The sequence below is a fragment of the Paenibacillus sp. V4I3 genome (genome assembly GCF_030817215.1).
Lineage (GTDB): Bacteria > Bacillota > Bacilli > Paenibacillales > NBRC-103111 > Paenibacillus_E.
Genome location: NZ_JAUSZA010000001.1, coordinates 1,750,856 through 1,866,198 on the forward strand (window position 1 = coordinate 1,750,856; position 115,343 = coordinate 1,866,198).

General features: G+C 46.1%; 92 protein-coding genes, 2 pseudogenes and 1 riboswitch (2 of these 95 running past the window's edge). Of the genes and pseudogenes, 76 read left to right on the top strand and 18 right to left on the bottom strand.

The features are described 5' to 3' along the window. Nucleotides 1-1,053, top strand: the 3' portion of a protein-coding gene (locus QFZ77_RS08250; RefSeq protein ID WP_307438380.1) for a DNA-binding transcriptional regulator. The gene continues 162 nt to the left of window position 1, outside the view; 1,053 of the gene's 1,215 nt are visible here — the last part of the coding sequence; its start codon lies off the left edge, out of view; the stop codon is at nt 1,051-1,053. Between the two features lie 61 nt (nt 1,054-1,114). Here QFZ77_RS08250 and QFZ77_RS08255 read toward each other — a convergent pair whose 3' ends face one another. The 3 genes from QFZ77_RS08255 to QFZ77_RS08265 all read right to left on the bottom strand — a co-directional run bounded on the left by QFZ77_RS08255 (nt 1,115) and on the right by QFZ77_RS08265 (nt 4,149). After that, on the bottom strand, nt 1,115-2,215 hold the full coding sequence (locus tag QFZ77_RS08255) for a Gfo/Idh/MocA family protein (protein WP_307438382.1): 1,101 nt from the start codon (nt 2,213-2,215) through the stop codon (nt 1,115-1,117). Further along, nucleotides 2,193-3,191 carry a zinc-binding dehydrogenase gene (locus QFZ77_RS08260; RefSeq protein ID WP_307438384.1) on the bottom strand — a complete coding sequence of 333 codons (999 nt, stop codon included), beginning with the start codon at nt 3,189-3,191 and terminating at the stop codon, nt 2,193-2,195. The genes QFZ77_RS08255 and QFZ77_RS08260 overlap by 23 nt, the downstream gene beginning before the upstream one ends. Before the next feature lie 124 nt (nt 3,192-3,315). Further along, nucleotides 3,316-4,149, bottom strand: coding sequence for a helix-turn-helix domain-containing protein (locus QFZ77_RS08265; RefSeq protein ID WP_307438386.1), 834 nt, complete (start codon nt 4,147-4,149; stop codon nt 3,316-3,318). Between the two features lie 185 nt (nt 4,150-4,334). On the opposite strand from QFZ77_RS08265, the gene QFZ77_RS08270 reads away from it, so the two are divergent. Beyond that, nucleotides 4,335-5,399, top strand: coding sequence for a zinc-dependent alcohol dehydrogenase (locus QFZ77_RS08270; protein ID WP_307438388.1), 1,065 nt, complete (start codon nt 4,335-4,337; stop codon nt 5,397-5,399). 315 nt (nt 5,400-5,714) lie between these two features. Next, the gene (locus QFZ77_RS08275) at nt 5,715-10,028 is read left to right on the top strand and encodes a hypothetical protein (RefSeq protein ID WP_307438389.1); all 4,314 of its coding nucleotides are present in this window, start codon (nt 5,715-5,717) and stop codon (nt 10,026-10,028) included. Between the two features lie 196 nt (nt 10,029-10,224). Here the strand turns inward: QFZ77_RS08275 and QFZ77_RS08280 are convergent, their stop codons facing one another. Beyond that, nucleotides 10,225-11,601, bottom strand: a complete 1,377-nt coding sequence (locus QFZ77_RS08280; RefSeq protein WP_307438391.1) for an extracellular solute-binding protein — start codon at nt 11,599-11,601, stop codon at nt 10,225-10,227. 229 nt (nt 11,602-11,830) lie between these two features. Between QFZ77_RS08280 and QFZ77_RS08285 the strand changes: the two genes are divergently transcribed. The 9 genes from QFZ77_RS08285 (at nt 11,831) to abc-f (ending at nt 20,105) form a co-directional block, all read left to right on the top strand. Beyond that, the gene (locus QFZ77_RS08285; RefSeq protein WP_307438392.1) at nt 11,831-12,559 is read left to right on the top strand and encodes an amino acid ABC transporter ATP-binding protein; all 729 of its coding nucleotides are present in this window, start codon (nt 11,831-11,833) and stop codon (nt 12,557-12,559) included. Nucleotides 12,560-12,578: 19 nt separating this feature from the next. After that, entirely contained in the window at nt 12,579-13,451 is an 873-nt protein-coding gene (locus QFZ77_RS08290; protein WP_373462575.1) for a glutamate ABC transporter substrate-binding protein, read from the top strand. 69 nt (nt 13,452-13,520) lie between these two features. Beyond that, nucleotides 13,521-14,174: an amino acid ABC transporter permease gene (locus QFZ77_RS08295; protein ID WP_171640431.1), complete on the top strand. Its 654-nt coding sequence runs from the start codon at nt 13,521-13,523 to the stop codon at nt 14,172-14,174. A 20-nt stretch (nt 14,175-14,194) separates the two neighbouring features. Then, on the top strand, nt 14,195-14,845 hold the full coding sequence (locus tag QFZ77_RS08300; RefSeq protein ID WP_307438394.1) for an amino acid ABC transporter permease: 651 nt from the start codon (nt 14,195-14,197) through the stop codon (nt 14,843-14,845). Nucleotides 14,846-14,877: 32 nt separating this feature from the next. Next, nucleotides 14,878-15,639, top strand: coding sequence for a TSUP family transporter (locus tag QFZ77_RS08305; RefSeq protein ID WP_307438396.1), 762 nt, complete (start codon nt 14,878-14,880; stop codon nt 15,637-15,639). Next, nucleotides 15,624-16,934 carry a sensor histidine kinase gene (locus tag QFZ77_RS08310; protein WP_307438398.1) on the top strand — a complete coding sequence of 437 codons (1,311 nt, stop codon included), beginning with the start codon at nt 15,624-15,626 and terminating at the stop codon, nt 16,932-16,934. The genes QFZ77_RS08305 and QFZ77_RS08310 overlap by 16 nt, the downstream gene beginning before the upstream one ends. Before the next feature lie 5 nt (nt 16,935-16,939). Then, the gene (locus QFZ77_RS08315) at nt 16,940-17,842 is read left to right on the top strand and encodes a response regulator (protein ID WP_307438400.1); all 903 of its coding nucleotides are present in this window, start codon (nt 16,940-16,942) and stop codon (nt 17,840-17,842) included. A 99-nt stretch (nt 17,843-17,941) separates the two neighbouring features. Then, nucleotides 17,942-18,085 (top strand): hypothetical protein, encoded by a 144-nt coding sequence (locus tag QFZ77_RS08320; RefSeq protein ID WP_307438402.1) that lies wholly within the window; start codon nt 17,942-17,944, stop codon nt 18,083-18,085. Between the two features lie 106 nt (nt 18,086-18,191). After that, nucleotides 18,192-20,105: a ribosomal protection-like ABC-F family protein gene (gene abc-f / locus QFZ77_RS08325; protein WP_307438403.1), complete on the top strand. Its 1,914-nt coding sequence runs from the start codon at nt 18,192-18,194 to the stop codon at nt 20,103-20,105. 30 nt (nt 20,106-20,135) lie between these two features. Here the strand turns inward: abc-f and QFZ77_RS08330 are convergent, their stop codons facing one another. Continuing rightward, nucleotides 20,136-21,074, bottom strand: coding sequence for an ArsR/SmtB family transcription factor (locus tag QFZ77_RS08330; RefSeq protein ID WP_307438405.1), 939 nt, complete (start codon nt 21,072-21,074; stop codon nt 20,136-20,138). A gap of 248 nt (nt 21,075-21,322) precedes the next feature. On the opposite strand from QFZ77_RS08330, the gene QFZ77_RS08335 reads away from it, so the two are divergent. The 9 genes from QFZ77_RS08335 (at nt 21,323) to rarD (ending at nt 30,717) form a co-directional block, all read left to right on the top strand. Next, nucleotides 21,323-22,312, top strand: coding sequence for a glycoside hydrolase family 43 protein (locus QFZ77_RS08335; protein ID WP_307438407.1), 990 nt, complete (start codon nt 21,323-21,325; stop codon nt 22,310-22,312). A 208-nt stretch (nt 22,313-22,520) separates the two neighbouring features. Continuing rightward, nucleotides 22,521-23,912 carry an ABC transporter substrate-binding protein gene (locus QFZ77_RS08340; protein WP_307438409.1) on the top strand — a complete coding sequence of 464 codons (1,392 nt, stop codon included), beginning with the start codon at nt 22,521-22,523 and terminating at the stop codon, nt 23,910-23,912. A 107-nt stretch (nt 23,913-24,019) separates the two neighbouring features. Continuing rightward, on the top strand, nt 24,020-24,910 hold the full coding sequence (locus QFZ77_RS08345; RefSeq protein ID WP_307438411.1) for a carbohydrate ABC transporter permease: 891 nt from the start codon (nt 24,020-24,022) through the stop codon (nt 24,908-24,910). Between the two features lie 30 nt (nt 24,911-24,940). After that, nucleotides 24,941-25,783, top strand: a complete 843-nt coding sequence (locus tag QFZ77_RS08350) for a carbohydrate ABC transporter permease (protein ID WP_307438413.1) — start codon at nt 24,941-24,943, stop codon at nt 25,781-25,783. 47 nt (nt 25,784-25,830) lie between these two features. Continuing rightward, nucleotides 25,831-27,243, top strand: coding sequence for an arabinan endo-1,5-alpha-L-arabinosidase (locus QFZ77_RS08355; protein ID WP_373462729.1), 1,413 nt, complete (start codon nt 25,831-25,833; stop codon nt 27,241-27,243). Nucleotides 27,244-27,459: 216 nt separating this feature from the next. Further along, nucleotides 27,460-28,158, top strand: coding sequence for a pirin family protein (locus QFZ77_RS08360; protein ID WP_307438415.1), 699 nt, complete (start codon nt 27,460-27,462; stop codon nt 28,156-28,158). Nucleotides 28,159-28,183: 25 nt separating this feature from the next. After that, nucleotides 28,184-28,516 carry a hypothetical protein gene (locus QFZ77_RS08365; protein ID WP_307438416.1) on the top strand — a complete coding sequence of 111 codons (333 nt, stop codon included), beginning with the start codon at nt 28,184-28,186 and terminating at the stop codon, nt 28,514-28,516. Nucleotides 28,517-28,587: 71 nt separating this feature from the next. After that, nucleotides 28,588-29,673 (top strand): nitric oxide synthase oxygenase, encoded by a 1,086-nt coding sequence (locus tag QFZ77_RS08370; protein WP_307449338.1) that lies wholly within the window; start codon nt 28,588-28,590, stop codon nt 29,671-29,673. Between the two features lie 162 nt (nt 29,674-29,835). After that, nucleotides 29,836-30,717: an EamA family transporter RarD gene (rarD, locus tag QFZ77_RS08375; protein ID WP_307438418.1), complete on the top strand. Its 882-nt coding sequence runs from the start codon at nt 29,836-29,838 to the stop codon at nt 30,715-30,717. Nucleotides 30,718-31,016: 299 nt separating this feature from the next. Here rarD and QFZ77_RS08380 read toward each other — a convergent pair whose 3' ends face one another. Together QFZ77_RS08380 and QFZ77_RS08385 are read right to left on the bottom strand one after the other, a co-directional pair. Then, nucleotides 31,017-32,681, bottom strand: coding sequence for an MORN repeat-containing protein (locus QFZ77_RS08380; protein ID WP_307438420.1), 1,665 nt, complete (start codon nt 32,679-32,681; stop codon nt 31,017-31,019). A gap of 55 nt (nt 32,682-32,736) precedes the next feature. Beyond that, entirely contained in the window at nt 32,737-33,123 is a 387-nt protein-coding gene (locus QFZ77_RS08385; RefSeq protein WP_060645930.1) for a DUF4280 domain-containing protein, read from the bottom strand. Nucleotides 33,124-33,316: 193 nt separating this feature from the next. Here QFZ77_RS08385 and QFZ77_RS08390 point away from each other — a divergent pair, with 193 nt between their 5' ends. The 10 genes from QFZ77_RS08390 to QFZ77_RS08435 all read left to right on the top strand — a co-directional run bounded on the left by QFZ77_RS08390 (nt 33,317) and on the right by QFZ77_RS08435 (nt 48,914). Continuing rightward, nucleotides 33,317-36,619 (top strand): stalk domain-containing protein, encoded by a 3,303-nt coding sequence (locus tag QFZ77_RS08390; protein WP_307438423.1) that lies wholly within the window; start codon nt 33,317-33,319, stop codon nt 36,617-36,619. Nucleotides 36,620-36,636: 17 nt separating this feature from the next. Then, a complete protein-coding gene (locus QFZ77_RS08395; protein ID WP_307438425.1) occupies nt 36,637-39,402 on the top strand; it encodes an adenylate/guanylate cyclase domain-containing protein in 2,766 nt (921 codons plus the stop codon). Between the two features lie 21 nt (nt 39,403-39,423). Continuing rightward, nucleotides 39,424-39,906 carry a GNAT family N-acetyltransferase gene (locus QFZ77_RS08400; protein ID WP_307438427.1) on the top strand — a complete coding sequence of 161 codons (483 nt, stop codon included), beginning with the start codon at nt 39,424-39,426 and terminating at the stop codon, nt 39,904-39,906. 59 nt (nt 39,907-39,965) lie between these two features. Continuing rightward, the gene (locus QFZ77_RS08405) at nt 39,966-42,998 is read left to right on the top strand and encodes an MFS transporter (RefSeq protein ID WP_307438429.1); all 3,033 of its coding nucleotides are present in this window, start codon (nt 39,966-39,968) and stop codon (nt 42,996-42,998) included. Between the two features lie 53 nt (nt 42,999-43,051). Then, nucleotides 43,052-43,489: an ATP-binding protein gene (locus QFZ77_RS08410; RefSeq protein WP_307438431.1), complete on the top strand. Its 438-nt coding sequence runs from the start codon at nt 43,052-43,054 to the stop codon at nt 43,487-43,489. Then, nucleotides 43,486-43,821, top strand: coding sequence for an STAS domain-containing protein (locus QFZ77_RS08415; RefSeq protein WP_307438433.1), 336 nt, complete (start codon nt 43,486-43,488; stop codon nt 43,819-43,821). Before QFZ77_RS08410 ends, QFZ77_RS08415 begins: the two co-directional genes overlap by 4 nt. A 21-nt stretch (nt 43,822-43,842) precedes the next feature. Continuing rightward, entirely contained in the window at nt 43,843-45,288 is a 1,446-nt protein-coding gene (locus QFZ77_RS08420) for a PP2C family protein-serine/threonine phosphatase (RefSeq protein ID WP_307438434.1), read from the top strand. A 133-nt stretch (nt 45,289-45,421) separates the two neighbouring features. After that, nucleotides 45,422-46,345, top strand: a complete 924-nt coding sequence (locus tag QFZ77_RS08425; RefSeq protein WP_307438436.1) for an eCIS core domain-containing protein — start codon at nt 45,422-45,424, stop codon at nt 46,343-46,345. An 86-nt stretch (nt 46,346-46,431) separates the two neighbouring features. Beyond that, nucleotides 46,432-48,381, top strand: a complete 1,950-nt coding sequence (locus QFZ77_RS08430; RefSeq protein WP_307438438.1) for a hypothetical protein — start codon at nt 46,432-46,434, stop codon at nt 48,379-48,381. 14 nt (nt 48,382-48,395) lie between these two features. After that, nucleotides 48,396-48,914, top strand: coding sequence for a YbjN domain-containing protein (locus QFZ77_RS08435; RefSeq protein WP_307438440.1), 519 nt, complete (start codon nt 48,396-48,398; stop codon nt 48,912-48,914). A gap of 58 nt (nt 48,915-48,972) precedes the next feature. Here QFZ77_RS08435 and QFZ77_RS08440 read toward each other — a convergent pair whose 3' ends face one another. Both QFZ77_RS08440 and QFZ77_RS08445 read right to left on the bottom strand, forming a co-directional pair. After that, nucleotides 48,973-49,614 (bottom strand): hypothetical protein, encoded by a 642-nt coding sequence (locus QFZ77_RS08440; protein WP_307438442.1) that lies wholly within the window; start codon nt 49,612-49,614, stop codon nt 48,973-48,975. 389 nt (nt 49,615-50,003) lie between these two features. After that, nucleotides 50,004-50,987, bottom strand: coding sequence for a bile acid:sodium symporter family protein (locus QFZ77_RS08445; RefSeq protein WP_307438444.1), 984 nt, complete (start codon nt 50,985-50,987; stop codon nt 50,004-50,006). Between the two features lie 216 nt (nt 50,988-51,203). On the opposite strand from QFZ77_RS08445, the gene QFZ77_RS08450 reads away from it, so the two are divergent. The 18 genes and pseudogenes from QFZ77_RS08450 to QFZ77_RS08535 all read left to right on the top strand — a co-directional run bounded on the left by QFZ77_RS08450 (nt 51,204) and on the right by QFZ77_RS08535 (nt 71,850). Beyond that, nucleotides 51,204-51,857: a TetR/AcrR family transcriptional regulator gene (locus tag QFZ77_RS08450; protein ID WP_307438446.1), complete on the top strand. Its 654-nt coding sequence runs from the start codon at nt 51,204-51,206 to the stop codon at nt 51,855-51,857. 38 nt (nt 51,858-51,895) lie between these two features. Continuing rightward, nucleotides 51,896-53,671 carry a sensor histidine kinase gene (locus tag QFZ77_RS08455; RefSeq protein ID WP_307438448.1) on the top strand — a complete coding sequence of 592 codons (1,776 nt, stop codon included), beginning with the start codon at nt 51,896-51,898 and terminating at the stop codon, nt 53,669-53,671. After that, nucleotides 53,643-55,259, top strand: a complete 1,617-nt coding sequence (locus QFZ77_RS08460; protein WP_307438449.1) for a response regulator transcription factor — start codon at nt 53,643-53,645, stop codon at nt 55,257-55,259. The genes QFZ77_RS08455 and QFZ77_RS08460 overlap by 29 nt, the downstream gene beginning before the upstream one ends. A gap of 275 nt (nt 55,260-55,534) precedes the next feature. Beyond that, complete coding sequence (locus QFZ77_RS08465) at nt 55,535-56,404, top strand: ABC transporter permease (protein WP_174806686.1); 870 nt, start codon at nt 55,535-55,537, stop codon at nt 56,402-56,404. A gap of 16 nt (nt 56,405-56,420) precedes the next feature. Then, nucleotides 56,421-57,311 carry a carbohydrate ABC transporter permease gene (locus tag QFZ77_RS08470; RefSeq protein WP_307438450.1) on the top strand — a complete coding sequence of 297 codons (891 nt, stop codon included), beginning with the start codon at nt 56,421-56,423 and terminating at the stop codon, nt 57,309-57,311. A gap of 58 nt (nt 57,312-57,369) precedes the next feature. Next, the gene (locus QFZ77_RS08475) at nt 57,370-58,911 is read left to right on the top strand and encodes an ABC transporter substrate-binding protein (protein WP_307438451.1); all 1,542 of its coding nucleotides are present in this window, start codon (nt 57,370-57,372) and stop codon (nt 58,909-58,911) included. Nucleotides 58,912-58,931: 20 nt separating this feature from the next. Continuing rightward, a complete protein-coding gene (locus QFZ77_RS08480) occupies nt 58,932-60,437 on the top strand; it encodes a DHA2 family efflux MFS transporter permease subunit (protein WP_307438454.1) in 1,506 nt (501 codons plus the stop codon). Next, nucleotides 60,434-61,291 carry a sugar phosphate isomerase/epimerase family protein gene (locus QFZ77_RS08485; RefSeq protein WP_307438456.1) on the top strand — a complete coding sequence of 286 codons (858 nt, stop codon included), beginning with the start codon at nt 60,434-60,436 and terminating at the stop codon, nt 61,289-61,291. The genes QFZ77_RS08480 and QFZ77_RS08485 overlap by 4 nt, the downstream gene beginning before the upstream one ends. 43 nt (nt 61,292-61,334) lie before the next feature. Beyond that, nucleotides 61,335-62,435 (top strand): Gfo/Idh/MocA family protein, encoded by a 1,101-nt coding sequence (locus tag QFZ77_RS08490; RefSeq protein WP_307438458.1) that lies wholly within the window; start codon nt 61,335-61,337, stop codon nt 62,433-62,435. 64 nt (nt 62,436-62,499) lie between these two features. Continuing rightward, nucleotides 62,500-62,598: riboswitch (TPP riboswitch) on the top strand. Nucleotides 62,599-63,023: 425 nt separating this feature from the next. Then, entirely contained in the window at nt 63,024-63,644 is a 621-nt protein-coding gene (locus tag QFZ77_RS08495) for a thiamine phosphate synthase (protein WP_307438460.1), read from the top strand. Between the two features lie 9 nt (nt 63,645-63,653). Continuing rightward, a complete protein-coding gene (thiO, locus tag QFZ77_RS08500; RefSeq protein WP_307449342.1) occupies nt 63,654-64,973 on the top strand; it encodes a glycine oxidase ThiO in 1,320 nt (439 codons plus the stop codon). Continuing rightward, nucleotides 64,957-65,160 (top strand): sulfur carrier protein ThiS, encoded by a 204-nt coding sequence (gene thiS, locus QFZ77_RS08505; RefSeq protein WP_307438462.1) that lies wholly within the window; start codon nt 64,957-64,959, stop codon nt 65,158-65,160. Before thiO ends, thiS begins: the two co-directional genes overlap by 17 nt. A 4-nt stretch (nt 65,161-65,164) precedes the next feature. Beyond that, a complete protein-coding gene (locus tag QFZ77_RS08510) occupies nt 65,165-65,932 on the top strand; it encodes a thiazole synthase (protein WP_057304179.1) in 768 nt (255 codons plus the stop codon). A gap of 520 nt (nt 65,933-66,452) precedes the next feature. Then, nucleotides 66,453-67,244 (top strand): annotated as a pseudogene (thiD, locus tag QFZ77_RS08515) (bifunctional hydroxymethylpyrimidine kinase/phosphomethylpyrimidine kinase); the annotation flags it as partial. Between the two features lie 158 nt (nt 67,245-67,402). After that, nucleotides 67,403-68,047 (top strand): thiamine phosphate synthase, encoded by a 645-nt coding sequence (thiE, locus tag QFZ77_RS08520; RefSeq protein WP_307438464.1) that lies wholly within the window; start codon nt 67,403-67,405, stop codon nt 68,045-68,047. A gap of 13 nt (nt 68,048-68,060) precedes the next feature. Continuing rightward, nucleotides 68,061-69,845 carry a phosphomethylpyrimidine synthase ThiC gene (gene thiC, locus QFZ77_RS08525; RefSeq protein WP_307438466.1) on the top strand — a complete coding sequence of 595 codons (1,785 nt, stop codon included), beginning with the start codon at nt 68,061-68,063 and terminating at the stop codon, nt 69,843-69,845. A 280-nt stretch (nt 69,846-70,125) separates the two neighbouring features. Next, nucleotides 70,126-70,731: an ArsR/SmtB family transcription factor gene (locus QFZ77_RS08530; RefSeq protein WP_307438467.1), complete on the top strand. Its 606-nt coding sequence runs from the start codon at nt 70,126-70,128 to the stop codon at nt 70,729-70,731. Nucleotides 70,732-70,734: 3 nt separating this feature from the next. Continuing rightward, nucleotides 70,735-71,850, top strand: coding sequence for an aminopeptidase (locus QFZ77_RS08535; RefSeq protein WP_307438469.1), 1,116 nt, complete (start codon nt 70,735-70,737; stop codon nt 71,848-71,850). A 212-nt stretch (nt 71,851-72,062) separates the two neighbouring features. Here the strand turns inward: QFZ77_RS08535 and QFZ77_RS08540 are convergent, their stop codons facing one another. Further along, nucleotides 72,063-72,914 carry an AraC family transcriptional regulator gene (locus tag QFZ77_RS08540; protein ID WP_307438471.1) on the bottom strand — a complete coding sequence of 284 codons (852 nt, stop codon included), beginning with the start codon at nt 72,912-72,914 and terminating at the stop codon, nt 72,063-72,065. Between the two features lie 204 nt (nt 72,915-73,118). Between QFZ77_RS08540 and QFZ77_RS08545 the strand changes: the two genes are divergently transcribed. The 3 genes from QFZ77_RS08545 (at nt 73,119) to QFZ77_RS08555 (ending at nt 75,500) form a co-directional block, all read left to right on the top strand. After that, nucleotides 73,119-73,970 (top strand): sugar phosphate isomerase/epimerase family protein, encoded by an 852-nt coding sequence (locus QFZ77_RS08545; protein ID WP_307438473.1) that lies wholly within the window; start codon nt 73,119-73,121, stop codon nt 73,968-73,970. Nucleotides 73,971-74,105: 135 nt separating this feature from the next. Then, on the top strand, nt 74,106-74,771 hold the full coding sequence (locus tag QFZ77_RS08550; RefSeq protein WP_307438475.1) for a TVP38/TMEM64 family protein: 666 nt from the start codon (nt 74,106-74,108) through the stop codon (nt 74,769-74,771). A 45-nt stretch (nt 74,772-74,816) separates the two neighbouring features. Further along, on the top strand, nt 74,817-75,500 hold the full coding sequence (locus QFZ77_RS08555) for a phosphatase PAP2 family protein (protein WP_307438477.1): 684 nt from the start codon (nt 74,817-74,819) through the stop codon (nt 75,498-75,500). Nucleotides 75,501-75,688: 188 nt separating this feature from the next. Here QFZ77_RS08555 and QFZ77_RS08560 read toward each other — a convergent pair whose 3' ends face one another. Continuing rightward, the gene (locus QFZ77_RS08560) at nt 75,689-77,689 is read right to left on the bottom strand and encodes an alpha-amylase family protein (protein WP_307438479.1); all 2,001 of its coding nucleotides are present in this window, start codon (nt 77,687-77,689) and stop codon (nt 75,689-75,691) included. Between the two features lie 139 nt (nt 77,690-77,828). Next, the gene (locus QFZ77_RS08565; RefSeq protein WP_307438481.1) at nt 77,829-78,713 is read right to left on the bottom strand and encodes an AraC family transcriptional regulator; all 885 of its coding nucleotides are present in this window, start codon (nt 78,711-78,713) and stop codon (nt 77,829-77,831) included. 461 nt (nt 78,714-79,174) lie between these two features. Between QFZ77_RS08565 and QFZ77_RS08570 the strand changes: the two genes are divergently transcribed. From QFZ77_RS08570 to QFZ77_RS08625, 12 genes and pseudogenes are all read left to right on the top strand, one after another. Then, nucleotides 79,175-80,482 (top strand): ABC transporter substrate-binding protein, encoded by a 1,308-nt coding sequence (locus QFZ77_RS08570; protein WP_307438483.1) that lies wholly within the window; start codon nt 79,175-79,177, stop codon nt 80,480-80,482. Between the two features lie 87 nt (nt 80,483-80,569). Then, nucleotides 80,570-81,454, top strand: a complete 885-nt coding sequence (locus QFZ77_RS08575; protein WP_307438484.1) for a carbohydrate ABC transporter permease — start codon at nt 80,570-80,572, stop codon at nt 81,452-81,454. 18 nt (nt 81,455-81,472) lie between these two features. Then, entirely contained in the window at nt 81,473-82,300 is an 828-nt protein-coding gene (locus QFZ77_RS08580; protein ID WP_307438486.1) for a carbohydrate ABC transporter permease, read from the top strand. 48 nt (nt 82,301-82,348) lie between these two features. Beyond that, nucleotides 82,349-83,368 carry a LacI family DNA-binding transcriptional regulator gene (locus QFZ77_RS08585; protein WP_307438487.1) on the top strand — a complete coding sequence of 340 codons (1,020 nt, stop codon included), beginning with the start codon at nt 82,349-82,351 and terminating at the stop codon, nt 83,366-83,368. Between the two features lie 72 nt (nt 83,369-83,440). Beyond that, nucleotides 83,441-84,394 (top strand): carbohydrate kinase family protein, encoded by a 954-nt coding sequence (locus QFZ77_RS08590; RefSeq protein WP_307438488.1) that lies wholly within the window; start codon nt 83,441-83,443, stop codon nt 84,392-84,394. Nucleotides 84,395-84,396: 2 nt separating this feature from the next. After that, complete coding sequence (locus QFZ77_RS08595) at nt 84,397-85,764, top strand: family 4 glycosyl hydrolase (protein ID WP_307438489.1); 1,368 nt, start codon at nt 84,397-84,399, stop codon at nt 85,762-85,764. After that, nucleotides 85,764-87,047: a glycoside hydrolase family 125 protein gene (locus QFZ77_RS08600; protein ID WP_307438491.1), complete on the top strand. Its 1,284-nt coding sequence runs from the start codon at nt 85,764-85,766 to the stop codon at nt 87,045-87,047. The genes QFZ77_RS08595 and QFZ77_RS08600 overlap by 1 nt, the downstream gene beginning before the upstream one ends. A 20-nt stretch (nt 87,048-87,067) precedes the next feature. Further along, nucleotides 87,068-90,106: a glycoside hydrolase family 2 TIM barrel-domain containing protein gene (locus tag QFZ77_RS08605; RefSeq protein WP_307438492.1), complete on the top strand. Its 3,039-nt coding sequence runs from the start codon at nt 87,068-87,070 to the stop codon at nt 90,104-90,106. 53 nt (nt 90,107-90,159) lie between these two features. Beyond that, nucleotides 90,160-91,104: an aldo/keto reductase gene (locus QFZ77_RS08610; protein ID WP_307438494.1), complete on the top strand. Its 945-nt coding sequence runs from the start codon at nt 90,160-90,162 to the stop codon at nt 91,102-91,104. Continuing rightward, nucleotides 91,097-91,852 carry a sugar phosphate isomerase/epimerase family protein gene (locus tag QFZ77_RS08615; RefSeq protein WP_307438496.1) on the top strand — a complete coding sequence of 252 codons (756 nt, stop codon included), beginning with the start codon at nt 91,097-91,099 and terminating at the stop codon, nt 91,850-91,852. Before QFZ77_RS08610 ends, QFZ77_RS08615 begins: the two co-directional genes overlap by 8 nt. A gap of 24 nt (nt 91,853-91,876) precedes the next feature. Then, a pseudogene (locus QFZ77_RS08620) lies at nt 91,877-95,009 on the top strand (alpha-mannosidase). Nucleotides 95,010-95,616: 607 nt separating this feature from the next. Continuing rightward, nucleotides 95,617-96,645, top strand: coding sequence for an LLM class flavin-dependent oxidoreductase (locus QFZ77_RS08625; protein WP_307438497.1), 1,029 nt, complete (start codon nt 95,617-95,619; stop codon nt 96,643-96,645). An 8-nt stretch (nt 96,646-96,653) separates the two neighbouring features. Here QFZ77_RS08625 and QFZ77_RS08630 read toward each other — a convergent pair whose 3' ends face one another. Then, nucleotides 96,654-96,962, bottom strand: coding sequence for a hypothetical protein (locus QFZ77_RS08630; RefSeq protein ID WP_307438499.1), 309 nt, complete (start codon nt 96,960-96,962; stop codon nt 96,654-96,656). A gap of 76 nt (nt 96,963-97,038) precedes the next feature. Here QFZ77_RS08630 and infC point away from each other — a divergent pair, with 76 nt between their 5' ends. After that, nucleotides 97,039-97,524 (top strand): translation initiation factor IF-3, encoded by a 486-nt coding sequence (gene infC, locus QFZ77_RS08635; protein WP_307438501.1) that lies wholly within the window; start codon nt 97,039-97,041, stop codon nt 97,522-97,524. A gap of 47 nt (nt 97,525-97,571) precedes the next feature. Here the strand turns inward: infC and QFZ77_RS08640 are convergent, their stop codons facing one another. Then, complete coding sequence (locus QFZ77_RS08640; protein ID WP_307449345.1) at nt 97,572-98,165, bottom strand: C39 family peptidase; 594 nt, start codon at nt 98,163-98,165, stop codon at nt 97,572-97,574. Nucleotides 98,166-98,175: 10 nt separating this feature from the next. Between QFZ77_RS08640 and QFZ77_RS08645 the strand changes: the two genes are divergently transcribed. From QFZ77_RS08645 to QFZ77_RS08660, 4 genes are all read left to right on the top strand, one after another. Next, complete coding sequence (locus QFZ77_RS08645) at nt 98,176-98,415, top strand: hypothetical protein (protein WP_307450106.1); 240 nt, start codon at nt 98,176-98,178, stop codon at nt 98,413-98,415. Next, nucleotides 98,399-98,551: a hypothetical protein gene (locus tag QFZ77_RS08650; protein WP_307438502.1), complete on the top strand. Its 153-nt coding sequence runs from the start codon at nt 98,399-98,401 to the stop codon at nt 98,549-98,551. The genes QFZ77_RS08645 and QFZ77_RS08650 overlap by 17 nt, the downstream gene beginning before the upstream one ends. Before the next feature lie 97 nt (nt 98,552-98,648). Continuing rightward, the gene (locus QFZ77_RS08655) at nt 98,649-99,155 is read left to right on the top strand and encodes a hypothetical protein (RefSeq protein ID WP_307438504.1); all 507 of its coding nucleotides are present in this window, start codon (nt 98,649-98,651) and stop codon (nt 99,153-99,155) included. Then, nucleotides 99,152-100,405: a M48 family metallopeptidase gene (locus tag QFZ77_RS08660; RefSeq protein WP_307438506.1), complete on the top strand. Its 1,254-nt coding sequence runs from the start codon at nt 99,152-99,154 to the stop codon at nt 100,403-100,405. The genes QFZ77_RS08655 and QFZ77_RS08660 overlap by 4 nt, the downstream gene beginning before the upstream one ends. Before the next feature lie 454 nt (nt 100,406-100,859). Here QFZ77_RS08660 and QFZ77_RS08665 read toward each other — a convergent pair whose 3' ends face one another. From QFZ77_RS08665 to QFZ77_RS08680, 4 genes are all read right to left on the bottom strand, one after another. Beyond that, complete coding sequence (locus QFZ77_RS08665) at nt 100,860-102,008, bottom strand: conserved virulence factor C family protein (RefSeq protein WP_307438508.1); 1,149 nt, start codon at nt 102,006-102,008, stop codon at nt 100,860-100,862. Between the two features lie 99 nt (nt 102,009-102,107). Then, the gene (locus QFZ77_RS08670; RefSeq protein ID WP_307438510.1) at nt 102,108-102,695 is read right to left on the bottom strand and encodes a guanylate kinase; all 588 of its coding nucleotides are present in this window, start codon (nt 102,693-102,695) and stop codon (nt 102,108-102,110) included. Nucleotides 102,696-102,852: 157 nt separating this feature from the next. Next, nucleotides 102,853-104,934 carry a DEAD/DEAH box helicase gene (locus QFZ77_RS08675; protein ID WP_307438512.1) on the bottom strand — a complete coding sequence of 694 codons (2,082 nt, stop codon included), beginning with the start codon at nt 104,932-104,934 and terminating at the stop codon, nt 102,853-102,855. A 161-nt stretch (nt 104,935-105,095) separates the two neighbouring features. After that, nucleotides 105,096-105,782 carry a hypothetical protein gene (locus QFZ77_RS08680; RefSeq protein WP_307438515.1) on the bottom strand — a complete coding sequence of 229 codons (687 nt, stop codon included), beginning with the start codon at nt 105,780-105,782 and terminating at the stop codon, nt 105,096-105,098. Nucleotides 105,783-106,060: 278 nt separating this feature from the next. On the opposite strand from QFZ77_RS08680, the gene coxB reads away from it, so the two are divergent. The 7 genes from coxB to QFZ77_RS08715 form a co-directional block, all read left to right on the top strand. After that, the gene (coxB, locus tag QFZ77_RS08685; RefSeq protein WP_307438517.1) at nt 106,061-107,077 is read left to right on the top strand and encodes a cytochrome c oxidase subunit II; all 1,017 of its coding nucleotides are present in this window, start codon (nt 106,061-106,063) and stop codon (nt 107,075-107,077) included. Between the two features lie 27 nt (nt 107,078-107,104). Beyond that, on the top strand, nt 107,105-108,976 hold the full coding sequence (gene ctaD, locus QFZ77_RS08690; RefSeq protein WP_307438519.1) for a cytochrome c oxidase subunit I: 1,872 nt from the start codon (nt 107,105-107,107) through the stop codon (nt 108,974-108,976). Further along, nucleotides 108,973-109,587, top strand: a complete 615-nt coding sequence (locus tag QFZ77_RS08695; protein WP_057304211.1) for a cytochrome (ubi)quinol oxidase subunit III — start codon at nt 108,973-108,975, stop codon at nt 109,585-109,587. The genes ctaD and QFZ77_RS08695 overlap by 4 nt, the downstream gene beginning before the upstream one ends. Nucleotide 109,588: 1 nt before the next feature. Continuing rightward, the gene (locus tag QFZ77_RS08700) at nt 109,589-109,906 is read left to right on the top strand and encodes a cytochrome C oxidase subunit IV family protein (protein ID WP_307438521.1); all 318 of its coding nucleotides are present in this window, start codon (nt 109,589-109,591) and stop codon (nt 109,904-109,906) included. Between the two features lie 75 nt (nt 109,907-109,981). Further along, a complete protein-coding gene (locus tag QFZ77_RS08705; protein WP_307438523.1) occupies nt 109,982-110,839 on the top strand; it encodes a cytochrome c oxidase assembly protein in 858 nt (285 codons plus the stop codon). Between the two features lie 9 nt (nt 110,840-110,848). Then, nucleotides 110,849-111,310 (top strand): DUF420 domain-containing protein, encoded by a 462-nt coding sequence (locus tag QFZ77_RS08710; protein WP_307438525.1) that lies wholly within the window; start codon nt 110,849-110,851, stop codon nt 111,308-111,310. A 461-nt stretch (nt 111,311-111,771) separates the two neighbouring features. After that, nucleotides 111,772-115,343, top strand: partial view of a glycoside hydrolase gene (locus QFZ77_RS08715; RefSeq protein ID WP_307438528.1) — the 5' end (the start) only. Its footprint extends 6,106 nt past the window's final position; the window shows 3,572 of its 9,678 coding nt (coding positions 1-3,572); the start codon lies at nt 111,772-111,774; the stop codon falls past the right edge of the window.

The window sequence follows — 115,343 nt, forward strand, 5'->3', positions numbered from 1 at the left end:
AGTGAATATAGCCGAAATAACACCGATTTGACTTGGCTGCGTGAGTGGCAGGGAGATGGCATTATCGCCCGTATAGAAAACGAGCAAACTGCTCGGTTTATTAAGGACACGGGTCTTCCAACAGTAGACCTCAGTGCCTCAAGAATGATTCCGAGCCTTCCTTATGTAGAGACCAATGATCAATCCATTTCCCAATTGGCTGCGGAGCATTTTCTCGAACGTGGCTTTAAACATATAGGATTTTACGGTGACTCTCGTTTTCGATGGTCTAACTTACGATGCACTTATTTAGCGGCATATCTGGTGGAGAGAGGCTATTATTGCCATATTTATGAAGCCTCTGAAGATCTATTAGGTGAAAAATCAGGGAAGACAGAAAGAGACAAGCTGGTCCAATGGTTGTATGACCTACCCAAGCCGATAGGGATAATGGCGTGCTATGACATTTGCGGTCAACAGCTTCTCGAGGCTTGTCGGATTGCTCAGATTGCCGTTCCTGATGAAGTGGCTGTTCTAGGTGTGGATGACGATGAGCTCTTGTGCGAATTATCCAATCCTCCCTTATCCAGCATCAAAACGAATGCCGTCAAAACAGGCTATCAAGCAGCGGAGTTACTCGAGCGTATGATGTCAGGCGAAGTAATAGGGGGGCAAATGTACCTGATTGAACCCTTAAGTATTCAAGTACGATTGTCAACAGATGTTCTTGCCGTAGAGGATAAAATGGTATCTGATGCCGTACGATTTATTCGCAATCATGCTTATGATGACATTCAAGTTCAAGATATTCTTGAACAACTTAAGGTATCGCGCCGTATATTGGAAAGCCGATTTCAGAAAGCATTGGGTCGCACACCACATGATGAAATCATAAATGTAAAACTAAAACTTGTAAAAAAACTACTCCTAGAAACTAAACTTTCCTTAGCAGTCATCGCTGAACGCATCGGATTTAAACATACAGAATATATGAGTGTAGTCTTCAAGAGAGCGACTGGGATCAGGCCAGGGGAGTTTCGGCAGCAGAATAAACATCGAATTCAAGATTTGTAGACAAAAGTGCCACTCTCATTGCAATCGCGTGGGAGGGGCACTTTTTACATTTAGCAAAGAATCAGTAACTTACCACCAGGTCCGGAATGGCGATGACTTTCTTCAAATGCTGGGATTCCATACCCGCAAGTATGGTCTGAAGCGCTCTGTACCCATCCACTCCGGTAATTTCATGACCGTTTCCAGACAGAATACCATCGACAAAATGATGAATAACGCCCGAATTATGCTGTTCCCTAGTCTTATTGGTTTGCAATGCCCCCACTTCATGGTAATCCCTCATACCGTCTGAGTATTCAACGATCACTCCGAAACGGTCATCGGTTCCGATTTTCAGCGTACCTTTTTCGCAATATAAAGTAGTAGCGTTAACTTCATTCGCATAGTTAGTCCAACTGGCTGTTAACGAGCCTACGATTCCGCTTGCTGTTTTCAATAATATCATCGAGTGATCGTCCACGTTCGTGGGCTTATGCAGCGTTGAGCAAAATGCCGTGACTTCCATGAAACTGTCTTCCAACAGCCAGTGGATCAAATCCGCTTTATGGATGCCTAGATCACCTAATGCCCCGGAAAAGGCATGCTCCTGGTTGAAAAACCAGCTGTTTTTGCCATCTATACTCCAATGTTCAGGCCCCGAGTGAGCAAATATCGTACTAAAGCTTAACACTTTGCCTAATTTTCCGGATTGTAAAATGTCTTTTGCTTTGCGATGTGCTGGCATAAACCTTTGATTGTGGCCGACCATTAAAAATACATTCTGTTCTTTGGCCGTGCGAATCATAGCTTCCGCTTCTTTCAGAGAGGTGGCCATCGGCTTTTCAACCAGTACGTGCAGGCCGAATTCCATAGCTTCAATGGACACGAAGCTGTGAAGATGATTCGGTGTACAGACGGAAACGGCGTCAATCCCGCCACTCTGCAGCAGTTGTTGATGTGTTTCGTAGGCATTCGGTATACCAAACTGCCTAGCAACTTCTTGTGCGCGTTCCAAATTAGGATCACATACAGATACAATGACGACATCCTTATGTGCAAGGTACTCAGGCAAATGACACGGCGCTGTAAAATGGCCCCGCATCCAATCAGTCCTACCCTCAATTGTGATTTCACAATGCGATTCCTCTCTTCCGATTTCATCATTGTAGTTTCGTCCAATCAAACAGAACACCCATGGCAGAACTGCGGTTTTGCACTAATGAATCGTACACTTGCGGGGCCTCAGATGGAGAATAATAATGGGTAATCAAAGGTAATACGTCCATTCGTCCCTGCTCGATATAACTTAAAAATAAGGCGGCCATTTCGGGATGATTCCAACTGTTGTAATTCATTTGGGCGTGGATGCCCAGAATGGAAACAGAATTGGACACTACATTGCGGCCCATCCCCTGCTCAGAAGGTGTGGCTGTATCTCCCAGCAAAATAACACGTCCCAAAGGCTTGACGAGCCGAGTGGCTTGGGCTAAAACAGCCGGATGTCCAGTAATATCGAAGATAACATCCAGCATCCGACCATCTGTTTTATGCTTGATTTCCTCATGTGCTTTTCCCGCATCCATGGGAAGCAGATGAATGCCCGGTCGTTCTTGAACCAGCTGTAAACGGCTCTCAGCAGGATCGATGGCGAAAATCTCTTTGACCCCAGACAGATATAAATATTGAGTAACCAGCTGTCCGAGAAGTCCGAGACCGATGACGCCTACCGTTTCTCCTAACTGCAGCTCTGCTCTTCTTACACCAAGCTGTGTTGTTTTGGAAAGATTGATCCATACGCCTTGCCCGGCGCTGATATTCTGCGGAAGAAGATAGGCATGCCTGGCATCTGTTTTAAAATATTGCGTATGCGAATTCTCGACAAACACGCGATCCCCTTTTTGTATCCCCTTAACTTCAGGGCCAACTTCAAGCACTTCAGCCACCATGCAATAACCGGGATAGAAAGGATACTTCACCCAGTCCGACCAGTTGGTATCGGGGTCAAATACACCTCGAAGGCATTGAAGCTCTGTCCCTGTACTAATCAGGGAGCATAGAGCGGCACATAAAATTTCGGTCTGGCCGATTGTAGGATCGAATGTTTCCTTTCGGACCTCAACCTTTTGCTTTTCTGTGAAAACGATACGCAGTGTTTCCATTTCCCTACCTCCTCGAACGGGTTCATTGACCCTCGAGATTAGTGTATAGGTATTGGATTTACATAAATAGAGCACAACTTTGCTGAAGTTTAACACTTATACAGGTCGTGCAGCTGGAAGATTTTTAAATATTTTTATCAAACAAACGCTTGTATTGAGCAGGGGAAATACCCGTGTATTTCTTGAAAAGGCGGGTAAAGGTTTGGAGGTCGTTAAATCCGAGGGAGCTGCTGATTTCGGTAATGTTCATTTCCTGCATTTCCAAAAGCGATTTCGCTTTTGCGATTTTCATTTCCCGATGCAGCAGGATCGGCGATTTGCCGAACATCTCTTTGAAGTGGTTGCTTACATAGGTTGGATTCATATGTAAATCCTTAGCTAAATCGGATAATGAAAGCGAAGCCTCGGGCTGGGTTACAATCTTCAATAAGATGGACAAAAAGCTATGAGACTGCTGTCTCAAATCCAAGGTATTCATACTTCCCAAAGCATTGTCCAATAACAAATAAAGCAACTCAAGAGATTTAGCTTTTTGCAAAATGATGGTAGGAATATGGCCTTCCCTTGTGGTGGAGAGTATGAATTCGTCGAATACGGCCTCGAATTTTTTGTGATTTTTCAGCGGATAGATATAAGGGATCTGTAAAAACGGCAGCACATCGATCACATTCTGAATCTTGTAAGTGAAATGCCACCAGAGAAACTCGGTTTCGTCATCGCTATCTTTATATTGGTCGTGTTCCAGAAAAGTAGGGATAAAAATGACGGAGCCCGGTTCAATCGCATAGATTTTGTCCTGAACCCTGAGTTTGGCCGAGCCTTTTCTCACATAGGTCATCATGTAATACTCTTGAAATACACGGTTCCGGTAGCTCATCTCGCGACGGCGATGGATATCAAACTTTAACACTTTTAGCTCGGCTGTTTCCAGCAGAGAAGAGAGCATATCATTCTTCATGCTAGTTACCCCCCATCTTAAAGTTATTATATCATAATCACTGGTTCTTATTTGATTCTTATCTAAATCTATTTGCAGAAGAAAAGGACGAAATACCTATGAAAAAAGGTTTGACAGTCCTTTTACTATCGCTTAACATGAATTATATGATCCAGATAAGTACCAATGACGAAAGGAGGGAAGAGATGAAAGCCGTTATTTCCTTGAAAGGCAAGGTTGAAGTCTTAGACATTGAAGAACCTTCCATTGAAACGAACCATCTACGTGTTGAAACCTGCTACTCTGCAATTAGTTCAGGCACAGAGCTTCTGCTGAAAAACCTGATGACCGATACTCCCATTCAACTTGGTTACAGTGCGATGGGAATCGTACGGGAAATCGGCGAAGGCGTCTCCCATGTGAAGGTAGGGCAGAGAGTCGCTTGTTACGGTTCTCCTTATGTTAAGCATGCGGAATTCTTAGTGGTGCCTAAGCATTTGGTTGTTCCGCTTTCGGAGGAATGCAGTTCGAAAGAAGCGTCCTTCGTCGGACTCGGTGCGATCGCTATTCATGCGCTGCGTCAAGCGGATTTGCGTTTTGGAGAATCGGTTGTCGTGGTTGGACTAGGTATTCTGGGACAAATCGTATGTCGGATTGCAGACGCTTCCGGCAGTAGGGTAATCGGGCTTGATTTGTTGGCAGAACGCTGCGCCAAGCTTTCGAAAGCCGGTGCCGTACAAGTGTGTGACAATGTACAGGATGTCAACCGTACCGTCGATTCACTACATCAGCATGAAGGTGTTGATGCGGTTATCATCTGCGCCAATGGTGCCAATTCCGGCATTATTGATCAGGCTCTACGCTGGATTCGCGACAGGGGGAAAATCGTCATCGTCGGCGATGTGAAGATGGACTTCGATCGGGAGTTGATGTTTGCCAAAGAGGCGCAGGTGCTTATCTCGCGCGCTGGTGGTCCTGGGCGGTATCATGACAGCTACGAAAGCAAGGGCGTTGACTATCCGATCGGTTACGTACGTTGGACAGAAGGTCGCAACATGGCGGAATTTATCCGTTTACTTTCTGAACGACGGATTTCCATCCAAGCACTTATCACGCATGAGATGGCTTTACCCTCTATGACAGTGGCTTACGAATTGCTTCGTGAATCTCCACGAGACGTATTAGGCGTTCTCATTGATTATGGGAAGGAGCAAGAAGTAGAAACTGAAAAACAAGTAAGTGCTGTACCTGTATCTTTTGAAATGTTGTAGTTACTGCTATTTGTATACGATCCCCAAAGAAACGCTCATAGCCAATATTGTGCAAGTTGTTCAATGCCATTCATTGATGCGTACCTCGTTTTCCTTCATCAAATCCTACCAGTCCATGAGAGTATTATAGATATTTCTAGCCATTTTTCATTTAAAAATAGCATTGTCATGCTCCATGACTGGTCAGGTTACGACTTTTTCTCATTAGTTCGTTTATACACGATATGTAAGCGATTTCACAAAAGCATTACATCAATCTCGCCTATCACCACACACACTGCCGATCGGGTAGAATTTTGAAAAAGGATGATGAGAATGGCTATATCAATGGTTGGAAGAAGCACGTTATCCAAATGGTTGTTGGGATTGTTGGCTTTACTATGCTTAGCTTTTTATTTGCCCTCCAACGTACGAGCCGCTGAAGCGGCAGAAATCCTTCCGGTACCGAACTCCGGTTTCGAACAAGATTTAGTATCAGGCAAAATTCCGGGATGGGGTTATTTTTCTGCCGGTATACCTTCAGGGCTCTCTTTGTCAGAAACGATCAAATTCGCAGGCAATAGAAGCTTGAAGATGGAGAGAACTGGGGCAGTGGCAGGGGCGCTTGGAGCGGAAAGCGTAAAGCTGGCTGTAACGTCCGGGAAATCTTATGAGGCTGCAGTTAAGTTGTATATCGAAAACTTTACAGGAACCCCTGCTCTTTGGATTCGTTGGCATGACGCAGCGGGGAAACCTTTGAACAAACAGGCGACTTATAACATCTCCGCGCCTCCGTTAAACAAATGGCTGGACATTCGAGCCCAAGGTATTGCTCCGGCGGATGCTGCCTTTGCGACGGTCTTTGTGTATGCTTCATCGGGTACTACCATGAAGGCATATGTAGACGAGGCCCAGTTTTACCGCGTGGCCGATACGATTGCCGTGATCAATCCCGGATTTGAAGATCCTACTTCCGGAGCAACCATTCCTGGTTGGGGATTGTTCTCAGGTACGCCTGCAGGTTCTGTGTCGATAAGTAAGACGGAACAGAACAGCGGGATGTCCAGTCTGTTGCTTGAGGACACCTATACGGATAAATCCGTTGGGCTGAGCACTCAAGCGATAAGTGTGAAAGAGGACGGCATATATGAAGCGAAAGCCAGCGTTTACTTAGTATCCGGAGGAGGCGTAAGCATTTATATCAAATTTTATAATGAATCAGGCAAAGAAATTGGAACATCCTCCGTTTCACATGGCACACCGCTGAATACATGGAAGCAAATCAAAATGGAGGGGATAGCTCCGGATAAAGCAGAAACAGCGAAGGTTTTATTGTATTCCGGGGGAGGGACTCTTAGCAAAGCCTATTTTGATGATGTTTCATTTACTTATAAGGGTGACGCGCTTAAATTACCGTTTAAGTATGGCGATCCCGTCAACTTGGGCAAAGCAACGCTCACGGCGACAACCATGGGGGGAGCGATAGGGAATGGCGAACTCTATTTCGTAGCCAACGGCAATCCAGGGACGTTCTATGCCGTTGATGCTGCTTCAGGAAGTATTAACTTCTCGGAGGCAGTCCCTGGTACGACAGAAACTTGGGCGGTGACGGTGGGGGCGGATAAGAACGTCTATTTTGCCGCTACAGCCAATCGTAAGTTCTGGAAATACGATCCGTTACTCCGAAAGATCACAGAAGTAGGGAATAATCCTTCCAATAATTTCGTATGGGATTTGGATGCAAGTTCTAATGGCCTCATATACGGCTCTTCTTATCCGAATGCCAAGGTCTTTAGTTACGATACCAACACAGGCTTGTTTGCCGATCTAGGCAGCATGCATTCAGTTGAACAATATGCCAGGGGAGCCGGGGTTACCGATCAGTACTTGTATGTCGGGATCGGCTCCAAAGAGCATTTGATGCGAATCGACCGGGTAAGTGGAGAAAAGATTGAGATTCAAATGCCGTTCACGGGTGTGGATGGTTTCATTCACAATATTTCTCCTTACAACGGACTTCTTTACCTTGCACGTGGTACATCGCTTGCCATCTTGGATGAACAGACGTTTGAAGTTAAGAAACGATTTGCCTATACAGATCCGGAGGCATTTGATGGCAAAATCTCACCTCCGTCTCCTTATGACGCCAATCTGCTTTATTACCGGAATAAATTATCGAGCAATCTGTGGACATATAATGTCTCAACCAATACGGTGCAGGCCGTAATGCCGGAGGTTGGACTCCCTGAGACTGGGAGTAGAGCGTTTGATTGGATCACTTTGCCTAATGGCGTTCAAGTGTTGGCTACCTTGTACGAGAACGGCAAGTACACGCTGTATAACCCGTTGGATCATTCGATACAGACTATCCAGGTGCCTATGGCAAGGGATGGTGTCAATATACAAAGCCTCGCAGCAGGGCCGGACGGCAAGCTATATCTCGGTGGTTTCCTGGATGGATTGAGTGTATTTGATCAGTCAACGCAAAAATATGAAGCTCAAATTTCTTCTCCGTTCTCTCCCCATCAAGTTGAGGAGATCGGCTTTTTGAATGGCAAGACCTATTTCGGGGCTTATAGCGGAGCACGCGTTTACCGTTATGATGCAAGCCTGCCCTACAATTACGGATCAACGCCATCGCATAATCCAGGGCTTGTTTACACGGTTCCCGATAGTCAAGATCGGCCTTATGCGTTTGCTTCCGGCGATAACAAGCTGTTTATCGGAACGATTCCTTTCTACGGCAAAATGGGCGGCAGTTTAACCATTTATAATGAAACAACGAATAAGTGGACGTCAACTCGCAACGTTGTAGAAGATCAAAGTATCATTGCGCTTGCCTATAAAGACGGCGTTGTCTACGGCGGCACCTCCATTGATGGAGGTCTCGGCACAACGACGCCACCCACAGCGGTGGCCAAACTGTTCAAATGGGATGTAGCGACAAGTACCAAGCTTGATGAGTTTGTACCTGTCATTCCTGGCTTGACGTCCCCTAAATTACTCGGCGGTTTGTCTTTCGGTCCTGACGGACTGTTATGGGGTGGCGCATGGGGGAAGGACGATCAAGGGGGACAGATTTTTGCCATCTATGCGATGAATCCCAGCACCAATGCGGTTGTGAAAAGTAAGTTGATTTACCCGAATGCAAGTGGTGGCAGCCCATGGCGTTCCTTTTATTTACGCTGGGGGCAAGATGGCTTGCTGTATACGACTATTGCTCGCAACGTAACCGTATTCGATCCTGTGACTCTGAAATACCGTAAACTTACGGAAACGCAATCGAATCTGTTGGACTTGGGTGTAGACGGAAGCATTTACTATACTTCGGGACCGACGCTGTTTAAACTACAAGCTCCTTTGGCTCAAGCTTCAATATCAATGGCCAAGGTTACGCTGGATCAGGGGCAAAGTGAGCCGATTATCAGTTCCGGCGTTCTGGAGAACGGACTGCCGGCCATCTTAGCAGGGGGTACCACTTCCTTCACAAGCAGCGACCCGACTGTTCTGTCCGTTGTGTATGGAGAGGTTAAAGCGCTCAAAGCGGGAACGGCGAACGTTTATGCCGATATCACTTTAGGTGGAACGACGATCAGAACGAACACGATCGGAGTTACGGTTTATCAAGGAACTTCGCTAACTGTGAATACAGTAACGGAAGCCACTTACAGCGATACGGCGACTTTAAGTGCGACGTTGACAGATCTTCAAGGGCAGCCGCTTGCTAACCGTTCCGTACAATTCTCGGTGGACGGGGTAACGATAGGCAGTGCCTCGACGAATGCGCAAGGCGTTGCGGCGTTGTCATATGTAGTAACACAAGGCGTGACGACAAATATGGAAGAGGCTGTTTTTGAAGTGCGGGCAGTCTTCGAGCGGGATGACATCACGCATACTGGAGCGAGCGAAGGAAAAGGCAGCATAACTGTAAAGCGTGAAACGGCGTCTGTCGCTTATACAGGCACTACAGCTGCTTCGGTTGGGACGGTGAAACTAGCAGCTCATGTATCTCAGCAGGAAGATGGAGAATTGGGTTCTATAGCTGGGCTGCCAATCCAATTTACGATTTCACTGATGAATCCGGATGGAACACTCACGCCATATTCCGCTCCGGCACTAGAGATTGTATACCAGACAGATGTCACAGGGAATGTTTATTTGAATCAGCAGCTCCCAGCAGGATTATATCAGGTGAAGACGGAGTTGTTGATGAATAGCGGGTATGTAAAAGCGGAGTCGAACGTGACTCTTGCTGTATACGGCTTAAGCGAAGAAGAGGTGGAAGCAGAGGGATGGTTTGCCATTACCGAGGGTAACACGGCGATTGGCAGCAAAGCTAAGAAAGTACACATCGAAGCCGAATGGGAAATGGATGAAAAAGCAAATCTTCCAAAAGGGAAATTGAAGATTCATGCAGAGCCGAATGGATTAAAACTGGAATTGAAAACGGCTCAATGGTTGGTTGTAACATCGAGTAGTGCCTATATACAGGGTCAGGCAACGGACGATGATGGAGTATCCTACATGGTAAGGCTTATGTTAGGAAAACAACAGGAAGTCGTTTCACTGCAAATTTGGCAGGGTCTTAATACTCAAGGTGCTCCGTTCTATCAGGCACTGGGGCAAAAATGGTCTGGCAATATCAACTAAGAATGGAGAGCTTTATTATAACCAAACGAGGCTGTCCCAAACGTAAAGATATTCACTTAGTGGCATAGAAAACATTAAAATGAGGTGGCAAGGTTATTCTTGCCATCTCATTTTTTTGTGTTTTGTCGAATGCAAAGCAAAAGTCACCCGACCTCTAGTTAGCTGAACGTAGATTCGTTATTTTGGGGAATTTATCTTAAAGGCTATTATCCAACTGTCGGCAAACCGTCTCGAAGTCGTCGAGCCGTGCCCAGTAAAGCTTGAGAATGTGGCGCATGGTTTCCAGTTCGTGGAAAGTTACATTCATGTCTTTATAGAAACTAAATGTCGGGATGATGTCCCGGTACATGAAGAACCGGGAAGGACGCGCCAACGTCTCTTCCCCGATCCACTCAGCCGCCGTTTTAACACTAGGAATGGTAAGGGTGGTTTTGCGAATATGCAGCTGCGCTTCGTTCGAAACGAGAAAATCGAGCATGGTTTGGGCTGCTTCCTTATGCTTACTCGATTTAATAATCGCAAGACCAATGATTAAGAGCTGAGTCTTCGCTTCCAGTGAATAAGGAAGCGGTGCGATGTCATACGCGAATTCAGCGTTACGTAAATGGTTTAAGCTGTAATAGCTGGTGACAATCATGGAAGCTTTTTGTTGCAAGAAAAACCGTTCGGCATCAGAGTCATTCTCCGACATATAGACGGTGTCGGGGTTCATTCCTTCAAACAGCCCAAGGCTTGTTTGCATGGCTTTCCGAAAATTATCGTTGTTGAAAATCAGCTTACCATGCTGATCTCGTTCAAAAACGACCTTGTTTTGCAGTAAAAAGAGCGGCCATCGATTGATGGATTGCAGGTGAAACAAGATGCCGATTCGGTCCTGCTTTTGCGTTAAGGCTAGCGCTGATTTCTGGACATCGTTCCAACTCCAACTGCTATCCGGCTCTGGCAATGCTGCTTCCTTGAAATGATCGCGATTGTAACACAAGACGATCGGTGAAAAAATAAACGGCTGCACATACAAATGACAGTCTTTGGTGAAAGGTCCTGACAGAAAGGTATACGTGCCATTCTTTCGTTCAAGCGGCTCTAGGATATCCGAGACGGCTCCAGTTTCAGTAACCGTTTCGTAGTTTTGGGTATTTAAAGTGATAAGGTCGAGCGCGTCTCTCTCCATGGCTTCCTTCGTGTTCTGAGAAAAGTACGAATGCGAAAGAGGAATCATCTGGACGACAATATGCGGATGCTGCTGTTGAAACTTTTCGACCAGCTCCAATACATTAGCTTCAAGGGAAAGAGTGGGGTAATAACCGAATTTCAATGTAAGCTTTTCGTTCCGACCTGTCCCAACAACGCGCGTCCCGATTCGCGGCGCTTTTTCAATCATTTCCTGATCGAGTAGTGCCTCCAGTCCTTTGCGAACCGAATTTTTACTAAGCTGAAACTGTTCAGCAAGTGTTAATTCGGAAGGTAAAAAGTCACCGGGCTGAAGTTTTCCGGTTACGATGTCGCTGCGTAATGTCGTGACCATATCTTCCAGTCGGGTTCGGAAGGTTGATCTTTTGGGTTTACCCGCCATTTATTTTAGAACCTCCGGGTCATTCAATGTTGGTATCTATCTGGGTTATATTATAGTATGCCAAGCTGATTGGATACAAGGTTCGTATCTTGCTGTCATCATTTTTTTATAATTAAATGTCGGATCGCATAAGTTTTCATAGTTTTTCCTTATCATTTAAATACATCAAGTGTTAATTTACATAACAAACAGTTTACATCAATGATGATTCATCGAAGGGGGGGTTCCATTGATCTCATTTCGTCAAGTAGAGAAGCATTACGGCGATTTCCATGTGCTCAAAGGAATTGATCTTCAGATCAAGCAGGGAGAAGTCGTTGTCGTTGTAGGTCCGTCAGGTTCAGGCAAGAGTACGCTGCTAAGGTGTATCAACCGACTGGAAACCATCACAAGCGGTGAGCTTATCGTGAATGAGTTCAAGGTCAGCAATAAGAAGATGGATATGAACAAGCTGCGTCGAGATATCGGCATGGTATTCCAGCATTTCAATCTATATCCGCATAAGAAAGTGATCGATAACATTACGCTTGCTCCGATGAAGGTGCATGGTATGGCTAAGAAAGAAGCCGACGAGATCGCGATGTATTTTCTGGATAAGGTTGGTATTCAGGATAAGGCGTACAGTTTTCCTTCACAGTTATCAGGTGGACAGCAGCAGCGTGTGGCCATTGCGAGGGGACTGGCGATGAAGCCGAAAATTATGTTGTTTGATGAGCCCACATCAGCCTTGGATCCGGAGATGGTCGGAGAGGTTCTTGATGTCATGAAGGCGCTTGCAAATGAAGGAATGACGATGGTTGTGGTTACGCACGAGATGGGCTTTGCCCGTGAAGTGGCCGATCGTGTTGTTTTTATGGACAAAGGTCAGATTGTAGAAGAGTCACCTCCCGAGGAATTCTTCGTCAACCCTCGTGAAGAAAGAGCCAAATTATTTCTGAATCGTGTACTTAACCATTAATAAGGAGATGAACAAAACCATGATGTCAAAAAAGTGGAATTTCATGTTTATGTTAATTGCGATATTCGCATTGGCGGGGTGTGCCTCTAACGGCACAAAAGGAGGCGCATCAAGCGCTCCGGCTAACTCTCCGGCAGCAAGCAGCGCTCCAAGTACTGCGAAGCCGGCAGGTGGAGCGACCGTTCTGGATGAGATCAAAAGCAGAGGCAAAGTTGTCGTTGGTGTGAAGTTTGATACCAAGCTATTCGGTTTGAAAAACCCGACTGGCGGCGAAGTTGAAGGCTTCGACATCGACATTGCGAAAGCATTAGCGAAAGAAATTCTCGGCGATGAGAAGAAAATTGAGTTAAAAGAAGTAACGTCCAAGACACGCATTCCGATGCTCGATAACAAAGAGATTGACATGATTGTTGCGACGATGACGATTACCGAAGAGCGGAAGAAACAAGTTGAGTTTTCTGATGTTTATTTCAAAGCAGGACAGTCTTTGCTCGTCAAGAAAGGCAGCCCTATTAAGAGTGTAGCGGATGTTAAAAAAGGAACGAAAGTGTTGGCTGTGAAAGGTGCTACCTCCGTTGCGAATATTAAAGCGAAATCCCCAGATGCCACCATACTTGAATTTGATAATTACCAAGATGCTTTCAGCGCCCTGAAAGCGGGTCAAGGGGACACGTTGACTACAGATAATGCCATCCTCTATGGCATGATGGAGCAAGATAAGAACTTCGAAGTGGTTGGCGAACCGTTCACGGATGAGCCTTATGGTATCGCGATTAAAAAAGGTGAAACAACGCTTCAAGCCGCGGTGAATGATGCATTGAAGAAGCTGGAGTCAAGCGGTCAATACACGAAAATTTATGAGAAATGGATTGGCAAAGCGCCAACCAAATAAGAGTAACAAGAATAAAAGAAGAGATGGGTGGCAGCTGCTGCCCATCTTCTGTCTATGAGGGGGGAGCGCATGCCGGATTTCTCGATTTTTACCGATTATTTTGATATCTACATGAAGGGCTTCTTCAACACGATCATTGCCAGCGTTATTGCGTTAATTGGCAGCTTTGTGCTGGGTACGATTATTGCCATTTTTCGTATTGGATCGGTGAAACCGCTGCAATGGATTGGGACTGCCTATGTAGAGTTCATTCGAAACATACCGCTCTTGCTTGTTGTATTCGTGTTTTTCTATGGCCTACCGTCCATGGGCATTACCCTTAGCGGATTTGTATGCGGGACCTTAGGCCTTACGGTGTACACGGCATCTTTTATTGCAGAAGCGATCCGAGCCGGTATTATGTCGGTGCCCAAAGGCCAATCTGAGGCAGCACAATCCTCGGGACTGACCTATTTCCAAACCATGTGGCATATCGTCCTTCCGCAAGCAATCAAAATTGTCATACCACCGCTTAGCAATCAATTTATTAACCTCGTTAAGAACTCTTCCGTACTTGGCGTATTCGCAGGCTTTGATCTCATGTATTTCGGTGATCAGGTCGCAAGTGAGACTTATGCTACGTTCGATACCTATATCTTCGTTGCTGTGCTTTATTTGATACTCACGCTGCCGCTAAGTTACGTGGCCTTGCGCCTAGAACGTAAATTAGCTCGTACGGACTGACTTTAGGGGGAGGTGAACGAATGGATATCATGCATGCTTTCTCGGCTGATAATGTAAGGTTTGTATTTGAAGGTTTCTATGTGACGCTTAAAGTCGCTGCGATCTCTATTGTATTGAGCTTTATCGTGGGGTGTATAGTCGGTACGATCCGGTATACGAAGCTTCCGGTTATTTCACCAATTCTGGCTATAGCAGTTGAGCTTCTTCGCAATTTACCATTGCTCTTAATCATATTTTTCGCAAGATTCGCCCTACCAGATATCGGGATTAAACTCGGACCTATGAATGCAACGATTGTGGCATTAACGTTATTTGAAGGCGCGATGATTGCAGAGATTGTGCGAAGCGGCCTGAATTCCATCGATAAAGGGCAGATTGAAGCCGCTCGATCTTCAGGACTAGGCTATGTGCAAACCCTTTGGCATATTATTCTACCTCAGGGGCTGCGCCGAATGATGCCGCCACTAGTGAGTCAATTTATTTCCTTGTTAAAAGATACTTCTCTTGCGATTGTTATTTCCTTGCCTGAACTGATGCACCATGCGAAAATAGTAATTGGACAAAACTACAGTTATACCATGCCCATTCTATTTTTAGTGGCTATTCTGTATTTCGCTGTGAATTATGCCTTATCATTAGCAGCCCGCAGAATGGAATCAAGATTGGTATAGAGGAATTTAACACACAGAAGGAGTCTTGCATCATGTTACAAATAAGTTGGGAAATGATGATATTCATCATCATCGGTGGTTTTCTAGCGGCTTATGTAGATTCTGTCGTTGGTGGAGGGGGACTAATCGCTCTTCCGGTTCTGCTGGCAACGGGATTACCTCCGGCTGTCGCGTTAGGAACGAACAAATTGGCGGGCACCATGTCATCACTGACAAGTACGATTTCTTTCATGCGGTCTGGGAATGTTGATCTGAAAGCAGTACGAGGTTTGTTCATATTGTCTCTCTTAGGAGCTGTGTGCGGAACGATGGTGCTGCGGCAAATTCCATCTGATTTCTTAAAGCCGTTGGTTGTCGTTATGCTTATACTGATCACCATCTACACGATTTTTCGTAAAAATTGGGGGGATATTTCTACCTTCAGTCAATTCTCAACGAAAACAGCGATGTTAATGGGCTGCGCTGCATTCGGTTTGGGCTTTTATGATGGTTTCTTCGGACCGGGCACCGGTTCCTTTCTTATTTTCGTGTTTCTGATGTTAGGATTCGATTTCGTCAAAGCGGCCGGCAATGCGAAAGTGCTAAATTTCGGGAGCAACGTGGCTAGCTTGGCTACTTTCATGGTTATGGGGTCCATTAATTATGGGATAGGCATTCCGATGGGAATAGCCATGGTTTGTGGATCTTTGCTGGGCTCACGCATGGCGATCCGCAAAGGATCAGCGTATGTTCGACCGCTATTTCTTACCGTTTGTATAATCCTCATTGGTAAACAGATATGGGATATCTTGTAGGGGGTGAAAGGCTGGGACGCTTAAAGAACGAAGGGCTGCAAATGATTCTCGTCGCTATTGTGACGGCAATTGCCGGAGAGTTTAAGATCACACCTTTCATTGGGGAAATGTTTCGGATTGGTCTTGGCAGCAGCGCCTTTCTACTCTGTTTGCTTTTGATGAAGCATCTGCCTTATATCTATACAGGTATCGTTACCGGAATCACTGTTCTGCTATTTCGGACGTTGGAAGATGGTATCCTATTACATGGGGCCATGTCTTTCAGCGCGAGCGCGCAAACGCATTTATCAGCCGCATTTTATTATATGGCCTTTGCGATTGCCATGAGCTTCATTAAACGGAATTGGGACCAATTCCACCCTTTTGTTCTTGGGTTGTTCTTATCGGTTATTGATCTTATGTCCAATGAGATTGAATTGTTGGCGCGCAGCTTGATTTTCCATTCACCGCATATGTTTTCAGAGCAGTTAGTGTATATCACAGTTACCGCTGTCGTACGGAGCTACTTCGTGGTCGGTATCTACAACAGTGTGACCATTAATCAGATGCGAGTCCTGCATAATGAGCAGCAGAAGCGTATGGAACAAATGTTAAATACGAATAGCGGTTTATATGGCGAAGTATTTTACTTACGGAAGTCGATGGATACGATTGAGCAAATAACAGCCAAGAGCCACAATTTATATGAAAAAATTAATGGCGCGGGGTTAAAAAGCTACTCTCGCACCATTTTGGAAATTACCCAGCAAATTCATGAAGTCAAAAAAGATTCGCAACGCATCCTAGCCGGGTTGTTGAAGCTGTTCGATCGCGATTTCGCTTCCGAAATGAGGCTGGCCGAAGTCGTGGAGTTCGCCATCAAGTCCAACCTGGGTTATAGTTCGATGATTGGAAAAAAGATTCAATTCAAAAGCGACATTCAAACGGACTATTGTTCGAATCAATACCTACCCCTTTTAACCGTAATCAATAATCTCGTTTCTAATGCTGTGGAAGCAATTGAAGATCAAGGATCGATTCTCGTAAGTGCTTATGAGCAAGGTGCTGAGACCATCATCATCGTTGCCGACACTGGTGTTGGCATTTCAGAGCAGGATAGAGATATGATTTTTGCACCCGGATTTACGACCAAATTCAATCAAGAGGGCTTTGCCGCGACAGGGATTGGACTCTCTCATGTTCGAGATATTGTTCATTCATTAGGTGGAGACATTCATTTACGCTCTGACGAGCCGGGTTTTCAGACCACTTTTGTGATTACTATATTGACCGATACGTTGAAAAAAGGAGCGTAGAGATCATGCTGTCATTCGGAATTGTTGACGATGATGCGGTAAGTAGACGGATGCTGCAAAAGATCATTGAAAAAGGCGGATTAGGCGAAGTCGTAGGTACGGCTGGCAGCGGGAGCGAAGGAGAAAAAGTTCTTCTGGAAACCACACCGGATGTCGTGGTCATTGATTTATTGATGCCGGATCAAGATGGAATTGAGACCATCATTCGATTGAAGGAGCAAGGTTATCAAGGGAAATACGTGATGATTTCGCAAATTGAAAATAAAGAAATGATTGGCAAAGCCTATCAAGCCGGTGTCGAATTCTATATTCAAAAGCCAATTAATAAAATTGAAGTGGAAGCGGTGCTGTCCAAAGTTAACGAGCAGTGGAACATTAGCCGCTCCTTGCAGGAGATTAAAGAATCTTTAACCAAGCTGAGTTTACTGCACACAGGTCCTGAGAGTGTTCGTAAAAAACGCGGTGTCCGCGAAATTATGCAGCCCATTCTCATGGATATGGGGATCGTGGGGGACACCGGCAGTCGCGACCTGATGGACATTATGGAACATCTCACTCGTCATCATAAAGCGGAAGGAATTCCGCCGCTCAAGGAGCTTTATGAAACGGTGTCCAGATGTCACAAGGTAAAGGAAGCGGATGTTGAAAAAGAAGGTAAAGCTGTCGAACAGCGGATTCGCCGCACGATAATGACCGCGTTGACCCATATCGCCAGTATTGGCTTGACGGATTACAGCAATCCCAAATTTGAGCATTATGCGCCTCTGTATTTTGAATTCCAGGATGTGCGTATGAAGATGAAAGAAATCGATGAGAACTGTAAGCCGGAGAAGGGCAAGGTCAATATTAAGAAATTTCTCCAAGTTCTCTATCTTGAAGTTACGGATAAGATGCGCAGTGAATATTAAAAATAGCGAAGAACAAAATTAGGCAGTTTCTGGTTGCGAATTGACCAATGGTTATGGTATTATTTTGAATTAGTGATAGAAGAAGGAGGTGAAGGTAGGATGAATCGAGAGTTCGTGAACAACCGTGTGAGCCAGTTACCCATCGCGATGGCTGGCATCGTTCATGCAGCAGGCAAAGACGCGAGAAGTCTGTCCATTTATGCTCATACGGAATTACAACTCACGAAAAGACACCTACCTTAACCCTCGACGGATTAATCCGAAAGGTCGTAGGAATTTTCCTGCGGCCTTTTTTTGTACGTTGGTTGCGATGGATAGGGTCTTTCATAAACTAGGAGGATCCTTCATTATGTTAATAGTTAATGGTCAAAATATAAAAAAATACCATGGTGCGCAGCTGGTGCTCGAGGATGTTGCTTTTGAAATTCATCAGGGAGAAAGAATAGGACTTGTGGGACGCAATGGCAGCGGTAAATCGACATTGTTGCGCCTTATATCCAAGATAGAGAAGCCTGACGAAGGACAATTAACGGTACGAAAAGATACGCGGATCGGCTATTTAGCACAAATCCCAACGGAGTGGGAGAGCGGTACGGTATATGATGTGCTAGCCGCGAGCTTTCAAGAGATACTTGAATGCCGCGCCAACATGACGGATCTGGAGCAGCGAATGTCGAGCCCGGACGTCATGAGCGATGAGAAGCAGCTAGATCAGCTGCTTAAGCGATACGCACAGCTGCAAGAACGTTTTGAACGGGAAGGCGGCTACGAGCTGGATGCAAGAATCGACCAAGTAGCGAACGGCCTTCGTATTGCACGGGAGTTTTACGAGCGGAGCTTTACCTCGTTGTCTGGAGGGGAAAAGACGAAGATTGCTCTCGCTTCCCAGCTGATCGGCAAACCTGACTTGCTGCTGCTGGATGAGCCGACGAATCATCTGGATTTGTTTGGCGTGGAGTGGTTGGAGGAATATCTCACCCATTATGATGGTGCGTGTTTCATTGTTTCTCATGATCGTTACTTTTTGGATCGGGTGGTCACGAAGATCGTCGAACTGGAAGATGGTGAATCAACGACCTATCTGACTTCATATTCAGGTTATGTGAAGGAGAAGGAGGTCAGATTACTTCAGCAGTTTGCTGATTATCAGGAGCAGCAGAAGGTCATCAAAAAGATGAAAGAGACGATTAAGCAGCTGACGGAGTGGGGCCGAGTAGGAGGAAACGAGAAATTTTTCCGTCGGGCAGCTTCTATGCAGAAAGCGCTGGATCGGATGGAAAAGCTCAAACGGCCTGTTCTCGATCCGAAGGCAGCGGAGTTCGATCTGAAGCTGGACGACCGCTCAGGTCGGAGAGTGATTCGCTTCGATGATGTGAATAAACAATACGGAGATAAAGTGCTGCTGAAGCGGGCAAGCGGATTGCTGGAATATGGCGAGAAAGTAATGCTCGTCGGGCATAATGGTTCGGGTAAAACAACCCTATTGAAGATGATTCTTGGTGAAGAGCAGCCTGACCAAGGGGAGCTCGAGCTTGGAGCGCGGGTCGATATTGGTTATCTGGCTCAACAAGAGTATCCAGAGGACCATAAGAAATCGGTGCTGACTTACTTCTGTGAGGAAGCGAAGCTGGAAGAAGGAGAGGCTAGGGGCCGGCTTGCTGCTTATTTATTTTATGGAGCAGATGTATTCAAGTCGGTTTGTTCTCTCTCAGGAGGTGAGTGGACTAGATTGCGACTAGCACTGCTTGTGCTGCGTAAGCCTAATTTACTCATTCTAGATGAGCCCACGAATCATATGGATATTGCTTCAAGGGAAGCGTTGGAAGAAGCGCTGGAAGAGTTTCCTGGTACCGTGCTGGCTGTGACGCATGATCGTTATTTTATGAATCGGCTGTCCCGGAAAATATGGGAGCTGGATCAAGGGCGAATTACTGTTTACTTGGGCAACTTTGATGATTATAAAGAGAAGAGCGGGCAGCTGCGCGAAGATCAAATACGTGAAACCACTATCGTTGGGGTGCCAAAGTCGGTTGTTGCACATGCGGCGTCACGGGAAAAGTCTAAATGCTCGTCCGTGTTCACAAGGGGAAATCTGGAAAATCAGATTGCTAATGAAGAAGCGCGTCTGAAGAATTTGGACCAACGAATAGAGAAGAACCTGACGGCAGATGAACTCAGCAAGTTATGGATAGAGAGAGAAGCGGTACAGGACCTGTTGGATGGGCTCTATGAGCACTGGATGCAGATGGAGGAGCAAGAATAGAAAGAGGGGGTGCGAAAGCACTCCCTCTTTTCAATTCCTTTTTGTTCCATTTGTATCCTGTGCAGATTTAGAAAAATAGAGCTTGAAGCTTAAATCTTGATTGTAGTTGCCAAAGCCGGACCCGAATAAGGTGACGCCTCCAATATGCTCGGCATCCTCTAAAATGGCAACTCGGAAGGACCAGTGAGGATTACGAATGTCGATTTGGTCAATCGTGACGTCGGATAGCTTCAGGCCGTCCATGAACGTTCCTTCTTTTTTGATAAAGATCCGCTTTAGTAGACCAAATTGATTCACGTCTTCAAACCACCATGCAGGATTAAGTCTACCCTTGCCGCCAAAGTCACCTGGGCTAGTCCACATTCCTAGCTTAAGTCCATTGAAGAAGAACGTAATATCAGAAGGCCAGTCGCTGTTTGTTAAAGGGGCTTCAGAAGATATCTCCATCGATATTTCCAATTCCTCTGGTTCCTCGCTGTTCATTAAGAAATTTGGAATCTTATACTCGATATATCCCTGTGCGAACCAAAGAATCTTAGCGTTCAATCGTTCCGGATCAAGGAAATAACGGGGATCATCGAAAATACCGATGACTTTAGATACCGTACAAATACCGCAAGTTGGAATGATGTTTAAATCCGTATAGTGGCCGACAGATACATCGGTTCTTCTTGAATAACGAGGGGTGACATTGCGCTGCGGAAAAGCAATCTCAAGATGATCCATGTGAAGTGAGCACATCTTCTGGGCTGCGCCGCCTTTGCCGGGCATCATTTCGGAGCGGATCACATCGGCTTTCTCTAACTTTTTGACATGCATCGTCATAATTGCGCTGCTAAGACCAAGGGCCTCCGCCAATTCACGGATATTCATGGGCTTTTGGGAGAGCAAGTGGACGATTTGAATGCGAACGTTACTTGAAAGTGCTTCAAATAGAGGTAAATTATCTTCCGATAAATCAATTCTCAAACAAATTCCCCCGTATAATAAAAGATTAATATTTATGTGAATGACATCCTTATATAGTAATATACATTTTTCTTAAATCTTTAACAACTTCGAAAAGTTTAACAAGATGAATCATGAAAACTAAATATTAATATAAATGTGTATTATTAATAAATATATTGACAACTCGAGGGGATAGGCATTACTATTTACTCAAATATGGAGTTGTTCATATTTGTGAAATCATTAAAATGATAGGGGTTTTGAACATGTTGAGTAACGAGAAGGCAATAGAACAGGAATATTCGAATCCCATTATCCCACAGCGCGCAGATCCTTGGGTGTATAAGCATACCGATGGATATTATTACTTTACCGCTTCTGTACCGGAATATGATCGAATCGAAGTAAGAAGAGCAGTTACGATTCAGGGGCTCGGTTCCGCTGAACCGGTGGTCGTATGGAACAAATATGCGGAAGGCCCGATGAGCGCTAATATTTGGGCACCGGAAATCCATTATTTGAATAACAAATGGTACATCTATTTCGCGGCTGCTCGCACTACCGATACGGTGGAGGGATTGTTTGATCACCGAATGTTTGTTCTGGAGAATGAATCACCGAATCCATTGGAAGGACAATGGGTTGAGAAAGGTCAGATCAAACCGAATTGGGAGTCATTCTCGCTCGATGCAACTACCTTTCAACATGAAGGTAATCTCTATTTAGTATGGGCGCAGAAGGATTTGAACATAATAGGAAACTCCAATCTGTATATTGCGCTGATGAGCGATCCATGGACAATTAGCGGTCAACAGGTCATGATTGCACAGCCGGACTATGAGTGGGAAAAAATTGGTTATTTGGTCAATGAAGGTCCAGCCGTATTGAAACGCAATGGGAAAATTTACATTACCTACTCTGCTAGTGCTACAGACTATAATTACTGTATGGGATTATTGACGGCAGATGAGTCGAGTGATCTGTTGAACCCGGATTCATGGAATAAGACACCTTACCCCGTATTTCAAACTAATGAGACTACTGGTCAATATGGACCTGGTCACAATAGCTTTACGGTTTGTCCAGAAGGTAAGGATGTGATCGTGTACCATTCCCGCAATTACAAATTTATTGAGGGTGACCCTCTATATGATCCAAATCGCCATACAAGAGCACAAATATTTGGTTGGCACGGTGACGGGACACCTGATTTTGGCATTCCGGTTGCAGATGCTCTAACTCAGAAATATAAATGAACTCGAAAAATTGCAAAATAACATAGTGTTGACAGTGAAAGCGCTTTGATTTATTATAAATTTAACATATATATTAATAATTAATATAAACGCTTACGTTTGTAAGGCAATCGCTTTAAAGGTTTAACTTACATTATTAATTGAATATATGTATGCGGTTCCATTTCATCGGATTTTTTATTATTTACTACAATTAGGAGGGGTTTAAATGAAAAAGAGTCTAGTATCAGTAGCAGCGCTTTCCATGTCGTTAGTAATTGTACTTGCAGGTTGTGGTGGGAACAACGCGGGAAGCGGTAGTGGGGATACGGCGAAAAAAGAAGAAAGCAAAAGCACAGAGGCAGCAAAAACAGAAACAAAAGAACTAACATTTATGTTCCGCGGCGGCCCCGACGAGCAAAAGGCATACGAAAATACGATTAAGAAGTTCGAAACGGAGCACCCGGGTGTTAAAGTTAAAATCATCACAACAACAGCTGACCAATATGCAACAAAAATTAAGGCAGCTATTACAGGTAAAAGCTTACCCGATGTATTCTACTTTGAACCAGGTGATTTGAGAGCTTATGTAAATGGCGGCGTTCTCCTGGATCTGACAGCTAACATTAAAGGTGATAAAAATGTTGATCTGAACAACATCTGGAAATACGGCGTTGACTTTTATCGCTATGACGGTTCCACTGTTGGGAAAGGCAATATTTACGGTCTGCCAAAGGATGTTGGCCCATTTGCACTCGGCTATAACAAAACAATGTTTGAAAAAGCTGGAGTACCACTTCCTGACAAAGATAAGCCTTATACGTGGGATGAATTTATTAAAGTCAACAAACAACTGACCAAAGATAACAACGGTGACGGCAAGTTGGATCAGTTCGGTACTGGTTTCAATGTTAACTGGTCCTTGCAATCATTTGTATGGAGCAATGGTGCAGATTGGCTAGATGCAACAAAAACAAAAGTTACGATTGATGAACCTAAATTTGCTGAAGCTTTGCAATATTTTGCTGATATGCAAAATAAGCATAAGATCACTCCATCGATTGAAGATGCGCAAACGTTAGATACTTACCAGCGTTGGATGAAGGGCGAAATGGGCTTCTTCCCGGTAGGACCTTGGGATCTAAGTACCTATGAAAAATTGCCGTTTGAATATGATCTGATTCCTTACCCAGCTGGATCTACAGGTAAATCTGCAACATGGTTAGGTTCCTTGGGAATTGGTGTTTCCAGCAAAACGAAACACCCTCAGGAGGCTACTGCTTTGGTAACTTACTTAACAGCTTCGCGTGAAGGACAGCAAGCCCTGGTAGATGCTAAAGTACAAATCCCGAACTTGATCGATATGGCTGACAAGTGGGCTGCAGACACATCCATTAAACCGGCAAACAAGAAAGAATTTTTGGAAATAGTTAAAGATTACGGCAGAGCTATTCCCAATACGTTGACTTACAATGCAGAATGGCACCAGCTCTTCTTCACGGATATTCAGCCAGTCATTGATGGTAAAGTAACTGCAGCTGATTATGTGAAGGGTCAACAGCCGAAAATGCAAAAGCTTCTTGATAAGGCAATTGAACAAGAACAAAAATCTAAAAAATAACAAGTTAATGAAAGACTATTTTTAGTACAGTTGAAAATGATGTTAGTTGCTGAAGTGTAATAACAAGGAACTAACATCATTTTCTTCTAACTAATCAGGGGTGAACTATGAAATCCAAATCTAATCTCTATCGGAAAGAGAAATATTACGGGTTTTTATTTATACTTGCACCCGTTCTTGGTCTAATTCTATTTACATTGTACCCAGTTTTATATTCTTTCTACGGTTCCTTCACAGATTGGGATGGGTTGGGCCAGATGAACTTTATCGGGCTGGATAATTATATAGACATATTCCAAGATGAGCAATTTTACAAAGCTATGTATAACACTCTATTTCTAATGATTGGCATTCCAATTGGTTTGATATTGGCTTTACTGTTGGCGCTTGGTCTCAATAGAGGAATTTTTGGAACTACTACTTTCCGAGTCATATACTACATTCCGGTCATTTCTTCGTTGGCAGCGATCTCCATTTTGTGGCAATGGGCTTATAACGGTGATTATGGTTTAGTTAACCAGTTTTTGGATCTATTCGGAATTGAAGGACCTAACTGGTTAGCTAATAAAAATACGGTTAAACCTGCAATTATGATTATGGCAATCTGGAAAGGCTTAGGATACTCGATGCTCTTGTATTTGGCGGCGCTGCAAAGCGTATCCAGATCTTATTATGAAGCGGCAGAGATCGATGGGGCAAATGCTTTACAGTCTTTTTGGAATATTACATGGCCAATGGTGAAGCCGGTTACATTCTTTATCGTTGTGACAAGCATCATCGGTGGTTCGCAAATTTTTACCGAGATTAACATTATGACTTCAACAGGTGGTCCTGAGTATAGTTCTGCTTCAGTCGTCTTTTATGTGTGGCAGAAAGCATTTGGAAACCTCCAAATGGGATATGCATCAGCAATGGCTGTTGTGCTGGGTCTGTTTATATTTATCGTTACGCTTATCCAATTTAAAATGAATGAAAAATCATCCTATGATGTGGATTAGTCCATCAATCGGGAAGGAGCGGGTAATCCTATGATAATTACCAAACAACAAAAAATAATTAGCATCGTTATTTTTCTCATATTAGCAATCGGCGCTATTGTCATGGTAGCTCCCTTATTGTGGATGGTATCGACTTCCTTCAAAGAAAAGAAGGATGTGTTCGCACTGCCTCCCCAGTGGATACCCGAGACGTTTTTATTTATTAAATACAGTGAAATTTGGGAAAAGGGACCTTTGCTTTCGGGTATTAAAAACAGTGTCTTCATTGCTGTTTCTGTAACAATTATCGGAACCTTTACTTCCAGCTTAGCTGCTTTTTCATTTGCAAAGCTCAGGTTCCCAGGTAAGGACAAGATTTTTTTACTGCTGCTTTCAGCCTTAATGATTCCTTATCCAGTTGTTATGATACCGCAGTTCATTTTATTCTCAGAGTTGGGCTGGGTAGATACATTGCTGCCGTTAATTGTCCCAGGCTTTTTCGGAAATATTGTGATGATCTTTTTCCTTCGCCAGTATTTAACAAGCGTGCCGAATGCAATACTTGAAGCGGCGAAGATTGATGGAACCTCCTACTTTGGAATTTTCTACAGGATCATATTTCCTCTTATTAAACCTGCAGTAGCTGCACAGCTTATTTTATGGTTTATGGCCATTTGGAACGATTATTTAGCACCAATCATTTACTTGAATTCACCTGAGAAACAAACGCTGCAGCTAGTAATTGCTAACTTCAATGCAACTTATGCCATTCAAACGGACTACCCGTTAATTATGGCAGCATCTGTGATCGCATTATTGCCGATGTTAATCGTTTTTCTCATATTTCAGAAGCAAATCATTGAATCAGTTGCAATTTCAGGTGTTAAAGGATGATCAAATCAACTGGAAACCAAAGGAGACGGAACGCCTTTGTAAGCATCATGACAGTTGCTGTTCTCCTTCTAGCAGGTTGTTCCATCGGAGGAGGAGGAGGAAGTTTGCAGTCGAAGTTAAAGTATCCAGATGCGCCTCCAATCTATCCAATGTTTGATGTGGATAACCTTCATAACGAATTGGCGTGGAATACGAACAATACACATGATCCCGCAATTATAAAAGAAGACGATACCTATTATGTTTTTTCAACGGATGCTAAAGTCGGCGGTAAGGCTAAGCCTGGTATTATGGTTAGGAAATCAAAGGATCTCATTCAATGGGACTGGGTCGGATACGCTTTTGATGGAGTACCCAAGCAAGCGGCGGAATGGACAGGGGCTCAAGGTTTATGGGCACCTGATGTTAAGAAATTCGGCGATACGTTCTATTTGTATTATTCGGCATCGACCTTTGGTTCGAACCAATCATTTATTGGCGTAGCAACAAGTTCTTCCTTAGAGGGGCCTTGGACTGACCAAGGAGAAGTAATAAAGACGGGTGTCGGCGATAAGCCGAATGCGATTGATGCGAACATTGTATTGGATGCGTCGGGAGATCCATGGTTTGTATTCGGTTCTTTCTTCGGGGGGATTTATACCTCTCCGCTAGATCCGAAAACAGGCAAGTTGAAAGAGCCTGGTTTTGGTACAAAGATTGCGACCAGGGATCATAAAACAGAATCCGGTGCGGTAGAAGGCCCTTATATTGTTTATCATTCGGAGCTGAAGAAATATTACCTGTTTGTTTCCTTTGATTCGTTGTCACAGGATTACAATGTGCGGGTAGGTAGATCGGACTCCATAACAGGTCCATATTTGGATGCGAATGGAAGAGATCTTATGGACGATAAGTATGAAGCCCAGTTTGAGATCGGCAACAAAATATTGGGTGGCTATAAGTTCCAAGAAGGCGATGGATGGATTGCGCCTGGACATAATTCCGTGCTGCAGGATGGGGATCATACTTATATCGTCCATCATGCTCGTCCGCAGCAGGACATGAACTGGATGTATCTCCACATTAGAAAAATATTATGGACCCAAGACGGCTGGCCGGTCGTATCACCGGAAAGATATACTGGAGAGACCGTTCAAGATATCCCTAAGGCGAGCATAGTAGGCAATTGGGAACGAATCGTGATGGATAAAATGATCGACGGCCAAGTTGAATCGGACGAGTTAAAGCTTTTAAAAGGCGGGAAAATCAACAATTCTGATTCCAAGGACTACTGGGAATTCGATGGGAAGCATACCCTTACGCTTTATTGGTACGATGGTGAGGAGCTGGCATCTCAGGAAATAGTTATGATGCTGCCGTCATGGGATTGGGAGCTTAATCGTTCAACGCTTGTCTTTACAGGCATGAATAATCGAGGTACGGCTATATGGGGGAAACAGCTTCCACAAGCAGCTAAGTAAGATACATGATAGTATCCTATCGGCAATTGAATTACTATTCTGGCCAATGTCCGTTCTGTTCTTGAATGATGGTGAATGAATACATAACCTCTACCTCACTATAAAAGTCGAGATGAGGTTTTTTGTCTTGCTTGCGTATTTCCGCCACCGTTCCGACATGGAAGTCGGTGGTCTATCTATGATAAGCTATACGTAATAAAAAAGGAGGCGATTGCTGTGATTCAAGTTTTCCCTGCGCATACGCGTAATACAACCGATCTGGGCTGGCTTAAGAGCCATAAGAATTTCTCGTTCGGCGATTATTTTGATGAGGATAATGTAGGTTTCGGGGTTATGCGTGTTTGTAATGACGATGATATTGCTGCCGGCCGAGGCTTCGGTCCACACCCCCATAGCGATATGGAGATTGTCAGCATCGTTCTTAGCGGAGCCATTAAACACGAAGATAGCTTGGGGCATGTTGCGGTAACGGGTGTGAATGGCGTGCAGCGAATGTCAGCTGGAAGCGGCGTTATACATGCCGAGTATAATGCGTCGGATACAGAACCGATGAGTCTATTTCAACTTTGGTTCATGCCTTCTAAGCGGGGCTTGGAGCCGTCCTTTGAGAATGTCACTTATGAACCTGAAGCAATGATAAACACGCTGCTGCCGGTAGTTACACCCGAGGGAGGCGAGCATGCAGCCAAGATACACCAAGATATGAGTATTTACCTCAGCAAGCTGGAAGCGGGCAAAGGGCTTGTGTTTAAACAAGGAGAGAATCGCCGTATTTTTCTTATGCTTATAAGCGGGAAGTTATCTGCTAATGATACTGTATTGGAAACTAAGGATAGCGCTCGTATGGAAGCTGAACAAACGGTTGAGATTCGTGCGATAGAAGATACACATTTCATGCTAATTGATCTGCCATAATGGATGATGAAGGAGGGCTATGCGGATGAAGGAAGTCTTTTTAATTAAACATGCAGTGGGCGGTCGAGCGTTCGTAGATACGGGTAAACATCCGATCCCCTACACATGGGAGCAGGTTGGTGACCAATGGATTTTTACCGTGCAGATAGAGAAGAAGGAAGATATTGCTGAGCTTTTGAAATGGAAAGAGGAACTCAACGTATTCTTATTTCAGGAATATGAAAATGAGCCAACAAAGAAATTATGGTTTTATGTAGGCGATGATTCCGTTCACTATTCCGAGGAAAAAGGCGAGTTAACCATCGTAGCAAAGTCTCAAATCGTATACATTCCTGATCAGTTTAGTGCACAATTGTAATCAACATAGGGAGAGCTTTGCAGGTGTCAAATGCTTGTGGGGCTCCCCTTTATCGGATTGGAGCAGCACCAATGAAAGTGCAGGATCAATTGCTAGAGAAAGCAATACCTTTTATCAAGGAATGTTATAGTGAACTAGGCCAAAGCTCGGGCGAAATCGATGCTCGTCTTACTGAAATTACCGAAGCCATTAGGTATAAAGGTTACTACGAACATACCCTACAAGAGCTTGAGCATGGGGCCAAAATGGCATGGCGCAACAGCAACCGTTGTATCGGGCGATTGTTCTGGGAAACACTGACGGTACGCGATGCTCGTTATATAGAAACCGAAGAACAGATGGCTGAGGCGCTTTTTCGTCATATAGAAACGGCGACCAATGGCGGCAAAATCCGTCCAATGATTACGATTTTCCCACCTACGCATGATTCGGCTCAGGGAGCCTTTATTCATAATGACCAACTTGTCCGTTACGCGGGTTATGAAACTGACAATGGGATTCTCGGTGACCCAGCTTCTATTCAAATAACTGCGTTATGCCAATCGCTTGGATGGCAGGGGGCTGGGACGCCTTACGACGTGCTGCCGCTTGTTGTTCAAATGGGAGATCGGAAACCGAAGCTGTTCGATATTCCTACCGAGCTCGTCCTGGAAGTGGATATTACACATCCGGACATAGCAGCGTTCGATGATTTGCATCTCAAATGGTATGCCGTACCGATTGTCTCGAATATGTACCTTGAAATCGGAGGGATTCATTTCCCCGCTGCGCCATTCAACGGTTGGTACATGGGCACCGAGATCGGGGCGCGAAACTTTGCAGACCAAGCGAGATATGACATGCTGCCGCGTGTAGCGTCTATCATGGGTCTGGATACTCGGCGCGATGCCTCTCTTTGGAAAGATAGGGCGCTTGTTGAGTTAAATGTGGCTGTGCTGCATTCGTTTCAACAGCAGGGAGTAGCTATTGTAGATCATCATATGGCGGCAAGGCAATTTAAGAGTTTTGAAGAGAAAGAGCAGAAGGTCGGTCGTGATGTCACGGGTGATTGGTCGTGGTTGATCCCGCCGCTATCTCCGGCGACAACGCATATTTTCCATCAGCATTATTCAAATGAAGTGAAGCTGCCTAACTTTTTTTATCGGCATGAGGGCTGAGCAATCACATGGTAGAAGGGATTGCGTCTTCGTTAAAGGATAGCACAAACAATCGTGTAGTTGATCCCCGTATATCGGGGATTTATTAATTGAAAATTGACCTAGGGACAAATTACGAGATTCATAGAATTGTGTTACTAGAATTGAAAAGAGGATTTTACTATGAAAAAAGGGCTTTGGTACGCCATTCTTGCCTATACCGCATGGGGCTTGCTGCCTATTTATTGGAGATCTTTTGACTCTTTGCTTGCTGGTGAAATATTGTCTCACCGTGTCATCTGGTCATTTGTTTTTATGGCCATTCTCTTACTGATAGGGAAAAGTGGATGGACTGAATTTCGTAAGATGGTTACGAACGGAAAAATGCTGCTCCAGATCGGAGTCAGCAGCATTTTAATCAGCTCCAATTGGCTGATATTCATTTGGGCCGTCAATAACGGCCATGTCATCGAGACGAGTCTGGGGTATTATATTACGCCATTAATTAATATCATGCTGGCGGTCCTGTTTTTGCGTGAAAAACCAAGCCGCAGTCAGTGGGTGGCCGTTGCTTTGGCAGGTGCCGGCGTTTTGTTGGCAACCATCGATTATGGCAGATTTCCATGGGTTTCTCTCTCACTAGCGTTTTCCTTCGGTCTGTACAGTCTTGTGAAAAAGAGAGTTTCCTATGATGCCTCTATCGGGTTAGCAGGTGAAACTGTCATTGTCTTCCCCATAGCAGTCGCGTACATTGCCTACTTACACTTCGCGCATCATGATTCCGCATGGACGTTACCGCCTATCTCTTTAGCTTTACTATTATTGTCAGGTGTTGCAACCGCTTTGCCTCTATTATGGTTTGCTAAAGCGGCTGCTCGGCTGCCTCTTTCCATGCTGGGATTCATTCAGTACATTGGTCCTTCCATTACGCTGCTTTTAAGTGTGTTCGTATTTAAAGAGAAATTCTCTCCCGTGCTTCTCATCAGTTTCTCCTTGATCTGGACGGCACTGATCGTTTACGCATTTGCGTCGATGCGGGTGGCGAGAACTTCTATGGCGAAGTAGATATACACAGAAAAAAACCGTTCGAGCAAATAGCTTCGAACGGTTTTTTAGCATGCTCGTTCCATTAGCGAATAGCGTGCTGCCAATACCACCTATTAGAGGTTTGCCCCGGAAATCGAGCTTTTTCACCCAAATAGCGGAACGACGTTCCGTCAAGGGCGGAGCGCTATTGTCAGGTCTGAGCTTTACGCCTAACTACTCTTTCCGTGTGCAAAAGGAACTCGATTAGCATACGAAGGACATGAGGCAGCTTCATCTGCAAAAGGAACCCGTAAACACACAAGGGGCAACAGCCCCTCTTATTTGGTAGAGCTGACCTGAAGCAGGTGAGCTCCTTTGGTTTTGTTGAAATGTGTGAAGGTGAAGATGAAATCACCTTTGTAATAGCTGTTCGTGTAAGTGCCAGCCCCGGCACCCACCCCGAGTTCCATGACGATGTAGCCGGCATCATTGGGTTCGCCGCGCTTTTTGATAGTCTCGATGGCTGGTTGCAGCAGCGCCAAAGGCTTCGAGCCCCAAATGCTGAGGGAGGTGACGACGGCCTCCTTGGGGTTGCCCTTGGACGGCTCTACCAGCAGCGACAGCTGGTAGGCCGGATAGTTCAGCAGGAGCTTAACGCCTCCTGCTGAAGCCGGATCGGCCGCGCCAGCGCCAGCGGCCGGAGGTTCCACGGCGGCGTCGCCTGCAGCTGCCGTCTCTACGGAGGCAACCTGCGGCGCCTCCTGGCCTGCGAGCATGACGCTGTCATCCTGCAGCGTCACCTCGTCCGGTTTGCCCAGCAAGTCTTCGACTTTCTTGCTGGACAAACCGATGAAACTCTGCAGGCTGGCCTGGCCGCCTGCAAAAAAGCTCCGCAGCAGCGGCGCGCCGTCTGCGTCAAACAACGTGCCAAGGCCGTCATAGACGCCGGCCTTGAAATCGCCCTTGTAGACGAGTTTACCTAACTCGTCATATGCTTCCCCGGCGCCGCTAAGGACGCCGCTCTGGAACGTGCCTTTGAAGCGCGGCACGCCCTTCTCATCGAAGGCGGTGCCTTCACCGCCATACGCGCCAGCGAGGAATTGGCCTTTATATTTAATCAGGCCATTCGTATAAAACTCGGTGCCATCTCCGGAATAGCTGCCGTTTTTAAAGCCGCCTTCATAGATAAGCAGTCCCTTCGCATCAAAAAACTTACCAGCCCCGTTATATTGACCGGCTGCAAATTCACCCTCATATTGGGCGATACCGCCCGATGAGAACAGCTTTCCAGTCCCATTGTATAGGCCGCCGTTAAACAAGCCTTCATACAAAAGATCTCCGCTTGGCGCGAATAATTTCCCAGCTCCGCCGTATTTTCCATTTTGAAATTCGCCGATATACTGCACGTTCTGCTGGGGATCGTATTGGGTTCCAGCTCCGTTAAAGACATCTCCGGCAAATGCTCCTTTATATTGCAGGGTGCCATTTTCGTCGTACAAGGAGCCGTTGCCTGATTTTTGCCCCTTTTCAAAATCACCTTCATAAGCGGGCTTGCCGTTGCTGTGGAAAAGTTTACCTTTTCCGGCATATTTGCCGTCAACCAGTTCCCCCACATAGAGAGAATCCTTCTGGGTACCCACGACTTTGCCATTGCCTGAAAAGCTCGTAAGTTTAGGGGTATCTTTCTGAAGAACAGGAACGCGATTCAACCACTTATTCACGATTGCAGGAGGGCGGATGAAAATAAAAAAGACCAAAACGAGTAGGAACAAAGTGAGGAAAAGAAGCAATCTTTTGGAGACATAATAGGAGCCGATCAAAACGTAGTTTTTCAGCGACGTTTCGCGCGTCTGCAGCATGACCCTAAGGAGCTGTTGAATCTTAATGATCGCTAGTTTGGGCAGCCTTCCGACTGTTAAGATGGCTTTCATGATATGCCCAATGAATGGTGCAACGACAGGCCTTAGCACTTTTTCAAGGGTTTTGACCGGCTGGATCTCCAAATCTTCTCACTCCTAGATGGAATTATTAAATGGTTTTTTTTAAAATGAGTTAAGGTTAAGGCACCTGAATGGTCATTTGTCCCGGTTGTTGTATTTGAATGACACCGCCCCAGTTGCACATGCATTTGGACGTATTGTTCAGAGCGGGCATGTTCGCGACAAGCACGGTCGGTGACCCAGGAGCCCAGGGCGCAGCTGTTACAGGTACACAGGGCATGGGAGTCAGAACTCCAAGTGCAGCCGCCGTTGCCGCAGCAACCATCGGATTCGCCATAGAATTACACATCCCAAACGGCATTATGTTCACCATCGGCTTATTATCCATAATGTTGGCAATGGGCATAGCGGTCATCACCATGTTCGCCGGAAGCACCATTAACGTACCAGGCGCTGCGCCGAACGAGCATTGCAGCATCGCTCCACCGCAAACGAGGTTTCCCATGTGAATCTCTCCCGTCAAAAATTCGCTGTTTCCATTACTTTTATACTACTAGATAAGTATATGAGCAGTCTATTACTATATTCGATAGTTTTCACTATTTTTCTCCAAAAGATGGGTGCGGGAGTGGGGTAGATATTGTACTATAAGAGGAGATGGTTGAGCGGAGGGATTCATAGTGATAGGGGTAAAATTTGTGAAGTTGGGACTTGTGCTGCTGCTAGGAGCATCGTCGATTGTGGCAGCGGGCTCGGGAGTTGAAGCTGCGACGGTGAAGTCTTTAACCATGCGGGAAGCTATCGATCAGGGTTTGAAAATAAGTTCGCAATTGCGGGATGCCAAGACCGATATTTTAAAGAAAAAGATAGAGCTGGAGCAAGCGCAGCATGCGGTTAAAAATGAGGAAGCTAAGACTTCCGGACTATTTGCCAAACCTCGCAATTTAGGTCAGGAATTATCGACTCGTTTGAAGGTGCCTGAAGCACGCAAGCAGCTTTATATCGCGCAGGAAACACTGCGGCAGTCGACGAATACTGCCCGATTTGATGTGCAAAAAGCTTATTTAGCAGCTTATCAAGATGCAGTGGCAGAAGAAAATGCACGGAAGAAATCGGAAGAAGCTAAGACAGCGGTGGAAACGGTGAAAAAGAAGCGGAAATTCGGTCTTGCAGATAGTACTGAACAGGAGAAGGCAGATAAGGCGCTGGAGAAGTCGCTATCAGAATATAAACAAGCGCAGCTAACGGCCAAATCTAGTCGTCTAGCACTGGGCAAGCTGCTGAATTTGGAAATGGAAAATAAAGTTCAGCTTTCGTTTGAGCCGGATTACGCGGATTTGAATCAGAAGCAGCTGCCTGCCTATATCGCAAGGGCTCAAAAGTCGACGCTTAGTTTGCTTAAGGACACGGAGGATCGGCGGTTAGCAGATGAGAAGCTGAATACGACGCGTGATTTGTACAGCTCTAAGTTTGGTTCAGCGCGAATGAAGGTCATGGACGGTATGTATAAAGCCAAAGATGTGGATATGGAGCTGTTCCTAGCTAGTTATGAAACGACACTTTCACAAGTGAAGAAGGATTGGGAAGGCTTTTTCATGCTGCTTGGATTCATTCCTATTCCCAAATCGCTGCTTCAAGGGGAGTTTGACGGGCTGCGCTATTTGGATGATCTCAGGGATGCGCTTCCGATCGCGACTATGGAGCAAAATAAAGCGCTGCTTCAGGAGAAGGAAAGCCGGAATGCCGTCATTGCTGCGGTGCGGCAGTCATTTTTGGAAGCAAAAGGGGCCGAAGAAGGCTATGCGCAGGCTTTGCGTGATAAAGACAATGCGGTAGCCAATCTGGATAAAGCGAACCAGAAACTGAAATTAAGTCTGATGAAAACGGATGAGCTGCAGGCTTATAAGGACGCTGTCGTTCAAGCTGATCAACAAATTTTATCTGCACAAATGGGTTATAAAATGGCGCTCGGTAAGCTGGATATAGATACCGGAGGAGCGGTCGAAAGAACGTTAAAGAAAGGTATCCTGCCTTATCGTGACCTTGATGATGGACTTGCTGCGGTTAAGCCCCAAAAGCCAAAGGCGCCCTTAGGAACCTGGAAGCTGAAGCCTGCTGTAGGTCCTCTGCTTAGCGACTTCAGCATCACCGTAAATAAAAAGCTGGGCGCTACGGAGTACGCGGTGTTTACGAAAGAAGGCCGTGCTATTGGGAAGCGGACGAAAATAAATAAGCCTGTACGTAATTTATCGCTGAAGTTTAGTTCAATCGATCAGCTGAAGGTTGTGCTATATCAAAAAGGGAAAAAGATCGATGAACTACCTCTGGAAGGAAAAGGGAATTCAGGGCAATTAGTAGCTGCAACTGCCGAGGATGGAACGGCTGGTGACTCAGGCAGCCAATCTGGTGGCGGCACAGGCGAAAATGCCTTAGGTTCAGCTGAAGAAGAAAAAGGGCTGGGAACCGTCATCATCGGTTCCTACAAAGTACAGCTGGACGCGCTAACCCCAGCGGCCTATAACGCAGCAGCAGCCACGATAACGAAGTCGGGGCAAGGGATTTTTTATAAATCGGAAGAGCCTGGGGCGGTTTGGGTCGGCATGGATAATGCCCTAGACCCTAACGCGCTAACCGATCCAAGCAGTTCTGCTGTGCTGACGAAGGAAGCAGAGGCTGCTTTGAAGGTTACCGTCGAGATCACGAAGCCGGGAGTTATTGCATCCTTGGAAACACCCGCACAGCTGCAGCAGCAGATCGATACGCTGAAGAAAGATATCGTGAAGCTGGAAGCGGCCAAAGAAGCGGCCGTAACGGACTTGAAGCCGAGCGAGATCGCTGATCTAGCCGTTCAGCTGAAGGATGCACAGGCCCAGCTCGGGATGCTGGAAGCGCTGCTGAAAGGCGACAGCCAATCAGCTCTCAAGCAGATGGAGCTGGTGAACAACCCGGACGCGCTGATCGCAGCGCTGTCCGAAGAAGCCGCACCGCCGGTCGAACCGGGCGGTGAAGGCACTCCCGGCGGCGCAGGGCCGGCCGCCGGGAACGAGGCCAGCGAGGATCAGCTGGCCGAACAAGCCGAGCTCCAGCAGCAGAAGCTGGAGCAAGCCCTCGCCGCCGGCGAGCCGAAAGCGGCAGCAGCTCAGCTGCAGCCGCTTCTGGCGACGCAGGCGCAGCTCGCGGATGCGCAAACTGGCGCATCCGAAGGCTTAGCTTCGCTCAAAGAGGCGAAGCAGAAGCTCCAAGCTGCGCTTAGCGCAGCGCAGCAGGATCCTGAGCGGGTCGCGACGCTGACCCACTCGCTGCAAGCCGTCGACGAAGCGATGCAGTCGCTGCAGAAGGACGCGCTGTTCGCGCAGCTTGACGCTGTGCAGGAGCTGGCGGCTACGCTACCGCCAGCTTCAGCCGTGCAGCAGCAGCTGGAACAGCAAATAACGAAGCTGCTGGAGCAGCTCCAGCAGCAAGAGAAAGCCAAATACACGCCAGAGGAGCTGCAAGCTCTGGCCGAGATCTCAACCACCCTAACTAACATCACAACGGTAGACACAAGCTCTGCGTCTGCTTCTGACGGTTCTGTTGGTTCTGCGCTTGATTCTGCGTCTGAATCCGACTCTAACCCAGATTCCAGCCTAGTTCCTGTCACGATTCAACCCATTTCGGCAGAAAACGTACTTTCTCCCAATATTTTCATCAAATTCGACGTTCCGCCTGTTATAATAAACGGGCAGGCCTATTTACCTATAAGGTCCGTCTCCGAATCGTTCGGTGCGGCCGTTGATTGGGAGCAAGAAAGCCTTACCGTTACGGTAAGCACGGAATATGCGACCATCACTAGCCGTATTAATAATACTACGGCATATATAGATGGCGAGCCGACCCAGATCGATGGACCCTCTTTGCTGCTCGCAGGAAAGACCTATGTGCCACTAAGGTTCATAACCGAATCATTAGGACTTCAGGTCGACTGGCATGCACCTACTCAAATTATTCAGATTTCTAATTAAGAGGAGATTAAAGTGCGATGAAGAAATCGATTGCGGCATTGCTGCTTGTACTGCTGCTTCTAGGTGCTGCCGGTACTTATCTTAGTCTACACCGGGATAGCTTTACGCTATGGCCCTTTAACAAAAGCATGCCCTTCGATGGTTTATCGAAGGCTGTCTCTGATTATCAAAACAATTTGTTCGTGATCGATAATGCCAAAAAAACCATTCACAAGCTGAACAGCCAGGGTGTTCTAGAATTCTCCATCACAAGTGAGACGGGGAAGAACGGGGAAGTGTATCGCTTTAATGATATGGCCGTTGATGACCAAGGCTACCTCTATACCATCCGTACACTGCTGGATCCGTACGGCATTGCAGTCAAATCCGAGCAGATTGTTCGTTATAAGCCTGACGGACAGTTTGATCGCAGCTTGTTTACAGAAGAATATGATTCACAAACGAAACGATACAGACTGGGGTCCTTACGAAATGTTCAGGTTCGTGAAGGTATGGTGTACTTTTTCAACGACGAAGTACATCAATTAACCTTATATCAGGCGCCAGTTGGAGAAGCTTCTTCCTCCGAGCCGAAGTCCGTTTACACGATTAAGCTTCCGGAGAATAAATATGTGTCCGAGGCAGACGGTTACAAGCCAGGGGAGATTTATTATTCAACGCGCAGCGGAGAAATTTATCGGGCTTTTAGCGATGGACGCTCCGAGTTGGTTTATCCGCTTCCCGGTCTTGACCGTACAAGGCGTAATTTTCCGGAGAGCTTGCATCTGGATATTCAGGGACGGCTTATTTTCATCGATTTCAACAGCAAATCCATCTCCAGACTCGATCCCAAACAGCCCTACATTATCGAAGGCCTTGTGAATGAGGATAAAGCCAAAGCTAGCGGCGTGGAGCTTGCCTTCGATGCAACGAATAGCAGTATCGCTCAAGATGGCAGCCTCATTATAGTAGAATCAGCTCAAATTAATCGCCGTCTTTCGGATGGAACCATTACCCCCTCCCTAGTAGAGGCGTTGTATAGCGAAGCCACGAGAACAAAGGCCATTATTCTTTGGTCTATCGCTATAGCAGGAATTCTACTTCTGCTGTATGTAATCAAAATCGTTTTCTTTAACTTGCTGCAGCGTCGTCTCCCTCTCATGATGAAACAAATTATTATTTTAGTGCCGGTCATCGCGGTTTCGATGATTCTTCTATCTACCGTCATTTACACTAGCTTCTCGAAGAAAATGGAAGAAGAAACCTTCAGCGAGCTTCTTTTATTGGCCAAAAACGGTCAAAACCTGATTGATGGCGATAAGCTGGAGAGTCTTAGTTCACCTCTGGATTACAATGGAATTGTTTATCAATCGTTCCGTAAAAAGATTCAAGCTGTCTTTGACAATAATGAACAAGATGATAATCAAGGCTTTTACAAAGCGGTTTATAAATATGAGAACGGCGTCATTTATCGTATTTTGGAAGACGATGACGGGATGCATATGTTCAATCCATTTCTTCAAACACCTGAGAATCAGCAGGTCGTGCTGCAAGGCAAGCCGTCCAAAGGCCAATGGCAGGATTTCTCCGGAGAGTGGAGATATGCGATTGCTCCTATTTTTAATTCAGCGGGTAAAATTGTAGGTGTTTTCGAAACAAGTAAAAATTTGGACGGCATCCTCAAGCATCGCCAAACGGTACTTCAATCGATCATTCGCAACATTGCTTTTATTTCGATAGGCTTACTGCTCGTTCTCTTTCTAATGACCTATGTGCTGCTCTCTTCGATTCGTAAGCTTCGCAATAGCGTTGGGGAGATTGCCAAGGGTAACTGGGATACGATAGTTACGATCAACACAAGGGATGAAGTGTCAGACCTAGGCGACAGTGTCAACACGATGGCTGCTCGCATTCGAGACTACATCACCAAGGTAGAAAATTTCAGCCAATCCTACTATCGCTTCGTGCCGCAGCAATTTCTGCGTTTTCTGAACAAAGAAAGCATCCTAGATGTCGAGCTCGGTGATCAGGTGGAGCAAAATATGTCCATCTTAATTTTCAATATCCGAGGCTTTTATCAACTGTCCAAAAGGCTCTCGCCGGAAGAGAACTTCAATTTCGTCAATTCATTTCTGAAAAGATTCGGACCTTATGTGCGCAATCATCAAGGTCTCATGAATAAGTACCTGGGCGCGGGCTTCATGGCATTATTCCCGAATCAAGCAGATGAAGCACTGCGAGCCTGTATTGAAATGCGTAAAGAATTGGACATTTATAATTCTCATCGAGCCAAAGTTGGCTATATGCCAGTTGATTTCGGCATTGGTTTGCATAAAGGACCGCTCCGACTAGGGATCATTGGTGAGGAGCAGCGTTTGGAAGGCAATGTGATTTCCGACGGTGTTAATTTGGCAACCATGCTGGAGAAAATGACGGAACCGCTAGGGGCATCGATTCTCATTACCGATTATGTGGTTCAATCGTTGGAGCAGGCAGACGGCTTCCACTATCGCAATTTGGGATTGATTCAGGTAGAAGGGGTCAAAGAGCCGCTTCATCTGTTCGATGTGTATCAGGGGGATCCGGATACGATCCGAACTCTGAAGGATAAAACCAAAGCTTTGTTCGAGCAAGCTGTAACGTACTACCAAGTAGGGCGATTCTATGATGCTCGTGAAGCGTTCTTAATGGTCATTAAGCAAAACCGTCAAGATAAAGCAGCACAGCTGTATTTCTATATTTGTGATGAATACTTCCAAAACGGTACAACAGCAGAGTGGAATGGTACATTATCTGTTTCTTAATTTGAAAGAGGCGATGTTGGCATGCATGTACACGAATTAGCAACGGAAAAGGACGCAATGCGTATTACGGATTTCTATTTGTCTTCGGAATCTTTTGATGACCAGCGGCATACACCGGGAGAACTAGAACATTTCCGTCATGCACCCCTGCTTAGTTTAACGCAGCGCAATCATCGTCATTGGTTTATTGAGAACGAATCAGGAGACATTATTGCGGTTACCAGCTGCAAGGAAAATGAGCATCAATCCGGAGGATTTCTGTGGGATTACTTAGCTGTACACCGCGAGTACCGCAGACATGGCTTTGCCAAGATTTTGTTCCAAGCGTTGGAGACGTTCGCCAGGTTAGCGGAGGGAAGATATATACTTACATATACCTGTGATTTACCAGAGTACCAGCCCATCCAAAAAATGTTTAGAGCGAATGGTTTTGAATTAATCGGCACTTATCCGAATTACTATTATGAAGGTGAAGCCAGGCTGGCTTTTTACAAACCACTGTGAATCAACTAATGAAATAATAGATTGGACCTGATGATATGCAAGGAAGCTTAACCAGATGGATGGGACTGCGCACTGAAGATATTCGGAAGCTATGGATGATGCTGCCGATCTTTTATTTTAGCGGGATTGCTGAATCCTTGAACTATACCGCGTTCATGGCGCTTTTTAACCAAAGATTCGGTGTGCAGTATTTACCTTATATCTATATCGTAGAAGCGGCAATTATGCCTCTAGAGGGCTGGCTCTTAGCGAAGCTGGCGAATCGGCTGCCCAAGGCCAAAATGATGACAACGCTCTACCTAATTATGATAGGATTGCTGCTCCTCAATGGTGCCGTGCTGCTTGGATTTAAGCTTGGCGGTATTGATTTCCGGTATTACTACCCGATTCTGTTCTTGTCTTCCAACTTTGTCGTGAGACAGCTCACGCTACTGCTTTGGAGTACGGCCTTCGATCTGTGTCCGACACAGCAGGCCAAAAGGTTAATGCCGGTGTTCATCGCTTCAACGACGACCGGCGGAATTACGGCAGGCTTGATCGCCCACCAAATTGGTAAACTGCTTGGTACCGAAGCGGTGTATGCGCTCGCTCCAGTGTTGATGGTGTTCGGCTTCATCTTTTTCCGCAAAGCGCTGGCACGGTATTTGGTGCCTTTGACTTTGAAAGAAGATAAACGATTGAAGGCACAGGGGGATTTAAGCCCAAGCGAAGAGAAACAGCAGCCTGCTGGCTACTATGTGAAACATATACTGCGCAGCCCGTTCTTGCTTTGTGCCATAGCTTTAATGACACTTATGCCTGCGATTTATTTTATGATCGAGTATCAGTACTTCACGGTTGCTGAGAGCAAGTTCCCCCAGGAAGGCGATTTAACCTCATTTTATGGATTAATTACCGCTATTCAATTCACGATCTGCTTGCTTCTGCAAACGGTATCTACCCGCTTAATGAACTGGCTGGGCGCGAGTAATATGCTGCTGGCGATTACGGTCATCTTCCTTGGCGGCTTTGGACTTACTGCTTTGTTTTTAAATCAATCGCTGGGGCTCGTGATGGTGTCCGGCTCTTATGCCATTTTTTATATTCTGCTGTATTACATTGCGGAGCCGTGCTATCAGCTTTTTTTCAAAATGATGCCTATCGGAAGGCGCGATGGCTATCGTTATTTTGCTCAGGGTGTGGCTGCTTCGGGCGGGATCTTAATCGGTTCACTGTTATCTTTGCTGCATTCGTTTGGCCTAATTCAGCTGTCACCTCTTGCTTGGGTAGGTGTAGTTGTAGCGGCTATTCTCGTCGTGGTAGCTTGGTTCGGAAGGAATCTATACATACGTGAATTGGTCAAAAGTGTGCAATCCTTGCATGCGGATCTATCGGATATTGCGGGCTCCTTTATCGGGGGCATTCGCAGCTCCAAAGCTTTATCCTCCATGCTCGGCTATCTGAAGCATCCGAATGATTATGTGCGAGAGCTGGCGCTCGAAGTGATTGGTAAAGCGAAAGATTCCGCTTTCCTGCCGCAGTTGATCGGAATGATTGGTGAGGAAAGCTCAAGAATCCGCATTGCTGTGCTGCGGGCGATGAATTTGCAAGGGGCAACGATTCAGGATCTCGTGCAGGTGGCTTCATTCTTGGAGGATGAGGACCCTGAGGTACGTGCGGAGAGTGTGAAGTTGATTTCAAAGGCAACACATCTCAAAAGCCAATCGCATTTCTTCATTCGTGTTAAGCTGCTAGATAACCATCCGAAGGTTGTGCACGAAGGCGTTAAGGCGCTTTATGCGCTGGAAAGTGAAGAAAGCTATCAAGCCTGTGACGAGGCAATTATTAAAATGCTCGATAACGGTGGTGAATGGGCGGTTTATGGCTGTCACACTGTCGCTGATCTTAAGCTGGATTCCTATTCAGCATGGGTGTTATCGCTGCTCGATGATCATCGTCCTGCTGTCAAAGTTGCGGCTGCGCACTGTATTGGTAAGCTTCAGCAGGTGGATGCAATTCCCCACCTCTTGTCGATGGTGCCACTCGCAGATCAAGAGCTGCGCAAGGCCATTCTCGAGGCTTTCATAGATATGGGGGCTAAGGCTCTGCCAGCCTTGTTGAACGGCGTGAATCATGTGAATCCGTTTATATGGAATTCGGCGGTTACAGCGCTCGCTGAGTTGCTGGATGAAAGTAAATTACGATCAGAGTTAGTTGATCGCTGCGTAAGTCGAATGCTTGCTTCCACGCAGGAACGCGCATTGCCGGCTGCTCTTCAAGAGCTGGGGATGCAGGGGCTTGCCGAGCTTGCCAACCAACGCTGCGGGGAGCTGCATAATGCGTTGGTTGGTGGCGCGTGGGCGGTAATGACCAAGTTCGTAGATGAGCGTGTGGTTACGACACTCCGCGAAGCGACTCAGGACGAGAGTGACGAAGTTCGCGATAATGCTTTGGAAGTTCTTGCTGAGGGGCTCGGCGATCGCAGATTGGCCTTGGCTCTGTTGGAATTATTAAAGAAAGAGACTGTGAGAAGCAGTGTAGCAATGACGGAGCCGCTTCTTATTTTGCAAGAAGCTAAGATTTGGTCGGATGATTGGCTTCGAGATATTGCTGTTTATGCACTAAGTTCACTGGAGCGTGCCGTTATGAAGGAAGATCGCAAGTTTTTAACGATGCTGGATAAAGTTATTTTCTTGAAGCAGGTCTCCCTATTCGCGGACCTGTCCGTGGATGAACTAGGTTTAATTGCAGGGATTGCAACGGAGGAAGTACATGAGGATCTTACTTATTTATTGCGCCGTGGTGAGAGGAATGCGGCCATGTATCTCATCATTGAAGGCAATGTAGAGCTGAGCAATGAGACAGGTATTGGGGAGACTGTTACGATTGGTGTACTAGGACCGAAGCAAGCACTCGGCGAAACGACGGCATTAGACGGATCTCCTTCCTCGATTACAGCTCAAGCGATTTTCGATGAGGTGCGTGTGCTCACTTTGCAAGGGGAAAGCTTGTCTCGGCTAGTGAGATTGTATCCAGAGATCGGGATTGGGCTGCTTCATGCTTCTAGTGCCAGAGTGCGGCTGCTCGAAAATATGCTTTTGAAAATGGCTTAAATCGGTTATTCGGCTAGTGGCTTCAGTAATCAGCGTCTGGGAGGGTGAATGTCGTGTCAGCAGAGTCCATCGTTTTGAGCAATGATCTGAAGGAACTCGAACGGCTAGGTGTATTCTTACGAGGCTTGTCGGGGACTATGGGCATGGATGACCATACGTTGTACCAAGTGAATTTAGTCTGCGACGAGCTTGTGACGAACATCATTCTCTATGGCTATCCGCCTGGTGAAACCCGTATGCATACGATCCGCATTGATTTGGGGCTTGTCCCCGATGGTTGGGAGCTTCGAATGACAGATCGCGGAGTGCCTTTTAATCTTCTGTTGAAGTCTAGTCCGACTGTGGATCAGAGCTTGGAAGATCGAGGGATTGGCGGTCTCGGCATCTACTTTGTGAAGCAGGTAATGGATGACATTGTATATGAACGCTTGAACGAGGAAAATGTTCTAATGATGAAAAAATGGCGAATCAAGGAGGAGGGAATATCATGATGATAACCGAGCAAATGCAAGGCGATATCGTGCTGCTAAGCTTAAACGGCCGACTGGATGCGAATACATCCGCGAGCTTGGAATCGGCTTTTGCAAAACTAGTAGAGCAGGGGAATGGCAAGTTCGTGTTTGATCTTCAAGGACTTGACTATGTCAGCAGTGCAGGGCTCAGAAGCTTACTTGCAGCAGCCAAAATGATTAAGGTGATTCAAGGCAAGCTGGCGCTGGCACGAATGAATGAGCATGTGAAAGATGTTTTCGACATGTCGGGATTTAGCCGGATTTTCTCAATTTATGAGACGGAAGCGGATGCTGTCCATGCTATTTCATAGTTGGAAAGGGAGGCGCGCTAGATGAATATCGTTGTTGGTGTGCTTCTCATTGTTTGTCTAGTGGTTGTCGTTTTTTGGCAGCTGAGCGAGCGAAAGCGTAGATCCGCAGAGTTGGAGCTTCAGAGAACTATGCAGCTATTCGATGTAAGTTTGGAAGTAAATTCGACGATCCGCAAGCAGGACTTGCTTGTGAAAATCATGGAAACCTCTTCCCGCATTATGAATGCGGAAGCTTCGTCGGTCATTTTGGTCGATGAGGAAAAAGGGGAGTTGTTCTTTGACCTTGCGCTAGGTGAAAAAGGCGATGAAGTTCGTGAAATTCGCCTCAAAATAGGTGAAGGTATCGCAGGCTGGGTGGCTCAGACCGGCGAATCGGTCAAGGTTGATGATGCTGGGCAGGATGAGCGGTGGTCGTCGAAGGTAGCGAAACGAGTCGATTATCCGACGCGCAGCCTTCTCTGCGTACCACTGGTAAGCAAGGGTAAAATTATCGGTGTGCTGCAGGTGTTGAACAAGCGGGATGGCGCCCATTTCTCTGACCGCGATTTACAGCTGCTTGAGTCCATTGCATCGCCAACGGCGGTCTCCTTGGAGAATGCCATGCTGTATGAAGCGCTTGAGAAGTCAATCCATGCGTTGAAAACGACGACGGCTGCTAAAGAACGGATGGAAAGTGAGTTGCGCATTGCCACCGATATCCAAATGGGATTCCTGCCTCGCGGGAGTTTGTGTTTAAGCAGCGGCGGCATTGAAGGTGATCTGAGCAGCTCAACTGAAGCGGAAGGTCTTGAAAGTGCTGACGTAGCCGTCGTGGAGACACAGGCCATTATTCGTCCTGCTCGTGAAGTGGGTGGGGACTTCTACGACTACTTCTGTATCGGAGCGGATCGCTTGTTCTTCGTGCTTGGCGATGTATCTGACAAAGGAATCCCTGCGGCATTATTCATGGCTGTAACCATGACATTGTTGAAAGGGAAGATGACTTCAGAGATGACTCCTGGAGAGCTGTTGACGTCAGTCAATCAGGAGCTTTATAAGGATGACTCAACGATGTTTGCGACGATCTTCTGCGGTTTACTGGATGTACGAACGGGACAGTTAATTTATAGCGATGGTGGTCATTGTCCCCCTTATATCATAAGGGAAAGCGGAGACGTGGAGCAGCTGAGAGGGAAGAAGGGTCTCCCGCTTGGCGTTATGGATGATATGCTTTATATGGATAATGAAATAACATTAGGTATTGGCGATCGAATTATACTATATACCGATGGGATTACAGAGGCTGAGGATCGGCTGCAGGAACAATATGGCTTCTCCCGACTCTATGATCTATTGTCGAAGGAGCAAGCAAGTAATCAAACGCGCATGCTTGAGCGGATGGTTGAGGGCGTAGATGACTTCACGAATGGCGCTGTCCAGTCTGATGATATTGCTGTGCTTGTTATAGACAGAACAACCAAAATGTAACCTCAAAGCCATATAGTTGTGATATAGTGAATTTATATGACTTCATGCGTTCAGACACGGATAATTAGGGGACGCAAGCCATCCGCGGATGGGAAATAAGGCTGGGAAATACCACTATAGGGGGTTCATGCCAATGCAAAAGTCACGTATTAACAGGCAACCAGATACTTCTTTGCAAACGAATCATCGTACCAAAAGCAGTACGCAAGGACAGTCTGCAGGAGCAGATCTGATGAATATTCAGCGCACGATTGGCAACAAAGCTGTTGGCAGTATGCTGACTGTTCAGACGAAGCTTACTGTTGGACCCGTGGGTGATTCTTATGAACAAGAGGCCGATCAAGTCGGTAAAGAAGTAGCTGATCATATCGCAGCATCAGAAAGTAGCGGGGCATCTAAGACAGACGTTCAGCGTACGGAGAGTGAAGGTGCAGGTTCGGAGGCTGAAGAACTTCAGATGAAACCAGCAGCGGACACGATCCAACGTATGGAGGAAGAAGATGAGCTTCAGATGAAGCCAGCAGACACGATCCAGCGTATGGAGGAAGAGGAAGAACTTCAGATGAAGCCATCGGCGGAAACGATCCAACGTATGGAGGAAGAAGATGAGCTTCAGATGAAGCCATCGGCGGAAACGATCCAGCGTATGGAGGAAGAAGATGAGCTTCAGATGAAGCCGTCGGGCGAAGCAATCCAGCGCTCGGAGAGCGGAGAATCAGAAGAGGAAGAGCTGCAAATGAAGCCGTCAGGTGGCGGAAGCTTCGATGCAGGGGCTTCTATCGAATCACAAATTAAGTCCAAACAAGGCAGCGGCAGCAAGATGGATAATCAGATTCAAGCCAAGATGGAATCCGCCTTTCAAGCTGATTTTAGCAATGTTAACATACACAATGACGCGGAGTCGACTAAGCTCAGCGCTTCCTTAGGTGCAGAAGCATTTGCAACTGGCAATGATGTCTTTTTCCGCGAAGGTCGCTATAACCCTGATAGCCGTGAAGGGCAGGAGCTGCTCGGTCACGAATTAACGCATGTTATCCAGCAGCGAGGCGGCAAATAAGGTTGATTCATCGGCAACAGGGACTTCCTATCATCCTGTTGCTTTTTCGCATGCACGATCACATTGTATAAAGGAGTCAGGCCTGAATGGCACAAGGAAACCAGTTCCAATCCAAACGAACCAGCACATCTAACCAAAGGGCTCAACTATCGCAAGCCCCTCAGACAAGCAGTACTTCACCTCAAGTGTCTCCTCTGGGAAGAGACTTCTTTATGCAAATGCAGCGAACAGCAGGCAATCGTGCGACGCAAGCCTATGCTAATCAACTCATTCAGAGAAATCCTGCGGCTACCCAGCCGCAAGTGGTTCCTTTGCCAACGGCAACAACAGCGCCACCCGTTGCAGCAACGCCGGCACCACTTCCCACTGTAGCAACACCGACGCCTGTAGCAACCCAGGCACCAGGAACAGCGCAACCTGCTCCCGGAATAGCACCCCCTACAACGGTAGCAAATCCGGCACCAGCACCAGCAATAGCAACAGCAGTAGCTGCCCCGCAGAGTGACGGGACTAAAGAAAGTGCGGACATGGGATCTGGCGTTGTTTCAACATTCAGTGACAGTTTCGGGATGAGATCAGAGGACATGGATGAGTCCTTCAAAAAATCGAATAATACAGGTGAAGAACAACTATCGAATAGCACGGGAGCTGTAGCTTCGACAGCGGATCTCATTGGCGGACCGTTCCAAATTTTGAGTACGATGAGAGAAATGCTAGCTATTTCTGAAGATGATCGAACAAAATTAGACTACGCGTCAGCAGGCTTATCCATAACCGAAGCTGGAGGTAAAATGGTCAGCGGATCGGCAGGTTTGATAGATAAATCAGCTAAATCCACAGGCCATGAAAATGGCGTGGGTGCTTCTTCCTCCGTCAGTGACTATTCCGGAACGGTTGCTGAAGCGATAACTTCTGTTAAGAGCGCCATTTTGACGGTTAAGGCGATTTATGATTTGTACAGTAAGCATGCTGAAAATGGCGGTCTGGACAAGGGAGAAAAGTCAAAAGGCGCTATTGAAATTATTAGCAATGCCATCCAGACTGCGCAATCCGGTCTCAAAGTAGCCAAAGGCATCATGAAGCTTATGGAAACAAGCACAGCCAGCTTAACATCCGTAATACCAGGTGTCAGCATTGCTGTAAGTGGTGTGAAAATTGCGATTAAAACCGTTGATGTCATTAAAGCCGGCTTAAATCGCTCGGCCATGACAACGTTGAAACGTGACTTTAAAGGGAAGCATACTGGTGCAGACTTCATTATTGCTAAGCGTTGGTTCCGTAACACTGGTGTTGATAAAGCGAAGCTTGCGACGCATAAAGCGGAACTTGAACGGAAGAAGGCGCTAGGAGTTGCAGGTGCCGCAGAGCAGCTTGAAGAAATCGCTGAGTATGAATTAGCGAAAGAAATGAAAAATATTAACGTGAAGCGTACAACACGCGGCGGCTTGCAAATCGGTTTAGAGTTAACTAAAATAGCTGCAGACATTGCAACATTGACTGGGGTCGGAGCGCAAGTCGGAACGCCGCTCAAAATTGTGGCTTCGGGCGTAAGCGCCGCGATGCCGATTGCGAGGAATTTGAAACAAGCGGGCCGCGATCGGGCCTCCAAAGCCGGCGCATGGGGAATTACCAAAGCCGTTTTTGATGCTAATAAGTCGACCGATAAGAAACGGGAACAACGCGGGCGGGATGCGGATTTAATTCTGAATTTGATCAGGAATCTTCCTAAGCTATACGAGCCAGCGCCAGCTCCGGCGACTGCTGCGCCAACACCAACATCGGCACCAGCACCTGCAACATCAGGACAGGCCCCCGCAGCAACGACACAGCCACCAGCATCTGCGGCAACTGTGCCTGCACCGATAGCTATACCTGTAGCAGTAGCTATGCCTACAGATCCAGTTGTTCTTGCTCGATACGAGCATGTACGCAGTTATGTAGAAGCGGCTGGAGTAAGTTTACCGGCTCTTAAGAATTTTGAGAACAAAGATGAATTGAGAGGCATGTTGACTAAAGCCATGGCCCAAAGAGAGTAGGAGAGTGTACATACATGTTGCCAGATAAAATACATGCGCGTCATTTGGCGCAACTAGGGTTTCTGAAGGAAATTTTAGATGAGACAGGCCTAGCGACTAATTTATTGGAAAAATCCGAAGCGATTCCGCTTCACGTCCTCATGGCAGGATTCCAAGAGGACAAAAAAGGAAGGGAACGGTTCCTTCACTTTAGTTTTTTACCGCTGAATGATGATGAAATTGGCGCGATTCAGCTGCTGCAAATTTACAGTACGCTCCCCTTTCATTTGCAAGAAGGGTCCCGCGATGCCGTGGCTTCTGTCCTGCTGGAAATTAACACAAGATTGCCGATCGGTCATTTTGGCATCAATGAACAGAATGAGCTGCACTATCGGTATGTATATAGTATTTCAGCGTCCAGCACTTTTGAAAGTGAAGAAGTGTTGGAGATTCTCAGCTTGTTTGTCTACATGTGCGATATGTTCGCTGAGCATGTTGAACTCGTAGCGAGTGGTGAAGCCTCTGCTGAGCAAGTTGTTCAATCTTTGAGATAGTTGAAATAAACCGAAAAACCGATTCCTTCCTTAGTAGGAGATCGGTTTTTTGGCTGTACTATTTGATTTTTGTCTGCAGCAGTTCAATAAGCTGCTTACCGGGATCTCTCATTTCTCCGCCAGCAGGACGATTTCCATTGCCATTCTTGCCACCGGTTCGATCGGGTGCATTAGCATTTGGTTGTGCAGAAGCATCTGGTTTATTTTCTGTATTTCCAGATTCACCATTTTGATTGCCCTTGCCATTGCCGGTGTTTCCGTTATTTCGAGGACCATTTGCACCGCCGTTTCCTCGATTGCTCATACGCCCAGCTGAATCCTCTATAAATTTCTTCTGGGCATCCGTTAACTTTTCAAATAGCTTGGACTTGTTTTCATCACTAAGTTCAGCTTTAGTTACGATGTCTTGAGTAACGGGCAGCATGGATTGAGCCTGTTCCTTAGTAATGGTAAGTCCTTCTGCTTTGTCTAGCATGAGCAGGGTCTGGAATGTACTGAACATTTGTCTTTGTGCCGCACTCATGACAGGTCGGTCTTGAGCATTTTGCTTGCCGTCTGCCTGGGATTGTCCGTTTTGTTGTTGTTGCTGCGGTTGTGCTGAGCTTGCTGCAGCAGGTTGTGAGGATGACGGGTTCCCACAACCGCTTAGTATTACGGGGATTAGAATGCATAAGCCCGCTATTTTTGTCATTTTTATCATATGTATCACTCCTATCAGTCATCTTCTTCACAATCGTACACGACAATTATGAAAAATCTGAGAAGAGAAGCTGAATGATACATAAAAGTTAGCTTAAAATGTGCTGAGGGATAAAGATTTGTAGTCCATATAACACCTAAGATGGTGCAACCGAAGCTTTTGAGCCGCGACAAACATATGTAACACAAAGTTTACAACTGGGAGGTACTATTAATGCAGGAGCTTGTTGGGGAGTGCAAGGAATGTAGAAAGCAAATTTTCTGCAACGATGGATTTATTAACGGCGTAGTGTTAGACGATAACACGTTAATATGCTTTGAATGTTTCAAAGGAGAGAGCGAAATCACAGCTGATTAACAAAAAAAGAAGCTGCTCGAGCAGCTCCTCAACTAAACTTGTTTCACACTTTTGACCGTTAAGCTGGGAATATCACTTTTCAAAGCGTAGCGTCTGTTCAGCAGAAAGCCGAAAAGGGAAGCTAGCGACTGCTGGAACAGCATGCCGAGTACAACGGGGACAGTCACCAGAGGCGGGAAGTAGGCAACTGCGAGTACCGCGCCAGCACTAATATTACGCATCCCGCTGTTAAACGTAAGTGCTACGACGACGTCTTGTTCCCATCGCATGAGCTTGGCAACCAGCCACCCGATGATGTAACCAAGTGAGGCTATGAAGAGTACAAATCCGGCCAAACCTAGTAATCTAGCATTAAAATCACGTAAATAAGGGGCGATTACGGAGCTGTTGATAGCGACAACGATGCCCATGGTTATTTTCGAAAAAGGACCTAGACGCTCACTCCATTGTTCTTTAATTTTGCCGCGTGTCCATTGATTCAGCAGCATGCCAATGATAGAGGGTAGAACGATCATCAGGAACAGACCTTTCATCATCGCGAAGGAGTCCATCTGAACTTTGGTTCCAATTAACGCAGATAGTGTGTAGGGAACGACAAAAGGTGAAAGGATGGTGTCCATGAGAATAATCGATAAGGTGAGCATGATATTTCCGCGATAAATGGCTACCCAGACGAAGCTTGAAATGCCAGTAGGAATGGCTGCTGCTAAGATGAGGCCAGTTATGGTCATGGGCTCATGGCTGTATACGACATGCCCGAGAACCAGCGCAATCAGCGGCATCGCGACATGTAGAATTAACAATGTGGTTATGAGTGGAAGAGGCTGAACGACGACTTTGACGAATTCTTTGAAGCTGGAGCTTATGCTGCCCGCGAAAGTCATAAAGGCAAACAACCAAGGGGATAAATAGGTGAATTCGGATAAATGACTGCCTAGCAATATACCGATGAGAACACTGACTGGTGTAATTAGCGGCAAGATTTTTTCTAATTGACGATTCAATTGAGACAACATTTAGGTGAACATCCTTCCTTTAAACTTCTTAGGCAGCTTTGTCTCCCTATTATATGAGTTGAAAGGGGTGGTGACTAGCCCCACATCGTTATTCGAGAAATGAAAACGTTTGCGATGAATTCGGCTATTGGCTATAATTGGAGTACATGCAAGGTGCTTACACTATGTAAACAGGTTATTTTTTTATGGATAGCTTCTATATCGAGGAGTGTTTGTATGAAAAGCAGATGGGAACAGGAATTAGAGGAGCAAAGAAATAAACGGCGGGAGGAAATTATTCTAGCCGCTCAGGAGCTTTTTTTGGAAAAAGATTTGCACGGTGTAACGATGAAAGACATCGGACTTCAATTGGGGATCAGCCGTGTTACTCTTTATAAATATTATAACTCGATTGATGAGCTGGCATTTGAGGTTCAGATGAAGGTTCTGGACGATTTGTTTAGATGGGTCGATTCTCACAAAATCGGTGAACGAGCCGAAGAGAAAATGCGAAACTTATTGTTAGCATGGCAGGATTTTACCCAGACTAGACCTAGCCATTTACGCTTTATTGGACTGTTTGATCACTATTACCGAGAAAAGTATCCAACCCGCGAATTGGAGGAGAAGTATAAAATATTCATCCAAAATGTCTTTCCATCACCTGTTCAGCTTATTCTGGAAGGCATTCAAGATGGCTCGATCCGGTCTGACCTTGATCCCGCCAAGACATCAGCCATGATTGCAAACACGATGATGAGTATGACGCAGCGGATGGCATCAAGAGGAAACATTCTTCGTGTCGAACAAGAGATTGATCCAGGCGAGATGATGTTGCAGTTAATTGACATGATCATGGCCTATCTGAAACCCGAAGCGTCTTCTATCTGATCACGCTAGCTTTCACGAGAGGGGAAGTCTATTCAACCGTGCAAATTCATACTTTGCCTCTGTTCAAAACACTGCGCTTTAAGTTGATATTTGGGTTACTCATTATTGTGATACCCATCGTAGTTTTCATGATCTATAACAATTTGTACGCCATCCAAGTTGTTCGAAATCAAGTGGCTCAATCGAATAAAAATTTAATCAGCTTATATATGGGGCAGATCGACCGTAATTTGGATGAGGTAGACAAGTATTTATTCAACTTCGCTGCGCAAGACACGGGACTGCTTGTACTTGACGCGCAGCGAGATCAAAATGCCGATCGGTACTCTTTTACGAAAATTCAATTAAATAATAAGCTGTTAAAAGACCTCCCTAATTATAAATCAATGGATATGTTCTTTGTTTACTCGGAGCCGAATCAAGATTTATTGACAGTTATGAGTGATCAAGTCACTTACACCAGACAGGAAGCCGTTGAAAATAGCATTAAGACCATTTTTCAGGACCAACGCGATGGTTCAAATCAGACAAGTCTGAAAGAATGGTTCATGCTTAAGCTTGGAGATCAATACTTTTTGACCCGTGTGATCAAATATGGGAATGTCTATATCGGGGCATGGACGGATGCGAGTAAATTAATGGTTCCGCTGAACCTGGTCGATTTGGGCAACAACGGTAGGGCGCTGCTGGTTACGGACCTGTTCGAGACCATGTCTAACCAAGCTTTCGTACAAGAAAATCAAATTAATTTGAACGATGTTGGAACGGATTACAAACTCACTGGAAAAAACGAAAAATTTCTAGTCGTTGGCGAAAAATCCGCGAAAGGCCGTTTCAGCTTAATCGCTGCCATACCAGACAGCAAAATTCTAGAGAATCTTCCTTTCCTTCGCCGAATGGTATCGTTCATTTTGATGGGATCACTTATTCTGTTTCCTTTCATTTTGTTTCTTTTAAGGAAAATCATCTTGGTTCCGATAAACCGGATCATGATGGCTATGAGGAGAATTGAAGACGGGAATTTGGACGTCCGCATCACATACAGCCCTTCTGTCATTGAATTCGACAAGATGAACCAATCCTTCAATCGCATGATATCGCAAATACAGGAATTGAAAATTAATGTTTTGGAAGAACAATTAAATCATCAGAAGGCCGAACTCAAACATTTGCAGCTTCAAATTAATCCGCACTTTTTCCTGAACTCGTTGAACATTATTTATAATTTGGCACAGGTGAAAGACTTTGTATTGATTCAGGAAATGGCGCTTTGTCTCGTACAATATTTTCGCTTTATGTTTCGAAGCAACATGGCATTCGTCGCTTTAAGGGATGAGGTCCAGCATACTCTTAATTACTTTCGTATCCAAGAGATGCGGTTTCCTCAAAATTTGACTTATGATCTATCCGTTCCAGACAACCTGATGGATGAATTGGTTCCTCCGCTTGTTATTCAAACCTTTGTGGAAAATACGATCAAACACGCAGTTAGCATGGATAAACTGGTTCATATTGGTATAGCCATTGAAGCCACCCAAGATAAGAAAATAAAAATACGGGTTCAGGATACAGGAAAAGGATTTCCTGAAGACGTTTTGGCTCGGCTGCAGATGGAAATGGATATCGGTAACGGAGAAGGTCATCATATCGGGATATGGAATGTGCAGCGCCGATTGCGCCTCCTATATCAAGATCACGCCCAGATCACGTTTTCAAATGGTGCAGGTCACGGCGCAGTGATTGAAATTCTCATCCCATTTCATGAGAAGAAAGGTGGAGAAAGCGATGCTTCAATTGCTGGTCGTGGACGATGAAATTCACGCTGTACGAGGGATAAAAGCGGGGGTACCGTGGGACCAACTTGGATTTTCAAAGGTTCATGAAGCTTTTAACATTCGACAGGCGAAGGAAATCTTTGGGGCCCAGAAAATTGATATTATGCTTTGCGACATTGAAATGCCGGAAGGTGACGGATTTCAATTGTTATCTTGGGTCAAAGAACACTCTCCAGATACCGAGTCCCTTTTTTTAACCTGTCATGCTGATTTCGAATTCGCGCAAAAAGCGATTCAATTGGGAAGTCTGGATTATATGCTCAAACCTGTCCGCTTTCCGGAATTGGAGAAAGCCGTTCGAAATGCGATCGAACAATTGGAAAAGAAAAGAGGATTGATCCAATTTAATGAAACCTATAAGCATTACTATCAGTTATGGGAATCGTACCAACCCATGGTTGTTGAGCGCTTCTGGCAGGATTTAATTCATAGGTCGATCCCTTCGAATAAGGTTCAAATCAAAGAAATTATGGCGAAGCAAAATATACCTTATAGCGATACAGCCTTATTTGTGCCGATATGGGTCAGTGTACAGCGTTGGCATAAAAAACTGACTCTTCGTGAAGAAAAAATAATGGAATACGCCTTGCGCAACTCGTTGGAAGAATTGGCTGTACGGAAAGAGGCAAACGGCCAGATCGTTCAGGTCAAAAGCGGAGGGTTACTGGCCATCCTCTCGGTCGACCCGGGTAGCAAGATCGATAAAGAGAAGCTAACCAACGAATTACAGGGTTATATCGATGCTTGTAACCATTACTTTTTCTGTGATCTTTGTTGTTATATCGGTACTCCCGTATATACAGAGGGAATGCTGGAGATGTTCGAATCCTTAGTCACGTTGGAGTCCAACAATGTTACACAAACGAATAAAATCTTCTTTTTAAGCGAGCAACGATGCAGCTACGATACATTTCCGCTGCCCAAAATGAACGGTTGGGGGGAAATGCTCAAGTGTGGATGCAAAGGGAAACTGCTGAAAGAGATCGATCATAGTTTGGATGCGATGAAGCAAATGGAGAGACTCGATGCCAAATTGCTGCGCGGATTTTATGAGGATTTTCTGCAAATGATTCATCACGTATTACATTATAAGGGCTTGAGGGCGCATCAGGTTTTTTCGGAAGAACTTCTGTCTATGCAAGCATCGTCCGTTTCCCGTTCCATAGCTGATCTTAGACAATGGATAAACACGATGATCGAAGAAGCTGCGGGTCGCATTCATTCTGTGGATGAAAGTCAAACCGTTGTTGAAAAAGCGAAACACTATATCGCTCAGCACATCAACGAAGATGTATCGCGGGAAGATATCGCCAGCCATGTGAATATGAATCCGGACTACCTGACAAGAATTTTCAAGAAAGAAACCGGCTTGACGATTTCTGATTATATTCTCCAGGAGCGGGTAGAATTGGCCAAAGAAATGCTGGTGAAGACGGATCTTCAAATTGGAAGCATCGCCGCTTCAGTGGGCTACAATAATTTTTCCCATTTCTCAAAAATGTTCAAGAAAGCGACGGCCATTAATCCACAGGATTACCGCAAATTATATGAAACTTACCAAACATAAGGTTCCTTAAACATGAGATCGTTCCCTTCTCGGGTTCGATCTTTTTTGTTCAAAAAGAAGTCGGAAATGCGATAACAGGAAGTCGGGAAACAGGTAGAGTGCATAGCGGCAGTTAGATATGATGAGAGTATAACGGAAGAGGGGGGAACGATGTGGGGACAACGACAACAACTAGGGCAAATTCAGCGACCACGACAGCTGCTGGGATAACGGCAACGAAATCAATAACCAGAAAAAAACTGAGAAAGTTATGGAGGTATGCCCCTCTGTTTGTGATGGTCATACCCGAAATCATTTATCTGATCATCAACAACTATTTGCCGATGTTTGGCTTGATTATTGCGTTCAAAGACGTCAACTTCACGAAAGGAATTTGGGCCAGCGATTGGGTTGGATTTAAAAATTTCGAGTACCTGTTCAAAACCTCCGACGCCATGCTGATTACCCGAAATACGATTCTATATAATTCGGCTTTTATTATCATTAATTTGATCATCGCCGTTGGCGTAGCTATTTTGTTGAATGAAGTGAAGAAGAAATTATTTGCCCGGTTTTACCAAAGCGTCATTCTCATCCCCTATTTGATTTCTATGGTTATTGTCGGTTATTTGGTGCTTGCCATGCTAAGCGGAGAAACCGGTTACATTAATAAACAAATCCTGCCTATGCTTGGAATGGATCCAATCTCATGGTATAGCGAAGCCAAATATTGGCCGTATATTTTGACCTTTGTGAACATTTGGAAGCATGTTGGATACCTATGTGTCATCTATTTAGCGGCGATTATCGGAATCGACCCGGAATATTACGAGGCCGCAAGGATTGACGGAGCGAGTAAATGGCAGCAGATTACGAATATTACCATACCATTAATCACTCCGGTTATTGTGATTATGACATTACTGCAAATCGGCCGCATTTTTTACTCCGAATTTGGTTTGTTCTATCAAGTTCCGCTTGATACGGGCGCGCTCTTTCCTACAACCAACGTTATCGATACGTATGTTTATCGGGCTTTACTAAGATTGGGCGACATCGGCATGTCTTCGGCAGCGGGCCTATATCAATCCGTTGTGGGATTCATTCTCGTACTCATCTCAAATTATGTGGTGAGCAAGCGAAACAGCGATAACGCTTTGTTTTAATAAGGAGGGATACCCAATGAAAGTAAAAAGTCAACTGTACCAAGCGATCATTCATGTATTCTTTATTGGCATTGTTTGTCTCTGTCTTCTTCCGTTTTTTCTGCTCGTGATTACTTCTTTTACCGATGAAATGACCATTGTGTCAGAAGGGTATTCCTTCCTACCGAGTAAATTCAGCCTGGCAGCTTACGAATTTTTGTGGAACGATTCCTCCAACATATTTCGGGCTTACGGTATTACCATTCTGGTAACTTTAGTTGGTACGTTTGTGGGGCTATCGATCACTGCCCTATGCGCCTATCCATTATCTAGAAAGGATATGCTGATTCGCAAGCCGCTCTCGTTTATCGTGTTTTTCACACTGCTGTTTAACGGAGGTCTGGTCCCCACCTACCTGGTATATACACAAGTGTTCGATATGAAAAACACACTGCTGGCCTTAATCATTCCCGGTTTGTTATCCAATGGATTTTACGTGCTGATTATGCGAACCTTTTTTATGACTTCAATCCCAACCCCGGTTATTGAGTCAGCATCCATTGACGGGGCGGGGGAATTTAAAATCTTTTTCCAGATCGTGCTTCCGCTCTCTCTTCCCATTCTGGCTACGGTCGGATTGATGCAAACGATCGGCTATTGGAACGATTGGTTCAACGGATTAATCTATGTGACCGACAGCAAGCTGTTCAGTTTGCAAAATTTGTTAAACCGGATTTTGTTAAACGCGCAATTTTTGTCAAGCAACGCGAGCAGCAGCACAACGGAACTTGCTGCAAGCAGTAACATTCCGATGGAATCGGTCCGGATGGCTATGGCGGTTATTGGGACTATTCCATTGCTGATCGCATACCCTTTTTTCCAAAAATATTTCGTCAAAGGTCTCGTCATTGGAGCAGTCAAAGGCTAGGCTATACTCGGCATCAGCCGGTTAGCATAAATGGAATATAAAACAGGGAGGCTACGAAATGAGAGGGAATAGAAAAAAAAGCGTCCAAACAGCGTTAGCGGGAATGATAGCCGTTTCTCTTCTATTGACGGCATGCAGCAGCGGTAGCGGTGGCTCTACGGCTACAACCGCACCAAGTGCGGCAGGAGAAACAGTAAAGGCGAAGTCGGACTTAAAACCTTATGAACTAACAGTGGCCTACTATAAAATTGGTAACAACAAGGATCTGCAAGAGGTCCAGGATGCCGTTAACAAACTGACCAAAGAGAAAATTAATGCAACGGTTAAATTTGTGCCTATTGACCCCGCTGCGTATCAGCAACAAGTCAATCTGATGCTTGCTAGCAATGAAAATTTGGACTTGCTAGTCACTTTGACAGCACTCGGCTACGGTACGCAAGCGGCAAAAGGACAGCTTGTCCCTTTAGAGGATCTGCTTAAGAAATATGGACAGGATATTGCCAAGGTCGTCACACCGGAGATTCAAAAAGCGACGATGGCCAGCGGTAAACTTTATGGCATACCTAGCGTACGCGACTGGGCAGCCGACTACGGTATCCTGATGCGCAAAGATATTGTTGATAAATACAAGATTGATCTAAGCAAGATCAAGACTTTTGATGATTTGGATGCCGTATTCAAGGTCGTCAAAGATAACGAGCCGAATATGGCGGCTATTGTTCCGGAAGGCGGGGGTACGTCCTATATCGCGTCCCTTGCACCTGGCTTTATGGACCCATTGAATGATGATAACGGAGTGCTGCCGGACCATGATAATAACCTGAAGGTAGTCAATTGGTTTGAATCGAAGCAATATTCTGATCTATTAAAAATGGTCAGAAGATGGTATTTGGACGGATATATCCCGAAAGATATCGCTACAAACAAAATCCGCCCTGAAGACCTTGTGAAGGCCGGCAAAGCTTTTTCCTTTACAGTGCATATGAAGCCTGGCTATGAAACGAAGGAAGCCATCTTGACGGGCACACCGATGGTTGCAGCTCGCATTATCCCTCCTGTCACTTCTACGTCGTCGATTGCAAACGTCATGTTCAGTATCGCCAAAAACTCGAAGGATCCGGAGAGAGCCATGATGTTCCTCAACTTGCTTTACTCCGACAAAGAGTTGATCAACTTGATCGACTATGGCATTGAAGGAAAGCACTACGTCAAGAAGGGTGACTTGATCGCCTTCCCGAATGGAGTAGATACGCAGAATGCCACCTATAGCCCGAATCATGGATGGGAGTGGGGTAATCAATTCCTTTCCTACATTTGGGAAACTGATCCTGTTAGTCTTTGGAAAGATCAGGCTGATTTCAACAAATCGTCCAAAAAATCAAAAGCCCTCGGCTTCAGCTTTTCTGTCGATCCGGTTAAAACGGAAGTGGCCGCTGTTCAGAGCGTGAAGGACCAATTCAAAATAGGTTTGGAAACCGGTACGCTGGATCCGGATAAAAACTTGCCTGAATTTATTGGCAAAATGAAGGCTTCCGGCATGGACAAAATTATAGCTGAGAAGCAAAAGCAGCTTGATGAATGGGCGAAAACCAATAAGTAGTTTTTGCGAGGAGAAGCTGCATGTCCCCTACAGAGATACAGGAGAGAAACATACCGTTTGTGCCTGTAATGATTGCGATTTTTTTCGGGTCCGTACTGGCGACACTTGGCATGAGTTCGATAAGTGTAGCGTTCCCCGTTTTGATGGAACAATTTCATACCGATTTGACCACCATGCAGTGGACGATGACTGGTTACCTGCTGGCAACCGGAATTGTGGCTCCCCTCACCGGGTATCTTGGGGAAAAGTTCAGTACCAAGTACCTGTATGTCGCTGCGCTTATTGGCTACACGCTGATTTCAGGACTTAGCGCTTTCGCATGGAATATTGAATCGTTAATTGCGTTTCGAGTCGTGCAGGGTATTTTTGGCGGGATTATCTTGCCAGCCACAATGACGATCCTTTATCAGGTGATTCCCCGAGCCAAGCAGGCGTTTGCGCTCAGCATGTGGACCTTGTCGACGATGCTTTCGCCTGCGTTCGGACCTCTATTGGCGGGCTGGCTGATCGGAAAGTTCGAATGGAAATGGCTGTTCCTCATGGACATTCCGTTCGGTATTGCGGCAGTTGCAGTCGCTTGGCGGCTTATTCCCTATTACAAACTGAATACACCGAAAACGTTCGATTTGCCTGGCTTGATTACCGTAATTCTAAGCAGCGGCTCCCTCCTGATCGCCTTCAGCGAAGCACATTCATGGGGATGGAGCTCGTGGAGAACGCTGTCGCTGCTCGCTTTCGGCATCCTGATGCTCGGGTGCTTTATTCGGAGAGAATTAATGATCCCTGAACCGCTCTTGAATTTGAAGGTATTTGTCAATTTAAAATATACGGTTAGCCTTGCCGTGCTGGCCGTTATTACGCTCAATTTGTATTCCGGCGCCTATTTAATACCGGTGTTTCTGCAGAACGTTCAAGGGGCGTCCGCACTGGAGGTCGGTTTGATCTTGCTACCGGCCACACTTGCGATGGCAGGCGTGATGCCGCTCGTCGGCAAGCTGTATATGAGAATTGCTCCGCAATGGCTGATCGTTTCCGGGATTCTTTTGATCGCGGTCGGAACACTAGCAATAGGACGTCTGGATGTGTACGTATCGCAATGGTACATCACTCTGTGGCTGACCATACGCTACATCGGGATTTCGTTAACGATCATGCCGCTTACCAACGTTGGTATGGAGGCCATCCCGCGCGAACTGTCCGGTCATGCTTCATCGGTGAATAACTGGATCCGCCAAGTTTTCGGTTCCTTTTCCATCGCGTTGTTTACTTCACTGATCGCATCACGGTTAACCGCACACAACCAGGCACTTGGTTTAGATAGGGCTGCGGAAGCCCAGCGAAAGTTGCTGAAGGCGGAAGCCTTCACGATGAGCTCTAATGACGTGTACATTGTAGCGACGATGATCGTATTAGTCGGCCTTCCTCTCGTGTGGACGTTGTTTAGAGGCAAACCTCGGAATAAAAGGCTAGTGAACCATAAGCTTCAGCATATGAAAAATTTAACACAAAAGGAGCAGTTAAAATGAGCATTTCAATTGGCGTGAATTTATTTTCAGTCTTTCAAGCACTAAACAACGACTACTTTGGCACCCTTGAAAAGGTAGCTTCTGCAGGCTATACAAATGTGGAATTAATCACCACCAATTTTATGACAGGCGTCCGATACAGTGACTCATTTCCTCTGCAAACCATAAAAAACAAGCTGGAAGAATTGGGGCTTAAGCCTATAGCATCCCATGAAAGACTGGATCAAGATGCCCAGAATTGGGATCAGTTAATCCAAGAAAATGCTGAACTTGGATGTAAAGCGATTGTAATGCCGTCTGCATGGATCAAAAATCGTGAAGATACATTGGTAACCGCAGAACAACTGAATGCAATCGGAAAAAAATGCACTGAAAACGGTTTGCAATTTTACTTTCATAATCACTTCCATGAATTCAAAAGATGGGAAAATACGACCTTATACGATATTTTAGTTGAAAATACGGACCCGGCTTATGTCAAATTTGAGTTGGATTTGGTTTGGGTTATGCGTGCGGGTCTTGATCCCATCGCCGTTCTTGAGAAATTAGGCAGCCGATGCGATATCGTCCATCAGAAAGATTTAAATAAAGAGGTCCTCCATCTAAACGTGTTTGACGCTCTCCAGCCAGGTGACGAAGATTTGGATATGATGCAGCTATATCGCGGGAAGGGATACATACAAGCAGGTGACTTTGTGGATCTAGGAACAGGTTCAATCGATTTTAAAGCCACCTACGACAAAATCAAAGAAATGGGTACGATCCAATATGCCTTTATTGAAAATGAAGGGATAAGCGACGATAAATTTACAAGCATAAAGAATGATTTAAAGCTTTTGCAAAAGTATGTGTAAAGCCGCTTTATGGCGCATTAGATCATAGGGAGTGTGTTCGATCATGTCAACAGCTAAATTGAAAATCGGAATTATAGGCTGCGGCGGTATTGCTAACCAAAAGCATATGCCTTCATTAGCGAAACTCACTCATTTAGGCGAAATGGTTGCTTTCTGTGATGTTGTCGAAGAGCGGGCTGTCAAAGCTGCAAAAGAATTTGGAACGGAGCAGGCGAAAGTTTATTTGGACTATAAGGAATTATTGCAAGATGAGTCAATTGATGTTATTCATGTGTTGACTCCCAATCTTCAGCATTCCTTCATAACGGTGGCTGCGCTTGAGGCAGGTAAGCATGTCATGTGCGAAAAGCCGATGGCTATCAATTCTGTTGAAGCTAAAAAGATGTTAGAGGCAAGCAAGAAGACAGGAAGAAAATTAACGATCGGTTACCAAAATAGGTTCCGAGACGATTCACAGGTATTGTACAAAGCATGCCGCCATGGGGAGTTCGGCGATATTTATATGGCCAAAGCCCATGCCCTTCGCAGACGCGGAGTTCCGACCTGGGGCGTTTTTACGGACAAAGAACAGCAAGGTGGCGGACCGTTGATCGATATTGGCACACACGCGCTGGATCTATCTCTCTGGTTCATGGACAACTACAAGCCGAAATCAGTGACAGGATCGGTATTCCACAAATTAGGGGATAAGTTCGAAGGCAATATGTTCGGTCCATGGGATCCCAAAAGCTACGAGGTCGAAGATTCAGCTTTCGGATTTATCAAAATGGAGAATGGTGCAACGATATTCCTGGAATGCGCATGGGCGCTTAATATAACAGATACTAGAGAAGCGATGACGACCCTGTGCGGAACAGAAGGCGGAGCGGAAATGAAAGGCAGTCCTGCTATGGGCAAAGGTGAGTTGGTTTTCAACAGCGCCAAGTATGGAAAGCTAGTCGAAACCAAGGCTACGACAGGCGGAGGCATTGCTTATTTCGACGCAGGTGCCGAAGAGCCAGGCGTGAAAGAGGCCAGACAATGGCTGGAGAGTATTCTCAACGATACGGAGCCACTTGTTAAACCGGAGCAAGCATTTGTTGTTACCCAAATTTTGGAAGCCATTTATGAATCGGCAAAAACAGGGAAAACGATAGAATTATGATCAATAAAAATTTCTATTTCCAAGCGATGAATGACGTGCTATGATATTTAACAATTACATACGAATGAATCCCTAGGGGCGCCGCAAGGCTGAGACAGAGCAATCTGAACCCTTTGAACCTGAACTGGGTCATACCAGCGGAGGAAAGTGGAACGATCATTGGAGCCCCATCTTTGCATGTTTATTAGGCGGCGCAACCTACAACCACTTTTCTTTGGAAAAGTGGTTTTTTTCATGCCTGAAAATAAGATTTTGGGGTGAAATTGATTATTTTAACCCATTTCATACAGTGTGTGGTACAGAAAGTAGCTGGGCCCTAAATTGCGATTTCTCTTTGGATTCCTGCACTGGAGTGATGTTTATCATCGCTAAAGTCAGTGTGAAGGGGAAAAGAACCTCCGTAGCGATGAAAAATATGCTTAAAACAAAAAGATGAAGATGATTTAGGGCGATTTCCACTCTGAAGTGATGTTTTTCATCGTTAGAGTCGGTGTGAAGGGGAGAAGAACCTCCGTAGTGATGAAAAACATGCTTATAACCCGAAAGTTAAGCTGAATAAGTAGCGCAAGAAAGGAGTTGAGACTCTTCATGACTGGGTATGAACTGCATGTCATTTCCAATGGCAGGCTAGCGTGGACAGAGCTGGCGGCGGTTGCGGCTAAGATTCACCCTTATGTCACGGCCATTCATATACGTGAAAAAAAGAAATCATTAGACGAGATCTTCTTAGGTGTGCAGTTTCTGCTCGAAACAGGTATTCCTGCGAAAAGCCTATATATCAATGGTTACCCGTCCATTGTCACGGCTGCGGCTTTAGGTGGATTACAGCTCCAGGGCAGCACCCCGCCGCTTTCAACCCTAAGAGAATTCTGTCAGGGAGTGCAGAGGACTGGCGTATCGATACATAGTGCGGAGGAAGCTAAGCAGCGAGAGAGGGAGGGTGCGGATTATGTGATGTTTGGTCATATTTTTGCTACGAATTCCAAGGTGGGTATCCCGCCTAGGGGGTTGAAGCAGCTCAGAGATATGGCGGCCCAAGTCTCAATTCCGATTATTGCGATCGGAGGCATGAGACCTGAACGTGTAGGATCAGTTTTGGAAGCGGGAGCTTCTGGTATAGCAGTGATGAGTGGGATATGGGAAGCGGAAGACCCATTGGAAGCAGTGAAAGCTTACGAGAGCGAGCTAAAGCGAAAGGAGGTTGGATAAATGAAACATATGAACGATGTGATCATCGTCGGAGGCGGAGTTATTGGCTCCTCGATCGCCTATAACTTGGCAAAGCGAGGTCAGTCCGTCATGCTCCTCGATCGCGGCAGGCTTGGCATGGAAGCCTCGGCGGCGGCGGGTGGCATGCTCGGAGCACAATCCGAGATGGAGGATACGGGCCCGCTTTTCCAGTGGGCCCGACAAAGCAGAGCGATGTTCCCCCAGCTGAGCGAGGAACTGAAAGCTCTCACGGGCATCGACATCGGTCTCGTCCGTGAAGGTTTGTTGAACGTGGCGCTCAGCGACGTTCAAGAGCAGGAGCTGCGCGCGAGGGAGAAGCTCCAACGCGCAGCGGGCGAGCAGGCGGAGTGGCTGAGCGCAGCTGCAGCCTCCAAGCTCGAGCCCGCCTTGAGCGAGGCGACGCGCGGAGCTTTATACCTGCCGGGCGATGGGCAGGTAGAGGCGCCGCTGCTGGCGGCGGCGTTCGCGCAGGCAGCTCGTGTGCTGGGGGCGAAGGTGCAAGAATTCGCCCAGGTACTTGGGCTGCTGACGGAGCGAGGCCGAGCCGTCGGTGTTATGACGAGCGAAGGTCCGCTCTACAGCGACCACGTCGTTGTGGCGGCTGGCACGTGGAGCGGACAGCTAATGGCTGGTATCGGCGTCGACCTGCCGGTGTATCCCGTGAAGGGCGAGTGCTTCTCTGTCCTTACGACGAAGCCGTTGCTCAGGAAGACCCTGTTCACGACAGGGTGTTATATCGTCCCGAAAGCCGGAGGACGACTGCTGGTCGGCGCGACAGTAGTACCGAACAGCTACGACCGCAAGGTGTCGCTGGCTGGGCTAGCTGAGCTGATGGATCGCGCGAGGCTGCTCATGCCCGCGATTGGCGAAGCCGAGTGGGAGAAAGCTTGGTCGGGTCTGCGACCGCAGACGGCAGACGGGCTGCCGTACATCGGCAAAGTGCCGGGGTACGATGGTTTATATGCCGCTTGCGGGCATTACCGCAATGGGATTTTGCTCAGTCCGATCACCGGTAAGGTGATCGCGGATTTCGTTTTGGGCGGGGGAGAGGATCCCTTTCAGCCTGAGCTTGAGCTGGGATTGGAGACAGGATCAATGACAAGATCTGAGACGAGATCAGAGATAAGATCAGAGATAAGATCAGAGACAAGATCAGACACGGGAAAACAGACCTTTTTGGCTATGGAATCGTTGCTCGATGCTTTTAGTCCTGATCTATCTGGGCAATCGAAGCGGATCGGGCGGCGTGAAGGGGAATTATTTTCAGCCATAGGAAAGGAGCTGCACAGCATTGAAGCTGCACATTAATGGGCAAAGCGTAGACATTCCGAATTCGATCCGAACCATTGAAGAGCTGCTCGCGCATTTTGGTTTGAGTGAGAAAATGCTCGTCGTGGAACATAATGAAAACATTTTACAAAAAGAAGATCACGTGAAAGCTGAGCTTTCCGCAGGTCATAAAATCGAAATCGTTCATTTTGTTGGAGGGGGATAATTGTATGCTAAAAATCGGTCCTTACGAGTTTCGTTCACGACTATTGCTGGGCACGGGCAAGTTCCCGGATTTCAATATTCAGAAGCAGGCGGTAGAAGTTAGTGAATCTCAGATTTTGACGTTTGCGGTGCGTCGTATGAATATTTTTGAAGCGAGTCAGCCAAATTTCTTGTCGATGCTGGATGTGTCGAATTTCACCTTACTACCGAATACGGCAGGCGCTAAAACAGCCGAAGAAGCTGTACGCATCGCGAGACTAGCGAAGGCTTCCGGACTATGCGACATGATCAAAGTCGAAGTTATTGGAGATGAGATGACGCTGCTGCCTGACCCGGTTGAAACGTTGAAAGCCTCGGAAATGCTCCTAGAGGAGGGCTTCATCGTGTTGCCATACACATCAGACGACGTTCTTTTAGCCAAACGCTTGCAAGCCCTAGGAGTTCATGCCATTATGCCTGGCGCATCGCCAATCGGAACAGGTCAAGGCATCATTAACCCGCTGAACCTGAGCTTCATAATTGAGCAAGCGACCGTACCAGTAATCGTCGATGCGGGCATTGGTGCTCCTTCGGACGCTGCACTTGCTATGGAGATGGGAGCCGATGGTGTGCTGCTCAACACTGCTGTGTCGGGTGCCAAGGATCCGGTCAAAATGGCTTACGCCATGAAATTGGCGATTGAAGCCGGACGTGCCGGCTTCGAAGCGGGCCGTATTCCGAAGAAGCGGTATGCCTCGGCTAGCAGCCCGATGGAGGGTTTTAGCCGCGTTTAGTTGGAGAAGAGCAAAAGTGTGAATCGGAGAAAGCCGAAAAGGACGTCTCGGTAGAGGGATAGTGGATATTCCATAGTGAGCGGTCGATAAAGGCCTTCTCGGCTGCTGTGAGAGGGCTATTAGTAAGAATGTGAGGCTGAGAGGGCCGGAATATACGTCTCGGTAGAGGGATAGTGAATATTCCATGGTGAGCGGTCGATAAAGATCTTCTCAGCTGCTGTGAGTGGGTTGAGAGTAAGAATGTGAGGCTGAGAGGGCCGAAAAGGACGTCTCGCTAGAGGGATAGTAGATAGTCCATGGTGAGCGGTCGTTAAAGATCTTCTCGGCTGCTGTGAGTGGGTTGAGAGTAAGAATGTGAGGCTGAGAGGGCCGAAAAGGACGTCTCGCTAGAGGGATAGTAGATAGTCCATGGTGAGCGGTCAGAAAATGCTTTCTCGGATGTAGTTGTTAGCGGGTTAAAAGCAAGAATGTGGCTCTGAGAGGGCGGGAAATAGAGGTTGAAGCTGAAAGGGGGAGTAAGATGTCTGTTTACAAAGCATTAACGATCGCGGGCTCGGATAGCGGAGGGGGTGCGGGGATTCAAGCAGACCTGAAGACGTTCCAAGAGCTGGGCGTTTATGGGATGTCGGTCATTACCGCCGTGACTGCGCAGAATACGCTTGGTGTTCAAGGGGTTTATCCGATGAGCGCTGAAGCGATTGAGCAGCAGTTGGCCTCTATTGGGGAGGATTTACCTCCCAACGCGCTCAAAACGGGGATGTTATTCAGTGGTGAGATTATACGAATCGTAGCGGCCGCGATACAAACCTATAAGTGGGAGCGTGTCGTGGTTGACCCCGTGATGATAGCCAAAGGCGGGGCCTTCTTGCTTCAGCAAGAGGCTATCGATGCGATGATTCACTCTTTATTGCCGCTGGCCGATGTGGTTACACCGAACATACCTGAAGCTGAAGCGCTTAGCGGCTTGCAAATAACGGATAGCGTGTCGCGTCAACAGGCTGCAAAGCGGATTCATCTCTATGGCTGCAAGAACGTGATGATTAAAGGCGGTCATGAAGTGAATACGGAGCATGCAACTGATTTGCTGTATGACGGGAAGACATTCACGGAGTTTTCGTCCAGACGCTTGGTTACCAAGCATACGCATGGAACAGGCTGCACGTTTGCGGCGGCGGTCACTTCAGGACTTGCACAGGGCTTAACGACGAAAGAAGCCATCCAACTGGCAAAAAGATTCATCCAAGCTGCAATCGCTGAGCCGTTAAACATTGGCAGTGGTCATGGTCCTACGAATCATTGGGCTTATCAACGTGGAGTTAGAGCGATTAATGCTCGCACGGTGGCGAATGAGCTTGACAGGACGTCAACTGGCGGGCAGCTAAAGAGTGATAAGGCTTTGGACGCTGAAGCTAATGCCACTGACTTAGATGACATTTTCGTCAACGAGGATGTTTTCATTCGAGGTGCACGATGAAAATCGAGCAGCTGCGCAAAGCGCTGCGTTTGTATTTGGTCATGGGCAGCCCGAACTGTGGCGGGGCTGACCCTGTTTCGGTGCTGGAGGCCGCTATTGCCGGCGGCATCACGATGTTTCAGTTCCGCGAGAAGGGCGCCGGAGCCCTGCAGGGGGCGGCGAAGCTCGAGCTGGGCGCGCGGCTGCGCCGCCTATGCGCGCAGCACGCGATCCCCTTCATCGTCAACGATGATGAAGGGCTCGCTCTAGAGCTTGAGGCCGATGGCATTCACATCGGCCAAGAAGACACCCCAGCCGCCGCCGTGCGGCAGCGGCTGAAGAAAATGATCGTGGGCGTCTCGGTCCACGATCTGGGCGAAGCCCGGTCGGCGCTCGCCGAAGGCGCCGACTATCTGGGCGTAGGCCCCCAATACGCCACGCGCACGAAGCTGGATGCGCGTGAGGTCCAGGGGCCTGCCGTCATCCAGCGGATTCGCGCAGGCGGCATCCGACTGCCGCTCGTTGGCATCGGAGGCATCGATGCCACGAATGCATCCCACGTCATCCGCGCAGGGGCGGATGGCGTAGCCGTAGTCAGCGCGATTGCAAGCGCGCACTCACCACGTGAAGCAGCAGCTGAGCTGCTTAGAAACATCAAATAGAGGAGGAATTCGTATGACAACAACTAATAGTAGTTCCGTGAAAGACGTCCAAATTTCCACATTTCCAGGTAGTAAAAAGGTATATGTACAAGGCTCAAGACCAGATATTCAAGTGCCAATGAGAGAAATTTCTTTGGGAAGCTCCACGAATTTACACGGAGAGGAAGTAGCCAATGAGCCAGTGCAGGTTTATGATACAAGTGGTGTTTATACCGATACCGAACTGAAAACGGATATCCGTCAAGGTCTTCCCGCTAATCGTTTAACATGGATCGAAGAGCGTGGTGACGTTGAATCTTACGTTGGACGTGAAGTGAAGCCAGAAGATAATGGGCTTGCAACTCCTGATGCAAGAGGGGCCGCTGAAATATTCCCAGGCTTACACCGCAGACCGCTCCGAGCTAAGGAAGGCTGTAACGTGACACAGATGCATTATGCACGCCAAGGCATCGTGACACCGGAAATGGAGTACATTGCGATTCGAGAGAATCTCGATTCTGAATTCGTTCGTAAAGAAGTAGCAATTGGTCGTGCCATCATTCCTTCCAATATTAATCATCCCGAGAGCGAGCCGATGATCATCGGACGCAACTTCCTTGTGAAAATTAATGCCAATATCGGAAATTCCGCCGTCGCTTCTTCCATTGAGGAAGAGGTCGAGAAGATGACGTGGGCCACCCGTTGGGGCGCTGACACGATTATGGATTTATCGACGGGCAAAAACATACATACAACACGCGAATGGATCATCCGCAACTCCCCTGTTCCTGTTGGAACGGTGCCATTGTATCAAGCGCTCGAAAAAGTGAACGGCAAGGCGGAAGACCTCACTTGGGAAGTTTACCGTGATACGCTGATTGAGCAAGCAGAACAGGGTGTTAGCTACTTTACGATCCATGCGGGCGTACTGCTGCGTTACATCCCTATGACGGCTAAGCGCGTAACGGGTATCGTCTCCCGCGGTGGATCCATTATGGCTGCATGGTGCCTAGCTCACCACCAAGAGAATTTTCTTTATACGCATTTCGAAGATATTTGCGAAATTATGAAAGCTTACGACGTCGCCTTCTCGCTTGGTGATGGACTGCGCCCTGGTTCGATCGCGGATGCGAACGATGAGGCCCAGTTCGCCGAACTGGAAACACTTGGCGAGCTGACGCAAATCGCTTGGAAGCACGACGTCCAAGTGATGGTTGAAGGACCAGGCCACGTGCCGATGCATCTGGTCAAAGAAAATATGGACCGTCAGCTGGAAGTTTGCCAAGAAGCGCCATTCTACACGCTTGGACCGCTGACAACCGACATTGCGCCAGGCTATGACCATATCACCTCTGCCATTGGAGCAGCGATGATCGGCTGGTTTGGCACAGCGATGCTGTGCTATGTGACGCCGAAGGAGCATCTCGGCCTGCCGAATAAGGAAGACGTACGCGTCGGGGTCATCACGTACAAGATTGCTGCGCACGCCGCCGATCTGGCTAAGGGCCATCCAGGCGCGCAAATTCGCGACAACGCGCTGTCCAAGGCGCGCTTCGAGTTCCGCTGGCGCGACCAGTTCAATCTCTCGCTCGATCCAGAACGCGCAATTGAGTACCATGATGAGACGCTGCCGGCCGAAGGCGCGAAGACGGCGCACTTCTGCTCCATGTGTGGACCGAAGTTTTGCAGTATGAGAATTACTCAAGATATAAGGCAGTACGCACACGCGCAAGGGCTTGATGAAGAGTCCGCGCGAAACAGCGGCATGGAGGAGAAGTCCAAGGAATTCCGTGAAGCAGGAAGCCAAATTTATCGTTAATAAATTGGGGGCGTTTCCACCTTTAATGGGTGACAGAAACGTCCCTTTTTGCTACCATAGAGAAAAGCTTAACTTCGTTAATCCGTTAAAGCGTTGAAATGGTCAGAAATGAGGACATTCCTGTTTGCCGAGACTGCAATTGACATGAAATCCTTTTCGCATTATGATACGGTTAAAAAGATTTGACCGTCGTTTAATTAATCTCATTAAGAGATTAAGAGTTGACCAAGAACGCATGTTTAAGGGCTAGATTGGTACAATAGAGGGAGGTCGAGTCCATATGAAGCTGCAACCGGTTTATATTATTGAAGAACTTGAGCAATTAAAAACGATAAGTGATCCACTTCGCGCTAAGGTGTTACTTTATCTAATAGAGAAAGCTTACACCGGTCAGCAATTGGCTAAACTGCTGGGAATGGCTCGTGCGAAAGTGCATTATCATTTGAATGAGCTTGAGAAGCATGGCTTGATTTCGGTCTTTCGTACGGAACTCAAGAATGGTATTTTGCAAAAATTTTATCGTGCAGTAGCCCGCGGCTTCGTGCCTAGTGAAAAACTGCTGCCATACGTCTCAGAGGTAGAGAATTATTATCGCGAGAGGACGCTTAGCGTACTTGGACGTGCCAGACGTAGAGCGATTAATGCCCCCGAAGAGGCGTTCCATATTCCATCTTCTGATCGTACTCAATGGCCGATTATCATGACCCAGGTCGAAGTCAAAATGAGCAAAGAGAAATATGCAGAATGGCTGAGAAAGTTTCGTGCTCTTATTTTTGAGCTTGATTCTCAGCAGGAAGAGAATGGGGAGTGGTTTTATTTGACCACGGTCGGCTTTCAAACGAATGAGCCGTCTTTTGACCCTGTTGATGAAGAAGAGGAGAGATAAAGTATGCTGGATCCAAGACTAACGAAACTCGCTGATGTGCTTGTGAATTATTCGGTTAAGGCGCAGCCTGGCGAAAATATTTTGATAGAAGCATATGGCATTGATTCTGCTCTTGTGAAAGAGATCGTGAAAAAGGTTCACGCAGCTGGCGCGCAACCTTTCGTCAATGTAAGAGATCATGTGATTATGCGTCAACTCATCATGAACGGTACAGAAGCTCAAATGCAGACATGGGCAGATGCCGATGCTTTCCAAATGAAACAAATGCAAGGCTACATAGGTGTACGCGGCGGAGCCAATATTTATGAACTGTCGGATATTCCGGCAGATCGGATGAAGCTGTACAATTCGATTTATTATCAACAGGTTCATTTTGATGTCCGCGTGAAGGATACGAGATGGGTCGTTCTTCGTTACCCAACGTCTTCCATGGCGCAGCTTGCCAGCATGAGTACAGATGAGTTCGAGGAGTTCTATTTCAACGTTTGTACGATGAATTATGGCAAAATGTCCAAAGCAATGGATGCTTTGAAAGATCTAATGGATCGCACAGATAAAGTGCGCCTCGTCGGTCCAGGCACTGATTTGACGTTCTCCATTAAAGGAATCGGCGGCGTTAAATGCGATGGGGAGCTCAACATTCCGGATGGCGAGGTTTACTCTGCTCCGGTTCGTGAGTCGGTGAATGGTATTATTTCCTATAATACACCAACGCCTCATGATGGTTTCATTTTTGAGAATATCGTACTTGAATTCGAAAATGGCAAAATCATCAAAGCGACAGCTAACGATACAGATCGAATTAATGAAATTTTTGATATGGATGAAGGTGCGCGTTTTGTAGGGGAATTCGCGATTGGCGTGAATCCTTACATTCAAGAGCCGATGAAAGATACGCTTTTCGATGAGAAAATCGACGGCAGCTTCCACTTCACACCAGGTAATTGTTACGATGATGCCTATAACGGCAACAAATCCTCCTTGCACTGGGATATCGTGAATATCCAACGTCCGGAATACGGCGGCGGCGAAATTTGGTTTGACGATGTGCTCATTCGTAAGGACGGTATTTTCGTACTGCCTGAGCTTCTGCAGCTGAATCCGGAAAACTTGAAGTAGAGCAGACAAAGTGTTCGGTAATAAGGTAGCTGGTTTTCGAGGTATCGAGGATTCCTCACGAAACTGATGCACTTTTTGCAGTTACTTGGCAGTTTAGCGCTCTCCTAATCACCGGATTTCATCCTATTCTGATTACCCCTCCATAGTCCCAATAAAAAAAGGTTGTCCAAAGTCACGAAGACTAGGACGACCTTTTTCTGTTTGGCGACCAATCAAACCCGCCGCTGCTGGGCCTGGTACTGACGAGGAGGAAGGCCGACAGCCTTCTTAAACGTTCGGATAAAGTTGGAGTAGTCGTTGAAGCCTGCTAGCTGGCACGTATCTGTGACTGTAGAGCCCTCGCGCAGCAGCTGTTTCGCTTTGGCGATGCGCTTGAACAAAATATGCTCATGAATGGTGCTGCCTGTGTGTTTTTTGAAGAGTCTGCATAGGTAGGAACGATTCATAAACACGACGTGTTCCAGTACCTCGAGCGACAGATCCTGATCTAAATTTTCGTCAATGTAGGTGAATAGAGAGGAAAGCTTGTCGGGAATCATGATCTGTTCCTCTTGTTTGCCTTGATTTTGAAAAACTCGATTGATAAAAACGAGCAGCTCGATAAAGGCTGAAACAAAGAGGATTTCCGATCCTGGGAGCGCTTGTGGTCGCTTATGCATCTCCATACGCTCATAAAGCTTCATAATGTCATCAATCTGCTGCGGAGTCAGCCGCATCCGGTTTTGTTCACCAAATATCCGGTTATTGAAGCAGTCGAGCAAGTTAAACTGCGGAGAATTAAACGTCTCCACCAGCGTAGGATTAAAATGGATCACGACGTTCTCATATCGCTGTTTTTTGGATTGAAAATTAGGTCTGTGTAGTTCATTACTGTGCATGATCAGCAGATCCCCGTACTGCAAGGGGTAAACCTGTTTTTCGATGAAGTAGTGAACGTCTCCGGTAAGGAAAAAATAAATTTCATATTGGTCCTGGTGCTGGTGAAAATCCAATGGAAGCGGATCATGGGTCACGGCATGTCTAAAATTGATCATGCGATGCAAATTCTGGTAAAGTTCCTGCATGTGAGGCTCTCCTCTATTTAGCTGGAGTCAATATTAGCAAACTTTTGCCCAATTAATGCAATGAATACGTTTTTATTATACTGCAAAATAAAGAATAGTTAAACAATCAACCAACTCTTGTTAAAAAAAGGGGAGACTTTGATCTCTGAAGCATATTCCGAATACTTTGCGGGGGCCCCAAATGAAATTAGGAGGCATATTCAAATGAAATTATCCGTGTTTACTGTAGCGACACCTGACATGACACCAGAAGAACTAGCAAAGGCGGCCCTTGCTGCCGGGATTGATGGCATTGAATGGCGTTTTAAAGATATTCCTGCTGACGCGGTAAATGAGAAGCCATCTTTCTGGAGAAATAATCTTTGCTCCATTGATCCGAATGGTTCGGATGAAGAATTGGAACGTTTTCGACTCGCTGCTGTTAACAATAACTTAGTGAACTTGAGTATCACCCCGTACTTAAATGCTTGTAATATTGCAGAGACCGAGCATGTTTTCAAAACTGCACAGAAAATAGGAGCATCTTTCATTCGTATTGGTGTTCCTGGCTATGACAAGAGCAAAAATTATAATGACTTGTATGCAACGGCTGTGGACTATTTACATCATGTGCAGGAATTTGCTCAGCAGTATGGTGTTAAAGCCTTAGCTGAAATCCACCATAATACCATCACACCAAGTGCTGGATTGGCACATCGACTGGTTTCCAACTTCAATCCGGATTACATTGGGGTTCTGCATGATGCCGGCAACATGGTGCATGAAGGATACGAAAATTTTCGCATGGGTCTTGAGCTGCTCGGACCTTATCTAGCGCATGTTCATGTTAAAAATGCAAGATGGTTGCCAACCGGCGAAGAGCAAGATGGCATTAAGCTCTGGAAAAGTGAGTGGTCACCACTAAGCGAAGGGATCGTCAATTGGAAGCAACTGCTGAATGACTTAAAAGCGGTCGGCTACGATGGATACCTCGGCATTGAAGATTTCAGCGGTCAATATGGCTCGCATGAAATGCTGAATAATTTTGCCTCGAAAGTGAAGCAATGGTTGGCATAAATATATGTATGTCTTAGGAGTCTCACTCGTCTTCAGCGAGTGGGGCTTTTTTTCATTTGCCATGCCAATGGTTGATATGTAGCCTTTGCTTTGTGTAAGATGGTACTCAAGAATACTGGGCAAAGGAGGGGAGCCATGGCGCGCTCGAAGTCGCTCTGGATACTATTGTTATGGTTTATAATCGCTGTCGCTGGTCTGCTCGTTTTGAAATGGACCGGTGTATGGGAGCACTTGGATCTGGATTGGCTGACCGATTGGCTGCGAGATTTAGGTCCACTTGGCGGGCTGATATATATTATCGTTTACACACTTCGTCCATTGGTATTATTTCCGGCGACACCGTTGACTCTGTATGGAGGCTATGTGTTTGGCGCTTTCTGGGGGACTATCTATGATATTATTGGGGCTGGCGCCGGGGCGATGCTATCTTTCTATATTACGCGCAAATGGGGCCGCAACAGCTTTCAGCGGATTTTGCGAAATAAGAAGCTTCAGTCTTTCGATCAGAAGGCCGAAGAAAAAGGTTTTATGGTCGTCCTATATATGCGGCTAATGCCTTTCTTTCCTTTCGATGGCGTAAGTTATGGGGCAGGACTCTCCAAAATTCGCTTTTGGGACTATACGTGGGGAACACTGATTGGTATAATTCCGGGTGCCGTTGTTTATAACGTTTTTGGCGCATCACTGCAAGACATTGGGTCGGGTAAGTTTTATGCCGCAGTGGGATTGTACATCGCTTTTGCGTTAATACCGCTGCTCCTGAAAAAGACACAGGCTCTAAGAACTCGCGACCGGGCATAGCGTACATAGTATAATGAGAAAATCAATATGGGGGAGAATTGATATATGCAGGGGAAAGCGTTGTACAAAGATTTATTTTGGGGGTTTGGGGCAGCGTGCGTATTGTTAATTGGTTTCGTACTATTGTCTCAAAGCTTGTCATCCACCTGGTTAAAGGAATTTGATGAGAGTATTGGTAGTGCTGTACGTTCACTGAGGAGTGACGCTGTAACACCGATTGCTTTATTTTTTACTATAATGGGAAAAGCGATAACAGAATTCATTGTATTCGTTGTTGTAGCCCTGATCCTACTGATCAAATTTAAGCACAAATGGGAGACACTTATACTGCTCATTGGTGTATTGACAGCGTGGGGGTTGAATCAACTACTTAAAAATCTATTTCAGCGTGACCGTCCTACGGGAATGCGATTAATTGAGGAAGACAGCTTCAGCTTTCCTAGTGGTCATGCGATGGTATCCATCCTGTTCTATGGACTGATCGGCTACTTATTGTGGGTCAATATGCGTAAAAAATGGAAAGCGGCCTGGCTAATCCCCGTTGTTACTATCGTTTTGGTTGTATGTATCGGTTTAAGCCGGATTTATCTAGGTGTTCATTATCCAAGCGATGTACTGGCAGGCTTTGCCGCTGGCGGCGCCGGACTCATTGGATGTATCATGGCGATTCATCGTATAGGGACGAGAAAGATACGAAGCATACATAGAACGGAACAGCTGCGAGGCTGAGTTCATGACTTTAGTGTTAAGTTAGGTAAAATAGAAAAGGGCCGTCAGGATTATCCTGACGGCTTTTTTGGATTAGGGGATAGGGCGAAATGGAGAATTAGAAAGGCAAGTTGTTGTACAGCGTACAACAATTTTCTTGATTTCTTCTTTGTACAAAATACAACTTACCACGGACAGCAAGGAAATGTTTAGGTTTCAAAAAGAACCATTTGGTGACCGGTTAGACTGACAGAAACGGAAGTATATCCTTCTTCGTTCGTCATATGAGGTAGCAACGTCATTTCAGGCAGCAGCATGACTTGTTTAACCTTCTCATCCAATTTGATCTGTACGGAGATGTCTCTTAAAGTCAGCACATCCTCGATGACCTGGGTATCTCCCCGCAAGATGGGGACGGCATAGAGTAAATGCAGCACGTAATCAGTCCCGTTGGATTGACGGGTCAAGTTTACTTTCCCAGCAGAAGGCAGATCGGTTATCACCGTTGGAGCCGAGATAAACTGTTTGACACACGCAAGGAATAAATCCCTATACAACTGCACGCCGTGCTTCCGATACAACCTAAATAGGGGTTGAGCGATATAGATGATATTGCCGTGTTTAACAACAGCCGGATAATCCGCTTCTTCTTTGGCCGGAGCATGAAGATGCGAACAGAAATGCCCGTGCCTCCGGTTGAAATAAGGCCTGTAGGTCTGAGCCAAAACTTCAGCACTGTTCACCTGAGCTTGATAACCCGATTCGTAATTGAGAAAAGGTGATCTTACAAGCGATCCGGTTAGCTGATCAGTGACCAGGGTATAATCCACATCCCACTCGGATTTCCCTTTGAACTCCACGCCTAGATCCAAGGAGAATTCGGGGCGATCCGACCGAAGTCCGCTTTCTGCGCTCATAATCAGATTTCCGCCGCCAGTTATATAATCTTCAAGTTTGCGCTGTAAAGCATCAGATACTCGAATACAGTCGGGCAGAACGATAATTCGATAGGCGGAGAAATCCATCGAGTCATCAATGATATCGAACAAATAGTGGCCTTCTTCAAGCATCATATAAGCACCCATATCGCTTGTTCGGCTATCTTCGGCATCTGTAAGTGCATTGGCTGAAAGGATGGCAATTTCGGATATACTGGTCGTATTCTCACACCATGGTTCTTTGGCCGCAATTCCGTCGAAAGCTTCCCCAATAATCCGGTAGGTTTCTTCGTCCATTCGGCCATCGGGGTGAAGCTGATCCCCAATACAAATTCTTGCGCCGAAGGCTAGCATTTGCTGGCATTCATACTTCAATGCGGCCGGATTTTTGAATCCGCCGAATTCTCCCCACGATTTGTGGAATTTCCCTGTCATTCCTAGATACTGAAAGTCTTGTTTGCGAATGTAACGAACCATGCTGGTGAAGTAATCGTAACCCCAACCGCCTGTCGGCAGCGATTCGATGTCGTAATGCGAATAGTAAGGGTAGTATTGCTTTTCACCCATTTTTTCCGTGCAGCAGTTATGATACAGCCTGGTATCCGGGTTAAGGGACCAGATCAATTCGGATGTTTGCTGTAAGTAATTCAAGTACACTTTTTTGGCCAATTGCTTGCGGTGATCCGGGTTGTTTTCGTTAAGACCCATTTCTTTGAGGCTGTCGCGGCAGTAAGAACAAACGCAAGGATATTCTCCGACGATATCGTAAAAGATTCCAACAGGCTGGAATCTCTCCATGACTTCCTTCGTATAGTCCAGAAGATACTGTAAATACGGTGTATTCAGACATAGCATATGCCAACCGTCAAAGCCGGTCGAACGGGGCGCTTCTGGATCTGCTGATTTCGGTGGACCGTAGGGGTCATCACCTTCGGGGGCGATTGCCACCCATTCAGGGTGCTCGCGAGCAGAAAGCTCGTTAAATCCAACTGTCATATAAATCGGAGCTTCGATGTCATTTGCGCTGCAAGCAGCTAACATGCGCGGCAACAAATTCGTTTCCAAATGAGGATGAGGCTTCCCGACTTTCGTGTCAAAATAACTCCAACCATGATGACACATGGCAAAGACGTTAATTGTATCTACTTGAGCACTTTGCAAACAAGAGATGAATTGTTCTTCATCGAAATTTCTACCAACGCCGGTAATGTGCTCGGACGTATGAAAGTCCAAATGGACTTGGCGGTAACGAATAGATTTGAATGATTTCATAGATTCACATTCCTTCTAAGTATATTGTTATTCCGTGTGAACCATCAATCTGGATGGAAACTCACATTTAGAATAACAAAAGCGCTATGAGCTGTCTTTGAAGGAATGTGTTGCATTTGTACAAAACTATCCTAATCTTTTAATACCCCTCCCTTAAACGTTTGCGGTAAACGGAGGGTGACTCGCCGAAATTTTGCGTAAATAATCTCGAGAAGTAGTGGATGGAACCGAAGCCAAGATCTTCGGTGATGTCAGTGATAGATAGATTGGTTTCACGCAAAATCTTTTTGGCTCTCTCCAGCTTGCATTTAATCGCATAAGAATGGGGGCTCATGCCTATTTCCTGGATAAATAACTTATGCAAATAAGAGGTGCTAATCCCTAGCTGCGAAGCCCATTTCTCAATAGAAATGTTATGTTGAGGAAATTCCTTCATTTGCTTCATGATCGCTTGCATTCTTCTGTCACTTTTAAGGGTAGGGTTTCGCCAAAGGTTCGCCAATTCTGAAACAAATTGCTCAAAGGCTGCCCTTCGGAAAAGTTTAGCATCTTCCTGTATCTGCTCGATATTTTCGATGACATGAAGATATAATTCCATCCATCTCATCTGCTTGGGGGCGTGCACTTTGGTAGGAATCGTAGGCAAATCCTGAAATACGACGTTAGGTGAGCACTCGGATGGATCACAGAGCTGGTCTCCGAAATGAAACAAAGACATATCTCCCACTCGAGGTCTGGTGTTAATCCAATCAAAGTAAATCGAAGCATGGACCATCGGATGCTGGTTATCCGCATGAAAAGAGTGAGGCAAGCCTGGCGGGATGTAAATTAGGTCTTCTCTGGTACAGGAATATACAGTTGTTCCAATGGTTATTGAACCTTTGCCTTCATAAATGTATACATACGAATGCACGAACGATTTGCGCGGACCAATTCGCTCATTTGGACGAAACGGAAAATAATCGGCTCGATATATTTGCGGAACAATGTCGGAAAGTTGTATCGTTTTCTCTTCTAGCTTCATATATGTAGTGTCACCTCGATCACCTTAATATTTGTATAATACAATACTTTATGAATGAATGAGATTCGTAGAGTGATAAATTTAACTCTTTGTAAATTTATGCCATTGTCAAAAGAAGATAATCGATTTATACTATGAACCAGAAGCATAGTAAACCTTCTGGTATCGATACCAGAAAACGCATTAATTATTCAGATATAAATTATTTGGATATTTAGCAGTGAATCTGGTATCGATACCAGATTGTTGTAATCTTACACAGGAAGGTGGTTAGCCCCTGCGAACGTTTTGCCTGCCATTCTGGTATCGATACCAGAAATAATTCTTAGACGAAATGTTTATGCTAATCAATAACGTGAAATCAAGAGGGCGTCGTATGTGGTTGGGGAAAGCTGAAATGAGCCTTGGAATTACAAATGTCTTATTATTATCAAATTTCGCTAAATCGGAGGAACAAGACTATGAAATTTAAAGCATTGTACAGTGTGCCACTAGCTCTTAGTTTGATTCTTGTCGTATCTGCCTGTGGTGACCAGAATAATACGAGTACTTCGACGCAAAAACCAACTACGACCAGTTCTAATCAAAATGAAAGCGCTTCTAATCAGAAAGTTTCGTTAACGATGTGGTATTGGAACGGTGCGATATCCGATTCAACGATTGAAGCAGCTAAGAAAAAATTTCCGAATATTGATTTGCAAGCACAGAAACTTCCATCCGGGGGGGATTACGCAACCAAATTAAAAACAACAATCTCAGGCGGAGGAAGCGGGCCGGACATCGTAGCGATGGATAGCTGGGTTACTTCCATGTTGCCTTATAAAGAAAAATTCGTGAATTTATACGATCAAGGCGCTAAGGACATCCAACCCCAGTATTTGGATTGGAAATGGAAAATGGCTGCATCAGCAGACAATAAATATTTAATCGGTTTGCCGATCGATGTTGCTCCGGTTGTTATGTATTACCGCAAAGATTTATTTGAGAAAGCGGGAGTACCGAGCACGCCGGAAGCCATTAAGAGCCAAGTGAAGACGTGGGGTGATTATTTCAATCTTCAGCAGAAAGTGAAAGACGCAACAGGATCGCAATTACTATCCATTGTAGATGTTTTCAGAAACATCATAGGCCAAAATAGCCAAGGCTATTTTACGGAAGATGGAAAATATATTGGTGATCAGGCCCATATCAAAGGTGCTTGGGATATGGCTGTGAAAGCCTACCAAACGGGCTTAACGTATCCAAATGTTAGTGATGCTGAGAAAAATGCCGCAACGAACAACAGCAAAGTTTCTTCTTTCATCGGAGCGTCTTGGGCTGTTGGTGATTTGATTGGCGCAGCTCCTGATACGAAGGGGAAATGGCAGATTGCCTACCCGCCTGGTGGTGTGGGTAATCAAGGAGGATCATTCTTCGGGCTGTTGAAATCGACGAAAAATCCGAAAGAAGCTTATGAAGTTATTAAATTTCTAACTAGCCCCGATAACCTGGTTGCTGGATATAAGGAATTCGGTAACTATCCGTCTACACCGGAAGTTTACACGAAACCCGAAATGGTAAATAAAAATGAGTTCTTCGGAAACCAAGATCTGAGTCCAATATTCGCTGAAGCGGCAAAAGATGTGAAAATCGCACCAGTCGATTCAAGAGACGATATGGTCGGTACTTCTTTGACCGATGAAATTGGTTTAATTGACACGCAGAAGAAAGACCCAGAGAAGGCTTGGAAAGATGCGCAGGATAAAATTAAAAGGCAGCTTTCACGCTAAGCCGTATTTGGTAAGAAAATGAATGAAATAATGGATGCAGGTGAGGAAGTAGGCTTCCTCGCCTCGTCCAATTAGCGGAGGAATAGCATGGGAGGTCTTTTTAAAGAAATTTATAAGAGCAGAACACTGTATCTATTTATTTCTCCATTTTATATTTTGTTCCTGATCTTTTCTGTATTTCCCATTTTGTTCTCGATGTACTTAGCCGTACATAAATGGGATGGAATTGGGGAAATGAAATATGTTGGATTCAAGAATTTTGATTATATGCTCCATGATCCGACTTTTTGGAAAGTGTTAGTCAACAATATCGCACTTTGGATATTGGGGAACGCACCGCAGCTTCTGTGCGCATTGGTTGTCGCATATGTGATCAATTTATCCATTGTAAGATTCAAGGGTTTTTACAGAATTGCTTATTTTCTTCCGAATGTAACGGCCATGGTGGCTGTCGTCATTATCTTTCAGTCCTTGTTCGGCAACGAGTACGGGTTGATTAACTATTTGATGGAAAAAATCGGCCTTCATAAGATAGCGTGGTTAAATTCGGAATTCGGAGCTAGAGTCGTTATTGCAGCCATGATTTCTTGGAGATATATGGGGTATAACGCCGTCATCTATTTATCGGGCTTGCAAAGAATTCCAAAAGATCTATACGAAGCAGCTGAGCTGGACGGCGCTACCTTATTTCAAACTTTCACCAAAATTACGATACCAATGCTCAGACCCATCATCTTGTTCTCAGTGATGATGTCGACAATCGGCGGGTTTCAAATTTTCACGGAACCTCAAGTATTAGCTGGAAATCAACCGCCATACCCGGGTACCGATACGATCGTTCTCTATATGTTCCGGGAAGGTTTTAATTATCAGAATTATGGTTATGCAGCTGCAGTATCATGGGTGTTATTCATCATCATCGGCTTATTATCCGTCCTCAATTGGAAGTTTTTCAACAGATCGGATGATTGATAAAAAGGAGAATACAAGATGACTGTTGAAGTGTTGACCAAAAAAATAATCGTAAATACTTTTTTGATGATCGGTGTCGCGATCTCCATATTTCCGTTTTACTGGCTTATCGTCATGTCCACGAATGAGACAAGTGCGATGTTTGCTTTTCCGCCGAAGTTAACGTTCGGAACTAATTTGATGAATAACTTTCATCATGTTTTGGAGAAAAGCAATTTTATTCGTGCATTCTTCAACACGGTTTTCATTGCATTGATTAGCTGCACGCTTCAGTTGTTTTTCAATTCATTGACTGGATTTGCGTTTGCCAAATTTAAGTTTCCGGGTTCTAAATTGCTGTTTTTTGCCATGATGGCCACGATGATGATTCCAGCGCAAATGCTGCTGGTTCCGCAATTCATCATTATTAAGGAGTTCGGGTGGTTGGGAAGTTATAAGGCCTTGATTATCCCGGGCATGGCAAGTGCATTCGGAATTTTTTGGATCAGGCAATATGCGCTAGCGATTCATGATGATTTACTAGAGGCTGCGAGAATCGATGGCTGTAAAAAATTTGGACTTTATTGGCATGTTGCTTTGCCGATTTTAAGACCTGCGCTTGCCTTTCTCGCTATAACAACGTTTATGGGCGTGTGGGAAGATTATTTGTGGCCTTTGATCGTATTGACGGACACTTCCAAATTCACATTAATGTTAGCCTTACAGCAATTAAAATCGGCTCATACAGCAGACTATTCCATGGTTATGACTGGAGCACTTTTGGCTACCCTTCCATTGATTGTCTTCTTCCTCATTGTGAGCAGACAATTCATCGCCGGGATCACAGAGGGTGCAGTTAAAAGCTAAGATATAAGTTAGAAGAGAACTAGTTTTTTAGAAGGTAGGGTGACAAGGTTGGCTCCGAAGATTAAGGATGTCGCCAAACAAGCGGGCGTTTCCGTGACTACGGTTTCGCGGGTGCTTAATGGAGAGAAGTATGTAAAGGACGATCTAAAAGCTAGGGTGAAGAAAGCTATTGACGAGCTCGGATACGCGCCTAGTCACATTGCTAGGAGTCTGGTACGGAAAAAGACGAACCTTATCGGTGTCATTGTCCCAGACCTTACGTCAAGCTTTTACTCCACCATTCTAAGCAGTATTGAAGAAACAGCCAGTCTGAATGAGTACAATCTTCTGGTGTGCAACATTATTGAGGATACCGATAAAGAGTTCAAATATTTAAATGTATTTAAAGAAATGCGTGTAGACGGCATTATCATTATGCATGAAAAATTGAATGATGAAATCAGGGCATTTTTGAATAAGCTGGATATTCCAATTATTTTCTCAAGTGTAAGACCATCTGATCAAACGTTTCTTTCTGTGATCATTGATGATTACGCGGCAGCCTTCGATGCAACCAATTATTTGATAGAGCTTGGACATCAACGAATTGGCTTTATTGGCGGCGATATGAGAGACGTGACCTCCGGCCAAAATCGCTACATTGGCTACCGCGGTGCTCTATCCGAGCGCAGCATCCCCATCGTAGATGAGTACATTCGGTTCGGCGATTATAAAATACAAAGCGGGTACAATCTCATGAAAGAGATTCTGGCTTGCGGTACCCATCCAACCGCTATATTTGCGGTGAGTGACGATATGGCTGTAGGGGCTATGAATTGTATTCATGACCATCAGTTGAAAGTTCCGGAAGACATTTCGGTCATTGGATTCGATGGAAGCCAGTTGACGGAGTTGGTTCGTCCACAGTTATCCTCGATGGAGCAGCCTATTCAGGATATGGGGAAAGTTACGGTGGAAACGCTGCTTGATTTAATTACAGGGGATGCGGAATCGCCAAAAGAAGATATTATTTTGAAACATAAGCTTGTTGTCCGTAATAGCTGTGGGCCTTATCGTGAGGACAAATAAGTATAGAAAAACATAGATATATAGAAGCGTAAAAGCATAGATATTTATTTGGATTGAGAGAGGGAGAGTATATTGAAAAAATTTGATGCGGTGGTCATCGGTGACGCCAATATAGATCTCGTTGTGGCAGGACTTAATCAAATTCCTCAGCCAGGTCAGGAGATTTTCGTTGATAATATGACGATGCATGTTGGCGGGGGGGCTGCTTTGTTCGCGATTTCACTCGCTAAGCTCGGGCTTCATGTAGCTTTTAACGGTGTTCTGGGAGATGATAGCTACGGCCATTATGTTCGAGAGCAGTTCGGCCAATATGGTATCGATACCAGCTTGATTAAAACAAGTAAAACGAGTAACACCGGTATCACGATCGCGATTAATCCCGAGACGGATCGGTCTTTTATCACTTATGGGGGATCCAATATGGAGCTTCAAATAAGGGATTTGGACTTGTCACAAATCGCTCAAGGAAAACATGTTCACGTGACCGGATATAGAGGAAGACGCAACCATGAAGAATTCATAGCGATGGCCAAAACACTGAGTGAGATGGGTGTGTCCCTTTCCTGCGATGTAGGCTGGGATGATTCAGGCGAGTGGTTTAAGGGTGTTTTCGATTTAATGGCTTACTTTGATGTATTTCTAATGAACGAAACGGAAGCTTTTCATTACACAGGCTTCGATCATATAGAAGAAAGCTTACGCTTTATGGGGGGCTATTCCAATCACATTGTAGTTAAACTCGGTCCAAAAGGGGCTGTAGCCATGAAGGAAGGCCAAATAACGTACCATTCGGCATTTCCGGCCGAGACTGTAGATACAACTGGCGCAGGGGATTCCTTTAACGCTGGTTATATCTTTGGACATTTGACGGGTCAAAATGTGGAAACATGCTTGCAGTACGGAAATGTTTGCGGAGCACTATCTGTCGGCGCTCACGGCGGCAGCACGGGTACACCGGACAAGGATGGGCTTGAGGCCTTTATCCTTCAATTCGGAGATCACATCAAAGAACGTATGGAGGCGTAATTATGAAATTGACCTTAATCGGAGGCGGCGGGGTTCGCGCCGTTTTATTTACAAAAAGCTTAACGTTAAAAGCAGAAGATGCCGGGATTACTAAGTTTGTTCTTCATGATACGGATGAGGAGCAGCTAGCCGTTATTTCAAAATTATGCCAGATCGTAATCGATCGCAGCGGAATCAACCTTCAGCTGGAGACTACAACAGATAGCCGCGAAGCGATTAAGGGTGCGGACTACATTGTAACTACGGTACGTGTAGGTAAGGAATGGTCACGGTATGTAGATGAGCAGATCGCTCTAAAACATGGCGTGATCGGTCAAGAAACGACGGGACCAGCAGGTTTCTCGATGGCGATTCGTACGATTCCAGTTCTGATGGAATATTGCGAGATTGCTAAAGAGCTTGCACCTCAGGCCTGGATCTTTAACTTTTCGAACCCATCTGGACTTGTTACGCAAGCATTGCGAAATGCGGGCTACGATCGGGTGATCGGGATCTGTGATTCGCCAAGCCATACGAAGCTGCGAATGGCCGAAGCGCTAGAGATCGATCCGAAGGAGCTAGAGGTTGAATTTTTCGGACTTAATCATTTGTCATGGATGACCAAAGTAATTTATCAAGGCAAAGACATTATGTCGGAGCTTAAGAATGATCCCGATTTTACAAGTCGGGTGGATGAATTCAAAATGTTCGATACTGATTTGCTGAAATCACTTCCTTTTTTACCAAATGAATATTTGTACTATTATTACCACCGCGAAAAGGCCTTCGCTAATATCGTTAAATCAGGAATGACGCGCGGCCAGATGATCGCAGAGAATAATAAGGAAATGCTCAATATCTTACGTAAGATGGATATTGAAAGCAACCCGGATGAAGCCATTCAAACCTATTTGTACTATACGCAAAAAAGGGAAGCTTCTTATATGGCGATTGAAACCAATTCGGAGTCGAAGCCTGTTCTACCGACAGATAAGCTAGAGCTGCCTAACTCACTTGGCTATGCAGGTGTCATGCTGGATTTTGTGGAGTCGCTGCAAACGGGTGAGACCAACAACATCGTTCTATCTGTACCGAATGAAGGCAGTATCGAAGGTTTCGCCGATGATGACGTCGTTGAAATTTCTTGCGTTATCACGAAAGACGGGGCGAAGCCGGTTCAGATCGGTTCTGTGCCGGAGGAAATGAGCCTGCTGATGAAAAATGTGAAGCTGTTTGAGCGTCTGACCGTTGAGGCTGTCAAACATAAATCGCGTGATCTAGCCATTCAAGCCCTCACCGTTCATCCGCTTGTTAATTCCTATTCCATTGCTAAGCTGCTTGTCGATGATTATTTGGAAGCCTATAAGGATATTCTGGGGGATTGGAAATAATGACCTTGCCTAATTCTGTCACTTCCTTGCTTGAAGAAGCGGAGATTAAGCTTGCTGGGCACCCGAAACTGCTCGCCATGTTCAAGAACTGCTATCCGAATACGCTGGAAACCACAACCAAAATAATGAACGACAATACCGCGTTTGTATTCACCGGGGATATCCCGGCAATGTGGTTAAGGGATTCCAGTGCGCAGGTGAGGCATTATATACCGCTCACGGCCGGAGACAAAGAACTGCAGGAAATAGTGGCTGGCTTGATTCGCAGGCAAATCGCTTATATTCATATCGATCCTTATGCGAATGCGTTCAATGAGGAAGCGAACGATAACCGGTACGACCAGGATCTGACCGAGCTGAATCCGTGGATTTGGGAACGCAAATACGAAATCGATTCGCTCTGTTACCCGATCCAACTGTCTTACTTGTTTTGGAAGGCGACCGGACGGACGGATATGTTTGATGATTCCTTCCGGTCAGCGGTTCACACGATTATCTCGCTATGGAAAACCGAACAAAGACATGCCGAACAATCTCCTTACCGGTTCGCCCGTATAGATTGTCCGCCAAGTGATACACTGCGTAATAATCGGATGGGAATGCCCGTAAATTATACAGGGATGACTTGGTCCGGATTTCGGCCAAGCGACGATGCTTGCACGTTCGGCTATTTGATTCCAGCCAATATGTTTGCAGTTGTGGTGCTCCGTTATATGGAGGAAATTGCCCAGCTTGTATGGGACGATCAGGAGTGCGTACAGCTTGCGGCGGAGCTTCGAGAAGAAATAGACTTTGGCATTCAAAACTACGGCACTTATCTTCATCCTAAGTACGGAAAGATTTATGCATATGAAACAGACGGATTCGGCAATTACAACCTGATGGATGACGCCAATGTTCCCAGCTTGCTGTCGATTCCTTATTTGGGTTACACGACCTCAGACGATCCAGTCTATCAAAATACGCGTAGATTTGTGCTAAGCAGTGACAATCCAACCTACTTTGATGGGAAATATGCGAAGGGGATCGGAAGTCCGCATACGCCAGCGGGCTACATTTGGCCGATTAGTCTGGCTATGCAGGCCCTTACCTCGCAGGATGAAACCGAAGTAAGAGAGCTTCTGGAGATGCTGCTGCGGACGGATGCGGATACGGGGTACATGCATGAAGGGTTCGATCCGAATTCCCCGACCGATTATACGCGCCCATGGTTTGCTTGGGCCAACAGTTTATTCGGCGAGTTGATCCACGGTCTGCTGGTTAAGGGTTACTTTAATTCATAGATGTCTTTACGAAGGAGAGAGTGGTCACATTGATTCACATCAATCGATATTGGGAAGACTTAAGCGTTTTGCAGGTGAACAGGGAGACTCCTCGAGCCCATTACATCCCTTATGCGGATGCGGGGTCGGCGAAATCCGGAAAACGCGCGCGTTCCCCTTTTTATCAGACATTGAACGGAAGTTGGAAGTTCCAATATCATCGCAGTGTTAGGGATGTAGAAGAAGCTTTCTACGAGGAATCGGCGAATGTCAGCGCTTGGGACGAATTAATCGTTCCGTCATGCTGGCAGGTGAATGGCTATGATCAGCTTCAATACACCAATATCAATTATCCCTTTCCTTGCGATCCTCCTTATGTACCGGATAACAACCCAGCTGGACTGTATGTGAGAGAATTCAACGTTTCGGGTCACTGGGACAAGAAGGATAAATATATCGTCTTTGAAGGGGTTAATTCGTGCTTTTATCTCTGGGTAAACGGCAAGTTCGCCGGTTACAGCCAAGGCAGCCGGGTACCTGCGGAATTCAACGTATCTTCCTTGCTCCGCGAAGGGAAAAACCGTATTGCCGTCATGGTATTGAAATGGTGCGACGGTTCTTATCTGGAAGACCAAGATGCGTGGCGGTATTCCGGAATCTTCCGGGATGTGTATTTGCTTGCGCGCGATTCCGTCCATGTCCGAGATGTGTTCAATAAACAAACGTTCGAAGACGGTTTTCGGAAGGTTACTCTGTTGATAGAACTGGAGACGACGGGTTCTCAAACAGTCAGAGCCGAATTGAAAGACGCACAAGGTAACGTCAAGGGTACAGACGAGGCCACTGTCGACGGAAAAGGCACGCTCCACTTCGAGGTGACGGATCCGGTCTTGTGGAATGCCGAGAAACCGAATCTGTACCAACTCTATGTTCATTGTGGTAATGAGGTGCTTCAATTTCCAGTCGGGTTCCGGCAAATTACAATTACGGACGGCGTTTTCCAGATCAATGGACAGGCGGTCAAGCTAAAAGGTGTCAATCGCCATGATTCCCACCCTGAGCTCGGACAGACGATTCCGCTTAATCATATGATCAAAGATCTCGTTCTGATGAAGAAGCATAATATCAACACGATCCGGACCTCGCATTATCCGAACGATTCCCGATTTATGGATTTGTGCGACGAGTATGGTTTTTATGTCATTGATGAAGCTGACTTGGAATGCCATGGTATGGGGACGGCGAGCGAGGAGTGGGATGATGCGAATATTCATCTGCTTTCTCAGAAACCCGAATGGGAAGCTTCGTTTCTAGATCGGGTTATTCGTATGGTAGAACGAGATAAGAATCATCCATCGATCGTTATGTGGTCCATGGGCAACGAGTCTGGTTACGATGTTAACCATATCGCGATGGCTGAATGGACAAAATCGCGTGATGCTTCCATACCGGTGCATTATGAAGGTGCTGCTTCGAGTCAAGCTAATCCCGACGTAGAGAGTCTCGATATGCTAAGCCGGATGTATGCTTCCGTGCAAGAAATTGAAGCGTATGCCAAGGACGATAAACAGAAGAAACCGCTGTTCCTATGCGAATACAGCCATGCAATGGGAAATGGTCCAGGTGATTTGAAGGATTACTGGGATGCCATTTACAAATATCCGAAGCTCATGGGCGGCTGCGTGTGGGAGTGGTGCGATCACGGCATCAAGACGGAGAAGAAAGACGGTACGCCTTTCTTCGCTTATGGGGGCGATTTTGGAGATAAGCCTAACGACGGGAATTTCTGTATCGATGGTCTGATTACGCCGGATAGGAAACCGCATACGGGGCTGCTGGAGCTCAAGAAGGTGATCGCGCCTATTCGCATTGAAGCTCAAGATTTGCGAAAAGGTACGATCAAGGTGACGAACCTTTACGACTTCATTGATTTATCTCATTTGGGGCTTCATTGGAAGGTGGAAATGGACGGACAGATCGTCCAGCAGGGACAACTGGGGTCTATTGAAGCCGCACCGCATAGTCATAAAATTGTGACAATACCTTATGAATTGCCAGAAACATCAACGGGAACCTATACGTTTACCTTATCCTGTTGGTTGAAGGAACAGACGATTTGGGCGGAAGCCGGTTACGAAATCACATTTGAACAGTTTGAATTGCCTGTGCAGCTGGTGAAAGAATCAGGTGATAGCTTACGGCAGATGTCACCTCTTCAAGTTTATCAGGAGGGAGACATTCTGAAGATCGAAGGCTTTGATTTCTGTCATACGTTTGACTTGTACAGTGGAACGATACAGAAGATTTCCAAGCAGGGAGTGAATATGCTCCAAGCTCCGGCCCAATTCACTATCTGGCGAGCTCCAACGGATAATGACATGCACGTGAAGGAAAGATGGATGAATGCAGGTTATGACCGGACAGCAATGAAAACATACCGCTGTGAATGGACGGAAATTGACGGAACATCTGTTGAAATCAAGAGCGAATTCTCCCTCGGCGGAGATAGCCGGTTTACAGTCCTTCAAGGAGAAGCGATATGGAGAGTAAATGGCACTGGCGAGATTTCAGTCAAGCTGCAAGTAAAAGTGGGAGAAAAACAAGTCTATCTTCCGCGTTTTGGCCTTCAGCTTACGATGCCTCAAGGTATGGAGGAAGTCGAATACTTAGGCTTCGGACCGCATGAGAGCTATATCGACAAGCGTCAAAGCGTGAAAAAAGGCAGATACCTGATGACGGTCGATGAGATGTTTGAAGATTACATCATGCCTCAGGAAAATGGGTCCAGGTATGGAACAGAGTGGGCTATTGTTTCCAATGAGCAAGGGATGGGGATCAAGTTTTCTTCTCCAGAAGATTTCTCCTTGAATGCGGGCCATTTTACGCCAGAGGATTTGACAAGAGCGACTCATAACTACGAGCTTGCGAAGAGGAAGGAAACGATCGTCCATCTGGATTACAAGATGAGCGGGGTAGGATCCAATTCTTGTGGACCGGAGCTTCTTGATTCATACCGTCTTAACGAAAAAGAATTCTCGTTTGAGCTCCGTTTGATGCCGGTGTTTAAAGAGGATGAATAGAACGGCAGCTGTACTTTTGATGGGGCGGTCAAATGTTTGAAGGAGGATTCAAGATGAGATATATGAATATCAAGGGCGTAGACAAACCCATTTCCCGATTGTTCATGGGAACGGGAGATTTGAGAAAATTGGAAGAGCCAGAACGGATGATGCTGGATGCTTACATTCGCGCTGGCGGTAATGCCTTCGATACAGCTCATCAATATCGGGGCAAAGAACTGGTTCTCGGTCAATGGCTTACGGAGCAGAAGAACCGTGAAAAGGTGGTCATTCTAACGAAGGGTGCTCATCACGATGACGGCAGTCCGGGTCCACGGGTAAATCCGGAAGCCATCCGCAAGGATTTAACGGAGAGTCTGGAACGGCTAGGAACGGAGTATGTCGATCTATATGCGCTGCACCGAGATGATCCGGACGTAGCGGTCGGACCGATCATCGAAGAGCTGAATGTACACCTTGAGGCCAAACGAATCCGGACAATTGGAGCATCTAATTGGTCACATAAGCGAATCCAGGAAGCGAATGAATACGCGGCTGCTCATAAACTCACAGGTTTTTCATTCAGCAGTCCGAATCTTAGTCTTGCTAAGCCTAACGTACCCCGCTGGGAGGGCTGCGTTTCGGCAGATGAGGAAACCTGCGGTTGGCATTCGGTCAATCAGCTGCCATTGTTAGCATGGTCCGCTCAAGCTGGTGGATTTTTCTCAGGAAATTTCACGCCAGACAATCGTACGGATGAGGAAATGGTACGCGTTTACTACAGTGAAAACAACTGGGAACGTTATCGTCGTGCCGCAAAGCTGGCAGAAGAAAAGCAAGTTTCACCGATTCAAATTGCCTTATCATACGTTCTTAATCAGTCGTTCCCGACATGTGCAATCATTGGGCCTCGAAACCCCGAGGAGCTGGATTCCTCTATACAAGCTATGAATTTGCCCTTAACTGAGCAAGAGGTCGAATGGTTGGATTTGAAAGGGAGGAGATTGCGGAATGATTAAACATAAATTGGCTGCGCAATTATATACCTTGAGAAACGAATTGAAAAAAGATTTCCCTAGCGTGCTGAGAGAGCTCAAAAAGATGGGATGGGCAGCCGTCCAAATCGATGGGCTGCATGGAAACCCCGCGAAAGATATTGCTGCGGTAATGAAGGAAATCGGCTTGCAAACGGCTGGCATGCATGTCGGTTTGGAGCGATTGAAGAACGATATGGACGCCGTATTGGAGGAGGCCCGCCTTTTCGATACGAAGGATCTGATCTGCCACTCCCTACCGGATGGGCTGCAGAATCCAGAAGGATATGCTAGTGTGCGTCGCGATTTGTTGCAAGCCGCTTCCAAAGTCAGTGGCATGGGATACCGCGTAGGGTATCATAATCACGATTTTGAATTTCATACGACAATCGACGGAAAATTTGCGCTGGAATATTTGCTTGAAGATCCGGCTATTTATGCAGAGATTGACACCTACTGGGTAAAAAAAGCGGATCAAGATCCGCTGTCCTTCATCCAAAATTATGCTTTTCGTATGCCGATCCTCCATTTGAAGGATATTACTGCAGACGAAAGAAAATATTTCGCTGAAATCGGAACGGGATTGATTGATTTCGCACCTATCCTGAAGTGGGGATTGCAAAATGGGGTAGAATGGTTCGCTGTTGAGCAGGATTATTGCCCGGGAAACCCAATGGATAGTTTGGAGTTAAGTTATACCAATTTGCTCAAGCTAGAGAAATTGATTCATTGAAATCGATAGGAGGAGAGATTCGATATGTTTTTTACAGAATCGAAGCTGGAAGCAAGACTACGCGAATTAAGCGAAACCCGGTATCGCGATGCGGTGCCTATGGAGCGATTTTCAGCTACGGAAGACGAGGATGGAGCGATTGGAGCAAGGCCGCCAGTCACGCTGCCTACGTTTGAACTGAAAACAGGTGAGACTTGGAAAGGGCGCGACCGCTACGTGTGGCTATCGCGCACGATTGATATTCCTAAGGAATGGGCAGATAAAACCATTTTGGGGCGCTTCGATTTCGGTGAAACGGGCGGAGGCAACAATGACGGCTTCGAATCCTTATTATATTGGAACGGTTCCCCTTTTCAGGGCCTCGATTCGAACCATCAAGAAGTATTTTTGCCGGAAGAAGCTGCAGGAACTAGGGGGGCGGATGGATATCCGCCTGTGGTCAGGGCTCGAAGGAGGCGGGAAACCGCGCGAGAAGAAGCATACGGTGAATCGCGCTGAAATCTGCTGGCTGGATGAGCGGGTTGACGATTTCTACTACACAGGACGCGCTGTGCTGGAAACAATCCGCAGCCTGGATGCTAACCATCCTGAACGTAATCAGTTAGTTAAAGCGCTCGATCGTTCTTTTAAACTAGTTGATTGGTCGAATCCGCTCTCGGACGCTTACTATGAATCCGTATATAGTTCCCGAGAACTGCTTCTTGAGGAATTAAATCAGATGGAGAAGCATCATCCAGTTACGGTTACTTGTATTGGGCATACCCATATTGATGTGGCTTGGTTATGGAGACTTAAGCATACTCGGGAGAAATGTGCACGCTCGTTCTCAACAGTGCTGCGCCTAATGGAACGATTCCCGGACTATGTATTTTTGCAGACACAGCCTCAACTATACGCCTATATCAAGCAAGATTATCCTGATATTTACAAGCAAATCCTTGAGCGTGTACGTGAGGGGCGCTGGGAAGTTGGCGGAGGAATGTGGCTGGAAGCGGATTGCAACCTAACCTCTGGGGAATCGCTGGTGAGACAATTTTTACACGGGACCCGATTTATTCGTGAAGAATTCGGAGTAGAAAGCACCTATTTATGGCTTCCTGACGTATTCGGGTACAGCTGGGCGCTGCCGCAAATTTTGCGGAAATCCGGTTTCGATACGTTCATGACGACCAAAATCAGCTGGAACCAATTCAATCGTATGCCTCATGATACCTTCAAATGGCGGGGAATTGATGGCACTGAAGTTTTGACGCATTTCATTACCACACCTGGCGATTGGGAAGAAGCTAACTCGTTCTTCTATACGTACAACGGCATGGTAACGCCAATGACGGTCAAAGGTACTTGGGATGCCTACCGAGATAAGGAAGTAAATCAAGAACTTCTGCTTTCTTATGGTTATGGGGATGGCGGCGGCGGTGTCAATCGAGAGATGCTGGAGATGCGCCGTCGTTTGGAAGACATGCCTGGCCTGCCAAAAGTGAAAACAGGACGCGCAGACGAATACTTTGAGCGGTTACAAGAAACTGTTGAAGCAACCGACCGTTACGTCCATACATGGGACGGTGAGCTGTATCTCGAATATCACCGCGGGACTTATACAAGCCAAGCCTACATCAAACGGATGAATCGTAAGCTGGAGCTTCTATATCGTGAAACGGAATATGTCAGCGCTTTGGCTGCCTTGTTGAAATCCGATTGGAGCGTTTATCCACAGGAGATGCTTAACAAGGGTTGGACCATCCTTTTACGCAATCAGTTCCATGATATTATTCCTGGTTCTTCGATTACAGAGGTCTACGAGGACAGTCGTGAGGAATATGCTGAAGCTATGTCTATAGGGACATCCGCGTGGAATGAAGCTGCAGCTCGAATTGGAAACCAGCAGGAAAAAGGTGCGGTAACGGTTCTGAACAGCGCTTCATGGGAACGCAGCGATCTTGTTGTAATCCCTGGGGAAAAAGCTGCGATTGGCAGCGTTTGGACAGATCGCGAAGGCCGCCAATTGAAATCGCAATACACGGATGGCCGCTGGATCATCGACACGCCTCAGGTACCGTCTTTAGGTATGACGACGATTCACTTTACAGATCAATCTCAATCAACTGTGGCTGACGAGATTCCTTTCCAATTGGAAGGTCGCTCGCTGAAAACGCCTCATTATGAAATCGAATGGAACGAATCCGGTCAATTGGTTCGCGTATTCGACCTAGATAATCGCCGGAACGTGCTTGCCGCAAACTCGCGAGGCAACGTTCTGCAGGTGTTTGAAGATAAGCCGATTGATTTCGACGCTTGGGATATTGATATTTTTTACCAAGAAAAAATGCGTGAAATTACCGATCTCGTTTCGGTTGAGCTCGTTGAAGAAGGACCATTAGCAGCAACTGTTGCATTCAAATGGAACTTTGTGAAGTCTACGATCTCACAGTCGATGACTGTTTACGCAGGCAGCCGTCGCATTGATTTCCGCACCCATATCGACTGGCAGGAACGTCAGCAGCTGTTGAAGGTTGCATTCCCGGTAGACGTGCGTTCTACGGAGGCTACTTACGATATCCAGTTCGGTAACGTCAAGCGTCCGACGCATTGGAATACGAGCTGGGATTGGGCGCGTTTTGAATCCGTCGGGCACCAATGGGCGGACTTGTCTGAACGTGGATACGGTGTAAGCTTACTGAATGATTGTAAGTATGGCTACGACATTAAGGATAATGTCATGCGTTTATCGCTAATTAAATCCGCGATTCATCCGGATCCGACAGCTGATCTTGGAGAACATTCCTTTGTGTATGCTCTTCTCCCGCATGCGGGGGATTGGTATGCAGGCGGTACGGTACAGGAAGCATGGGCGCTTAATAATCCGCTGACGAGTTACGTTGGTGTTCCAACGAAAGGTACACTTTCCATGTTCGAATTCTCTGCTCCAAACGTGATGGCGGATGCGATCAAAAAAGCAGAGGATGGAGAGAGACTGGTGCTGCGTATCCATGAGTTTGCTGGAGTCCGTACCTACGTGAATATCAAGAGCGATTTTAAAATTCGATCGCTGCAGGAATGTGATTTGATGGAGCGTCCTATCGGGGACGTGGAGGCTTTCAATATTGAGCTGAAGCCTTATGAGATTAAGACATTTCTTGTTAGTCTTGAAGTTTAGGGCAGCGCTGTAAAACCTGAATCTGAACATAAACCTAATTTCCACCTATGCCTCAAATTGTTGCAAAATAATGAACCTAGCGGTGATTTTCCGCTAGGTTCTTCGCTTACCGGCTACACAGCATGTTTGGTTACGGATATTGCTAGTCATGCGGAGCTATTGGCAGACAATGGTGTAGTTTCGAGACTGTCGATTCATTCAGGTATGCTCCTAACAACTGGTAGGCACTCTTCCTGGGCTAAAGTGGTTACTAATGTTGTAGTTATGAAGGGCGGGATTTAGGCCGCAATTGTTGCACATTCTACAACATCATTCAACCGAGAATAGAGATTCATTCATCCAGCAACCTCATATAAGCCTATATGAAGATGGATTCCGATTTTATAACGCCCAATTAAGATAAATGTGTATTGAAAAATTACTGTTTGGAAAAAAGTCTGGCATAAAATTTCCCTGTAACCATACACTTTTAGTAAGTAAGAGGAATTGATAAGTTAAAATTTCACAATCGGGGACAACGCCATTAGGGGTTTGTCCTTTTTCTTTTGTTGGTCGGACGTTGTATAATCAAGATCATCGGCAGATGACTCAGAAAGAAGGGATGACAATGCTGAAGTTAAGTATTCTTGATCAGTCACCGGTATCATCCGGGTGTACGCATAGCGAGGCTTTACAGCAAACAATTGGGTTGGCTCAGGTGGCCGACCGTCTAGGCTACACCCGATTCTGGGTGTCGGAGCATCATAACTCGGCAGGCCTTGCGGGCTCCTCGCCAGAGGTGCTTCTCTCCACGCTGGCTGCCCGCACTAGTCGTATTCGGCTCGGCTCCGGCGGCGTGCTGCTGCCCCATTACAGCCCCTACAAGGTCGCTGAGAATTTCCGTATGCTCGAGGCGCTCTATCCGGGGCGCATCGACCTTGGCATCGGGCGTGCGCCCGGAGGCACGCCGCATACGGCCAAAGCGCTGCGAGGCATCAGCGCTGATATGTTCGAAGGACTTGAGCGGTTCCCAGCGCAAGTCACGGATCTGCTCGGGTTCCTCGCCGACTCGGTGGAACCCGGGCACGTATTCGAGGGCATCCGCGCCACCCCTTTGGTGGACTCGATGCCCCAGGTGTGGCTGCTCGGCTCGACCGGGCAGAGCGGGGTATATGCCTCGCAAGCAGGCGCAGCGTTCTGCTTCGCGCACTTCATCAACGGAGCGGGAGGACAGCATGCGGTGCGCAGCTACCGCAGCTCGTTCCGACCGTCAGCGCTGAATGTCGTACCGCAGGCGACAGTGTGCATCTATGTGCTGTGCGCTGAGACGCAGGCGGAGGCCGAGGGGCTTGCGGCTTCGATTGATTTGCGCATCCTGCAAACGGAAAAAGGCGAATTCACAGGAGTGAAATCGCCCGAAGAAGCGGCTGACTATGTATACTCAGATTGGGATCATACAAGGGTAAGGGACAATCGATCCCGTATGATTATTGGTGATCCGAACCAGGTAAGGGAGCAGCTGCTGCTCCTAGCCGAAAGCTACCAAGTCGATGAAGTGATGGTCGTGACTGGAGGCTACCGCTTTGAGACGAGACTGCAGACGATTGAATTGTTGGCAGAAGCTTTTAAACTTGAGATGAGGCAGCATGCTTTTTAAGGAAACGGTTAACGGTTCTGACTCGGCCGCTTATCGATTTCTTGTGTGACGATATAGGCTAGCTCCTCGTTGCCGAATAGAGTTAGCACGCCTAGTACAGTATCATCAGGGACTTCACCAGCTTCTTCTTTGGAAACCGTTAAATCAAGGGCTTGCTGCAGCGATTCGTTATTAGGCTGGTCAGGATAGGCGCTATGATAAAGCGCAGCAGGATCCAAATCATGGTTGATACACCATTGTGCAAAAACGAGGATCATCATATGCTCTTCACGTTTGTAATTTTCGATCATTTGTTCTTCTAATTGTTTATTATTCATATTTGGTTAGACATCTCCTTAAACAACCTCTTCCTGGTGATGGGTTCATTATAGCGAAAGATTAGGTGTAATCACAATGATTAAGAATGAGAAAATCAAAGCATCCGAGGTTCATGTTACGGGACTGCTTGGTGAAGATCTGGGCGTTATGTCCACGAAGGAAGCACTACTGCTAGCAAAGCAGCTGAAAGTGGATTTAATCTGCACCTCGCTCATGAGCAGTCCTCCTCCCTGTAAGCTCATTGGAGCTGGTCAAGCGAAGCAAGAAGATCTGCAGGAAAAGCAGCAGGCCCGCAAGCGTGAGCAAGCTCCTAAGGTCAAGGAGCTCCGCTTAACGCCCCACATTGAAGATCATGACCTGGAGACGAAGCGGCTGCAAGCGGAGCGCATTCTGCAAGGCGGTGACGCTGTGCTGCTGGTCGTGAAGATTTCAGGCAAAGAAGGCGCGAAGGCGAAAGAATTGCTTGAGACGCTGACCAAAGATTTAAGCTCGTATGGACGTAAGCACACAGGCATACAGCTTAGCGGTAAGCAAGCGGCTGTGCAAATGGATCCCTTATAAAAAAAGCATGGACTACTCGGGATAGATCGAGCAGTTCATGCTTTCTTTTAATTAACTGTAATCGCTTGAGACCCCATCTGCTCCCAGACTGTTTTGAAATCAAATAAAGCATAGGATTCCTGCTTTCCGGTCATCGGATCGTTCATATAGGCGTAATCATCGTCCCAACCTGTTAAGAGTAAAGCGTGCTCGGGTTGATACCACTCGACTAGCTGACCCTCTTCATCCTGCCATTCCATCTCCAGATAAGGTATATCCATATGTTCCGTTGCCCAAATCATTGCTGGTTTTCCTTGGGAAATAATCGTGAGCAAATCTTTAAAGGCAATGCCAGACAAATCCCTAACATGGCCGGGTAACCATTGATCCAGCATGTCCGCGATCGGCCTATGATAAATACCATACCCTACCTCATAAGGGTTACCTACAAATACATTTTTGGGATTACTGCCAATTAATGCTCCGTCGTCATTCACATAGGGCAACTCACCTAAGGGGAGTGCATCAGCGACCTCCTCTTTGGATACTGGGACCCCAGCCCAGTTTAACAGCATCGTGGCCACGACTGCTTCGCATCCGTTCGGCAGCTCGGGCAGTTGCGATAGGGGAGGAACATTTTGCAACTGAAAATGATGTTTCATCTTGGGTTGAATGGTTGGTGCAGGGGCAGGTATTGATATTGGTATTGGTATTTGTTGTTCTGTACCATCTAGATGTGGTTTAGTGACGGATATAGGTAATACCTGCTCCAGGGCAGGAGATGTAGGCATAGCGTTTGCCAAACAAAAGATGCTGAATAAAACTAAAAAACAACAGGTCATTTTCTTCATTTCCCACGTCCAATCTGGTTATCTTCTCATTACAACATGGGAAAATGGAAAAATCAAATAAAGGGATCGGCTATCTATTTCTGCAAATTGAAAATGATCAAGCCAATACACATACAATGGCAACTCTGTCGCATAGTCTAGGAGAACGGATTATTGCCAAGAGCGTTGGTTTTTTAAGCCGACCGCTCATCGCTTGAATCAAAAAATGCTTGGCGTATATGTTCGTGAGGTATAAGCTCATAGAATAGGGTAAAATGGGAGCAAAGACTCGTTTAACGGATATAAGGGAGACTTATGAATAAACACGAGGATCAGAAAAAGGCGATGGAACAAGCTGCAATTGATATCTTTCTGGATTTATACAATGTGAACAATGAGGTTCCCTTACGTATGGTTCAGCAGCAAGAGAAGCCGGACGCGCTGCTTGAGGATGCGAGGGATAATCGAATAGGGTTAGAAGTCACCCATCTGTTCTACGATACCGAGGAAGCACGGCTTATGCTGTCGCGTTCCGAGCTGACTAAGCCTAGTGCCGAAGGAATAGATACGTTTATTAAGGTCATTAATGACCGCATTCAAAGTAAGGAACATAAATTAAAAGATTACTCTCATGATTATCCCTGCATGCTGCTTATTCGTAATCTATCCCTTTTGTTTGGGATGTCCGATATACTTGGCCGGAAGCGTAATCTGGTACTACCGCATGGACATTTCACCCAGGTGTGGCTCCTGTCTAGAGATTTCACACCAGACTGGTTATTGATTAACTTGAATGAAGTTGGTCGTGGAGGTATGAAATGAAGCGTTTCTACATAGGACTTGTTGCAGCTTTTGGTGTGTATGCGTTAACCTTGATCGTTTACTTCTTAAAAGGGGACTTGTTCCACATCCCATATGCACTAATTGGAACCATTGCAGACCCGCATACGTTCATGACCACAGAAGAAATTACAAAGGCCGAGTCCTTGTCACGTATACGCTCGCTAGCTTATTTCCTAAGCTCTCCATTGCAAATGGGGGTCTTGCTGGCACTGCTCGGAATTGCAGTAAGGTTTCGCCGTATGTCAGAAAGGTTATTCCGCGCCTCCTTCCTGCAGATGGTTGCTTTTGTGCTTTTTTTTACCTTACTTATGGACGTGCTCTTCCTGCCGATTGATTATTTTCTGTTCAAAGTCGATCAGGCTTATGGTTTGTCCACGGAAACACTAGCCTTGTTCTGGAGTGATCGTGGGAAAGATTTCCTCATTGACGTCTTGGGTACGATTGTTATCGTATGGATTTTCAGAGGGGTGTTAAAATGGCGTCCTGACCGTTGGTGGCTCTGGTTCTGGCTGGTATCTATTCCGCTTATTTTGTTCGTCACCTTCATCCAGCCCGTTGTGCTGGACCCGCTGTATCACGATTTTCAACCGCTTCAAAATCAAAAGCTAAAGGCACAAATTCTCCAGCTTGCTGCGCAATCACAGATCCCTGCGGATCAAGTATATGAAGTCAATATGTCTGAGCGGACTCATACAATTAATGCCTATGTGAACGGCATTGGAGGGAACGCCCGTATCGTTCTTTGGGATACGATACTAAAGAAGCTGCAGCCGGATGAGATTTTGACCGTGATGGCTCATGAAATGGGACATTACGCCGAGCGGCATATCTATCTAGGGATTGCTTATGGGATCGCACTTAGTTTTATCGGTTTCTGGCTTGCCTTTCATGCTTATCGTTTGTTTATTCGGCGTTGGGGTTCCTATTGGGGAATACGAGGGGAGAGCGATTTAGCTGCTCTGCCGATCCTGCTGCTTATTGTGACGATCATGAGTTTTGCCTCGGCGCCAGCGCAAAATGCTTTCTCGAGAGTCATCGAGCATCGAGCCGATGTCTATGCTATGAAAATGACCGGAGACGGCAGCGCCGCGATCCGCGCCTTTCAACACATAGCCCAAGAAAATCTCAGCCCCGTCACACAACCTAAGCTGGTTCAGTGGTTCCGCGGGTCGCATCCAACGATTTTGGAGCGGATTTTATATTTTGAGCAGTTTGAAGCTAAACGTTAGAGTAGAGTGGGAGTAAAAAGAGTGGTTCGTCGCATTCCCCTTCTTATATGTAAAAAAGCACTGAAGGCTTCCAGAATTTCTGGATAGCTTCCGTGCTTTTTTTCGAGGATTCTTTATACTTGCTCATAACTTCTACTCTTCCTACTCTTGTTAGGTTAAGTGAAATATGCATAATTAGTCGGTAAGTAACTATCTTTCCAAGCGTTTTGTTTGCTGTTTTTTTGAAGAAATGGAGCCTTAGGCAAGTTGTACTGCTTACAACAATTTCCTTGATTTCTTTTTGGGAAGTTAAGAATGTTGTATGTTCTACAACAATCTAGCAGTTTTATAGGCTATAGAGCTACTTTTGGCCGGATAAGCGAGCAAATGTTTCAGCATTAGTGGGTTTTGCATACCGCCATATAGCGTACACTGCGCGCTCAGGATTCGTGCGCGGTGAGAAACTTACCAAACGCTATTCGTTTCTACGGGTCATTTGCTGCCATACGGAGCCTTCGGCGGCGTGCCCACCTTCGATACGTTCGAGTGCGATTTTCACCTGCATGCGTACCTCGAATTCGGGGTCATCTACTGCTTGGTGCAGGGCACTGAGCACAGTGTTATCTCCCACTTCGTACAAGAAGCGCGCCGCGCGCCAGCGGACTAGCTTGTTGCGGTCTTTGAGGGCCTTCGCCATGGCTGGCATGGCGGCAGGGTCACCGATGTCGGACAGCGTATCGCCTGCGGTCCGCCGAACGGAAGGTGTATCGTCCTCGAGGGCACGATACAGGAAGGGCAGTACCTCGGGTTCCTTGATATCCCCGAGGTATACGGTTGCTAGTCGCCGAATCGACGTGTTCTCGTCCTGCAGGGCATGGACGAGAAGCGGCAGCGTCGTAAGCGACGGCTGGATCTTCTGAAGCGCGGCATAGCGCAGCTTCCAGTCGCTATGGCGCAGCTGTGCAAGGGCTGCGCTAGCATCCTCAACCCCCGCGGATTCCTCCGCGGGGGAAGTTTCTGAGGTCTCCCGCATCGCGAGGGAGACCAAGCTTTCGACGCGGGCGTCGTCGTAAGAAGCGTCCAGCTCCTGGACGACTTCGCCCGCGATGTCCGCGAGCTCGCCGTAGCGTACGCCGAGCTCCTCGAGCTTCCGCTCCTTAATCAGGTTCGGCGATGCCGTACCGGCGCGAACTGCCGCCTGAGTGAAGCGCTCCGGCATTCCTACGCGAACTTCTTCTGCGCCCGCGCGTACCCTCACCTGGAGCGGGATGCCACGAAACATCTGCACGAGGACTTGTGCCTCACCGAATGCGGCTTCAGCCGTGGGCTGCTGTTCCGGAGGCAGGCCTCCGTCTGCAGATGGCTGCGCTTCGCCGAAAATTTCACGGGCTCTGGCCAGAATGAACTGCCAGTCCCCCTTAGAAGTACGGTCTACGGCAATGAAGTCCGCTGCATGGAACACACTAATAACGCCTTGGACAGCCAGCAATTGTCCAATGTTTTCAGGTGCTTGCTTGCTGTTAGCTTTTGCATAGGTTTTTCGCACACCAGCAGGAAGCGACTCATCCATATTGAGCTTCATCGAATTCGGACTAGGTGTTGGTTCAATAGATATAATTTTCAAGTGGACAACTCCTTCATGAAGGCATCGTAGCCGTTAACTGTTACGTGAAAAGACCCGGACGAAGTTCCGTCCAGGCCTGTTATAGGCATTCACTGCCGCTTAATCCAAATCAACTAAATTGCGATTTAAGTAGTGATCCAACGTTTTTGTTAAATCAAACACCGTATGAGCTAAGTCAACATTCTCAAACACATGATCACATTCGTCACGGAAAGCTAATTCATCTTCGTAATAAGAGAGATACTTCGAAATGACTTCTTCCGAGTCTCCACTTTCTTTCATCCGTTGTTCAAGTTTATCCCGTCCGGCATGAATGAAGATAAGGACTACGTGATCTCCGTAAATCTTTTTGAGGGTTTCGGCGCCAAAGCGGTTCAAGATTAAATAAATACTGCCGCTAAGCTCGAACATGTGTTCAATATCTGCACTTTTGATACCATACAAATGGTCATTAACTGTACTAACCTCAATGAATTCACCGGCAGTTTGTGCTTTAACAAACTCGGCAGGAGAGATAAAGTGATAATCTTGACCATCTTCTTCGGAAGCCTTCGGAGGTCTGGTGGTGTAAGAGATGACCTGCTTCATGCCCAAAGTGGAGCCTGACATTTCCGCGACCGTCTTACGACCAGCACCGTGAGGACCGGTGAATACAAAAATCATTTCCTTGTCCTTTAATGCGTACATGGAACATACCTCCTTAATGGGAATTGTGGGGGGTAAATCCTACGTGCGTGCAACGGTATGAAACGATTTTTGATAAGTAGGATCACTTGCAGCCGTATTTATATTTTACAACGTTCGGGTTATTCGGTAAAGTCTTGCTTGGAAAGCGCTTTTTTTCCTAGCGCTTTCCGCCACGGCCACCACCGCGTGGTGCGCTGCCGCGGGATCCGCCTGATTGCCCGCCGCGAGGCGAGCTGGATCTGTCGCCACGAGGCGCTCCGCCACGTGCTCCGAAGCTATCACCGCGAGGTGCGCTACCTGCGCTACCGCGTGCCTGGCCGCCGCGTCCGCCGCCAGCTTGCCCGCCACGCGGCGCACTCGGTCTGTCGCCACGAGGCGCTCCGCCGCGAGCTCCAAAGCCTTCGCCACGAGGCGCTCCGCCGCGAGCTCCAAAGCCTTCGCCACGCGGTGCTCCGCCGCGAGCCCCAAAGCCCTCACCACGCGGTGCTGCTGCACCACGCGGTGCTGCTGCACCGCGAGCTCCGCGCTCCGCGCTGTCGCCACGGCCTTTGCCGCCGCGAATCGTGCGTGACGCGCTTGCTGCATCGTCACGCCCCGTGCCGGCATACTTATTATATGGCGAATAAGACTTATCGCCATGAGGAGCAGAACGTCTGCGCTCCGTACCTTCACCGCGACCTTCGGTGCGCGGCGCGCGTTCGGCTGCGTCTCCGCCACTCCATGACTTGGTGACGCGTGCTTTAGCTGCATTCATGTTGTCACCGCGACCTGGTCCGGCATTCGTTGCGGCTGGTCGCTCTTTACTCTCAGCGCGTCCCCAAGTATTCGGATTGCGTTCCGAGTTGACCTTCGCAGGACGTGGACCTGTACGTGCACTTCCAGGCGCAGCGGTACGCGAACCGAATTTATCGCCTCTAGAAGATGAACTTTTTGTTCCATACTGAACGTTGTCTCGACCACCACGGCTAGCTTCGCGAGCGCCGGATCTTCCGCTGCGTCCGCCGCGCAGTTCCGCTGCGCCGTTTCTTTCATTACGGCCCCCGCGTGATTGCCCACCGCTGCTTCTGCGTGCGGAACCTCTGCCATCCGTGTCAACATATTCCTCAGAGTTGGAACGAACACGTCTTTGCTGTTGTTCCGGACTTCTCAAAGACATCCGAATCCCTTTTTCGATTAATTCAATGGTAGGCATATCTCGCTGTGTAGCAAAAGTCACAGCTACACCCGATTCCCCAGCACGGCCAGTTCGGCCAATACGGTGAATGTAGCTCTCGGCATCTTGCGGGACATCATAATTGAAAATATGAGTGACGCCTTCAACATCTAAGCCACGAGCTGCGATATCCGTTGCAACTAAAAGTTCGATTCGCCCGTCTCTGAAACGCTTCATGACTTGTTCGCGCTTCGCTTGAGACAAATCACCGTGAAGCTCATCCGACATTAAGCCAATTTCCTGCAAAACCTCATTTAGCGCTATAGCCTTAGCTTTCGTTCGACAGAAAATCATCGCTAGATATGGCTTATATTCTTTAATAGCTGCTATCAAAGCATCTTGTTTGTCTCGGTCTGTCGTCGGAATCAGAACTTGTTTAATTTCAGTCAAAGTCACTTGTTTACTTTGAATTTTAATTTCCTTAGCTTCTTTCATATAAGCTTTGGATAGGTTTACGACCTGCTCAGGCATAGTCGCAGAGAAGAGAAGCGTTTGACGATAAGGGGATGTTTGGGCAATGATATCCTTCACTTCATGAAGGAAGCCCATATGCAGCATTTGATCGGCTTCATCTAAAACAAGTATTTTCAATTTATAGAAGTTGATAGAACCGCGGCGAAGGTGATCGAGCAATCTTCCCGGTGTTCCTACTACTATATGTATGTTACCTTGCAGCTTTCTAAGCTGCTTTTCTACATCTTGCCCGCCATATGCAGCCAAAACCTTTGCGCCTGTAACAGGGACAAGGATTTTCAGCTCATTGCTAATTTGAATAGCTAATTCACGTGTCGGTGTCAATATAAGTGCTTGGACATCTGGGCTCTCTACATCAATTGTTTCTAATATAGGAAGTACGAAGGCAAGGGTTTTACCTGTACCTGTTTGTGCTTGTGCGATAACATCTGTACCTTTTAATAAAACAGGAATCGCTTCTTTTTGAATGGGGGTCGGTTCTACGACTCCTCCAGATTGTAAAACGTTAACGAGACTTTCTCTAATACCTAATGAGGCAAATCCATTTGACATGGTAAATTGGCCAGCTCCCTTTTTTCTACTTACTTGTTAAAGACGATTCCCTCATTGTACAGGAATGCCAGACAAATGAAAACAGGAGCCGACCAACAAGCAGTAATTACTACCTTATATATAGAAGGAATTTTCGTTAATTCATGTAATTTGCTTCTACATCAGTCTTCAGGCAACACTTGCGCTGTACCGAAAATGCGAGTAACCGTTTGATTGAAATCCGTTAATAACGGCATCAGTGAATGGCCCTTCCAGCTTTCTTGGGCGTAGTTGTTCATTTTATTAAGGAAATCACGGTTTGCCGAAATGTAGACATCCATAATGTTAGGTTGCAGCGTACGAATTTTCTCGGCCATGGCTTGTTTAAATCGATGAGAAAGCATATCGTGGTGAACGGCAGTTTCATAACTATTGTAGCCATTGTTTAAATCATTGGACGGCATGTAGTCATTAAATGGCGCATTATCGTTATAAAAACCTTTGTTAGTCCCTTGGTTATTCGTCTCTCTGGTGGTACCCTTGGTACCTGTAGCACTGCTATCAATCATTAGAGCGACGTAGGCATTCTGATCCGTGGTCATCACGATAGCTGTATTAACCCCATTCATGGCATGTAATTGATTGGAAAGAAATTGGCTGTATTCCAGCTTTGCATTGTTGTGTGTTACTGAACCATAGAGCTGTTGGGTTTGATAAGCTCTTTCGGTTTCCTCTGTTTTTTCGACAGGGGCGCCAAAATTCGTGTGGTCGGGACTTTTTCCATATTCTCTTCCTTTCTCTGCACAACCGGATAATGTCAGCAGGAGGAATATCATTCCACAAATCGGAAAACCTAACTTCCTGAGCATCAAAAGAGACCTCCCATATAGATTGTAATGTTTATAGGATGGGATGTTTCTGCGCTTTTATTCGTGTTCACAAATAAAGGCTTTTATGCATAAAGAGGCGGGTGTATGGAAATACCCATGGAGGGAAAATATATCGCTACAGAGCGGTTTAAGAACAATTTGTGAACTTCCCTCCAGCGATTGACAAAAACTTTTCACGAATTTATAGTTAATAAAGTGAATTGACATGGGCATGGCCTTCGTGGTAAAAATATTGTTTTAAAAGTGGGGTTGATACAATGAGTCGATTGAAAAAGTTATGGCGTCTGGTGCCCCTTTTAGCGGCAATGACGTTCTTGCTAACCGGGTGTGGAGACCCAACCTTGTCTGCTTTAGTGCCAAAAGGTCCTGTGGCAACCGAGCAGCTTTATTTAATGAAATTAAGTCTCTTTATCATGGTTTTTGTCGTAATTGTCGTATTTGCAATTTATGTGTATGTGTTAATTCGCTTTCGTAAGCGTGAAGGTGATAATAGCGTACCTAAGCAAGTTGAAGGTAGCCACGTGCTTGAGATTATCTGGACAGTCGTTCCGATTCTCCTTCTGTTAGTACTTGCGGTGCCAACAGTGTCCTACACATTTAAGCATTCAACGAATTACAATAAGGACAAAGCTGCGGTTCATGTCAAAGTAACTGCGCATCAATTCTGGTGGCAGTTTGAATATCCCGATTTAGGCATCGCTACAGCTCAAGAGCTTGTCGTACCTAAGGATAAAATTATTGCATTCGATCTTGTTTCAGCTGACGTGTCTCATGCCTTCTGGGTACCATCCCTAGGTGGTAAAGTGGATACAAATCCAGGTATCCATAATACGCTTTATCTTCAAGCTGACGAAATTGCAACCTTCCAAGGAAGATGTACAGAGCTTTGCGGAGCCTCGCATGCCTTGATGAACTTTACCGTTCAAGCGAAGTCCGAAGCCGATTTCAACGCGTGGGTAGCGAAAATGAAAGCTCCTACTAGTGTGCCGGCAACTGCGCAAAAAGGTGAAGAGCTTTTCAAAGAAAATTGTATGTCTTGTCACGCTGTTAATGCGAACGGTCCTGGTGTTGCTCCTAACCTTAAAGGTTTCGCTGATCGCGATACGCTCGCTGGTATTCTGGAACACACTCCTGAGAAAATGGCGTTGTGGATACATAATCCGCAAGAACAAAAACCGGGCAACAAAATGCCGGCTTTTGGTAAAGAAGCAGGCGGCAAGCTTGATGACGGTCAAATTAAAGATATTGTTCAGTACTTACAGACTTTGAAATAAACTTCTCAGTTAAAGGAGGTTAATACGTTGGCTCACTCTCATCCAGTAAAAAAATACAGCGGTTTGATGGATTGGCTTACAACAGTCGATCACAAGAAAATCGGTATCCTGTACTTAATAGCGGGCGGCTTCTTCTTCCTCGTAGGAGGACTTGAAGCCATCTTGATTCGGATTCAACTCGCTTTTCCCGATCAGCATATTTTTATCGGCGATTCATTTAACCAATTAACGACGATGCACGGAACAACGATGATTTTCTTTGCGGCTATGCCGGTTATCTTCGCATTCATGAATGCCATCGTTCCTCTACAAATTGGTGCAAGGGACGTTGCGTTCCCTTTCGTTAACGCACTTGGTCTTTGGTTGTTCATCGCAGGTGGCGTACTGATGAACACAAGTTGGTTCTTGGGTGGAGCACCTGATGCTGGTTGGACGGGGTATGCTCCATTATCCTCGATAACGGACACCAGTTGGGGACAAACACTTGAAAACAACCTTCAAGGTACGGATTTCTACGTACTAGGACTACAAATTGCTGGTATTGGTACTCTAATCGGGGGGATTAATTTCCTCGTTACGATTATCAACATGCGTGCACCTGGTCTTACGTATATGCGTATGCCAATGTTCACGTGGTCTGCTTTCGTTACTTCTGGTTTGATCGTTCTTGCATTCCCTGCGATTACGGTTGCCCTTGTTGAACTAATGTTTGACCGTATCTTTGGCGGTGCATTCTTCGATGCAGCCAGAGGCGGTAACAACGTTTTATGGGAGCATTTATTCTGGATTTTCGGGCATCCCGAAGTTTACATTCTGATTCTTCCTGCATTTGGTATTATTTCTGAGATCGTTTCGACTTTCTCGAAAAAACGTCTTTTCGGATACAGCTCCATGGTATTTGCAACAGTTTTGATTGGTTTCCTAGGCTTCATGGTTTGGGTTCACCATATGTTTACATCAGGTTTAGGTCCAGTTGCTAACTCTATCTTCGCGATTGCTACAATGGCGATTGCAGTTCCAACTGGCGTAAAGATCTTTAACTGGTTATTCACACTTTGGGGCGGACAAATTCGCTTCACAACAGCAAATATTTTCGCAACAGCCTTTATCCCAACATTCGTAATGGGTGGAACAACGGGGGTTATGCTTGCGATTCCAGCAGCAGACTTCCAGTATCATGATACGTATTTCGTTGTCGCACACTTTCACTATGTTATCGTTGGTGGTCTAGTGCTTGGTTTGTTCGCGGGTCTTTACTACTGGTGGCCAAAAATGTTTGGACGTATGTTGAACGAAGGAATGGGTAAACTGCATTTCTGGTTGTTCTTCATTGGCTTCCATTTGACATTCTTCCCTCAGCATTTCTTGGGACTCATGGGAATGCCGCGTCGTGTCTTTACCTACCAACCCGGATATGATCTCGAAGTAGGTAACTTAGTATCAACGGTAGGCGCGTTCTTGATGGGTATCGGTACATTGGTATTCCTGATCAACATTATTGCAACACAAAGAAAACCAGTTACGGCTCCTGCAGATCCATGGGATGGACGTACATTGGAGTGGGCGATTCCTTCACCTGCACCTGAGTATAACTTCAAACAAACGCCGCTTGTTCGCGGTTTAGATGCACTTTGGAAAGAAAAAATGGCTGGTAATAAAGAGATGACTCCGGCAGAACCTGTAGGTTCGATTCATATGCCTTCCTCATCCATATTACCGCTTGTTATGTCCGTTGGTTTGTTCATTGCAGGATTTGGTTTTATGTACAAAAACTACTATGTAGCTGCCGCGGGTATCATTGTTACATTTATTGCAATGTTCTTACGTTCCGTATACGACGATCATGGTTGGCATATTGAACCGGAAGAACTTGAAGACGACAAGGGGGTAAAGGCATGAGTACTCATCATACGGGCGCACTGCCTGCTAATCCGGAAACGGCTACCCTCGAAGGGAAAAATAAAGTTCTCGGATTTTGGTTGTTCCTCGGTGCTGAAGTTGTGTTGTTCGGTTGTTTATTCGCAACCTACATCGCACTTCGGAACTCTGTTCCAGACGGTCCTACAGCGGATGAACTTTTCAAACTCAAAACAGTGGGTTGGTCTACATTCATCCTCTTAACAAGTAGCTTAACGAGTGTGTTCGCGATCATTGCGATGCACAAACAAAAGCTGGGACAATTGTTATTTTGGCTGGCAGTTACTGTATTGTTTGGTCTTTCGTTCTTGGGTATGGAGATTTACGAGTTTTTTGAATATGTTCATGAAGGACATAAATTTACAACAAGTGCTTTCTCGACCTCATTTTATACCTTGGTCGGATTCCACGGAGCTCACGTAGCGTTCGGTGTTTGCTGGATTACACTGTTGATTTTGCAAGGACTCAAAAAAGGTCTTACGGTTGTTACAGCACCTAAGTTTTATGTAGCAGCCTTGTATTGGCACTTTATTGACTTAGTCTGGGTATTTATCTTCACAGTCGTTTATCTGATGGGGAAGGTGGGTCACTAAGATGAGCAGCAATTCTCATGATACACACGCACCTAGCAAACGAGTAAAGCATGAATCACCATTGAACCACTACTTGTCTTACATTATCTCGATTCTTCTCACGATGTTGGCTTTCGCTGTCGTTCTTTACGGAGACTTGGATCGTTCCTTTATTTTAATCTTCATCGTATCCTTGGGTATTGTGCAAGCTTTAGTCCAACTTCTGTTCTGGATGCATGCCAAAGAAAGAGGACACTTATTCCCGCTTATTTTTTTGGGTGCAGGAGCTTTCGTTGCTCTCACCGGTGTTATTACAGCAGTATATTGGATGTGGTGGTAAGAAAGCAGGAAGAGGCAACTTTGTCTAGACAAAGTGCCTCCTCTTTTTTTAATTGAAAGGAGATAGAGATTAGCTATGAGCCAAATTGGTGGATTTTTCGATTTGTGGAATCCTGTTATACTGTTGGTGGTCGTCGTTGTCGGATATGTCTATAGTCGATTTGTCGCTAAGGGGAATGGGAATTTCGCAGATGCCGAGCCAGTTTCGGAAAAACAGAAGCTATATTTCTTTACAGGGCTTGTCCTGTTCTACATTGGACAAGGAAGTCCGATTAACTACATCGGACATCATTACTTGTTTAGTGTTCATATGCTGCAGCAAACGATTCTCTATTTAATTGTTCCTATATTTATATGGCTAGGTACGCCTGCTTGGGTGCTCCGTCTTTTCATGCAAAATCGAGTCTTCCGCGGTACATTTTCATTTTTCGCACGTCCGCTGATTGCGCTGTTTTTGTTCAATATGCTCTTCTCCATCTATCACATGCCTTTTATTATGGACGGTTTGATGAAGAATGATGTGTTACTTGTAAGTTATCATACGGTGCTTCTGATTACTGCGTTCATGATGTGGTTCCCTGTATTTTGTCCACTTCCGGAGCTGAATCGCCTGAATGACCTAAAGAAATTAGCGTATATTTTCGGCAATGGTATGTTGTTGACACCCGCCTGCGCGCTTATCATATTTGCAGATTCGATCATTTATGATATGTATTCGAACGTTACTGTGCCTTTCACTCATTTGTCTCCACTGGATGATCAACAGCTCGGCGGTGTTCTTATGAAAATCATTCAAGAAGTCGTATATGGATCTACACTTGCCTATATTTTCTTTAGATGGTACCGTAGAGAGCGTAAGGAAGAAGACGATATGGATCTTGTTGAGACACAAGAGAGCTTGAATAACCAGGGCGGGAATTGGAATCGCGCTTAGAAAGGATTTATGGAGATGCACATTTTACCAACTATTTCTACGATGTTTATCGTTATCAGTGCCATATTTGTTGGTTTCGGCTGGTATCATATTGTAAGAGGGAATCGGGAAACGCATCAAAAGCTGATGGTACTTGGAGCAATCTTCGCTCTAGCGTTTTTTATCATCTACATGTCCCGTACCTTGTTTGAAGGAAACACGGCATTTGGCGGGCCTGAGAGTCTGAAGCTGCCGTATCACTTATTCTTGTTCTTCCATATTACGCTGGCAACGGTGGGTGGAGTGCTAGGTCTAATCACCTTATGGTTTGCTTACAAAAACAAGTTTCTAAAACATAAAAAAATCGGACGAGTCGCCGCGATTGTATGGCTGCTTACGGCGCCTACAGGCGTAATGGTGTATGTTTTGCTGTATTTGATGTATCCAGGTGGGACGACGAAGCCAGTTATTGATGCGATTTTTGGTTTGTAAGGAGAAGCTGAATGTGTGAGTATAGCTCACAACATTTGGCTTTTTTTGTTTTGTGAAATGTATAAGAAATCAGTGAATTATTGAAGAAAAAAATCTGTGAATAAAGATATTATTCACGGACGGCTTTTTTATATGGTTGCAGTACGTAAAAAGCAAAGTTTTGTTATAAATTTTGATGTTTCCTTCAATGTAAGCGATTACATAAAATTCTATACTATCCTTAATGGCTGATGATCAGAAATCAACAGCCAATGAAATGGGTTTCATAACGAAGCTATAAAGGAATTTGAAGGAGGGCCAACCATTGCAATTATCCAAAATGAAAGAAGCTGGTCATCCAACTTTCACCGGAAGCACTGAGGTAAACACAAGTTAATATACGACTGCTTTTTAGGCCTCATTACTACTACACGCAGAGAGCAAGATTGCTTTTCGAAGTTATAGCCCGAAGGAGGATAAAGATGTTAAAACGCACCCTGGCAATGATCACTTCCGTTCTGGTAGCGGCCAGTCCGATTGCACCGACTGTAACACATGCGGCAGATGTTAACAGGACTTTAGTGAACATCAATGCAAGTTCAACTTTTCAAACCATTGACAACTTTGGCGCTTCAGACGCGTGGTCCATGGATCCAATTGGAAAGGAATGGTCTGAAAGCAACAAAGAGAAGATTGCTGATTTATTATTTTCACAGGACAAGGGAATCGGCTTATCGAGCTGGCGGTTTAATATTGGAGCCGGTTCTAACGATACGGATGAAAGTATCATTACGATCCCTTGGAGAAGGGCGGAAAGCTTTAAGAAAGATGAGAGTAGTGCTTATGATTGGTCGAAGCAGGCGGGCCAGCAATGGTTTTTGAAAGCTGCAAATGATAGGGGTGTCAAAGATCTTATTGCATTTGTGAACAGCCCGCCGGTTTGGATGACCAAAAACGGACATGCACAGCCGGATGCTACCGTCGGCTCTACGAATCTTAAATCGGGTTATGAAGGCAAGTTCGCCGGATTTTTGACGGATGTTATGGATCATTTCGACAAATCAGGCATTCATTTTAATTATATCAGCCCTATAAACGAACCTACGTGGGATTGGAATGGAGCCGGTCAAGAGGCGAATCGCTATAACAACACGGACGTGATCAATGTCATTAATAGCCTTTATGCGGAGCTCCAGAATAAGAATATTACGACCAAAATCAGTGCTCCGGATGGCGTCGAAATCTTGTCCCTGCTTGACGATGCCAAATATGCGCAATTTATGGCCACCTCCCAAAATCCTAACGATAACAAACTGCAATATCAGGGAGGAAGCAATAAATTAAATGTAGGCAAGTTCCGGGAATATATAAAGGATCTTCTGGGCAACCCTGAAATAGCTTCCAAAATCAGTAACAAAATCGCTTCCCATTCCTATTGGTCAGATACGGTTTCGGATCGGAATGGGGACCGCTTGGGGGAATTGCGGAAGCTGCTGTGGGAGAATCTTCAAAGCACCTTGCCGGGTTCCTCCTACTGGATGAGTGAATATTGCATCCTAGGCGATGTCGGGGAAATGCAGGGGAACGGCAGGGACTTGGGCATCGATCCTGCACTTTTGATAGCGCGTACGATTCATTATGATCTGTCTGTTGCGAATGCATCCGCTTGGCAATGGTGGACGGCTGTATCCAAAGGAGATTATAAAGATGGGCTGATCTATACGGATTACGGTATGCCGGGAGACGAGCAATCGATCTATTCTTCCAAAATGTTATGGGCGCTCGGGAACTATAGTAAATTTATTCGTCCAGGCGCTAAGCGGATAGCCATGACCGGATTGGCGGAGAATGATCCCAAGGGGCTGATGGGGTCGTCTTATTTGCATGAGGGCAATAATAAAATGACTTCCGTCTTCGTGAACTACACCAATGAGGACAAGCCGGTTACTGTTCAATTGAATCAGTTGCCGGAAGGAAAAAAAGTATATCATCTTACGCCGTATGTGACGAACGCAAATGAAAGTTTGGCTCAGCATGACATGGTAACGGCCGATGCAGACGGTGCTTTCCAATATACCATTCCTGCAAGGTCTATTGTTACGTTGGACGGCAGCTATGCGGCGGCAAATCAAGCACCGGAAAAACCGGGTATTGATTCGGTCAAGTCCTTGAATAAAGCAGCAGAAATCAAGATAAACGACGTTTCAAAAGCCGAAAGCTACAAGATCGTCTACGGTACATCCCCGGACAATATGAATAGGACAGCCGGTCCCGTGACGGGTTCAAACTACACGCTCCTTGGCCTGGAGAATAATTCGATCTATTATATCGCGGTAATAGCCGTGAACCATAACGGTGATAGTTCTCCTTCGGACACGGTATCCGTGACGCCGAAGCTGAGTCCGCCACAACAGGTTTCCGCTAATCCCACTGATGGAGGGGTGGAAATTCAATTTTCCGCTGATCCCAATGTTCCACATTATCTGGCAAAGTGGGGAACCTCCAGTGGTGCCTACAACGGAACCGTTGAAATCGCAGGTCAGGATGGCATATATAAAGGAACCCTTACAGGCTTAACCAACGGCAGTCCCTATTACGTGGCGATCCAGGCACAGGACGGAGTGGATACCAGCTCCTTGTCTCCGGAAATGATAGTTACTCCAACGATACAACCACCAAGTAAGCTGATTGCCATTCCAGGTGACGGCAAAGTTCAACTTGAATTCCCCGAGGTGCAAGGCGTCACCCAGTATTCTTTGGAGATGACGACGGAGAATGGGGCGCCAAACATCTTAGAGCTCCCTACGAATTCTGCAACTGTTGATCATCTGACCAACGGCCGAAGCTATTCCTTCCGAGTTTCTTCTGTTGGTGTAGGTGGGGTTGGTCAACCAACAGCGAACATTCAAGCAACGCCTCAAGCCGAAACCGTTACGTGGGAAGATGATTTCCAGAATTCTACTATGAATTCCTACAATCCGGACGTCAGTGTATGGAAAATGGAAAATGGTTTACTCAAGCATCAATCCGGAGGAGATAACCAAGGAGAGCTTTCCATCAAAAATATCAATATGATAGACGGCATGATCTCTGTTACGGCCAAACATTCAGAGTTAGGCGCTGATTGGGGAATCGTATTCCGCGGTACGGATTATAATCATGCCTATGCTTTTGGATTTGAGAACGATGCCCTTTTCTTGCGGAAGAATGGCACGAATATGACCAACTCGAAAGCCTTCTCGGCTAAGCTGAATCAACTGTACCCTTTAAAAGTTGTTTTGGATGGTCCGCATATTCAGGCATATCTGGATGGCGAGTTGATCTTTGATGTAATAGATTCCTCTTACAGCAGCGGTATGGTAGGACTGCATAGCTGGAGTAATGCGCAGTTTAGCTATTTAAAGGTTACCCGGGCGGATGGCTTGATGAAAGCTCCGGAGATCTACACCGTTCATATCGGCAACCATCGAATTGACCTGAAGTATGCGGAAGTCGATGGGGCAACCGCCTATACGGTACAATACGGCACATCACCCGATAACTTGCAGAATACATTGGCCGTAAGTGGTGGAAATGCGGCAGTAACCGGACTTAGTAATAATCAAGTTTATTATTTTAAGGTTGTTGCCATGAATGGCACCATTCAGACCGAATCAAGTGTAAAATCGGGTGCACCCCGCGATATCCAAGAACCGCAGCTGCTTTATTATGTGGATGCTGGAGACGGAAGTGCGGCTTTTTTAGAAGATGGAGAGTCTTTTGGGGCCTTCAACGGAGTGGAGGATCAAGCCTACGGGGTGGATCCGGTTACCGGGAATATGTGGGGCTATGTAGCAGACGGTGATTCCACTTGGGCCCGAACAGACGCCACCAGCAATTTCGAGACCATTCGGCAATATGACGGGAACGACTTGAATAAAGGGCTTGCCTATAAATTCAATCTTCCCAATGGGGCGTACCGGGTTACAGTCGGATTTTTCGATCCTTGGTCTGATATTAACCGCAAGATGGATTTGACCATTAACGGGATAACGACGTTAACTGATTATGTCAT

Coding starts and splice junctions, on each gene's coding strand:
- QFZ77_RS08260 (WP_307438384.1), bottom strand. CDS start 3,191: ATGGAAACACTGCGTATCGTTTTCACAGAAAAGCAAAAGGTTGAGGTC.
- QFZ77_RS08265 (WP_307438386.1), bottom strand. CDS start 4,149: ATGAAGAATGATATGCTCTCTTCTCTGCTGGAAACAGCCGAGCTAAAA.
- QFZ77_RS08270 (WP_307438388.1), top strand. CDS start 4,335: ATGAAAGCCGTTATTTCCTTGAAAGGCAAGGTTGAAGTCTTAGACATT.
- QFZ77_RS08275 (WP_307438389.1), top strand. CDS start 5,715: ATGGCTATATCAATGGTTGGAAGAAGCACGTTATCCAAATGGTTGTTG.
- QFZ77_RS08280 (WP_307438391.1), bottom strand. CDS start 11,601: ATGGCGGGTAAACCCAAAAGATCAACCTTCCGAACCCGACTGGAAGAT.
- QFZ77_RS08290 (WP_373462575.1), top strand. CDS start 12,579: ATGATGTCAAAAAAGTGGAATTTCATGTTTATGTTAATTGCGATATTC.
- QFZ77_RS08295 (WP_171640431.1), top strand. CDS start 13,521: ATGCCGGATTTCTCGATTTTTACCGATTATTTTGATATCTACATGAAG.
- QFZ77_RS08300 (WP_307438394.1), top strand. CDS start 14,195: ATGGATATCATGCATGCTTTCTCGGCTGATAATGTAAGGTTTGTATTT.
- QFZ77_RS08305 (WP_307438396.1), top strand. CDS start 14,878: ATGTTACAAATAAGTTGGGAAATGATGATATTCATCATCATCGGTGGT.
- QFZ77_RS08310 (WP_307438398.1), top strand. CDS start 15,624: ATGGGATATCTTGTAGGGGGTGAAAGGCTGGGACGCTTAAAGAACGAA.
- QFZ77_RS08315 (WP_307438400.1), top strand. CDS start 16,940: ATGCTGTCATTCGGAATTGTTGACGATGATGCGGTAAGTAGACGGATG.
- QFZ77_RS08320 (WP_307438402.1), top strand. CDS start 17,942: ATGAATCGAGAGTTCGTGAACAACCGTGTGAGCCAGTTACCCATCGCG.
- abc-f (WP_307438403.1), top strand. CDS start 18,192: ATGTTAATAGTTAATGGTCAAAATATAAAAAAATACCATGGTGCGCAG.
- QFZ77_RS08335 (WP_307438407.1), top strand. CDS start 21,323: ATGTTGAGTAACGAGAAGGCAATAGAACAGGAATATTCGAATCCCATT.
- QFZ77_RS08340 (WP_307438409.1), top strand. CDS start 22,521: ATGAAAAAGAGTCTAGTATCAGTAGCAGCGCTTTCCATGTCGTTAGTA.
- QFZ77_RS08345 (WP_307438411.1), top strand. CDS start 24,020: ATGAAATCCAAATCTAATCTCTATCGGAAAGAGAAATATTACGGGTTT.
- QFZ77_RS08350 (WP_307438413.1), top strand. CDS start 24,941: ATGATAATTACCAAACAACAAAAAATAATTAGCATCGTTATTTTTCTC.
- QFZ77_RS08355 (WP_373462729.1), top strand. CDS start 25,831: ATGACAGTTGCTGTTCTCCTTCTAGCAGGTTGTTCCATCGGAGGAGGA.
- QFZ77_RS08365 (WP_307438416.1), top strand. CDS start 28,184: ATGAAGGAAGTCTTTTTAATTAAACATGCAGTGGGCGGTCGAGCGTTC.
- QFZ77_RS08370 (WP_307449338.1), top strand. CDS start 28,588: ATGAAAGTGCAGGATCAATTGCTAGAGAAAGCAATACCTTTTATCAAG.
- rarD (WP_307438418.1), top strand. CDS start 29,836: ATGAAAAAAGGGCTTTGGTACGCCATTCTTGCCTATACCGCATGGGGC.
- QFZ77_RS08385 (WP_060645930.1), bottom strand. CDS start 33,123: ATGGGAAACCTCGTTTGCGGTGGAGCGATGCTGCAATGCTCGTTCGGC.
- QFZ77_RS08395 (WP_307438425.1), top strand. CDS start 36,637: ATGAAGAAATCGATTGCGGCATTGCTGCTTGTACTGCTGCTTCTAGGT.
- QFZ77_RS08400 (WP_307438427.1), top strand. CDS start 39,424: ATGCATGTACACGAATTAGCAACGGAAAAGGACGCAATGCGTATTACG.
- QFZ77_RS08405 (WP_307438429.1), top strand. CDS start 39,966: ATGGGACTGCGCACTGAAGATATTCGGAAGCTATGGATGATGCTGCCG.
- QFZ77_RS08415 (WP_307438433.1), top strand. CDS start 43,486: ATGATGATAACCGAGCAAATGCAAGGCGATATCGTGCTGCTAAGCTTA.
- QFZ77_RS08420 (WP_307438434.1), top strand. CDS start 43,843: ATGAATATCGTTGTTGGTGTGCTTCTCATTGTTTGTCTAGTGGTTGTC.
- QFZ77_RS08425 (WP_307438436.1), top strand. CDS start 45,422: ATGCAAAAGTCACGTATTAACAGGCAACCAGATACTTCTTTGCAAACG.
- QFZ77_RS08430 (WP_307438438.1), top strand. CDS start 46,432: ATGGCACAAGGAAACCAGTTCCAATCCAAACGAACCAGCACATCTAAC.
- QFZ77_RS08435 (WP_307438440.1), top strand. CDS start 48,396: ATGTTGCCAGATAAAATACATGCGCGTCATTTGGCGCAACTAGGGTTT.
- QFZ77_RS08440 (WP_307438442.1), bottom strand. CDS start 49,614: ATGATAAAAATGACAAAAATAGCGGGCTTATGCATTCTAATCCCCGTA.
- QFZ77_RS08445 (WP_307438444.1), bottom strand. CDS start 50,987: ATGTTGTCTCAATTGAATCGTCAATTAGAAAAAATCTTGCCGCTAATT.
- QFZ77_RS08450 (WP_307438446.1), top strand. CDS start 51,204: ATGAAAAGCAGATGGGAACAGGAATTAGAGGAGCAAAGAAATAAACGG.
- QFZ77_RS08460 (WP_307438449.1), top strand. CDS start 53,643: ATGCTTCAATTGCTGGTCGTGGACGATGAAATTCACGCTGTACGAGGG.
- QFZ77_RS08465 (WP_174806686.1), top strand. CDS start 55,535: ATGGTCATACCCGAAATCATTTATCTGATCATCAACAACTATTTGCCG.
- QFZ77_RS08470 (WP_307438450.1), top strand. CDS start 56,421: ATGAAAGTAAAAAGTCAACTGTACCAAGCGATCATTCATGTATTCTTT.
- QFZ77_RS08475 (WP_307438451.1), top strand. CDS start 57,370: ATGAGAGGGAATAGAAAAAAAAGCGTCCAAACAGCGTTAGCGGGAATG.
- QFZ77_RS08480 (WP_307438454.1), top strand. CDS start 58,932: ATGTCCCCTACAGAGATACAGGAGAGAAACATACCGTTTGTGCCTGTA.
- QFZ77_RS08485 (WP_307438456.1), top strand. CDS start 60,434: ATGAGCATTTCAATTGGCGTGAATTTATTTTCAGTCTTTCAAGCACTA.
- QFZ77_RS08490 (WP_307438458.1), top strand. CDS start 61,335: ATGTCAACAGCTAAATTGAAAATCGGAATTATAGGCTGCGGCGGTATT.
- QFZ77_RS08495 (WP_307438460.1), top strand. CDS start 63,024: ATGACTGGGTATGAACTGCATGTCATTTCCAATGGCAGGCTAGCGTGG.
- thiO (WP_307449342.1), top strand. CDS start 63,654: ATGAACGATGTGATCATCGTCGGAGGCGGAGTTATTGGCTCCTCGATC.
- QFZ77_RS08510 (WP_057304179.1), top strand. CDS start 65,165: ATGCTAAAAATCGGTCCTTACGAGTTTCGTTCACGACTATTGCTGGGC.
- thiE (WP_307438464.1), top strand. CDS start 67,403: ATGAAAATCGAGCAGCTGCGCAAAGCGCTGCGTTTGTATTTGGTCATG.
- thiC (WP_307438466.1), top strand. CDS start 68,061: ATGACAACAACTAATAGTAGTTCCGTGAAAGACGTCCAAATTTCCACA.
- QFZ77_RS08530 (WP_307438467.1), top strand. CDS start 70,126: ATGAAGCTGCAACCGGTTTATATTATTGAAGAACTTGAGCAATTAAAA.
- QFZ77_RS08535 (WP_307438469.1), top strand. CDS start 70,735: ATGCTGGATCCAAGACTAACGAAACTCGCTGATGTGCTTGTGAATTAT.
- QFZ77_RS08540 (WP_307438471.1), bottom strand. CDS start 72,914: ATGCAGGAACTTTACCAGAATTTGCATCGCATGATCAATTTTAGACAT.
- QFZ77_RS08545 (WP_307438473.1), top strand. CDS start 73,119: ATGAAATTATCCGTGTTTACTGTAGCGACACCTGACATGACACCAGAA.
- QFZ77_RS08550 (WP_307438475.1), top strand. CDS start 74,106: ATGGCGCGCTCGAAGTCGCTCTGGATACTATTGTTATGGTTTATAATC.
- QFZ77_RS08555 (WP_307438477.1), top strand. CDS start 74,817: ATGCAGGGGAAAGCGTTGTACAAAGATTTATTTTGGGGGTTTGGGGCA.
- QFZ77_RS08560 (WP_307438479.1), bottom strand. CDS start 77,689: ATGAAATCATTCAAATCTATTCGTTACCGCCAAGTCCATTTGGACTTT.
- QFZ77_RS08565 (WP_307438481.1), bottom strand. CDS start 78,713: ATGAAGCTAGAAGAGAAAACGATACAACTTTCCGACATTGTTCCGCAA.
- QFZ77_RS08570 (WP_307438483.1), top strand. CDS start 79,175: ATGAAATTTAAAGCATTGTACAGTGTGCCACTAGCTCTTAGTTTGATT.
- QFZ77_RS08575 (WP_307438484.1), top strand. CDS start 80,570: ATGGGAGGTCTTTTTAAAGAAATTTATAAGAGCAGAACACTGTATCTA.
- QFZ77_RS08580 (WP_307438486.1), top strand. CDS start 81,473: ATGACTGTTGAAGTGTTGACCAAAAAAATAATCGTAAATACTTTTTTG.
- QFZ77_RS08595 (WP_307438489.1), top strand. CDS start 84,397: ATGAAATTGACCTTAATCGGAGGCGGCGGGGTTCGCGCCGTTTTATTT.
- QFZ77_RS08600 (WP_307438491.1), top strand. CDS start 85,764: ATGACCTTGCCTAATTCTGTCACTTCCTTGCTTGAAGAAGCGGAGATT.
- QFZ77_RS08610 (WP_307438494.1), top strand. CDS start 90,160: ATGAGATATATGAATATCAAGGGCGTAGACAAACCCATTTCCCGATTG.
- QFZ77_RS08615 (WP_307438496.1), top strand. CDS start 91,097: ATGATTAAACATAAATTGGCTGCGCAATTATATACCTTGAGAAACGAA.
- QFZ77_RS08625 (WP_307438497.1), top strand. CDS start 95,617: ATGCTGAAGTTAAGTATTCTTGATCAGTCACCGGTATCATCCGGGTGT.
- QFZ77_RS08630 (WP_307438499.1), bottom strand. CDS start 96,962: ATGAATAATAAACAATTAGAAGAACAAATGATCGAAAATTACAAACGT.
- infC (WP_307438501.1), top strand. CDS start 97,039: ATGATTAAGAATGAGAAAATCAAAGCATCCGAGGTTCATGTTACGGGA.
- QFZ77_RS08640 (WP_307449345.1), bottom strand. CDS start 98,165: ATGAAACATCATTTTCAGTTGCAAAATGTTCCTCCCCTATCGCAACTG.
- QFZ77_RS08645 (WP_307450106.1), top strand. CDS start 98,176: ATGGTTGGTGCAGGGGCAGGTATTGATATTGGTATTGGTATTTGTTGT.
- QFZ77_RS08650 (WP_307438502.1), top strand. CDS start 98,399: ATGGAAAAATCAAATAAAGGGATCGGCTATCTATTTCTGCAAATTGAA.
- QFZ77_RS08655 (WP_307438504.1), top strand. CDS start 98,649: ATGAATAAACACGAGGATCAGAAAAAGGCGATGGAACAAGCTGCAATT.
- QFZ77_RS08660 (WP_307438506.1), top strand. CDS start 99,152: ATGAAGCGTTTCTACATAGGACTTGTTGCAGCTTTTGGTGTGTATGCG.
- QFZ77_RS08670 (WP_307438510.1), bottom strand. CDS start 102,695: ATGTACGCATTAAAGGACAAGGAAATGATTTTTGTATTCACCGGTCCT.
- QFZ77_RS08675 (WP_307438512.1), bottom strand. CDS start 104,934: ATGTCAAATGGATTTGCCTCATTAGGTATTAGAGAAAGTCTCGTTAAC.
- QFZ77_RS08680 (WP_307438515.1), bottom strand. CDS start 105,782: ATGCTCAGGAAGTTAGGTTTTCCGATTTGTGGAATGATATTCCTCCTG.
- coxB (WP_307438517.1), top strand. CDS start 106,061: ATGAGTCGATTGAAAAAGTTATGGCGTCTGGTGCCCCTTTTAGCGGCA.
- QFZ77_RS08695 (WP_057304211.1), top strand. CDS start 108,973: ATGAGTACTCATCATACGGGCGCACTGCCTGCTAATCCGGAAACGGCT.
- QFZ77_RS08700 (WP_307438521.1), top strand. CDS start 109,589: ATGAGCAGCAATTCTCATGATACACACGCACCTAGCAAACGAGTAAAG.
- QFZ77_RS08705 (WP_307438523.1), top strand. CDS start 109,982: ATGAGCCAAATTGGTGGATTTTTCGATTTGTGGAATCCTGTTATACTG.
- QFZ77_RS08710 (WP_307438525.1), top strand. CDS start 110,849: ATGGAGATGCACATTTTACCAACTATTTCTACGATGTTTATCGTTATC.